The organism is Streptomyces sp. NPDC058371, assembly GCF_042723265.1.
Lineage (GTDB): Bacteria > Actinomycetota > Actinomycetes > Streptomycetales > Streptomycetaceae > Streptomyces.
Genome location: NZ_JBHXJC010000003.1, coordinates 286,624 through 401,966 on the forward strand (window position 1 = coordinate 286,624; position 115,343 = coordinate 401,966).

The 115,343-nt window shown below is 72.3% G+C and carries 72 protein-coding genes and 1 pseudogene (1 of these 73 running past the window's edge); 36 read left to right on the plus strand and 37 right to left on the minus strand.

Going from position 1 to position 115,343, the window contains the following annotated elements; genetic code table 11:
* Positions 1 to 150 precede the first annotated feature (150 nt).
* Together ACFWM2_RS12915 and ACFWM2_RS12920 are read right to left on the minus strand one after the other, a co-directional pair.
* Positions 151 to 390: a hypothetical protein gene (locus tag ACFWM2_RS12915; protein ID WP_383277298.1), complete on the minus strand. Its 240-nt coding sequence runs from the start codon at positions 388 to 390 to the stop codon at positions 151 to 153.
* A gap of 211 nt (positions 391 to 601) precedes the next feature.
* Positions 602 to 3,544, minus strand: a complete 2,943-nt coding sequence (locus ACFWM2_RS12920) for a BTAD domain-containing putative transcriptional regulator (protein WP_383277301.1) — start codon at positions 3,542 to 3,544, stop codon at positions 602 to 604.
* Positions 3,545 to 3,778: 234 nt separating this feature from the next.
* Between ACFWM2_RS12920 and ACFWM2_RS12925 the strand changes: the two genes are divergently transcribed.
* From ACFWM2_RS12925 to ACFWM2_RS12950, 6 genes are all read left to right on the plus strand, one after another.
* The gene (locus tag ACFWM2_RS12925; protein ID WP_383277304.1) at positions 3,779 to 5,026 is read left to right on the plus strand and encodes an amidohydrolase family protein; all 1,248 of its coding nucleotides are present in this window, start codon (positions 3,779 to 3,781) and stop codon (positions 5,024 to 5,026) included.
* Positions 5,027 to 5,159: 133 nt separating this feature from the next.
* On the plus strand, positions 5,160 to 6,101 hold the full coding sequence (locus ACFWM2_RS12930; RefSeq protein ID WP_383277307.1) for an LLM class F420-dependent oxidoreductase: 942 nt from the start codon (positions 5,160 to 5,162) through the stop codon (positions 6,099 to 6,101).
* Positions 6,102 to 6,134: 33 nt separating this feature from the next.
* Positions 6,135 to 6,911: an SDR family NAD(P)-dependent oxidoreductase gene (locus tag ACFWM2_RS12935; RefSeq protein WP_383277310.1), complete on the plus strand. Its 777-nt coding sequence runs from the start codon at positions 6,135 to 6,137 to the stop codon at positions 6,909 to 6,911.
* 97 nt (positions 6,912 to 7,008) lie between these two features.
* Entirely contained in the window at positions 7,009 to 8,127 is a 1,119-nt protein-coding gene (locus tag ACFWM2_RS12940; RefSeq protein ID WP_383277313.1) for an LLM class flavin-dependent oxidoreductase, read from the plus strand.
* A 350-nt stretch (positions 8,128 to 8,477) separates the two neighbouring features.
* Complete coding sequence (locus ACFWM2_RS12945) at positions 8,478 to 10,208, plus strand: amidohydrolase family protein (RefSeq protein ID WP_383277316.1); 1,731 nt, start codon at positions 8,478 to 8,480, stop codon at positions 10,206 to 10,208.
* Complete coding sequence (locus ACFWM2_RS12950; RefSeq protein WP_383277320.1) at positions 10,205 to 11,656, plus strand: aldehyde dehydrogenase family protein; 1,452 nt, start codon at positions 10,205 to 10,207, stop codon at positions 11,654 to 11,656. The genes ACFWM2_RS12945 and ACFWM2_RS12950 overlap by 4 nt, the downstream gene beginning before the upstream one ends.
* Here ACFWM2_RS12950 and ACFWM2_RS12955 read toward each other — a convergent pair.
* Complete coding sequence (locus ACFWM2_RS12955; protein ID WP_383277323.1) at positions 11,571 to 12,566, minus strand: LysR family transcriptional regulator; 996 nt, start codon at positions 12,564 to 12,566, stop codon at positions 11,571 to 11,573. The genes ACFWM2_RS12950 and ACFWM2_RS12955 overlap by 86 nt on opposite strands.
* A 115-nt stretch (positions 12,567 to 12,681) precedes the next feature.
* Between ACFWM2_RS12955 and ACFWM2_RS12960 the strand changes: the two genes are divergently transcribed.
* Entirely contained in the window at positions 12,682 to 13,128 is a 447-nt protein-coding gene (locus tag ACFWM2_RS12960) for a 4-oxalocrotonate tautomerase family protein (protein WP_383277325.1), read from the plus strand.
* Between the two features lie 51 nt (positions 13,129 to 13,179).
* On the opposite strand, the gene ACFWM2_RS12965 is transcribed toward ACFWM2_RS12960, so the two are convergent.
* On the minus strand, positions 13,180 to 13,575 hold the full coding sequence (locus tag ACFWM2_RS12965; RefSeq protein ID WP_383277328.1) for a nitroreductase/quinone reductase family protein: 396 nt from the start codon (positions 13,573 to 13,575) through the stop codon (positions 13,180 to 13,182).
* A gap of 158 nt (positions 13,576 to 13,733) precedes the next feature.
* Between ACFWM2_RS12965 and ACFWM2_RS12970 the strand changes: the two genes are divergently transcribed.
* The 7 genes from ACFWM2_RS12970 (at position 13,734) to ACFWM2_RS13000 (ending at position 19,406) form a co-directional block, all read left to right on the plus strand.
* On the plus strand, positions 13,734 to 14,480 hold the full coding sequence (locus tag ACFWM2_RS12970) for an SDR family oxidoreductase (RefSeq protein ID WP_383277331.1): 747 nt from the start codon (positions 13,734 to 13,736) through the stop codon (positions 14,478 to 14,480).
* 54 nt (positions 14,481 to 14,534) lie between these two features.
* Complete coding sequence (locus ACFWM2_RS12975; RefSeq protein ID WP_383277333.1) at positions 14,535 to 15,452, plus strand: SDR family NAD(P)-dependent oxidoreductase; 918 nt, start codon at positions 14,535 to 14,537, stop codon at positions 15,450 to 15,452.
* Positions 15,453 to 15,472: 20 nt separating this feature from the next.
* Entirely contained in the window at positions 15,473 to 16,189 is a 717-nt protein-coding gene (locus ACFWM2_RS12980) for a TetR/AcrR family transcriptional regulator (RefSeq protein WP_383277335.1), read from the plus strand.
* A 306-nt stretch (positions 16,190 to 16,495) separates the two neighbouring features.
* Positions 16,496 to 16,867, plus strand: coding sequence for a hypothetical protein (locus ACFWM2_RS12985; protein ID WP_383277338.1), 372 nt, complete (start codon positions 16,496 to 16,498; stop codon positions 16,865 to 16,867).
* Between the two features lie 11 nt (positions 16,868 to 16,878).
* The gene (locus ACFWM2_RS12990) at positions 16,879 to 18,462 is read left to right on the plus strand and encodes a peptidoglycan-binding protein (protein ID WP_383277340.1); all 1,584 of its coding nucleotides are present in this window, start codon (positions 16,879 to 16,881) and stop codon (positions 18,460 to 18,462) included.
* Entirely contained in the window at positions 18,434 to 18,982 is a 549-nt protein-coding gene (locus ACFWM2_RS12995; protein ID WP_383277343.1) for a protease inhibitor I42 family protein, read from the plus strand. The genes ACFWM2_RS12990 and ACFWM2_RS12995 overlap by 29 nt, the downstream gene beginning before the upstream one ends.
* 22 nt (positions 18,983 to 19,004) lie before the next feature.
* Positions 19,005 to 19,406: a hypothetical protein gene (locus ACFWM2_RS13000; RefSeq protein WP_383277346.1), complete on the plus strand. Its 402-nt coding sequence runs from the start codon at positions 19,005 to 19,007 to the stop codon at positions 19,404 to 19,406.
* Between the two features lie 37 nt (positions 19,407 to 19,443).
* Here ACFWM2_RS13000 and ACFWM2_RS13005 read toward each other — a convergent pair whose 3' ends face one another.
* Positions 19,444 to 20,955: a CehA/McbA family metallohydrolase gene (locus tag ACFWM2_RS13005; RefSeq protein WP_383277349.1), complete on the minus strand. Its 1,512-nt coding sequence runs from the start codon at positions 20,953 to 20,955 to the stop codon at positions 19,444 to 19,446.
* A 128-nt stretch (positions 20,956 to 21,083) separates the two neighbouring features.
* Between ACFWM2_RS13005 and ACFWM2_RS13010 the strand changes: the two genes are divergently transcribed.
* From ACFWM2_RS13010 to ACFWM2_RS13020, 3 genes are all read left to right on the plus strand, one after another.
* A complete protein-coding gene (locus ACFWM2_RS13010; RefSeq protein ID WP_383277352.1) occupies positions 21,084 to 21,932 on the plus strand; it encodes a TIGR03619 family F420-dependent LLM class oxidoreductase in 849 nt (282 codons plus the stop codon).
* Between the two features lie 151 nt (positions 21,933 to 22,083).
* Positions 22,084 to 24,669: a bifunctional FO biosynthesis protein CofGH gene (locus ACFWM2_RS13015; RefSeq protein ID WP_383277355.1), complete on the plus strand. Its 2,586-nt coding sequence runs from the start codon at positions 22,084 to 22,086 to the stop codon at positions 24,667 to 24,669.
* Positions 24,670 to 24,776: 107 nt separating this feature from the next.
* Positions 24,777 to 26,885, plus strand: coding sequence for a LamG-like jellyroll fold domain-containing protein (locus ACFWM2_RS13020; RefSeq protein ID WP_383278306.1), 2,109 nt, complete (start codon positions 24,777 to 24,779; stop codon positions 26,883 to 26,885).
* Between the two features lie 76 nt (positions 26,886 to 26,961).
* On the opposite strand, the gene ACFWM2_RS13025 is transcribed toward ACFWM2_RS13020, so the two are convergent.
* Entirely contained in the window at positions 26,962 to 27,492 is a 531-nt protein-coding gene (locus ACFWM2_RS13025; RefSeq protein ID WP_383277358.1) for a DUF2165 domain-containing protein, read from the minus strand.
* A 97-nt stretch (positions 27,493 to 27,589) separates the two neighbouring features.
* Here ACFWM2_RS13025 and ACFWM2_RS13030 point away from each other — a divergent pair, with 97 nt between their 5' ends.
* Positions 27,590 to 30,097, plus strand: a complete 2,508-nt coding sequence (locus tag ACFWM2_RS13030; RefSeq protein ID WP_383277361.1) for a tetratricopeptide repeat protein — start codon at positions 27,590 to 27,592, stop codon at positions 30,095 to 30,097.
* Between the two features lie 178 nt (positions 30,098 to 30,275).
* On the opposite strand, the gene ACFWM2_RS13035 is transcribed toward ACFWM2_RS13030, so the two are convergent.
* Entirely contained in the window at positions 30,276 to 31,676 is a 1,401-nt protein-coding gene (locus ACFWM2_RS13035) for an FG-GAP-like repeat-containing protein (protein ID WP_383277364.1), read from the minus strand.
* Positions 31,677 to 31,985: 309 nt separating this feature from the next.
* Here ACFWM2_RS13035 and ACFWM2_RS13040 point away from each other — a divergent pair, with 309 nt between their 5' ends.
* Positions 31,986 to 33,101, plus strand: a complete 1,116-nt coding sequence (locus ACFWM2_RS13040; protein WP_383277366.1) for an ADP-ribosylglycohydrolase family protein — start codon at positions 31,986 to 31,988, stop codon at positions 33,099 to 33,101.
* 32 nt (positions 33,102 to 33,133) lie between these two features.
* Here the strand turns inward: ACFWM2_RS13040 and ACFWM2_RS13045 are convergent, their stop codons facing one another.
* Together ACFWM2_RS13045 and ACFWM2_RS13050 are read right to left on the minus strand one after the other, a co-directional pair.
* The gene (locus tag ACFWM2_RS13045) at positions 33,134 to 34,711 is read right to left on the minus strand and encodes a sodium:solute symporter family protein (protein ID WP_383277369.1); all 1,578 of its coding nucleotides are present in this window, start codon (positions 34,709 to 34,711) and stop codon (positions 33,134 to 33,136) included.
* Positions 34,712 to 35,044: 333 nt separating this feature from the next.
* Complete coding sequence (locus ACFWM2_RS13050; protein ID WP_383277372.1) at positions 35,045 to 35,830, minus strand: SDR family oxidoreductase; 786 nt, start codon at positions 35,828 to 35,830, stop codon at positions 35,045 to 35,047.
* A gap of 81 nt (positions 35,831 to 35,911) precedes the next feature.
* On the opposite strand from ACFWM2_RS13050, the gene ACFWM2_RS13055 reads away from it, so the two are divergent.
* The gene (locus ACFWM2_RS13055; protein ID WP_383277375.1) at positions 35,912 to 36,751 is read left to right on the plus strand and encodes a hypothetical protein; all 840 of its coding nucleotides are present in this window, start codon (positions 35,912 to 35,914) and stop codon (positions 36,749 to 36,751) included.
* Between the two features lie 317 nt (positions 36,752 to 37,068).
* Here the strand turns inward: ACFWM2_RS13055 and ACFWM2_RS13060 are convergent, their stop codons facing one another.
* From ACFWM2_RS13060 to ACFWM2_RS13070, 3 genes are all read right to left on the minus strand, one after another.
* The gene (locus ACFWM2_RS13060) at positions 37,069 to 37,278 is read right to left on the minus strand and encodes a DUF397 domain-containing protein (RefSeq protein WP_383277377.1); all 210 of its coding nucleotides are present in this window, start codon (positions 37,276 to 37,278) and stop codon (positions 37,069 to 37,071) included.
* A gap of 262 nt (positions 37,279 to 37,540) precedes the next feature.
* Positions 37,541 to 38,398: a helix-turn-helix domain-containing protein gene (locus ACFWM2_RS13065; RefSeq protein ID WP_383277380.1), complete on the minus strand. Its 858-nt coding sequence runs from the start codon at positions 38,396 to 38,398 to the stop codon at positions 37,541 to 37,543.
* 358 nt (positions 38,399 to 38,756) lie between these two features.
* Positions 38,757 to 39,515 carry a GPP34 family phosphoprotein gene (locus ACFWM2_RS13070; RefSeq protein ID WP_383277383.1) on the minus strand — a complete coding sequence of 253 codons (759 nt, stop codon included), beginning with the start codon at positions 39,513 to 39,515 and terminating at the stop codon, positions 38,757 to 38,759.
* A gap of 398 nt (positions 39,516 to 39,913) precedes the next feature.
* Here ACFWM2_RS13070 and ACFWM2_RS13075 point away from each other — a divergent pair, with 398 nt between their 5' ends.
* Positions 39,914 to 42,625: a D-alanyl-D-alanine carboxypeptidase gene (locus ACFWM2_RS13075; protein WP_383277386.1), complete on the plus strand. Its 2,712-nt coding sequence runs from the start codon at positions 39,914 to 39,916 to the stop codon at positions 42,623 to 42,625.
* 270 nt (positions 42,626 to 42,895) lie between these two features.
* A complete protein-coding gene (locus ACFWM2_RS13080) occupies positions 42,896 to 44,731 on the plus strand; it encodes an MFS transporter (protein ID WP_383277389.1) in 1,836 nt (611 codons plus the stop codon).
* Positions 44,732 to 44,892: 161 nt separating this feature from the next.
* Here ACFWM2_RS13080 and ACFWM2_RS13085 read toward each other — a convergent pair whose 3' ends face one another.
* The 3 genes from ACFWM2_RS13085 to ACFWM2_RS13095 all read right to left on the minus strand — a co-directional run bounded on the left by ACFWM2_RS13085 (position 44,893) and on the right by ACFWM2_RS13095 (position 47,359).
* On the minus strand, positions 44,893 to 45,741 hold the full coding sequence (locus ACFWM2_RS13085; RefSeq protein WP_383277392.1) for a MerR family transcriptional regulator: 849 nt from the start codon (positions 45,739 to 45,741) through the stop codon (positions 44,893 to 44,895).
* A gap of 94 nt (positions 45,742 to 45,835) precedes the next feature.
* Positions 45,836 to 46,363 (minus strand): glutathione peroxidase, encoded by a 528-nt coding sequence (locus tag ACFWM2_RS13090; RefSeq protein ID WP_383277395.1) that lies wholly within the window; start codon positions 46,361 to 46,363, stop codon positions 45,836 to 45,838.
* A gap of 9 nt (positions 46,364 to 46,372) precedes the next feature.
* Positions 46,373 to 47,359, minus strand: coding sequence for an ArsR family transcriptional regulator (locus ACFWM2_RS13095; RefSeq protein WP_383277398.1), 987 nt, complete (start codon positions 47,357 to 47,359; stop codon positions 46,373 to 46,375).
* A 90-nt stretch (positions 47,360 to 47,449) separates the two neighbouring features.
* Between ACFWM2_RS13095 and ACFWM2_RS13100 the strand changes: the two genes are divergently transcribed.
* Positions 47,450 to 48,685 carry an MFS transporter gene (locus ACFWM2_RS13100; protein WP_383277401.1) on the plus strand — a complete coding sequence of 412 codons (1,236 nt, stop codon included), beginning with the start codon at positions 47,450 to 47,452 and terminating at the stop codon, positions 48,683 to 48,685.
* On the opposite strand, the gene ilvC is transcribed toward ACFWM2_RS13100, so the two are convergent.
* The 15 genes and pseudogenes from ilvC to ACFWM2_RS13175 all read right to left on the minus strand — a co-directional run bounded on the left by ilvC (position 48,657) and on the right by ACFWM2_RS13175 (position 82,205).
* Positions 48,657 to 49,658: a ketol-acid reductoisomerase gene (gene ilvC, locus ACFWM2_RS13105; protein ID WP_383277404.1), complete on the minus strand. Its 1,002-nt coding sequence runs from the start codon at positions 49,656 to 49,658 to the stop codon at positions 48,657 to 48,659. The genes ACFWM2_RS13100 and ilvC overlap by 29 nt on opposite strands.
* Positions 49,659 to 49,816: 158 nt before the next feature.
* Positions 49,817 to 50,323 (minus strand): annotated as a pseudogene (gene ilvN / locus ACFWM2_RS13110) (acetolactate synthase small subunit); the annotation flags it as partial.
* A gap of 14 nt (positions 50,324 to 50,337) precedes the next feature.
* Positions 50,338 to 52,224, minus strand: a complete 1,887-nt coding sequence (locus ACFWM2_RS13115; protein WP_383277407.1) for an acetolactate synthase large subunit — start codon at positions 52,222 to 52,224, stop codon at positions 50,338 to 50,340.
* 135 nt (positions 52,225 to 52,359) lie between these two features.
* On the minus strand, positions 52,360 to 53,208 hold the full coding sequence (locus ACFWM2_RS13120) for a 4'-phosphopantetheinyl transferase family protein (protein ID WP_383277410.1): 849 nt from the start codon (positions 53,206 to 53,208) through the stop codon (positions 52,360 to 52,362).
* Between the two features lie 43 nt (positions 53,209 to 53,251).
* Positions 53,252 to 54,577 (minus strand): MFS transporter, encoded by a 1,326-nt coding sequence (locus ACFWM2_RS13125; RefSeq protein WP_383277413.1) that lies wholly within the window; start codon positions 54,575 to 54,577, stop codon positions 53,252 to 53,254.
* Positions 54,574 to 56,025 carry an argininosuccinate lyase gene (gene argH, locus ACFWM2_RS13130; protein WP_383277416.1) on the minus strand — a complete coding sequence of 484 codons (1,452 nt, stop codon included), beginning with the start codon at positions 56,023 to 56,025 and terminating at the stop codon, positions 54,574 to 54,576. The genes ACFWM2_RS13125 and argH overlap by 4 nt, the downstream gene beginning before the upstream one ends.
* Positions 56,022 to 57,284, minus strand: coding sequence for an ATP-grasp domain-containing protein (locus ACFWM2_RS13135; RefSeq protein ID WP_383277419.1), 1,263 nt, complete (start codon positions 57,282 to 57,284; stop codon positions 56,022 to 56,024). Before ACFWM2_RS13135 ends, argH begins: the two co-directional genes overlap by 4 nt.
* 55 nt (positions 57,285 to 57,339) lie before the next feature.
* Positions 57,340 to 58,386: a PLP-dependent cysteine synthase family protein gene (locus ACFWM2_RS13140; RefSeq protein ID WP_383277422.1), complete on the minus strand. Its 1,047-nt coding sequence runs from the start codon at positions 58,384 to 58,386 to the stop codon at positions 57,340 to 57,342.
* A 1-nt stretch (position 58,387) separates the two neighbouring features.
* Positions 58,388 to 59,305: a kinase gene (locus tag ACFWM2_RS13145; RefSeq protein WP_383277425.1), complete on the minus strand. Its 918-nt coding sequence runs from the start codon at positions 59,303 to 59,305 to the stop codon at positions 58,388 to 58,390.
* Between the two features lie 189 nt (positions 59,306 to 59,494).
* Positions 59,495 to 66,577, minus strand: coding sequence for an amino acid adenylation domain-containing protein (locus ACFWM2_RS13150; RefSeq protein ID WP_383277428.1), 7,083 nt, complete (start codon positions 66,575 to 66,577; stop codon positions 59,495 to 59,497).
* Positions 66,574 to 77,934 carry an amino acid adenylation domain-containing protein gene (locus tag ACFWM2_RS13155; protein ID WP_383277431.1) on the minus strand — a complete coding sequence of 3,787 codons (11,361 nt, stop codon included), beginning with the start codon at positions 77,932 to 77,934 and terminating at the stop codon, positions 66,574 to 66,576. Before ACFWM2_RS13155 ends, ACFWM2_RS13150 begins: the two co-directional genes overlap by 4 nt.
* A gap of 104 nt (positions 77,935 to 78,038) precedes the next feature.
* On the minus strand, positions 78,039 to 79,286 hold the full coding sequence (locus tag ACFWM2_RS13160; protein WP_383277433.1) for a glutamate synthase-related protein: 1,248 nt from the start codon (positions 79,284 to 79,286) through the stop codon (positions 78,039 to 78,041).
* Positions 79,283 to 80,299 carry an asparagine synthetase A gene (locus ACFWM2_RS13165; RefSeq protein WP_383277436.1) on the minus strand — a complete coding sequence of 339 codons (1,017 nt, stop codon included), beginning with the start codon at positions 80,297 to 80,299 and terminating at the stop codon, positions 79,283 to 79,285. Before ACFWM2_RS13165 ends, ACFWM2_RS13160 begins: the two co-directional genes overlap by 4 nt.
* Positions 80,296 to 81,657: a methylaspartate mutase gene (locus ACFWM2_RS13170; RefSeq protein WP_383277439.1), complete on the minus strand. Its 1,362-nt coding sequence runs from the start codon at positions 81,655 to 81,657 to the stop codon at positions 80,296 to 80,298. The genes ACFWM2_RS13165 and ACFWM2_RS13170 overlap by 4 nt, the downstream gene beginning before the upstream one ends.
* The gene (locus tag ACFWM2_RS13175) at positions 81,654 to 82,205 is read right to left on the minus strand and encodes a cobalamin B12-binding domain-containing protein (protein ID WP_383277442.1); all 552 of its coding nucleotides are present in this window, start codon (positions 82,203 to 82,205) and stop codon (positions 81,654 to 81,656) included. The genes ACFWM2_RS13170 and ACFWM2_RS13175 overlap by 4 nt, the downstream gene beginning before the upstream one ends.
* A gap of 257 nt (positions 82,206 to 82,462) precedes the next feature.
* Between ACFWM2_RS13175 and ACFWM2_RS13180 the strand changes: the two genes are divergently transcribed.
* Complete coding sequence (locus ACFWM2_RS13180; protein WP_383277445.1) at positions 82,463 to 82,744, plus strand: hypothetical protein; 282 nt, start codon at positions 82,463 to 82,465, stop codon at positions 82,742 to 82,744.
* Positions 82,745 to 82,864: 120 nt separating this feature from the next.
* Positions 82,865 to 83,077: an MbtH family protein gene (locus ACFWM2_RS13185; protein WP_383277448.1), complete on the plus strand. Its 213-nt coding sequence runs from the start codon at positions 82,865 to 82,867 to the stop codon at positions 83,075 to 83,077.
* Positions 83,078 to 83,201: 124 nt separating this feature from the next.
* Here ACFWM2_RS13185 and ACFWM2_RS13190 read toward each other — a convergent pair whose 3' ends face one another.
* A complete protein-coding gene (locus tag ACFWM2_RS13190) occupies positions 83,202 to 84,131 on the minus strand; it encodes an ornithine carbamoyltransferase (protein ID WP_383277451.1) in 930 nt (309 codons plus the stop codon).
* A gap of 179 nt (positions 84,132 to 84,310) precedes the next feature.
* Complete coding sequence (locus ACFWM2_RS13195) at positions 84,311 to 85,675, minus strand: helix-turn-helix domain-containing protein (RefSeq protein ID WP_383277454.1); 1,365 nt, start codon at positions 85,673 to 85,675, stop codon at positions 84,311 to 84,313.
* A 591-nt stretch (positions 85,676 to 86,266) separates the two neighbouring features.
* Here ACFWM2_RS13195 and ACFWM2_RS13200 point away from each other — a divergent pair.
* On the plus strand, positions 86,267 to 88,963 hold the full coding sequence (locus ACFWM2_RS13200; RefSeq protein WP_383277457.1) for a BTAD domain-containing putative transcriptional regulator: 2,697 nt from the start codon (positions 86,267 to 86,269) through the stop codon (positions 88,961 to 88,963).
* Between the two features lie 125 nt (positions 88,964 to 89,088).
* Here the strand turns inward: ACFWM2_RS13200 and ACFWM2_RS13205 are convergent, their stop codons facing one another.
* The gene (locus ACFWM2_RS13205; protein WP_383277460.1) at positions 89,089 to 89,430 is read right to left on the minus strand and encodes a hypothetical protein; all 342 of its coding nucleotides are present in this window, start codon (positions 89,428 to 89,430) and stop codon (positions 89,089 to 89,091) included.
* A 99-nt stretch (positions 89,431 to 89,529) separates the two neighbouring features.
* A complete protein-coding gene (locus tag ACFWM2_RS13210; protein WP_383277463.1) occupies positions 89,530 to 89,958 on the minus strand; it encodes a hypothetical protein in 429 nt (142 codons plus the stop codon).
* Positions 89,959 to 90,312: 354 nt separating this feature from the next.
* Here ACFWM2_RS13210 and ACFWM2_RS13215 point away from each other — a divergent pair, with 354 nt between their 5' ends.
* Genes ACFWM2_RS13215 through ACFWM2_RS13245 form a run of 7 tightly spaced genes read left to right on the plus strand, consistent with a single transcriptional unit; the run spans position 90,313 to position 110,865 of the window.
* Entirely contained in the window at positions 90,313 to 91,833 is a 1,521-nt protein-coding gene (locus tag ACFWM2_RS13215; protein WP_383277466.1) for an MFS transporter, read from the plus strand.
* Positions 91,817 to 95,500, plus strand: a complete 3,684-nt coding sequence (locus ACFWM2_RS13220) for an amino acid adenylation domain-containing protein (RefSeq protein WP_383277469.1) — start codon at positions 91,817 to 91,819, stop codon at positions 95,498 to 95,500. Before ACFWM2_RS13215 ends, ACFWM2_RS13220 begins: the two co-directional genes overlap by 17 nt.
* Positions 95,485 to 96,537: a MupA/Atu3671 family FMN-dependent luciferase-like monooxygenase gene (locus ACFWM2_RS13225; RefSeq protein ID WP_383277472.1), complete on the plus strand. Its 1,053-nt coding sequence runs from the start codon at positions 95,485 to 95,487 to the stop codon at positions 96,535 to 96,537. Before ACFWM2_RS13220 ends, ACFWM2_RS13225 begins: the two co-directional genes overlap by 16 nt.
* On the plus strand, positions 96,534 to 101,345 hold the full coding sequence (locus ACFWM2_RS13230) for an amino acid adenylation domain-containing protein (RefSeq protein ID WP_383277475.1): 4,812 nt from the start codon (positions 96,534 to 96,536) through the stop codon (positions 101,343 to 101,345). The genes ACFWM2_RS13225 and ACFWM2_RS13230 overlap by 4 nt, the downstream gene beginning before the upstream one ends.
* Positions 101,342 to 105,454, plus strand: a complete 4,113-nt coding sequence (locus ACFWM2_RS13235) for an amino acid adenylation domain-containing protein (protein ID WP_383277478.1) — start codon at positions 101,342 to 101,344, stop codon at positions 105,452 to 105,454. Before ACFWM2_RS13230 ends, ACFWM2_RS13235 begins: the two co-directional genes overlap by 4 nt.
* A gap of 3 nt (positions 105,455 to 105,457) precedes the next feature.
* Positions 105,458 to 108,802, plus strand: a complete 3,345-nt coding sequence (locus ACFWM2_RS13240) for an amino acid adenylation domain-containing protein (protein ID WP_383277481.1) — start codon at positions 105,458 to 105,460, stop codon at positions 108,800 to 108,802.
* Positions 108,799 to 110,865 carry a beta-ketoacyl synthase N-terminal-like domain-containing protein gene (locus ACFWM2_RS13245; RefSeq protein ID WP_383277484.1) on the plus strand — a complete coding sequence of 689 codons (2,067 nt, stop codon included), beginning with the start codon at positions 108,799 to 108,801 and terminating at the stop codon, positions 110,863 to 110,865. The genes ACFWM2_RS13240 and ACFWM2_RS13245 overlap by 4 nt, the downstream gene beginning before the upstream one ends.
* A gap of 88 nt (positions 110,866 to 110,953) precedes the next feature.
* Here the strand turns inward: ACFWM2_RS13245 and ACFWM2_RS13250 are convergent, their stop codons facing one another.
* The 3 genes from ACFWM2_RS13250 to ACFWM2_RS13260 all read right to left on the minus strand — a co-directional run bounded on the left by ACFWM2_RS13250 (position 110,954) and on the right by ACFWM2_RS13260 (position 112,625).
* Positions 110,954 to 111,724 carry a thioesterase II family protein gene (locus ACFWM2_RS13250; RefSeq protein ID WP_383277487.1) on the minus strand — a complete coding sequence of 257 codons (771 nt, stop codon included), beginning with the start codon at positions 111,722 to 111,724 and terminating at the stop codon, positions 110,954 to 110,956.
* A gap of 111 nt (positions 111,725 to 111,835) precedes the next feature.
* Positions 111,836 to 112,372, minus strand: coding sequence for a hypothetical protein (locus ACFWM2_RS13255; RefSeq protein WP_383277490.1), 537 nt, complete (start codon positions 112,370 to 112,372; stop codon positions 111,836 to 111,838).
* Positions 112,373 to 112,391: 19 nt separating this feature from the next.
* Positions 112,392 to 112,625, minus strand: coding sequence for a hypothetical protein (locus tag ACFWM2_RS13260; protein ID WP_383277493.1), 234 nt, complete (start codon positions 112,623 to 112,625; stop codon positions 112,392 to 112,394).
* A gap of 277 nt (positions 112,626 to 112,902) precedes the next feature.
* Between ACFWM2_RS13260 and ACFWM2_RS13265 the strand changes: the two genes are divergently transcribed.
* The 3 genes from ACFWM2_RS13265 to ACFWM2_RS13275 form a co-directional block, all read left to right on the plus strand.
* Complete coding sequence (locus ACFWM2_RS13265; RefSeq protein WP_383278309.1) at positions 112,903 to 113,646, plus strand: tRNA-dependent cyclodipeptide synthase; 744 nt, start codon at positions 112,903 to 112,905, stop codon at positions 113,644 to 113,646.
* Entirely contained in the window at positions 113,636 to 114,847 is a 1,212-nt protein-coding gene (locus ACFWM2_RS13270; protein ID WP_383277497.1) for a cytochrome P450, read from the plus strand. Before ACFWM2_RS13265 ends, ACFWM2_RS13270 begins: the two co-directional genes overlap by 11 nt.
* A 276-nt stretch (positions 114,848 to 115,123) precedes the next feature.
* Positions 115,124 to 115,343: the 5' portion of an acyl carrier protein gene (locus tag ACFWM2_RS13275; protein ID WP_383277500.1), read on the plus strand. 134 nt of this gene lie beyond the right edge of the window; the window shows 220 of its 354 coding nt (coding positions 1-220); the start codon lies at positions 115,124 to 115,126; its stop codon lies beyond the right edge, outside the window.

Consider the following 115,343-nt stretch of genomic DNA (forward strand, 5'->3'; position numbering starts at 1 on the left):
CTCTGGGCAACCCCCATGGCAGGTGGGTCGGAAAAACGGACCTTGGGTCCCCGCCGGCGCGCGGCTCCAACAGCCCGCGCCCCGGACACACTTCGGCCGCGGCGGCTCCCCCTCCGCGCCGCCGCGGCCGATCCCCGTGTGGGTGAAGGTCTAGCTGGGCTCGGACGTCACGTGTGTGTTGTCCGGCGTGGTCTCGCCGTCGTCCTCGTCGGTCACGTGGGTGTTGAGCGGCTTGATCGGGCTGCCGGTCACGTGCGTGTTCAGCGGCTTGATCGGGCTGCCGGTCACGTGGGTGTTGAGCGGCCTGATGTCCCCCGCGTCCGCCTCCCCGCCCGTGACGTGGGTGTTGTCGGGTCCGACGACCGGGCCGTCCTGCTCCGTGGCGCTCATGTTGCTGCCTCCCCTGTTGTGGCACTGGTTGGACTTGAGAGCCCGTCCGGCCGCTCCCCCGAGGGCGGTCGGACGGGCCACTCGGGCCGCCTACTGGACTGCGAGCCAGGCGACCTTCACCGGCGGTCCGTCTGCCCCCCGACGCGACGGATCGACAAAGGAAATACTGCCTGGCCGCGATAAACGAACGATGAACGCCCCTGGCGGACCGCTAAGCGGCCGCGATCGGCGTGAGGTGCGTGCGCACCTCGGCTGCCTCAGGCGAGCCCAACTTCTCGTAGATCTCCAGGGCTTCGCGCCAGCAGACCTGGGCCCGGCCGGACTGGCCGATGCCGTCCAGGGCCCTGCCCAGCACCGTCAGGACGTTGCCGCGGCGCCACTCGCCGCCGATGCCCCGCAGCACCGTGAGGGCCATTTCGGCGTTGCTCGCCGCCCGCGCCGGTTTACGGGCGTCCAGGTCGACCTCGGCGAGCCGGCACAGGGCCATGCCCTCCCACAGCCGCTGCCGGCTGCCGCGGAAGATGCGCAGCGCCTCCTCCAACTGCGCGGAGGCGTCGGCGTGCTGCCCGCTCTTGCCGAGCGCCATCCCGAGGGCGTAGCGGCCGTTGGCCACCCGGAGAGAGTGGCCCAGGGTCTCGTAGATCTCGGTGCCCTGGCGGGCGAGGACGACGGCGCTGTCGGCGCGGCCGGTGGCGAGATGCAGGCGCGAGAGGTTGCACAGCGGGCTCGCCGAACCGGCCATGTCGCCGCAGCCGCGGAACCGCTCGATGGCCCGGCTGAAGTGCCCCTCGGCGTCCTCGTGACGGCTCTGGTAGAAGGCGATGCTGCCGAGGATGTTCGCGGCCCAGCAGGTGGGCAGCGGGTCGTCGGCCGCCTCGGCGAGCTGGAGCGCCTGCTGCGCCTCCCGGTACGCCTGGTCGAACACCCCGGAGAAGAGGCGGGCGTTGCTCAGAACGACGCAGGCCCGTCCCTCCGCGCGGGTGTCCGCCGTCTCCCGGGCAGCGTCGCGCAGCGCCGCCGCGGCGGCCTCGTACTCCTTGGAGTTGGCCCCCGACTCGGCGAGGTCGACGGCCGCCCACAGCAGATCGATCGCGCGCCGCAGGGTCCGGGGACCGGCCGACTGCCGTACACAGGCGAGCAGGGGTACGGCCTCGGAGTAGAGCCAGTCCCAGGAGGCCTGCCGGTTCGCGAAGGCCAGGCCCGGTGTGCCGGTCGGCTCCAGATGGTCCACCAGCCGGTCCCCGGGGCGCTCGATGGCGTACACGCCCGCGGCCGTGGCCAGGTAGAAGTCGAGGAGGCGGGAGAGCGCGGCGTCGCGCTCGGTGGGGGGATGCTCGTCGCGCTCGGCGCAGGCGCGCGCGTAGAGGCGGACGAGGTCGTGGTAGCGGTAGCGGCCGGGGGCGGCGGATTCCAGCAGGGACGTGTCGACGAGGGACTCCAGGAGGTCCTCCGTCTCCTCGGCGGGCAGGTCCAGGACCGCGGCGGCGGCCGCCAGCGAGATGTCCGGGCCGTCGGCCAGGCCCAGCAGGCGGAAGGCGCGCGCCTGGGCCGGCTCCAGCTGGCCGTAGCCGAGTTCGAAGGTGGCCTTGACGGCCAGGTCGCCGGCCTGGAGTTCGTCCAGCCGGCGGCGCTCGTCGGCGAGCTTCGCGGCCAGCACCGAGACGGTCCAGGTACGGCGCGCGGCCAGCCGGGAGGCGGCGATGCGGATGGCGAGGGGGAGGAAGCCGCAGGCGGCGACCACGTCGAGCGCGGCCTCGCGTTCCGACGCCACCCGCTCCACGCCGACGATCTTCGTGAAGAGCTGGAGTGCCTCCTCGGGGGACATGACGTCCAGGTCCACGAGGTGCGCGCCGGCCAGGTCGACCATCCGTATCCGGGAGGTGACCAGCGCCGCGCATCCCTCGGTGCCGGGCAGCAGCGGCCGTACCTGGGCGGCGTCCCGGGCGTTGTCCAGCAGGACCAGCACCCGGCGGCCGTCCAGCACCGAGCGGTAGAGGGCTGAGCGCTCCTCCAAGGAGTCGGGGATGGCGGAATCCGTGGTGCCGAGGGCCCGCAGGAAAGCGCCCAGCACCGTCTCCGGCTCCGCCGCCCGCGCCCCGGCGCCCTGGAGGTCCACATACAGCTGCCCGTCGGGGAAGGCTCCGCGTGCCTGGTGCGCCACGTGCACGGCGAGGGTCGTCTTGCCCACGCCCCCGATCCCGGCCAGGGCGGAGACCGCCATCACCCGCCCCTCGGCGGACGCGAGCACGTCGCCGAGCTCGGACACGAAGGACGCCCGGCCGGTGAAGTCCGGAACGGTTGCCGGGAGTTGGGCGGGACGTACGGGAGCGGACGTCGGCTCGGCGGCCGGAGCCGACGGTTCCGCGAGACCCGGGTCCGCCTGGAGGATGCGCTGCTGGAGCTCCCGCAGTCCGGCGCGGGGGTCGATGCCCAACTCGTCGGCGAGCAGCCGCCGGGTGTCCGCGAAGACCGCGAGGGCCTCCGCCTGGCGACCCGAGCGGTACAGCGCGAGCATCAGCAGCTCGCGCAGCCGCTCCCGGAGCGGATGCGCCGCCGTGAGGACGGTCAGCTCGGACACCGCCTCCGCGTGGCAGCCCTGCTCCAGGTCCATGTCGAGGCGGGATTCCAGGAGTTGCAGGCGCCACTCGTCGAGGCGGGTGCGCTGGTTGTCCGCGTACGGACCGGGGATGCCGGCCAGCGGCTCCCCGTCCCACAGGGCCAGCGCCTCGTTCAGCAGGCCGCGGGCCTGGCACAGGTCCCCGGTGCTCTTCGCCTTCTCGGCGTCGGTGGCGAGCTGCTGGGCGCGGGCCAGGTCGAGTGCGCCGGGGTCGGGCAGGCGCAGGGCGTACCCGCCGGACTCGCTCACCAGGACACCGGGGTTCAGGACCTTGCGGAGCCGGGACGCGTACGTACGGACGGCGGCCAGCGCCTGGGACGGCGACTCCTCGCCCCACAGGGCGTCGATGAGCTCGGCGGCCGTCGCCGTACGGCCCTCGCGGAGCAACAGGGCGGCAAGCAGAGCGCGTTGTTGCGGGGAACCCATGGGCAAGGACTCCGGCCCGCGCCAGGCGCGCACCGGGCCGAGCACGCCGAAGCGCAGCGCCACCGAGTCCTCGGGGCCCCGCTGCTCCGGCACTCGCGGTACACCGTCCATCGCTGTCCCCCTGCCGACCGTCATGACAACGAGGCCAGTTTGCCTTGTTCATGGCGGATGCGTCAGCCGTGGGAGACAGCGATCACAGGGGCCGGGGCCCTGCACCACAAGGTCCTCACACACTCTCCCCACACATCCGCACAGACTCGCTCGCCGCGGACGGGAATACGGGCGGGGCGGCGAGCGGGTCGCGACCAGCTGACGGGCCGTCAGATCGGCGCTACCGTGAGCCGTATGGAGACCACGGAAAGCACGGAGAGTCCCTCGACCGCCTTCCCGAGGATCATCTCGGTGGACGACCACACGGTGGAGCCCCCGGACGTCTGGCGGGACCGGCTCCCGGCGAAGTACCAGGACAGCGGCCCGCGCATCGTCCGCGCGCCGCTGAAGGAAATGACCTTCCTGGGCGGCAAGTTCGCGCCTGTCATGGGCGGCCCGGGCGACGACGGCCCGATCGGCGACTGGTGGGTGTACGAGGATCTGCACCGCCCGCTGACCCGTCTCGACACCGCCGTCGGCTACTCGCGCGACGAGATCAAGCTCGAGGTCATCACCTACGAGCAGATGCGCCCGGGGTCGTACGACGTCCCGCAGCGGCTGGCGGACATGGACGTCAACCACGTCCAGTCGGCGCTCTGTTTCCCGACCTTCCCGCGCTTCTGCGGCCAGACGTTCACCGAGGCGAAGGACCGTGAGCTGGGACTGCTGGGGGTGCGGGCCTACAACGACTGGATGGTGGAGGAGTGGTGCGGCCCGGCGGCCGGGGGCCGGCTGATACCCCTGACGCTGATCCCGTTGTGGGACGCCCGGCTCGCGGCGGAGGAGGTACGGCGCAACGCCGCCCGTGGCGTCCGCGCGGTGGCCTTCTCCGAGATCCCGCCCCACCTGGGGCTGCCCTCCGTGCACACCGACGACTGGGACCCCTTCCTCGCCGCCTGCGACGAGACCGGCACGGTCATCGCCATGCACATCGGCTCCAGCAGCCGGATGCCGTCGACCTCCGCCGACGCCCCGCCCGCCGTCGGATCCACCATCACCTTCGCCAACTGCTGCTTCTCGATGGTCGACTGGCTGATGAGCGGGAAGTTCGAGCGCTTCCCGAACCTGAAGGTCATGTACGCCGAGGGACAGATCGGGTGGATCCCCTACATCCTCGAACGTGCCGACGTGGTCTGGGAGGAGAACCGGGGGTGGGGCGGGGTCGCCGACAAGGTGCACCGGCCGCCGTCCGAGCTCTTCACCGAGCACGTCTACGGCTGCTTCTTCGACGACGCCTTCGGGCTCAAAAACCTCGACGCGATCGGTGTCGGGAACGTCCTGTACGAGACCGACTACCCGCACTCCGACTCCACCTGGCCCAAGTCCCGTGAGGTCGGCGAGGCGCAGATGGGACACCTGGACGCGGACGTGGTCGACCGGATCGTACGGCGCAACGCCATCGAGCTGCTGGGTCTGACGGATGACGGCCTCTGGGCGCGGTGAAGGGGCGGACCGAGAACCGGCTCGGCGGCCGCGGGCGCCGCGAAACCCCGCACGCCCCTTGTCTGACGACCCGTCAGCAAGGAGCATTGCATGGCTGCTGTATGACGGCCCGTCAGATAAGGGGTGCGTGCCCATGTGGGTGTTGCCGGAAGAGCGACTGGTGTACGGGATGCAACTCCCCGTCCAGTCGCAGAGCACCATCTACGCGGAGGGCTGGGAGGCCGAGGCCGGCCCGGACGACCTCGTCGAGATCGCCCATACCGCCGACCGGGCCGGCTTCGCGTACCTCGCGAGCTGCGATCACGTCGCCATCCCGCGGCGGCTCGCGGGTGCCATGAGCACCATCTGGTACGACCCGGTTGCCACCCTCGCCTTCCTGGCGGGCGTGACCGAGCGGGTGCGGCTGCTCAGCCATGTCGCGATCGTCGGGCTGCGGCACCCGCTGGTCACCGCCAAGCAGTACGCGACCCTCGACCACCTCGCCGGCGGCCGGCTGGTCCTCGGGGTCGGCGCCGGGCACGTGCAGGAGGAGTTCGAAGCGCTGGGGGTGGACTTCGAGCGGCGGGGCCCGGTGCTCGACGAGTCCATCGACGCCCTGCGCGCCGCGCTCGGGCCCGATGAATACCCGGTCCATCACGGCAAGTTGTACGACTTCGAGGGGCTCGGCCAGCGGCCGCGTCCCGCGCAGGACCGGGTTCCGGTCTGGATCGGCGGCTCCTCGCCCGCCGCCGTGCGCCGGGCGGCCGTCCGGGGCGACGGCTGGCTGCCGCAGGGCGATCCCCGCGACCGGCTCCCGGATCAGATCGCCCGGCTGCACCGGCTCCGGGCGGAGGCGGGCGTCACCGACCCCATCGCCGTCGGGGCCATCACCGAACCGCTGTACGTGGGTGCGCCCGGCTGGGACGTCGGGCGGCGCACGCTCAGCGGCTCGCCGGACGCGCTCGCCGAGTCGCTGCGGGCGTACCGGGCGATGGGGGTGCACCAGATCCAGGTGCGGTTCCGCAGCCGCAGCCGGGCCGAACTCACCGACCAGATGGCCGCGTTCGGCGCCGGGGTCGCGCCCCACCTCGACTGAAGCCGTGTCCCACCTCACTCAGGGAGTCATGCCATGGGCAAGCTCGACGGACGGGTCGTCCTCATCACCGGCGCGGCGCGCGGGCAGGGTGAGCAGGAGGCGCGGCTCTTCGTCGCGGAGGGCGCACGGGTCGTCATCGCGGACGTGCTCGACGACCAGGGGGAGGCGCTGGCCAAGGAGTTGGGGGCGCGATACGTCCATCTCGACGTGAGTCAGGAGGCCGACTGGCACGCGGCCGTCGCCGCCGCGGGGAGCGCGTACGGACGGATCGACGGGCTGGTCAACAACGCGGGCATCCTGCGCTTCAACGAGCTGGTCAGCACGCCCCTCGACGAGTTCCAGCAGATCGTGCAGGTCAACCAGGTCGGGGTCTTCCTGGGGATCAAGACCGTGGCGCCGGAGATAACGGCCGCGGGCGGCGGGACCATCGTGAACACCGCCTCGTACGCGGGTCTGACCGGGATGGCGTACGTCGGCGCGTACACGGCGACCAAGCACGCCATCGTCGGGCTGACCCGGGTGGCCGCCCTGGAACTGGCCGGCCGGAAGATCCGCGTCAACGCCGTCTGCCCGGGCGCCATCGACACGGCGATGAGCAACCCCTCGCAGCTCGACCCCGCCGCCAACACCGAGGAGACCGCCCAGGCGCTCGACGAGCTGTACAGCAAGCTCGTGCCGCTCGGGCGGATCGGACAGCCGGAGGAGGTGGCCAAGCTCGCCCTCTTCCTCACCGGTGAGGACTCCTCGTACATCACCGGGCAGCCCTTCGTGATCGACGGCGGCTGGCTGGCGGGCGTGAGCGTTATCTGACAGAGCGTCAGCTATTGACGGTGCATGGGCGCGGTGCAACAGTCGGCGCAGAGAATCTGACGGTACGTCAGCTAAGACGTGGGGACGGTGAACCTCCTTGGAATTCGGGCTCTTTGTACAGGGATACGTGGGCAAGCGCGCCGAGACGGATCCACTCGCGGAGCACAAGGCGCTGATGGAGGAGACCGAGTACGTCATCCAGGCGGACCAGTCCGGCTTCAAGTACGCCTGGGCGTCCGAGCACCACTTCCTGGAGGAGTACTCGCACCTCTCGGCGAACGACGTCTTCCTCGGGTATCTCGCCCACGCCACCGACCGCATCCACCTCGGCTCCGGGATCTTCAACCCGCTCGCCCAGGTCAACCACCCGGTGAAGGTCGCCGAGAAGGTCGCCATGCTCGACCATCTCAGCGAGGGACGCTTCGAGTTCGGGTCCGGGCGCGGCGCCGGATCGCACGAGATCCTCGGCTTCATACCGGGCGTCACCGACATGAACTACACCAAGGAGATCTGGGAAGAGACCATCGCCGAGTTCCCGAAGATGTGGCTCCAGGAGGAGTACGTCGGGTTCCAGGGCAAGCACTGGCAGCTGCCGCCGCGGAAGATCCTGCCCAAGCCGTACGGGAAGTCGCACCCCGCGATGTGGTACGCCGCCGGGTCGCCGCCCTCGTACGCCATGGCCGCCCGCAAGGGGCTCGGGGTGCTCGGCTTCAGTGTGCAGAAGGTCTCCGACATGGAGTGGGTCCTGGAGCAGTACAAGACGGCGATCGTCGAGGCCGAGCCGGTCGGGGACTTCGTCAACGACAACGTGATGGTGACGTCGACGGCGATCTGCGCGCCGACGCACGCGGAGGCTGTGCGGATCGCGGCCGGCGGTGGACTGCACTACCTGCAGTCGCTCGTCTTCCGCTACCACGACACCTTCCCGCGGCCCGACGGGTTCCCCGTGTGGCCCGAGACGCTGCCCGAGTTCAACGAGGAGATCATCGAACTCCTCATCGCCGAGGAGCTGTTGATCTGCGGCGACCCGGACGAGGTGCTCACGCAGTGCAAGCGGTGGGAGCAGGCGGGGGCGGATCAGCTGTCCTTCGGGCTGCCGATCGGGATCTCTCGGGAGGACACGTTGCAGTCGATCAAGTTGATCGGGGAGCACGTGATTCCGAAGATCGATACGGATCCTGTCCACCGGACGTCGCGGTTCCGTCAGTCGGCCTGACGGGGCGCGTTGCTGGGTTTTGCGGGGCGGTCCTTGCGGGGGCGGCTCCCTGTCGGGTGCGGGTGCGGGTGCGGGTGCGTTGGGGCTGGGCGCGCAGTTCCCCGCGCCCTTGACCCCTTCGGGGTCGGTTCTGCCCCTGGTGGGGCGGGGAGGCGCTTGGCTGTGGGTGGGTGGGTGGGTGGGGGCTGGGCGCGCTGTTTCCCGCGCCCCTGACGGGGCTGGGCGCGCCGTTTCCCGCGCCCCTGACGGGGCTGGGCGCGCCGTTTCCCGCGCCCCTGACGGGGCCGGTCGCGGCGTTTCCCGCGCCTCTGACGGGGCTCTGGTGAGGGATGTGAGAGAAGGGGTTGGAGATGCTCGACCATCTGATCAAGGGTGTGACCGTGGTGGATGGGACGGGGGCGCCCGCGTATACCGCTGACGTGGGGATACGTGACGGGCGTATCGCCGTGATCGGGTCGGTCGGGGAGTCGTCGCGGACCTCGGAGGATGCTGCCGGGCTCGTGCTCGCCCCCGGCTTCGTCGACCCCCACACGCACTACGACGCCCAGCTCTTCTGGGACCCGTACGCGACCCCGTCGCTGAACCACGGTGTGACGACCGTCGCGGGCGGCAACTGCGGCTTCACCCTGGCCCCCTTGAATCCCGGCCGCCCCGATGACGCCGACTACACGCGCCGCATGATGTCCAAGGTCGAGGGCATGTCCCTGGTCGCCCTGGAGGAGGGCGCGCCCTGGAACTGGCACAGTTTCGGGGAGTATCTGGACGCCCTGGAAGGGCGGATCGCCGTCAACGCGGGCTTCATGGTGGGGCACTGCGCGCTGCGGCGGTACGTGATGGGCGCGGACGCGGTCGGCGGGCAGCCGAGCGAGGAGCAGCTCGGGGAGATGCTCACCCTCTTCCACGAGGCGATGGAGGCCGGAGCCTGGGGGCTGTCCACGACCCAGTCCTCCACCCACTCCGACGGCGACGGGAAACCGGTCGCCTCCCGGCACGCGAAGCCCGCGGAACTGCTGGCCCTCTCCCGGGCCGTCGGCGACCACGAGGGAACCCAGATCGAGGCGATCGTGGCCGGCTGCCTCGACCAGTTCAGCGACGACGAGATCGATCTGTTCGTGGAGATGAGCGCGGCGGCGGGCCGGCCGCTGAACTGGAACGTCCTGACGATCGACGCCGCCGTGCCCGAGCGCGTCCCCCGGCAGCTGGAGGCGAGCGAGCGGGCCCGCAAGGCCGGTGGCCGCATCGTCGCGCTCACCATGCCGATCCTCACGCCGATGAACATGTCGCTGGGCACCTTCTGCGCGCTGAACCTGATCCCCGGGTGGGGGGAGGTCCTGGGTCTGCCGGTGCCGGAGCGGATCGAGAAGCTCCGCGACCCGGACGTACGGGCCGGGATGCTGCGCCGGGCCGGCAGCAAGGAGGCCGGGGTGTTCCGGCGGCTGGCCAACTTCGGGCGGTACGTCATCGGCGACACCTACAGCGCGGCGAACGAGGGCCTGACCGGGCGGGTCGTGAACGACATCGCGGCCGAGCGCGGCCAGGAGCCGTTCCAGTGCCTCGTGGAGATCTGCGCCCACGACGAGCTGCGTACGGTGCTGTGGCCGATGCCCACCGACAACGATCCCGACTCGTGGGCGCTGCGGCAGGAGACCTGGCGGCACGAGGACGTCATGCTCGGCGGCTCCGACGCGGGCGCCCATCTGGACCGCATGTGCGGAGCCCCGTACACCACCCGGTTCATCGGGGACTGTCTGCGCGGGCGGAAGCTGGTGTCGCTGGAGCAGGCGGTGAAGATGCTGACGGACGATCCGGCGCGGCTCTTCGGGCTGCGTGAGCGCGGACGGCTGCGGGAGGGATTCCATGCGGACCTCGTGCTCTTCGACCCGGAGCGGATCGACGCGGGCAAGGCCACCCTGGTGCACGACCTGCCGGGAGACAGCCCGCGGCTGGACGCCAGGGCGCTCGGCGTGAAAGCCGTGTGGGTCAACGGAGTCGAGGCGATCCGGGACGACGTGGTGAGCGGTGCCGTGCCGGGAAAGGTGTTGCGGTCGGGGCGGGACACCAGGACGGTGAGCACCAAGTGACCGAGGGACAACGGCTGTTCATCGGCGGGGCGTGGGTCGCGCCGGACGACGGGTTCTACGAGGTGATCGATCCGGCGACCGAGGGCGTCGTCGGGCTGGCGCCGGAAGCCTCGCGGGAGCAGGTGTACGCGGCCGCCGCCGCGGCCCGCGAGGCCTTCGGGGCGTGGTCGCGCACGCCCGCCGAGGAACGCGCCGCCGTCCTCGACCGGGCGGCCGGGATCATCCAGCGCAACTTCGTGCCGTACGCCGAACTCGCGCAGGCCGAGAGCGGCGCCACGACCGGCACCGCACGCGGCATGCAGGTGGGCGTGGGCATGGCCCGCTTCCGGCGGTACGCGCGGCCCGAGCCCGTGGAGCAGGCGCTGCCGCCGCAGATCAACGAGGCGGGCCCCTTCGGGAAGGCCGCCGTGCTGGGTGCGCTGGCCGTGCGCCAGCCCGTCGGCGTGGTCACCTGCATCACCTCGTACAACAACCCCTGGGCCAACCCGGCGGGCAAGATCGCGCCGGCCCTCGCCATGGGCAACACCGTGGTAGTGAAGCCCGCCCCGCAGGACCCGCTGTCCGTGTACCGGATGGCGGAGGCCTTGGCGGAGGCGGGCGTTCCGCCGGGGGTCGTGAACGTGGTGAGCGGCTCGCGGGCGGGGGCCGGCGAGGCCGCGGTCGACAGCGACGACGTGGACATGGTGAGTTTCACCGGTTCCACCGCCGTCGGGCAGCGGATCGCCGAGGTCTGCGGGCGCGGGATGAAACGGCAGCTCATGGAGCTGGGCGGGAAGGGCGCGGCACTCGTCTTCGACGACGCGGACGTGGAGTCGGCGGTGGCCGGGATCGGCACCACGTTCTCGTTCTACAGCGGGCAGATCTGCACGGCGCCGACGCGGGTGCTGGTGCAGCGGGGGCTGCACGACCGCCTCGTCGAACAACTGGCCGCTTACGCAAGCCACTTGAAGGTGGGGGACCCGCGGGAACGGGGCACGGTGGTCGGCCCGGTCATCTCGGCGGCCCACCGGGACCGCGTCGAGTCGTACGTCGAACTGGGCCGGAAGGAGGGCGCGCGGGTGGTCGCAGGCGGTCAACGGCCGCCCTACGAGCGGGGGTTCTACGTCGCGCCGACCCTGCTCGCCGACTGCACCCCCGACATGCGGGTCGTCCGGGAGGAGATCTTCGGGCCCGTCGTCGTGGTCGTCCCCTTCGACGACGAGGAGGAGGGCATCGCCCTCGCCAACGACAGCGACTACGGCCTGATCGACTACGTCTGGTCGGCCGACGTGGCCCGTGCCTTCCGCGTCGCCCGCCGGCTCCGGGCGGGCGGGGTCGGCGTGAACACCGTCGGCCGCAACATGGAGGCTCCGTTCGGGGGCTTCAAGAAGAGCGGAGTGGGCCGGGACGTGGGCTCGTACGCCCTGCACGCGTACAGCGAGGTGCAGTCGATCGTGTGGGCGGGCTGACGCCGCTGTCCGGGACGGCTTCGGCGTCCGGCGACCGGGAGGCGGACCGGGCCAGATGACCGGCGGCCGACTCCGCCAGGGTGCGGACCGCCGGATGCCAGGGGCGGCCCTGCGGACCGGTGAGTACCAGGCGGCGTGAGGTCCGGGGCGCCAGTGGCAGCAGGACCAGGTCGGCGGGGATCAGGGAACGGGACACCTCGGACAGGACGGTCACGCCGATTCCGGCCTGCACCATGCTGATCAGGGTCGCCAGATCCCGTACCCGGTGCGTGGGCGTGAAGCGCAGCCCGGCCCGGTCGTGGATCGTACGGATGCGGGCCTCGCAGCCGTTGGGTGAGATCAGGAACTCGTCGTCCTCCAGGTCGCGGATGTCGACGAGCGGCTCGCCCGCCAGAGGGTGGTCCCGGGGCAGCACGGCCCGGTAGCCGTCCTCGGCGAGCTGGATGCCGGGGCCGGGCGGCGGGTCGATCAGTACGGCGGCATCGGCCGTCCCGGTATCCAGCCAGGCCGAGATCTCGGCGCTGTCCCCCTCGAAGACCCGCACCGTGATCAGCGGCTGGTCCTCGCCCCAGTGCCGGAGCAGGCCGGGGACCAGCCCCTGACAGACGGTCGGTGTGGCGGCCAGCCGCACGGTGCCGGTCATGGTCTCGGCCGCGTCGGCCGCGATCTCTGCCACGGTCCGGGCCGCCGACAGCGCGATACGGGCGTGCGGCAGGACCCGCTCTCCGAGCGCCGTGGTCCGCGCCGGGGTGGTGCGGATCAACAGGGGGGCGGCCAGTTCGCGTTCCAGGGAGGCCACGGCATGTGACACCGCGGACTGGCTCATGCCCAGCTCGGCGGCGGCCGCGCCGAAGCCGCCCGTGTCGACGACGGCGAGGAACGCCCGGAGCTGGGGAAGATTCACGGTCATGCGTCGGCCTCATGTGTCTATGACGGGTATGCGTTGGATTCATGCTGCCGGGTTGGCGAGGCTGGTCCCGGGCCGCCGACTCCGGCGGAACTCCCCCTTCCTGCAGAGGAGAGCCATGCCGTACTTCCGGGTCACCGTGCCCGACCCCGACCTTCCCGCCGACAGTCGCCGCGCCCTCGCCGAAGGGCTGACAGGCCTGGCCGTCTCGGTCCTGCGCAAGTCCGCCGCCCGAACCGTCGTCCACATCAACCTGGTGCAGGCCGGCAGTTACTACGTCGGTGGCAAGCCGCTGACCAGTGGCCGTGACGCGCACGTCGAGGCCAGTATCACCCTGGGGACGAACAGCGCCGCGGAGAAGGCAGCCTTCATCGCCGGTGCGGGGGAGTTGCTGGCGGAGGTGCTCGGCCCCCTGCCCCGCGCCGGCGTCGCCCTGCACGAACTGCATCCCGAGAGCTACGGCTACAACGGCGCGACCCAGTTCGCCTTCTACCATCCGGCCGGGCACGGGCACGGGGACGGGGGCGAGCGCGGGGACGGGCCGACCGACCCGCCCGCTCACTGAGCGCTCCGCACCGCCGCGTACCGGCACGGCCCGTTCGCTCGTGCCGGGCGGTCAGCCCTCCAGATCCACCCGCACGGTCAGCAGCTGGGTGCCGAAGGCTTTGACCGCGGTGCTGTTGAAGCGGGGCAGGGTGCGCAGCCGGGCGCGGGGGTCGTCCGCGGGCATCAGATGGGCCGTGCCCGCGTGCCAACGGCCGTTGACTCTTACCCTGACCTGCGGGTTCGCCTTGATGTTGCGTACGTACTGGGACTTCTCGCCGTACTCGGAGACGAGCCAGAAGGCCTGTCCGACGCGGCGCCCGCCGACGGGGGTGCGGCGCGGCAGGCCGGAGGTGCGGCCCGTGGTCTCCAAAAGGGTCTGGAACGGCACCCGGCGCAGCAGCGGATTGGCGATCCGCCGCTGGAAGGCCGTGACCGCCCGGAACTTGACCTCGTGCTGACGCGACATGCGTGCTCCTTCTCCCGGTCCGCTGCCGGTGTGAACGTACTCCAGCCGGCTGACCGTAGCGACGCTACGGCTCCTGGGTAGCGTTGCTAACGTATTGGTGTTAGCGTTGTTCTCGTCGGGGTGCGCACCGCAACCCCAGCTGCGACGGGAGCAACGTCATGAGCGAGCAGTCCAGCACCTCCCCCCGGGTGGCCGTGGTCACCGGCGGGTCCCGCGGGATCGGCCGGGAGACGGCCGAGCGCCTGGCCGCCGACGGATTCGCCGTCGTCGTGAACTACGCGGGCAACCAGGCCGAGGCCGACAAGGCCGTCGCCACGATCACGGAGAACGGCGGAAGGGCGATCGCCTGCCGCGCCGACGTGGCCGACGAGACCGAGGTCGCCGCCCTCTTCGACGCGGCCGAGACCGCCTTCGGCGGGGTCGACGTGGTCGTCCACGCGGCGGGCGTCATGACCCTGGCCCCGCTGGTCGACACCGACCTCGACGCCCTGGACCGGATGCACCGCACCAACATCCGCGGCACCTTCGTCGTCGACCAGCAGGCCGCCCGCCGGCTGCGCGAGGGCGGGGCGATCATCAACTTCTCCAGCTCCGTGCTGGCCCTCGCCCTGCCCGGCTACAGCGGGTACGCCGCCACGAAAGGCGCCGTCGAGGCCATGACCCTGGTGCTGGCCCGCGAGATGCGCGGCCGTGACATCACCGTCAACGCGGTGGCGCCCGGCCCGACCGCCACCGCGCTGTTCCTGGACGGCAAGGACGAGGAGACCGTCGCGCGGATGGCCGCCCAGCCGCCGCTGGAGCGCCTCGGCACGCCGCAGGACATCGCCGAGGTCGTCTCCTTCCTCGCCGGCCCCGGCCGCTGGGTCAACGGCCAGGTGGTCCGCGCCAACGGCGGCATCGCCTGAGCGAGGGGCGTCCCGCCAACCGTCAAGTGCCGCACTGTTCAAAGGAGTTCTGCCATGGGCAAGACCATCGTCATCACCGGCGCCGGATCCGGGTTCGGTGCACTCGCCGCCCGCGCGCTGGCCCGGGCCGGCCACACGGTCTACGCAGCGATGCGTGACACCGGCGGCCGCAACGCGGACCGTGTCGCACAGGCCGAGGCGTACGCCAACGAGCACGGCGTGCGGCTGCGGACGGTCGAACTCGACGTCCTCTCCCAGGAGTCGGCGGACGCGGCCGTCGGCACGATCCTCGCCGAGGCCGGCGCGTTCGACGTCGTCGTCCACAACGCGGGCCACATGGTGACCGGGCCGACGGAGGCCTTCACCCCCGAGGAGCTGGCCGCGGTCTACGACACGAACGTGCTGGGCACCCAGCGGGTCAACCGGGCCGCCCTGCCCCCTCTGCGTGCCCAGGAGCACGGCCTGGTGCTGTGGGTCGGATCCACCTCCAGCCGGGGCGGCACCCCGCCCTACCTGGCGCCGTACTTCGCCGCCAAGGCTGCGATGGACGCACTCGCCGTGTCCTACGCCGCCGAGCTGGCCCGCTTCGGCATCGAGACGAGCATCGTCGTGCCCGGCGCCTTCACCTCCGGCACCAACCACTTCGCCACCGGTGGCCACCCCGCCGAGCGGACCGTGATCCCCGCGTACGAGGAGCGGTACGCGGGACTGATGGACCAGGTCGCCCAGCGCCTGGCCGCGCTGGCGCCGGCCGACGCCGATGTCTCCCTGGTGGCCGACGCGATCGTCGAGATCGTCGACACCCCCCACGGGAAGCGCCCCTTCCGGGTCCATGTCGACCCCGCGAACGACGGGTCCGAGGAGGTCAGCCGGGTCGCGGACCGCATCCGCGCCGAGTTCCTCACCCGGATCGGGCTGGCCGACCTGCTGGCCCCGCACCCGGTCGGCGGGCGGACGGCGTCGCCCGCGTGACGGCGGGTAGCGTCGCTCCCGTGAGTACGAAAGCGCGCATTCTCGAAGTGGCCGCGGCCCTGGTCGCCGAGTCCCCGGACGGGGACGTCTCGACCCGGGCCGTGTGCGAGGCGGCGGGCGTCGGCGCACCCGCGCTCTACCGCCACTTCGGGGACAAGGAGGGCCTCCTGTCGGCGGTCGTCGACCACGGCTTCGGCAAGTACCTGGCGACCAAGCGCGAGCGCAGCCCCGGTACGGATCCCGTGCAGGACCTGCGGGACGGCTGGGACACCCACACCGACTTCGCCCTGCGCAACCCGAACCTCTACCGGCTGATGAACTCCCCGGCGATGCGCACCCCGCCGGCCGCCGCCCTGGAGGCCCACCGGATCCTCACCTCCGACCTCCAACGGGCCGCCGAGCAGGGCAAGTTGCGCCTGACGCCGGAGCTGGCGGCGCAGCTGGTGATGTCCGCCAACGTCGGGGTCGCCCTGATGCTGGTCTCCCGCCCGGCGACCTTCGACGACCCGACCATCTCGCGGCGCGTCCGCGACGCCGTCCACGCGGTGATCTTCACCCCGGAGGTGACGGCCGCGGGCGCCGCCTCCCCGGCCGGCGGAGGCGAGGTGGGTGTGCCCGCCACCGCGGCCTCGCTGGGCGCGCTGCTCCGCCGCTCCCCGAGCCCCGCGCTCACCCCCGCCGAGGGAACCCTGCTGACCGAATGGCTGGACAGACTCTCCAACGGGCCGCGGGAGTAGACCCCTTGTTCCGGGACCGCCGGGACCGCCGGGACCGCCGGTTGCGCCGCGATTGCCGGGAGCCCGCGGAGTCCCGAGCGAGCTCCCAGGGAGCCCCCAGGAAGTCCTCAGGCAGTCCCCAGGAAAGCTCCCGGGAGCGGCGCGACGTGGATCGTGTGTGAGCCGTGTGGGAGGCGTGTGATCCGGGACGCCGGTGTGTCCGCCGCGTGTTAGCCTCCCCCGCACGGTCAAGATCGGTCGCATGGCCCGGCCCGGGCACCCACGCCGACAGCGCGGGCGGCACGGGGACGGGATCGGGGGAAACAGATGGTCTCTTCGGACGGTTACCAGGTCAAGTCGGGCATGTCGGGCCCGGCCAAGGAGCTCGACGGCGCGGGCGACCAAGCGGGGAAGATCCGCACGGCCGTCACGCCGGCGATGTGCTACTCGGCGGACGCCCTGGGCGGTTCCGACGCCTCGACGGCGTTCAACTCGTTCGCCACCGCGTGGGAGGCGGAAGCCCACACGCTGGAGTCGGCGCTGCACGAGCTCGGCGACAAGGTGCGGCTCGCCAAAGGGGCCTACTCCGGCAGCGACTCCCTCGTCGAGACGCAGACCAACAGCGTCACCGTCGGCGAGAGCCGGCTCACCACCACGTCGACGAACGCCGGGCGCCCCTCGGCCCTGTCGAGCTACTGAGGGCTCCGACGATGACGGGATTTCTGCGGCCGGCGGACACTCCGGCCGGACGCCGCGCATGGCTGGCCGGACTCTGCGAGTCCATCCCCAGGGCCGGCAGCAAGAACGATCTGCTGGATCTGATCGACAGCGCCCTCTCCGTGTCCGCCCCGAAGGGCGACGTGGGGACGCTGGAGACGCTGAGCAAGCGCTACCGCGACCAGGTCGACAAGGCCGGGGACGTGTACGACCGGGTCGACAGGGTGTCCCGCAAGGGCCTGCCGGAGGTCTGGGTCGGCGACACGAGCGTCCTCGCCTCCGACGTGGTGGCCGCCGCCGCCCGCGCCGCGACACAGCTTGCCGAGGCGTTCCAGGGCGGCGCGCTGGTGCTGCTCACACTGGCCGACGCGGTCAAGGACGCACAGAAGCAGGACCACGACGGCCGCGGGAAGCTGCAGGACGCCAAGACCAAACTCGGCGGCAGGGACGGGTTCTTCGACGACCTGCACGAGAACGACGACGAGGAGAACGACCGGCTGACGGCCCGCTTCTTCGCCTCCGACGGGGTCGGGCTGATGCACGCGGCCGCCGTATCCGAGGAGGAGGCCGTCCGGATCGCGGCCCGGGACCTCAACAAGTGGACCTCCGAGGCCCGCGCCGGAAAGCTGGACACCAGTGAACTGACCGCCGTCGACCGGCTGATGCTCGCCGACACCAGCGCGGTGGACGGCGATCCCGAGATGAACGAGATCCTCTCGGCCGGCGACCTGGAGCGCGCCGCCCGGCGCATGGACGGGCTGAACCTCGACGACGAGGCGGCCATGGAACGGATGCTGTCGCACTCGGACAGCGCGCAGGAGCGGGCCTATCTGATGAAGGCCCTGGCCTCGGGCCACAGCGTCCAGGAGATCGAGGCGTTCCAGGGCAAGATCCACGGCAAGGACCCCGAATGGATGCGCCGGCACCTCACGCCGGTGGTCACCGAGGCGGACAGCCTCGACGACGAGGGCCTGGCCAAGGACGGCTCCAACAACAACAAGGACTACGTCACGTTCGACGGCCAGGCGTGGATCCAGGGCGGCAACGGCTCGGAGGGCACGTGTGTGGCCTCGTCCACCGTCACGGCCCGCGCCATCGTCGACCCGCTCTACGCCCTCGACCTCACCGGCGGCCCCAGCGGACAGGAGGACGATCCCAAGGCCTTCAGGGACCGTCTGGTGGCCGAGCAGCACCGGCTGCACACCGAGGGCGACGGCGGCAAGAACTGGGGCGGCATGGGCCAGGACGGCCAGGAACGCATCGCCGACTCCGCCATCGGCAGCGCCACGGGCAACGACTACCAGCGCCACGACCTGAACAACGCGGACGAGCGCAGGGCGGTGCTCACCGACGTCGAGAAGGCGGTCGCCGAGGGGCGCCCCGTGCCGGTCGACGTCTCGGGCAGCAACGGCGCCCACGCGATGACCATCATCGCCCAGGAGGGCGACATGCTGCAGGTCTACAACCCCTGGGGCACGACCACCTGGGTCAGCGAAGACGACTTCATCAACGGCAACATGGGTAAGGCATCCAGCAGTGATCTCCCCAATGCGTACCAGGTCTACGTCCCGCAGTAGCAGGGGCGGCGGCGCCGTCGCGGCGGCCGCGCTCCTCACGCTCGTCGCGGGCTGCGGGGGCGGCACGGACGAACCCACCAGCCACCCCGTCGCGGACAGCAGCATCACCGCCGGGGTCGGGGAGCGCTTCACGCTCGCCGTCAACGAGAACGCCTCCACCCGCGAGCACTGGTACCTGGCCGACCCGAAGCCCGACAGCTCGGTGGTCCGCAGCCGGGGCAACCGCTACGAGTCGGACTCCGACGAGCCGGCGCCCGGAAGCGGCGGTCACCTCGTCTTCACCTTCGAGGCCACCGGCAAGGGCAGCACCGAGATCGTGCTGCTGCACTGCACGTTCAACACCTGCAACGACAGCACCGCCTCCCCGACCGCGTCGGCGACGGACACCGCTTCCCCGACCGCAACGACCTCCGCGACGCCGTCGGCGAAGGCCACGCCCTCCTCGACCTCATCGGCGAAGGCCACGCCCTCCTCGTCCCCCGAGCCCGAGCGCGTCACCTACACCGTCACCGTCAGCTGAGACGAGACAACCGAGGCTCGCCATGAACCCCACTCCGCACCCCCCGGCCCGCACCGACGACGAACTGGCCCGGCTCGACGTCTCCGTCCTGCTGCGCTACGGCCTCACCGCACCCGCAGGCCCCCGGCGCACCGCGCTGTTCGGCGACGGCGTCGCGGGCGCCGCGGTGGTCCTCGACCGCCTCGGCACCCAGCCGCGCTCGGTCGCCTTCCTCGCCGACACCGTCCGCGCCGGCGGCCTCGGCTACGCGGCGGAGCTGCCCGAGCCGCTGCCGCGCCCCGAGGCGGCGGCCGTGGTCCGCGCGTGGCTGGAGGCGGCCACCGAGATCGTGGGCGGTGTCGCCGCCGACGACACCGCCGCCCGTTGGCTGCGCGCCGTCGCCAGTGTCATCGAGCTGCGGCAGCTGGAGAGAGCCCGCGGCTGACCGGGACCGTCACCGACGACCCCGGCTGACCGGGACGTCACGGACGGCCGAGGAAGACCGGGTTGGTGAACGCCGCCAGAGGGCCCGGGAGGCTCGGTACCTGCGCCGGGTGACGCACCTCGGCGCGGACGTACGACGCGTACGCCGCCGTCGTACGCCACTGGGCCGTGCCGGCGCCGGACGCGTCCACCGCCGGTGAGGTGAAGAGGACTCCCTGGTCGGTGACGAAGCGGAGGGTGCAGCCCGGGGCGCCCGTGACGGACAGGCTGACGGTCACCGGGGCATCCGCCGCCACCCGCAACCGCTCGCCGATGCCCGCGTGTTCGCCCTTCGGGCCGGCCGCCGAGAAGGTCAGCGACACGTCCTTGGACTCGGCCACGTACGAGTGGCCGGCCCGGATGCCGCCCTGGATGGCGTCCCGGGTCAGATCCTCGGCGAGGACCACGGTCTGCGGCGTGCCGACCGGGTCGGGGTCGCGGTGGGCGTCGCTGTTGCCCATGGCCGGGATCCAGTCCCGCCCCTCGCGCACGGACGCGACCAGCATGCCGTCCCAGTCGGCCAGCGCCACCTCGTCGTCCGGTGTGTAAGCGCCGTTCCACACCTCGACCGCGTCCGCCTCGCCGAAGCCGAACTTCCAGTTGCAGCCGATGCAGGTGGCGTGCGGATGGGCCGGGACCACCAGGCCGCCGGCCCCGCGGATCTGCCGGGCGTACTTGCCGAAGCGGTTGTCCCGGGCGCGGTAGCGCCAGTCGATGAACGTGCCGGGGTCGGTGCCGAGGGCCACCACATGGCCGTTGCGCGTGGTCACCTCCTCGCCGACCATGATCAGCAGGTCGTCGCCCGCCTGGTCCGCCCAGTGGGCGTGCGAGGAGTAGGTGTTGTGGTCCGAGGTGTTGATGAAGTCCAGGCCGGCGGCCCGGGCGAGGGCGGCGATCTCCGCCGGGGTGCGGCGGCCGTCCGAGTACCAGGAGTGCAGATGGCAGTCGCCGCGGTACCAGGCCCGCCCGCGGCCCTTGGCGCGGGACGGCGGGTACACCGGCCGCGGCGTCGCGCCCGGCTCGCCGTACGTGAGCGTGATGGTGACCTCGTACGACAGTCCCTGCGGCGCCACCGTGTACGGGCCGAGCGCGATGTGCCAGGTGCCCGGGCGGACCCGGCCCGGGATGTAGCCCGGCGTCGCCTCGTCGGCCCGGATGAAGAACTCCGTGCGGGCGCCGCCCGACCAGCCGCGGAAGCCCCGGCCGCCCAGCTCGGTGCCGTGTTCGTCGAAGACGCCGATGTCCAGGGCGTTGGCCATCGTCCCGGCCGGGACCGCCGGCTTGTCGTACGTGTAGGCGACCCTGATCTCCCGTACGCCGGCGGGCACTTCGACCGGCAGATAGACGAAGTCCGGTGAACCGGTGGGCAGGGTGCCGCGCACCGTTCGGGTCTCGGTTTCGCCGGCTGTACCGGCCGCGCTCGCGAAGGTCACGCTGCCCAACGTAAGCGCGGCGGCGGCTCCCGTCACGAGCAGGGCGCGTCTGCCGATCCCTTGGTCGTCCTCGCACATGCTGTTGCTCCCGGTGTGGTGAGTGACAGGGGTGGCGCGTACCAACTTGGTATTCAGCCGTGAACTCCCGTGCAAGGGAAGGGGATCCACAGCTTTCGACTTGGCGGCGCTGATGCTAGGAAGGGCTCATGCGGATCGCCACCACGATCTTCCTCACCGACGAGACCATCACCCCCGTGCGGCTCGCCCGGGAACTGGAACAGCGCGGTTTCGCCGGGCTGTTCCTGCCCGAGCACACCCACATCCCCGTGGAGCGCACCACCCCGAACCCCTCGGGCGGCCCGCTGCCGCGCGCGTACGGGCGCACCCTCGACCCCTTCGTCGCCCTCGCCCAGGCCGCCGCGGTGACGCGGAACCTGCGGCTCGGCACCGGCATCACGCTCATCGCCCAGCACGACCCCATCGGCCTCGCCAAGCAGATCGCGACGCTCGACCACCTCTCCGAAGGCCGCTTCACCCTCGGGATCGGGTTCGGCTGGAACGTGGAGGAGGCCGCCGACCACGGCGTCGACTGGCGTACACGGCGGGAACTGGGCCGGGACCGGATGGCGCTGATGCGGGCGCTGTGGGCCGCGGAGCCGACCGCCTACGACGGGGCGTTCGGGAGCGTCCGGGCCAGTCACGCCCATCCCAAACCCGCACAGAAGCCGCGCGGTCCCGTCGTCGGGCCGCGCACGCTCATCGGGGGCGCGGCCGGGCCGAAGCTCTTCGCGCACATCAGTGAGTACGCGGACGGGTGGATGCCCATCGGAGGGCGCGGGCTGAGCGAGTCGCTGCCCGTCCTGCGCGCCGTGTGGGCCGACGCCGGCCGGGACCCCGGCGCACTGCACGTCGTGCCGTCGGCCGTCCTGCCCACCCCGGGCAAACTCGCGCACTACGCGGAGCTGGGCATCGAGGAGGTCGTCCTGCAACTCCCGCCCGCCGGCGAGGCGGACGTCCTGCGGGTGCTCGACGAGTACGCCGCGTACACGCGGTGAGCGGCGGGTGCGGAAGGGGGGCGGCCGTGGACGCCAGGAGCGACGGACAGCGCACGAAGCGCCCCGTGCCGGCACTCCGGGAGGGCCCGTCCGGCGGCACGCACCGGGCCGCGCCCGTTTGGCCTGATCACGGCGATCGTATGCTCGAAGGATGACGACCTCCGAGACCTCCGGAACCGGGCCGACGGCGAACTCCATGCGGCGCGCGCTCAAACGCGCGCGGGACGGCGTCGCGCTCGACGTCAACGAGGCCGCCGTGCTGCTCCAGGCGCGCGGCGCGGATCTGGACGACCTCGCCGCGTCCGCCGCCCGGGTGCGCGACGCCGGGCTCGCGACGGCGGGCCGCCCCGGCGTCATCACGTACTCGAAGAGCGTCTTCATCCCGCTCACCCGGCTGTGCCGGGACAAGTGCCACTACTGCACCTTCGTCACCGTGCCGGGCAAGCTGCGCCGGGCCGGCCACGGGATGTTCATGTCCCCGGACGAGGTGCTGGACATCGCCCGCCGGGGGGCCGAACTCGGCTGCAAGGAAGCGCTGATCACCCTCGGCGACAAGCCGGAGGACCGGTGGCCCGAGGCCCGCGAGTGGCTGGACGCGCACGGATACGACGACACGATCGCGTACGTACGGGCCATCTCGATCCGCATCCTGGAGGAGACGGGCCTGCTGCCGCACCTCAACCCCGGGGTGATGTCGTGGACCGACTTCCAGCGGCTGAAGCCGGTCGCGCCGTCGATGGGCATGATGCTGGAGACGACCGCGACCCGGCTGTGGAGCGAGCCCGGCGGCCCGCACCACGGGTCGCCCGACAAGGAGCCCGCCGTACGGCTGCGGGTCCTGGAGGACGCGGGCCGCTCCTCCGTCCCCTTCACCAGCGGACTGCTCATCGGCATCGGCGAGACGTACGAGGAGCGGGCGGAGTCCCTCTTCGCGCTGCGCCGGATCTCCCGGGCCTACCACGGCATCCAGGAGCTGATCATCCAGAACTTCCGCGCCAAGCCGGACACGGCGATGCGCGGGATGCCGGACGCGGAGCTGGACGAACTGGTCGCCACGGTCGCGGTGGCGCGGCACATCATGGGGCCGGGCGGCTGCCTCCAGGCGCCGCCCAACCTGGTGGACGCCGAGTACGGGCGGCTGATCGGCGCCGGCATCGACGACTGGGGCGGGGTGTCCCCGCTGACCATCGACCATGTGAACCCGGAGCGGCCGTGGCCGGGAATCGACCTGCTGCGCGAGCACTCCGCGCAGGCCGGCTTCGAGCTGCGCGAACGCCTCTGTGTCTACCCGGAGTTCGTGCAGCGCGGCGAGCCCTGGCTGGACCCGCGGCTGCTGCCGCACGTCCGGGCGCTGGCGGACCCGGAGACGGGCCTCGCCCGCGAGGACGCGGTCGTCGAGGGGCATCCGTGGCAGGAGCCCGAGGAGGCGTTCACCTCGTCCGGTCGCACGGACCTGCACCGCACCATCGACACCGAGGGGCGCACCGGCGACCGTCGGGAGGACTTCGACCTCGTCTACGGCGACTGGGGCGCGCTGCGGGAGGCGGCGGCTCCCGGGATGGTGCCCTCGCGCATCGACACGGACGTCCGGCAGGCGCTGGCGACGGCCGCCGACGACCCGACCCGGCTCACCGACGACGAGGCGCTCGCCCTGCTGCACGCGGACGGGCCGGCCCTGGACGCCCTGTGCCGCATCGCGGACGACGTCCGCAGGTCGGTGAACGGCGACGACGTCACGTACATCGTCACCCGGAACATCAACTTCACCAACGTCTGCTACACCGGCTGCCGGTTCTGCGCCTTCGCCCAGCGCCGTACGGACGCCGACGCGTACACCCTCTCCCTCGACCAGGTCGCCGACCGAGCCCAGCAGGCCTGGGAGGTCGGTGCGGTCGAGGTCTGCATGCAGGGCGGCATCCACCCCGACCTGCCCGGCACCGCGTACTTCGACATCGCGAAGGCGGTGAAGGAGCGCGTCCCGGGGATGCACGTCCACGCCTTCTCTCCGATGGAGGTGGTGAACGGCGCCACGCGCACCGGCCTGTCGATCCGCGAATGGCTGACGGCCGCGAAGGAGGCGGGCCTCGACTCGATCCCCGGCACGGCCGCCGAGATCCTCGACGACGAGGTCCGCTGGATCCTGACCAAGGGCAAGCTGCCCACGGCCACCTGGATCGAAGTGATCACCACCGCGCACGAACTGGGCATCCGCTCGTCCTCGACCATGATGTACGGCCACGTCGACCAGCCCCGCCACTGGCTCGGCCACTTCCGCACGCTGTCCCGCATCCAGCAGCAGACCGGCGGCTTCACGGAGTTCGTGACCCTCCCCTTCATCCACACCAACGCCCCGGTGTACCTGGCGGGCATCGCCCGGCCCGGCCCCACCGTCCGCGACAACCGCGCGGTCACCGCCATGGCCCGGCTGCTCCTGCACCCCCACATCCCCAACATCCAGACCAGCTGGGTCAAGCTCGGCTCGGAGGGCGCCGCCGAAATGCTCCGCTCCGGCGCCAACGACCTCGGCGGCACCCTGATGGAAGAGACCATCTCCCGCATGGCCGGCTCCAGTTACGGCTCCTACAAGTCCGTCAAGGACCTGATCGCCGTCGCCGAAACCGCAGGACGCCCGGCGAAGCCCCGCACCACCCTGTACGGCGAGGTCCCGGAGGAACGCCGGAGTGCGGCTGCGGCGTCGGACGGTCATCTGCCGGAGTTGTTGCCGGTGTTGGACTGAACCAAAACCGGTTCGGTGATGTCAGCGGCCCCTGCTAACTTCTTGAAGCTCGTGTGATCCACGAGCTTCAAAAAGCCATCAGGGAGGGCCATTTGGCCAGGTTCGCGATGTCCAACGGCGTCAGACGACTGGCGGTGGGTTGCTCAGTTGCGGCAGTCGTGACGGTCACGTCCGGCACGGCGCACGCTGTGGACAATCTGCCGCCGAAGCAGCCGCTCGTCCAGGATCTGGCATCGGGGGGCAGGCCGTGCGGCACGGGTGACGACAAGGCGTACGTTTCGGAGCCGCCCACGCTCAGCGCGGTGTTGTACGACCCGGAGGAGGACAACCAGCCGTCTGAGGCCAACAGGGTCTCGGGCGAGTTCGAGGCCTGGTGGGCGGACTCGGCCGGGGTCGAACAGCGCCGTACGTACACCACCGTTGCGTCCTGGTCGGGGACGAGTCAGCAGTGGCAGATGCCGGAGGACATACCGGCGAACACCGTCGTCTCGTGGCACATTCGCGCGAACGATGGCAAGGCGACCTCGGCCTGGAGCTCCGAGGGCGAGGGCGCCGTCTGCGAGTTCGTGTACGACGACGTGAGCCCGGAGAAGGCGGTCGTCACCTCGACCGACTACCCGGAGGGGCAGCTTCACGACGGAGTCGGCGTCTATGGCAGCTTCACCCTGGACTCCCCGTCGCCGGACGTCGTGGCGTACCGCTACGAATTCACCGGCGTTCCCCCGGCGACCGCGAGGCCGGACGAGATGGGCGGGCCCGCGACCATCCGCTACTTGCCGCTCAGGGAACGCCCGGACTCCCTCAGCATCACTGCGATCGACCGGTCGGGGCGCGGCAGTGAGACCACTACGTACCGCTTCATGGTCGAGGAAGGCCGTGCACCCGCCGCCCACTGGAAGCTCGCCGACGCCGCCGGCTCCACCAACGCGGACGCCGAGACGGGAACCGACGCCCGTGCCGGCTCCGGGGTGACCTTCGCGGGCGCCGCGCCGGACGGCACCGACCTCGCGGCCACGGCCCGTTTCGACGGGAGTGACCAGGCGTTCCTGACGCCCGACACCCCGGCCGTGGACACCGACGGGACCTTCGCCGTCAGCGCGTGGGTGCGCCCGGACCGCACCGACCGCGACATGACGGTGGTGAGCCAGGGCGCTGGCACCACGGGCGTGACGCTCGGGCTGCGCACCCGGGACACGAGCCCGGTCTGGTCGTTCACCGTCGCTGGTCAGGAGGTCTCGGGCGGGGCCCCGGAGACCGGTGAATGGGCCCACGTCCTGGGTCTGTACGACGCCGAGACCGGCCTCGCGCAGCTCTACGTCAACGGACACGAGACCGGTACGAAGACGGAGGCGGCGCCTGCCGCCACCTCCGACGCCTTCCGGATCGGCCAGGGCGCGGGGGCTTCGGCCTGGGACGGCGACATCGGCGACGTCCGCGCCTACGACCGGGTCGTGGTGCCGACTGAAATCACCGCACTCGCCTACCAGCGGGGGCACTCGCTCGCTCGCTGGTCCCTGGAGACGGCGTCGGACGGAACCAGTCCTGAGCAGGGCGGCGGAGCGCCGCTGAAGCTAGGCGGCGGCGCATCCATCTACCGCATTCCGGACGGCTCCTGCGACCCGAACCTTGACCCGGACTGCCCCTACCAGCCCGAGCCGCTGCTCGGCGACGGCCACCTCCAGCTGGACGGCGAGACGGGATACGCGGCCACGGAGCAGCCGGCCGTGGACACCTCGGACAGCTTCACGATCGGTGTCGTCGTACGGCTGGCGGACTCGGAACCGGACCACCCGATGACCGTGCTGTCGCAGGCAGGCGAGCACACGGACGCCTTCAAGGTTCGTTACGAACCGTCCGAGCACGCCTGGCAGTTGGTCATGCCGGAGAAGGACGAGGCCGGCGCCCCCGAGACGGTGGTGGCCCAGACGGAGATGGCGGGCGGCGGGCAGGGACCGGGCAGCCGGATCGCGGTCGTGTACGACGATGCCACCGACAAGATCCAGCTCTACGTGAACAGCTCCACCAACGCGGGAGCGACCGCGCACTTCCCGAACGGCTGGCACAGCTCCGGCCCGCTTCAGGTGGGGCGGGCTCAGGTCGGCAACGGCTGGGGCGAGTACCTGCACGGTGACGTCGACGAGGTCCAGGCGTTCCACGGGGCCTTGAGGGCATCGGACATCTCCTTCCTGGGCACGGGCGTCCCCTTCCTGGAGTAGGGCACAGTCCTTTGCCCGTGCTGAACCCCGACCGCTCGCCTGTACCGCTGCACACAGCGGTACAGGCGAGCGTCGTTCAGGCGCTGTCCGTCCGGCTGCTCGCGGCCTTCGCCGGGAACGGCAGATGGATCACCACCAGCACGATGCCGGCGAGGGTGATGACGCGGGTGGCGGCGTCGAGGCCGTTCCAGGTTTTGGACTGCCACATGGCGAACCACTCGCCGCCGACGCCGATGAAGCCGGCGCCGAAGAGGAGCAGGACCATCAGCAGGCCGTAGGTGGAGATGCGGCGGGCGTGGGCGTGGTCGCTGCGTATCCACAGGTAGGTGGCGGCGAGGAGGACGAGGGCGGCGAGGGTCTCCCAGACGATGATGGCGATGTACGCGGTGTCCTGCCAGGCGGTGGACGTGATGGCCCGCCACATCAGGTCGTCGTCCTTGAACGTCGTGTCCATCGCGAGGACATGGCGGACGAACTGCTGGTTGGTGCCGAAGTCGGTGATGTTCCCGAAGGCGACGAGGGTGATGTAGAGCGCGACGGTGGCGGTGAGAAGGGCGGCGGCAAGCGGGAGTGCGCCTGGGGCGCGAGGGGTTCGTGTGGCGACCATGGTCCAACTATGTCGCCGGGGGCGGGGTGACTCCCAGGTGTTTTTAGGCGCGTTGGGCGAGACTGGTTGCCGGCCCGACCGGGGGAGGGGTGTGCACATGGCGCGGGCACGGCCGTCGAGGCAGTCCACGCAGTCGATGCAGGACATCATTCAGGGGCGCAGGCGGCGGGGGTTCGTCGGGCGGCAGGTCGAGCGTGCCGCCTTCCGGGAGAATCTGGACGTGGCGCCCGGGGACGAACGGCATCGGTTCCTGTTCCATGTCCACGGGAACGCGGGCGTCGGAAAGACCTTCCTGGTAAGGGAGTTGGAGCAACTCGCCCGGGAGCGCGGCGCACTGACCGCGTACGTCGACGAGGGTGCGGGCAGCGTGCCCGAGGCGCTGGCGGTGATCTGCGAGCGGTTCGCCCGGCAGGGGCACCGGTTCAAGGACCTGGAACGGCTGCTGGCCACCCATCGCGAGCGGCGTCACGAGGCGGAGACGGCCGTGGTGGCGCGGGACGAGGTGCCGGCGACCTCACCGTCGGCGGCGAGCCTGGCCGCCGCGCGGGCCGGACTGGTGGGCCTCGGTCTGGTGCCCGGCGTCGGCGCGTTCGCGGGAGCCGTCGATCCGGCCCAACTCGCCCAGCGCGCGGACCGGTTGCGGGCGGGGTTCGGAACCCGGCTGCGCAACCAGGAGGACCTGCAGCTGGTGCTCTCCCCGGAGCGCGTACTGACGCCCGTCCTGCTCGCCGAGTTGGCCGGGGCCGCCGCCGAAGTCCCCTGGATCGTGCTGCTCTTCGACACCTACGAGCGCACCGGGCTCTTCCTCGACGGCTGGCTGCACGACGCGATGACCACGGACCGGTACGGCGTCCTGCCCGCGAACGTCGTGGTCGTCACCGCGGGACAGCACCCTTTCGACACCCTCCGCTGGGGCGGCTTCGCCGACTGGGTGCGGGACGTGCCGCTGGACCCCTTCACGGAGACGGAGGCGCGGGGACTGCTCGCGGACCGGGGAGTGGTCTCGGCGCCGGTCGTGGCGGAGGTGCTCCGGCTCACCGGAGGGCTGCCGGTGCTGGTCTCCACGCTCGCCGAGACACGGCCGGCCGATCCGGGTGACGTGGGCGATCCCAGCGCGACCGCCGTGGAACGGTTCCTGAAGTGGGAGCAGGACCCGGTGCGCAGGGCCGCCGCCCTTGCCTGTGCCTTCCCGCGCCGGCTCGACGCGGATGTCTTCCGGGCCGCCGTGGACTGCCCCGACGAGGACGCCGACGCGCTGTTCGACTGGCTGCGGGGGCGGCCGTTCGTCAGCGACCGCGGCGACCGGATCCAGTACCACGAGGTCGTACGGGCCCCGATGCTGCGCTTGCAGCGGCACCGCTCCCCGCGCGGCTGGGCCGAGCGGCACGGGCGCCTCGCGGAGACCTTCGCGGGCTGGCGCGCGGATGCCGAAGAGGCATGTGTGGCAAGGGAGTTGTGGGCTGACGAGCGGTGGCGGGAGCTGCGTCTCGCGGAGTCCTACCACCGGCTGTGCGCACAGCCTGGGACCGTGCTGCCCGAGGTGCTGCGGGACTTCGTCGACGCCTGCGACCAGGGGGAGGCCGTCGCCCTGCGCTGGGCCGGTGCCCTGCTGGACGCGGGGCGGGACGCGGGCGCGCAGGACGCGGCGCGGTGGGGGTTCGAGCTGGGGCAGGGGCTCGCCGAGCACGGGACGGCCGCGGCGCTCGGACTCCTGCTGAACGGTTCCCCGCCCGACAACCGGGCCTCGGAGCACCAGGTCTCCAGCGCCACGGAGGACTCCGATCGCGACCTCTCGCCGGACCCCGCCGGCCTCGACGAACCGGCGCGGGCCCTCGCCCACACGGTCAGGGGCGGCGCCCTGCACCGGGCCGGCTCCTACGAGGCGGCGCTGGCGCAGTACGAGGCTGCCGTCGGCCTCGACCCCGGGCTGGCCCGCGCCTACCGGGGCCGGGCCACGAGCCGCGGCGAACTGGGCGACTACGAAGGCGCGATCGGTGACCTGGACCGGGCGGTCGCCCTGGCGCCGGACGACGGCCGGGCCTTCTCGCTGCGCGGCGAGTTCCAGCGCATCCTGCGGAACCACGACGCCGCGATCCAGGACCTGGACCGGGGGATCGCCCTCGATCCGGCGCAGGCCTTCGCCTGGGCCTCCCGGGGCGCGACGCGGCTCAGCCGTGGTGAGCTCGACGCGGCCCTCGTGGATCTGGACCGGGCGCTCGAACTCGATCCGGGGTACGGGTGGGCGCTGGCCCGCCGGGCCCGGGTGTGGCGGACGCGCGGCGACCAGGTGCGCCGGTTCGCCGACCTCGACCGGGCGGTCGCCCTGCAGCCCGACTGGGCCTGGGGGGCGTGCGAGCGCGGGGACGCCCTGCGTTCGGCGGGCCGCCACGAGGAGGCGCTGGCCGACTACGACAGGGCCCTCGCGCTCGACAGCGGGTACGCGTCGGCGTACGCGAGCCGGGGCGTCTCCCGGGCCGCCCTCGGCCGCCACGAGGAGGCCCTCGCCGATCTGGACCGGGCGCTGGAGCTCAGGCCGGGGTACGCGTGGGCGCTGGAGCAACGGGCGGCGATCCGGGAGCGGTTCGCGGGTGACGGCGGGGGGTGACACCCGGGGCGGGGCTCGGGCGTCACCCGCGAAGGGGGCGCGGCGGCGGTGATGATGCCCGGGAGCCGGGAGCCGGGAGCCGGGAGCCGGGGGCCCGGGGCCGGGAGACCGTGGTGTCCGGGCGTGCCATGTGGCCTGGCACGCCCGGTGGTTCACCTCGGGGATGAGCCCGGAGGCCTCAGTGGGCGAACTCCTGCCCGAAGTAGGCCCCGTTCTCCGGCGCCCCGAGCGAACTCGGTCCGAACGAGGCCAAGTTGGTGGTCGTCAGACCGGACGTGGAGCCGCGGAACACCCACACCGCGCCCGAGTCGACGTACGTACCGTCCTCCTGCGGGGCGCCCAAGACCAGGTCGGCGCGGTTGTTGGCGTTGACGTCCGCGAGCAGCACCCCGCCGCCGAAGTTGTCGTTCGCCTCGGAGGCGCCCGGGACACCGGACGTGGACTGGTTGAAGGCCTGGGCGCCGGAGCCGGTGAGACCGGAGGCCCCGCCCTTCAGCAGCACCACCGAGCCCGCGTCACGCACGGAGCCGATGTCCTCGCCGGGCACGCCGACCGCGATGTCGGGGTAGCCGTCGCCGGTCACGTCACCCGCGGCCAGCGAGTAGCCGAACTGGTCGCCGTAGCCCACGCTGTTGTCGCCCGCCTCGTCCACACCGGGGACGCCCGCCGTGTCCTGGGTGATCTTCGCGGTGCGGGTGGAGGGGCCGGCCGAGGAGCCGTAGACGACACGGACCGCGCCCGCGTCGTACTGCATCGTCTCCGAGACCTGGCCGACCTGACGGGCTATGAAGTCGCCGTAGCCGTCCTTGTTCACGTCGGCGACGACCCCGCCGACCGTGTAGTAGCCGGTGCTCTTGGGGGTCTTGTCGAGGCCCGTCGACGTGCCCTTGTAGTAGGCGGACTGGTACTGCATCTCCTCGAAGCCGTGGGTGATGACGACGTCGTCCTTGCCGTCCCCGTTCATGTCGCCCACGGCGAAGTCCGAGGCTCCGTCCTCGTCGTCGAAGGTGAGGGTGTCGGTGGAGACGGGGACCCCGGCGCGGGTGAGCGGGCCGAAGCGGACCTGAAGGCCCCCGTCGTGGTTGACGAGGAGGTCGGCGTGCCCGTCGCCGTTGATGTCGCCGGCACCCACCTGGTAGGCGCCCGGGAGCTTGGTGGGGTCGACGAGGCCGTCCGCGGAGCCCCACAGCACCACCGGGTCGTTCCAGTCGCCGACGACGAGGTCGGTGCGGCCGTCCCCGTCGAGGTCGCGGGCGGCCGTTCTGGTCCCGAACAGACCCCACTCGTGCACGTCACCGGGCACACCCTCGGTGGCGCGGGAGATCAGCTGTGGGTGCGCGGTGTCGACGCCCGCAGCGGAGCCGTACGCCACCGAGATGTATCCCGCGGCCAGGACGTCCGACACGGTGCCGCGCGGCGCGCTGATGGCGAGGTCGGCGTAACCGTCGCCGTTGAAGTCGACCACGGGGGTCTTCGGGGCGGCCGCCGCGGGGCCCGCGGAGAGGGTCACCGGGGCGGACAGCAGGGCGGCGAGGGCCACGCACCGCGCGACGGTGCGACGGCTCTTGGGGTGAGGCACGAGGGCTCCAGAAGTTGGGTGCGGGTACGTCGGTCGTTCACCTTGACCCGCGGACGGGGGAAACGGTTGTGGCGACGGAGGCGGCAAGAACTGGCGGCCGGGGCGGCGGGACCGGGCAACGGTTGTGGCGGGCGGGCGGCAAGAAGTGGCGGCCGGGGCGGCGAGAACGGGGAGGCCAAGGGTGGAGAAGCGGGGGATCGGTGTCCAAAAGCGACCAGTCGGGCCACATTTCGCATTCCGAGACGGGCCCTGAACCGACCGTTCCCGTTCGATTACAGTGCTGAACGATGCGGACCGGAGGAGGGCGTGGTGGGTGCGACATCCGGTGCCGTCTGGGGCCGCAGCGAGCAGCAGGACTTCCGCAGCAGGGTGCGCGGAACCCTGCTGGGGGCGGCCGTCGGTGACGCCCTGGGCGCGCCGCTCGACGGGCTCACCCTGGAGGAGATCCGGGAGACGCACGGCGCGGCCGGCCTCACCGACCTCACCTTCGGGCACGGCAGACGCGGCGCCGTCACCCACCTCACCCAGCTGACGCTGTTCACGCTGGACGGGCTGATACGCGCCCAGGTGCGCCGCGACACCGGCGCCTGGCACCCGCCCACCGATCTGCACCGGGCCTATCGCCGGTGGGCCGCCACCCAGAGCGACTGGGGGCCCGACGAACGCCGCAAGGACGACGGCTGGCTGGCCCGCGAGGAGTGGCTGTACGCCCGGCGCGATCCGGCGCGTGCCTGTCTGCTCGGCTTCGGCGACGAGACCATGGGCACACTGGACGCGCCCAAGAATCCCGGTGAGCTCGGTGCCGAGGCCGCCGCGCGCTCGGCACCCTTCGGGCTGCTGGTCGGCTGGGAGCCGCAGCTCGTGATGCAGCTCGCCGTGGAGTGCGCCGCGCAGACGCACGGGCACCCGCTCGCCTACCTGTCGGCGGGGGCGTACGCCGTCGTCGTGCATGCGCTGGCGCGCGGCGAGAGCCTCGACGCGGCCGTGCAGCGGGCCCTGGCGCTGCTCGCCGCGCGCCCGGGGCAGCAGCCCGTCACCGACGCCCTCCAGCACGCCCTGGGGGCCGTACGGCAGGGGATGCCGACCCCGTACCGGGTCGAGGAGCTGGCCGGCGAGGGTACGGCGGAGGGGGTGCTGGCGGTGGCCGTGTACTGCGCGCTGGTCGGGGAGGACATCCGCCAGGGGCTCTGCCTCGCGGTGAACCACGGAGGGCCCTCGGGAGCCGCGGGGGCACTCACCGGGGGCCTGCTCGGCGCCCTGCACGGCGAGACGGCCCTGCCGCCGGCCTGGCTGGCCGAGCTGGAGGGCCGTCCCTCGATGCTGGTCCTCGCGGACGACTTCGCGATGGAGATGACCCAGGGGCCCGCACTGCACGGGCCCGCCGGGTCGTCACCGGGATGGCTCGCCCGGTATCCGCGGGCCTGACCGGGGCCGGCTCCGCGCACACCCGGGCGGGGTCAGTCCTTGACGGTGGTGCCCACCACCCCGTCCGCCGCCTCTGCCGGGGCCGGGATCGCGACGGACGCCGCGCCCGAACCGTCGTCGTCGGTGTTGATCATCTCGATGATGGCGTCGCGCTCCGGGGTGGCCTCGGGCTTCAGGAAGCCGATGAGGATGTAGAGGACGAGGGAGACCGCCATGGGCAGCGCGACCTGGTACTCCAGCTTCACGTCGGTGCGCTGCGAGAAGTCCAGGTTGTAGTTGATGAAGAAGAAGGCCAGCAGACCCAGGGCCCAGCTGGTGAGGGCCGCGGTCGGTCCGGACTTACGGAACGGCCGCAGCAGACCCAGGATGAACGGGATCGCGATCGGGCCCATCAGACCGGCCACCCACTTGATGACGACCGTGATGATGTCCTTGAACGTCGGCGAGTTGACCTGGGTGGCCACGGCCATGGAGAGGGCGAGGAAGCCGACGGTAGTGATCCGGCCGGCGATCAGCCCGGCCCGGTTGTCCCAGGCCCGCGCGGCCTTCGAGAGCACCGGCATGATGTCCCGCGTGAAGACGGCCGAGATGGCGTTGGCGTCCGAGGAGCACATGGCCATCGTGTGCGAGAAGAAGCCGACGACCACCAGGCCCAGCAGACCGTGCGGCAGCAGCTGCTCGGTCATCAGCCCGTACGCGTCGGACCCGTCCGGCTTCTTGGCCGTCACGAGCAGCGGCGCCAGCCACATCGGGATGAAGAGGATGAGCGGCCACACGAACCACAGCCCGGCCGACAGCATCGCCGACCGCGAGGCCTGCTTGGCACTGCCCGTCGCCATGTAGCGCTGGGCCTGGTTCCACATGCCGCCGTTGTACTCGAAGAGCTTGATGAACAGATACGCGATGAAGAACACCGTCATGTACGGGCCGGCGAAACCGTCCGCGTGACCGTGCAGCTTCGGCGAGTCCAGGGCCTTGGACAGACCGCCCTGGTCGGAGATCTTGTTCAGCGCGATGATCAGCATCGAGACGCCGGCCAGCAGCTGGATGACGAACTGGCCGAGTTCGGTCAGCGCGTCGGCCCAGAGGCCGCCGATCGTGCAGTACACCGCCGTGATGCCGCCGGTGATGAGGATGCCCTGGGTGAGCGTGACGCCCGTGAAGACGCTGAGCAGCGTGGCGATGGCGGCCCACTTGGCACCGACGTCGACGATCTTCAGCAGGATTCCGGACCAGGCGAGCGCCTGCTGGGTGGGGAGGTTGTAGCGGTCCTTCAGATATTCCAGCGGCGAGGCGACGTGCAGCCGCGAGCGCAGCCGGTTGAGCCGAGGCGCGAAGGCCTTGGCGCCGATCGCGATGCCGATGGCGATGGGAAGTGCCCAGGTGACGTACGAGGTGATGCCGTAGGTGTACGCGATGCCGGCGTAGCCGGTGAACATCACCGCGCTGTAGCCCGACATGTGGTGCGAGATGCCGGACAGCCACCAGGGCATCTTGCCGCCCGCGGTGAAGAAGTCGCTGACATCTTCCACACGCTTGTGGGACCAGATGCCGATCGCGGTCATCACACCGAAGTACGCGACCAGGACGGCCCAGTCGAGACCGTTCATGTGCCCCCTCCAGGGGTCCGCCTTGTGAACCTGCATATACCGGACGGCACTTCGTCAGTACGTGCATGGGCGGCGCCCCCGTGCGGGAGCGGGGACTTCGGGGATTGAACCGCTGTTTCGGCCAACCGGTCAAGGCCTTACATGGTCATGGATGTGAACCGGGATCAGAAAGCCGAACGATTTTACTTGCTCTTGACCCGTACGGCGGTTGTCGTGCTCGTGACGCGGAACACACGATGAGCGGGCACTTCGTCAGACAGACACCGACAGGACGACGGGCGTACGGGATGCGGGTCCCGTACGACTGAGAGAAGGAGGCGGCCGCTGCCTTGTCTACCGCATGAGTTCGCCGGCGTTCACGAGCAGGGACTGCCCGGTGATCGCCCGGGCCCGGTCGGACGCCAGGAACACCGCGGCGTCCGCCACATCCCCGTCCGTGGCCAGCTCCGGCAGCGCCATCCGCTCGGTGAGCCGCCGCAGCACCTCCGCCTCCGGTACGCCCTCGGTGTGCGCGGTGAACTGCACATACGCCTCGACCGGCGGGCCCCACATCCAGCCCGGCAGCACCGTGTTGACCCGTATCCGGTGCGGGCCGAGCTCGCGGGCCATCGAGTACATCGCACTCGTCAGCGCACCCTTCGAGGCCGCGTACGCCGCCTGCCACACCTGTGAGGGGGCGGCCACCGACGACTGCGTCCCGATGATGACGACCGAGCCGCCGTCCGCCTTCAGGGCCGGCAGGCAGGCCCGGGTCATCCGCAGGGTGCCGAGCAGGTTCACGTCGATGACCGACTGCCAGGTGGCGAAATCGGCGTCCTCCAGGCCGCCGAAGTAGCTGTCCCAGGCGGCGACGTGCACCACCGCGTCGATCCGCCCGAACCGTTCCCGCGCCAGCGCCGCGAGCGCCTCGCACTGCCCCTCGTCGGTGATGTCCGTCGGCCGGTACGCCGTGTGCGCGCCGTCCGGATCAAGTTCGGCGGCGGACTTCGCGAGGTTCGCCTCCGTGCGCGCCCCGAGCACCGCGTTGCCGCCGTCGCGCACGACGGCCGCCGCGACCTGATGACCGAGCCCGGCGCCGACTCCCGAGACGACGACGGTCTTCCCTGCGAGCAGCGACATGACAGGCCTTCCTGGGTCTGGCGCAATATCTGACGGGGCGTCAGAGTATGGGCGTCCGGCGGAAGAGGGAAGGGGATCGTCATGTCCGAGGAGACGCGCAGTGAGGTGTACGCGGAACTGGCCGCCGTCGGCCCGTACGGCGTCCGCCCGGGCCACGCCCTGATCACCATGGTCGAGCCGCACCCCGGCCACGAGCACGCGTACAACCGTTGGTACGAGGACGATCACTACTTCGCGGGCGCGATGGCGATGCCGTGGATGTACGCCGGCCGCCGCTGGGTCGCCACCCGTGACCTCCAACTCCTGCGCCGGCCCGAGAAGTCGGCGGTTGCCCAGCCCGTCACCGCCGGGTGCTACCTCTCCACGTACTGGGTCACCGAGGGCCGCTACGACGACCACATGAAGTGGACCGTCGGCATCAACAAGCGGCTGAACCGCGACGGCCGGGTCTACCAGGACCGCACCCACGTCTTCACCGCGTTCCAGGACCACGAGGCGACCGTGTACCGGGACGGGGCCGCCGGGCCCCGTGACTTCCACGCTCTCGACCACCCGTACGCGGGTCTGGTGCTGGAGGTCATCGACGCCGAATCCGCCGAGCAGCGTGCCGAGTTGCTGGAATGGCTGCGCGCCCGCCATCTCCCGAAGCGGCTGGCCGGCTCACCCGCGGCCCTCGTCACGATCTTCCGCCCGACCCCCCTGCCCGGGGACCGCATGACCTATGTGAAGCAGGTCGAGGGGGTGGACACCCGGCTGACCCTGCTGTGGTTCCTGGAGGCGGACCCGAGGGAGTGCTGGGAGGAGCACTTCACCGGCCTCGACGAGGCGGTACGGGAAACGGGCCTGGGCAAGGTCGAGTTGGTGGCCCCCTTCATCCCCACGATCCCGGGAACGGACCGGTATGTGGACCGCCTGCGCTGACGGCGGGAGAGCTGACCAACGGTGACCTGATCAACGGTGGCCTGATCAACGGTGCCCTACGCGAGTGAGCCGACGGGGCGCGCCGGTGTCGAGGGACCGAGCGCGCGGAGACCCCGACGAAGGAGGGGGTGAGCACGGTCGGTCCCTCGACACCGGCTTTGTCGCCCCGGAGGCGAACCGAGCTCAAAAAGCACAGCCCCGGAGGCGAACCGAGCCAAAAAAACACAGCCCCCTCGGCTAGGACGGCGGGCCAGACGAGAGGGCTCTGTCAGTGGTGCGTATGCAGTTGGTCGGTGCGGTTGTTGGACAGGAAGGCATCAGGCGAGGTTGAAAGACCCCCGACTCACCTCGGCCACGAAGGCGTTCCACGAGTTCGCGGGGAACGCCAGCGTCGGTCCTTCGGGGACCTTGGAGTCCCGCACGGCCATCGCCGCGAGAACCGGGGACTTGACCTCGACACATGCGCCGTTGCCGGTGGAATACGAGGACTTCGTCCAAGTGTCCGTGGCGCCTTGCTGGATAGCCATTTTTACTCCGGTAGCCAGTCGTTGAGTTGCTGTCACCGCACTGCGGGGTCGTTCCGGAACCCGCTGTTCGGATTGCGCCAACGTTGTTGCTCGGTGGCGTGATCGACGCTACTCGCCAACATCGACGGGCGAAGAGACTATTCACTCGACTGGATGGCATATTCCAGTGGGGTCTTCCGCCCCGGCCGGGCGAAGGTGTAGTGTCCGCGCTTTCTCGCCGGGGCGGCCGTTCAGGGCGTGTCCGGGCCCTTCGGCGCACGGCTCAGCGCGCGTAATCCTTCGCGATGTCGGCGATGAACTGACGCGACTGGTCGACGTTCAGGGCCTGCGCCCGCAGGTGCTCGTACATCACGCTGTACTTCTGGACGTCGTTCGCCTTCTCCAGGTAGAGGTCGCTGGTGACGCCCTCGATGTAGACGACGCTCGAGTCCGCCGCGTCCGGGAACTCCAGGATCGCGTACTGCCCGTTGAGTCCCGGATGCGCGCCCATGTCGAAGGGGATCACCTGCACGGTGACGTGCGGCAGCTGGGACTGTTCGACGAGGTGCTCCAACTGGTCGCGCATCAGCGAGCGGTTGCCGACGACCCGGCGAAGCGCGGACTCGTCGAGGACGGTCCACAGCCGGAGCGGGTTCTCGGGGGCGGAGATTCGTTCCTGCCTGCGCAGGCGTACCTGGACGCGCTTGTCGATGTCGCCGGGCGCGGTCTCCGGCAGGGCGCCCGCGATCAGCGCCTCGGCGTACGGCCGGGTCTGGAGCAGGCCGGGGACGACCTGGGGATCGTAGACCCGCAGGGACGCGGCGTCGGTCTCCAGTCCGATGTAGACGCTGTACGGGATGTCGCCGAAGGAATGCCACCAGCCCTGCTGGCGGGAGTCCTTGGCCATCTGCATCAGCGAGTCGACGATCCGGTGGTCCTCGACCTCGTAGACCCCGCAGAGATCGCGGACGTCGCGCTGGCTGATGCTGCGCCGCCCGTTCTCCAGGCGGCTGATCTTCGACTGCGAGACCAGCAGCCGTTCGGCGACCTCTTCGGCCGTCATGCCCTTGAGCTCGCGGAGCCGGCGCAGTTCCTGGCCCAGTCGGCGCCGTCGGACGGTGGGATTGACATTGGACGCCACGGGACGTGCACCTCCGGCTGCGGGCCTCTACTTTGCGTATCTGCTGTTGAGCAGACTGCCACCAAGGTGCTTTCTACCGCTGGGAAACAGCGGATATGCGCTGCGTACACGCCAGTTCGGCGGTTCGGTGGGCAGTGGCGGCGGAGTGATCCCACGAGCGACGCCCCGACGGGCCGTGGCCGGGGGACAAATGCGGCCGCGCGGAGCGACGGGGTCGTGACGTCGGTCCCGGAGGACTGACGCCCGGCCTCGTCGCCCCGCGCGGACCAGCGGCTCCCGAACCGGATCATGGGGACTGCGGTGCGGCGGTGGCGGTACTAGGCGGTGCGGGTCGTGCTGGGTGCCGTGGAACTGCGGCTCAGTGAGCCACGGCACGTGCCATGGAACCGTGGCGCGGTTGCATCGGAACACCCCTGGCCGGTTCCGGTGCGGTCCTGGCTCCGACGGTGGCCTGGCGGCCGACCTGTGGTGCCGGGCTGCGACGCGGCTGTGCGGCCACGCCGTTCTGGACGTCCATGACCGCGTGTGCCACGAGGCCGCCCATGGGATCGTGCCTGATCAGGTCCCGGAGCCTGGAGCGGGACGAACGTCCCTCATTCCCCGGGTAGAGATGCTTGCCGAGACCGACCGCGTGGGCCAGGGCGGCGAGCGCCGCGGTCCGCGGGTCCGGCGGTACGCCGGTGCGGATCGCGTTGTCCAGCCGGGTCTTGATCTCCCGGCTGATTGCCGTGTCCGTCGCTTGGTAGCGAGTCGTCGGCAGCACCCCGCACATCTGGCCGGCCACGGCATGCACCATGCCGCACCTCTCCAGATGCGAGAGATAGGTCTGGCGCAGCCCGAGTCGGGGTCCGCCAATCCAGTTGACCGCACGTACGGGTGCTCCGCGTCGGCGAAGCAGTTCCAACGCACAGTCCAGTGTTGGATCTCCAGTCGGCCGTGGTGCCACCACGGCGATACGATCCCCGTCTGGGGCTATCCGTCCGGCCAGCGCCAGCTCCACTAGCTGTGCTCCGGCCAGACCGAGGTCGAGCGACTGCGGCTGTGCGGTGGTACCCGTGGTCGGGTCCAGCGCCAGCAACAGAAGCTCCTCCGGAAGTGTTCTGCGGCTCCTGCCCATCCATGCCTCCCCGCGTGGATGAATGACAGGGTGACCCCTCTCACATTGGTCTGTCGAGGGTGCGTGACCGCTTTGTTGTGGAACCGGTAGATATGTCGTTCTCGTCTACCGCAGGGGTTAAGCCCGCACACAGGACACTGGTACATGGTTCGGACAGCGATGTCCGGGCGGCGGTTCGAGGGTTCACGGTTCGGTTGGGCGCCGCTGGGTGGCGCATGGAGGAGGCATCGGTGGCGGGCGAGTCCCCCGACAGGTCGAAGCAGCACGAGTCGTCGGCGTCGTCGGCAGAAGCGACGTCGGGGACCCCGGCCGCGGTTCCGGGTCCGACCCGGGGGGCCGGGCCGGCCTCGGCATCGGGTCCGGCATCGGGTCCGGCCGCGGGTGCGGCCGATCCGCGGATGGCGGTGGCCCGGGAGCGGGCCGCCACGGTACGGGTGGATCAGGCGACCGCGGTGTTCTCCACGCGGGCCCTGAAGGAGGCCGAGCGCACCGGGGACGCGCCCCAGGAGCCGGCGGAGTCCGTCGCTCCCGCGGAGGCGGAGGCGGAGGTCGAGGACGTGCCGGCGGGGTCCGGTGTCTCGTCCCCGCCCGGTGCGGGCGGGTCCTCGGGCGACGCGCGCCTGCGGGCCGCGGTGGCCGCGTGGGTGGCTACCGCGGATGACTCGGACGGCCCCGAGGACGCGGGCTCGGCCGGGGCCGAGGGCTCCGGCGCGGGCTCGGCTGAGGCCGAGGGGCTCGACGGGGACGCGGCTGAGGCCGTGGGGCCCGCGGAGGCGGAAGGTTCCGCCGAGGGCTCCGACGGCTCCGACAGCGACGGTGGCTTGGACGTCACCGACGGCTCCGACAGCGCCGGTGGCTCGGACGTCACCGACGGCTCCGACAGTGACGGTGGCTCGGACGTCACCGAGGGCTCCGACAGCGACGGTGGCTCCGACGCCTCCGTGGAGTCGGGCAGTTCGGTCAAGGATTCCGCCGCGGGTGCGGTGACCGGCGACGAGGCCGCGCCCGAGGCCGGTGACTCGGCCGAGGGTTCCGAGGACGCTCCCGGTTCCGAGGCCGACGCACCTGCCGAGGGTTCCGTCGGCGGTACGGCGGCCGAGGGCGACGCGCCCGCCAAGGACTCCGCCGAGGACGCCCCCGCGCCCGAGGCCGACGCTCCCGGCAAGGGATCGACCGGCGATACGGCGGCCAAGACCGAGGCGCCCGCCAACGCCGACGCGCCCGCCAAGGGTTCCGAGGACGGTGTGCCGGCCCCGGAGTCCGAGGAAGCCGCCAAGGGGCCCGACGAGGGCGCTGCCAAGCCCCCCGTGGACCAGCCGACCGCCGTCTTCAAGGCGGTGCGGACGCCGGCCGTGGACCAGCCCACGACGATGCTCAAGCTGGGCGGCGCGGCCAAGGCGGCCGACACGCCCGCCCCGGCCGACGACAAGCCCGGCGCGAAGCAGGACCAGCAGCCCAAGCAGGACCAGCGGCCGAAGCCGAACGAGCAGCCGAAGCAGAACCAGCAGCCGAAGCCGAACGAGCAGCCGAAGCAGGACCAGCGGCCGAAGTCGGACGCCCCGGCGAAGCCGGACGACAAGGCGACGCCGGCCCCGCGGCCCGTCGCGGAGTCCCCGGCCGAACGCACCAGCAAGTTCGTCGCGCTGAAGCCGCTGGACGAGCCCGGGGCGGCCAAGCCGGCGGCCCAGGCGCCCGCGCCCGCTGGCGCTCCCGCGTCCGCGCCGGCCCCGGCGAGGCCGACGGTGGCCCCCGCAGAGGCGACCGCCTCCGTCCCGCAGGTCGGGCCGGAGCGGACCACGCAGCAGCCCCTGCCGCCGAGGCCGCCGCTGGACCTGCTGGCCGAGCTGACGAACACGCCGCCGCCTCCGGAGACCCCGGTGCGCACGATCGTGCGGCGGGTCAAGATCTGGACCCCGCTGGTGCTGCTCCTTGCCGTGGTCTTTGCAGTCGTACAGGCCGTACGGCCGCTGCCGAGCCCGAGTCTCGGGCTCACCGCCGACGAGACGTACACCTTCAAGGGCGGCAAGCTCGACCTGCCGTGGCCGGGTCAGGGCCAGTCGGCGATCGAGGTCGAGGGAGTCGGCAGCCTCGGCACCGACGGCAAGCAGACGGCCGCCCCCATCGCGAGCGTCGCCAAGATCATGACGGCGTACGTGATCCTCCAGGGGCACCCGCTGAAGGGGAACGAGGGCGGCCCGCAGATCACCGTCGACCAGCAGGCCGAGGACGAGTCGAAGCTGCCGGACGAGTCGACGGCCGCCATGACCAAGGGCCAGAAGTTCACGGAGCGTCAGATGCTCCAGATGCTGATGATCCCGTCCGGCAACAACGCGGCGCGGCTGCTGGCCCGCTGGGACTCCGACAACAAGACCTTCGTCGGCAAGATGAACGCCGCGGCGAAGGAGCTCGGCATGTCGAAGTCGACGTACACGGATCCGAGCGGTCTGCAGAAGACGACGGTGAGCACGGCGAGCGACCAGATCAAGCTGGCCAAGAACGTCATGCAGGACGAGGTGTTCCGCAGCATCGTCGGGATGGCCAGTGCCAAGATCCCCGGCCTCGACAAGCCCATCTACAACAACAACGACCTGCTGGTGCAGCAGGTCGGCGTGATCGGCCTCAAGACCGGTTCGTCGACGCCCGCGGGCGGCAACCTGGTGTGGGCCGCCACCAAGACCGTGGGCGGCAAGACGCAGACGATCTACGGCGCGGTCATGGGCCAGAACGCCGGCACGGGCAAGGTCTGGGACAGCCTCCACCTGGCCCTGACCAACAGCCAGAAGCTCATCGACAAGGTCCAGCAGAGCCTGACCACCGCCACGGTGGTGAAGAAGGGCGACGTCGTCGGGTACGTGGACGACCGGCTGGGCGGCCGGACGCCGGTCGTCGCCACCCAGAACATGACGGCGGTCGGCTGGCCCGGACTGACGACGAAGCTGTCGATCGGGCAGCAGGGCAAGACGGCCGTTCCGCACTCGGGCGAGGCCGGCAAGGTCGTCGGCGAACTGACCGTGGGCGACGGTTCGCACCACGCGGTGAAGATCCCGGTCGCGCTCCGGTCGGACCTGGCCGAGCCGGGCTTCGGCGCCAAGCTGACCCGGGTGAGCTGAGCCGGGAAGCCGAGGGGTGGTCACCCGGGCGGACCGGCCCGGGTGTTCACCCGCGTGACCTGTCCGGCCGCACGGGGCCGGTATGAGTCGAGCAGTACCGGACATACGTACGAGCGCTGTACCGAGGTACGGCGAACGCACCGCACCTCGCCTACGGAGGCCCGCCCGGGCGCCCGTAGGCGGGGTGCGTGCTAGCGTCGCGAGCGGGGCGGGTCGAGGCCGAGGGTCCCGGCCGAGAACGGAAAATCGGGACACGGGGAGTGCCTTCAAGTGGCCACAGCGGAGCCGACACACGCCGACGACGCCCAGCCGGGCCCAGGATCCGGCCCGCGAATACCGCTGCCCGCCGACCGTCCGGACCCGTCCGACGCCCCTGACTCCGACGGCTCCTCCGGCGCCCTCGCGGCCCTGCTGCTCCGGCACCCCGTCGCGCTCGTCACCGTGCTCGCCGGAGTGCTGCACATCGTCTGGTTCTTCACATTCGCCAACAGTGGCGGGGACCTCGCGGCACAGGACGCCTGGGCCGAGTTCGTGGGCCGGCACCCCGACTCTGCGTACAACCTCGCCTGGTACGGCGGGATGCACCCGGTGTCGTACAGCGTGGTGTCGCCGTATCTGATGTCCGTGCTCGGGGTGCGGACGACGATGATGATCGCGGGGACGATCTCGGCCGGGCTGCTGACGATGATCCTGATCCGCAGCCGCGCCGTGCGGCAGCCGCTGTGGCCCGCGCTCGCGGGCGTGTTCGCGCTGCTGTGCAACGCCGCGTCGGGCCGGGTGACCTTCGGTCTCGGCATGGCCTTCGCGCTCGGTGCCACCGCCGTGGTCTTCTGCTGGCCCTACCGCTGGCGCTACAAACGCTGGGCGAAGGCCCTGTGCGCCGCCCCGCTCGCCGCGCTCGCGACCGCCGCCTCGCCCGTCGCCGGGCTCTTCGTCGGACTGGTCGCGGTCGCCCTGTTCCTGCAGAAGCGGCGGCCCGGCGCATGGGCGCTGGGCATCGCCCCGACGGTCGTCGTGGCGCTCTCCGCCTGGCTGTTCCCGTTCTCCGGGACCCAGCCGATGGCCTTCGGTTCGACCGTGCTGCCGCTGCTCTTCGCGGCCCTCGTCTTCGTGCTGGTCCCCCGGCAGTGGAAGACCGTCCGGATCACGTCGGCGGTGTACGGGCTCTCCGTCCTCCTCGTCTGGCTGATCAGCTCCCAGATCGGCTCCAACATCACCCGGCTGGCCATGCTCTTCGCGGGCGTCGCCCTACTGGCCGCGCTGCCGTTCGAGGTGCCGCGCTCGCGCAAGTGGTACGCGATCCTGCTCGCGTTCCTCGGCTTCACCGGCTGGATCGGGTTCAAGTCGGTCGACGACATCGTGCACACGACGCCCGCCGCGTCCTGGGCCCGCGAGCTGGCGCCCCTGGTCAACCAGCTCCAGCAGGTCGGTGCCGAGCGGGGCCGCGTCGAGGTCGTCCCGGCGCGCTCGCACCGCGAGGCCTCCGCGCTCGCGCCGTACGTGAACCTCGCCCGCGGCTGGAACCGCCAGGCGGACATGGAGCGCAACCCCCTCTTCTACGACGACACCCTCAACTCGGCGAACTACCACGAGTGGCTCCAGCGCTGGGCCGTCCACTACGTGGTGGTGCCGAAGGACGAGCCGGACGGGGACGGCGGCGAGCGCGAACGGCAGCTCGTCCAGCGCGGGATGCCGTATCTGAAGCAGATCTGGGGGGACGCGAACTGGCAGCTGTTCGCGGTCACCGACCCGACGCCGCTGGCCGATCCGCCCGCCGTCGTCGACCGTGCCGAGCAGGGCGAGCTGACGATCGAGGTGAAGAAGGCGGGACGCGTCCTCATCCGCATCCCGTACTCGCCCTGGCTCGGTCTCGTCGACGCCGACGGCAAGAGCGTCAAGGCGCCCCAGGAGACGGACGAGTCCAAGCACCGGGAGTCCGGCACCCCCAAGACGTTCGACAACCTGCACGGCTGCCTCATGGAGGCGGCGGAGGACACGTCGGGCGACAAGTGGACCGAGCTGCTGGCCCCGGAACCGGGGACGTACCGCCTGGCGGCCCCGTACCAACTCCCACGGGGCACGGCCTGCCCGGAGGAACTCCGGTAGTACGTCTCACCCCGGGCCGGGGGAGATGGTTTCAGCCCGTCCGGCGTTTGAGGACGAGCGCGAAGCGCGATCACGGGGGCCCGGGGGCGGAGCCCCCGGATACGGGAAGGGCAGGGGCGGAGGGGGGCGAAAACCCCGCAGGCCCCCGCCCGCGCACTCCCTCACCGCACCGGAAACGCCACGTCACAGACGGGATCGTCCGGCCCCGCGGAGTCCCAGTCGGCGAAGTAGACCTCCCGGCAGGGACCGGCGTACCCGAGCCCCCGCTCGGCGACCCACGCCTCGACGGCCTCGAACGCGGCGATGATCTGCGGGTGAGCCACCTGCGCCTTGGTGATCCGGGTGAACGCCAGCCGCCGCGCGGGCTCGACCCGCACCCGCGTCTCCCAGCCCCGCCCCTGCTCCGCGGCCCAGACCCGCGCCGCCCCCTCGTCGGCGACGGGCACGCACGACTCGGCGGGCCCGTCACTCTCCTGGGAGACCTCGGCGTGGTAGACGACGAAGGGCGCCGCGGTCACCCCACCGCAGACCTCCGCCCCCTTTTCGAGCCGCTCCAGCGAGGCACCGATCCACGCCGGCAACTCGTCGGCGAGGGTGTGCCGGGTCTGTGTCAGCACCACCCGCTCCGGTACCTCGACCGTCTCGACGACGAACTTCCCGTACATCTCGGAGCTCCTTCCCGACAGACGTCCACGGAGGTACTCGGCGAGCGTCCGCTGCGAGGCGAACCGGGCCTCGGCAGCCGCCCAGTACGCGTCGAGCAGGGCGGCGGCCGAGGCCTCGTCGCTCTCCACCAGCTCCGCGATGCGCGCGAGCGGCATGTCGAGGCGGCGCAGCAGCGCGACCATGCGGGCGCGTTCGGCCTGGTCGGCGCGGTAGTAGCGGTAGCCGCTGACCTCGTCGACGTAGGCCGGGGCCAGCAGCCCGAGCCGGTCGTACAGCCGCAGCGCCTTGGCCGAGAGCCGCGCGCGGGCGGCGAAGGCACCGATCGTGAGCAGTTCCTGGGGCACGGGCCCATCCTCCGTCACCGGGCGCCTGCCGCCCGGTGACCAGGACGGTGGCCCCTGCCCCAGGGGCAAGGTCAACGGCGGGGCGGGGGAAGGGCTAAGGAAGTGCCTTCTCCACCGCGGCCACCAGCTCCGCCGACTCCGGCTCCGTCTGCGGCGAGAAGCGCGCCACCACGTCCCCGTCGGGGCCGATCAGGAACTTCTCGAAGTTCCAGCGGATGTCGCCGGTGTGGCCCTCGGCGTCCGCGGTGTCGACCAGCAGCTTGTAGAGCGGGTGCCGGCCGTCCCCGTTCACCTCGGCCTTCTCGGTCAGCGGGAAGGTCACGCCGTACGTCGCCGAGCAGAACTCGGCGATCTCCTCGGAGCTGCCGGGCTCCTGGCCCATGAACTGGTTGCAGGGCACGCCGAGCACGGTGAAGCCCTGCGCGGCATAGCGCTCGTGCAGCCGCTCCAGGCCCGCGTACTGCGGGGTCAGCCCGCACTTGGAGGCCACGTTCACGATGAGGACGGCCTTGCCCCGGTACTGCCCGAGGTCGGCGGAACCGCCCTGGAGCCCGGCTATCTCGACATCGAAAACGGAATCGGCGGACCGGTCGGACCCGGCGGAAGTGTCATGTGTGGTCATACGGGGATGCTAACCGTGCCCCGACGGGGCGTGGACGAGCACCTCTCCTGCCGGCGTGCGGTAGTAGAGCACCGACCGGCCCGCCCGCCGGCGCCGTACCAGTCCGGCGTCCAGCAGCACCTTGAGGTGGCGGCCGACCGAGCCGAGGCCCTGCCGGGTCACGGCGACCAGCTGGGTCGTGCTCATGGGGGAGTCGAGCAGGACGAGGACGCCGGCGCGGGCGGGTCCGAGCAGTGCGCCCAGGCTCTCCGGCACGGACTCCGGACCCCGCGGCCCGGTCCCCGCGAGCGGGCCCGAGCACGGGTACACGAGGGCGTAACGGTGCGGCTCCTGCCATGACTCCCACGACACCCAGCCGTGCCGCTGGGGAGTGATGGGCACGAAGAAGAGCTGGGCGCCGGAGATCTCCCGCGGCGGGTACTCGTGGAGGTTCACCTGCAGCCGGTTGTCCCCGAGCCAGCGCGTCCCGGGCCGCAGGGTGTCCAGGGCGGCGGCCCAGCCGCCCTGGCTGAGCTGCGCCGTACGGGAGACGACGTCGGCTTCGAGGATGCGCCGACGCCGCTCCCAGTCCGGGCGCACGGCATCGGTCCAGACGTGGGTGAGCAGGTCGGCGGCGCGCCGTGGCAGGTCGTCGCGGTCCAGGGCGGCCGGGAGCGGGCCGCGCAGTGAGACGGTGAGGTGGGCGCGCGCCTCGACGGGCGAGGCCTCCCGCACCCGGGCGACCTCCTCCTCGAAGCTCTCGCCTCTGGGGGCGGGGGTCAGGAAGTCGGCGATCCACTCCCGCCCGAGTCCGGCCCGGACGAGCAGCGCGGTGACGGGGTCGTCGGCCAGCCGGCTGCGGTACGCGGGCAGCCGGGCGTCGAGCCAGGCGCGCTCACCGGGGTGCGCGGCCACGCCCGCGTGCAGCAGTTTCAGACAGGCGAAGGTCTCCGCCAGCGGCGACAGCACGAACCTGCTGCCCGCGAGGGTGTCGGCGTTGATCTGCCACCAGCCCATCCGCGCTTCTCCCCCCCCGGCTCCCCCCGATGGTTTCGCCCTGGCGCGAAACAATAACGGCCGGCGTACGGGCCGCCCGAGACTCCGGCCATGCGCAGCTACTCGGACCTCTTCCGCACCCGGGAATTCACGCCCCTCTTCCTGTCCTCCTCGCTGCAGATCGCCGCCTCGACGGTGAGCGGTCTGGCCCTGGGCACGCTCGTGTACCGGGCGACCGACTCGCCGCTGCTGTCCGCGCTGAGCATGTTCGGTTCCTCGCTGGTCCAAGTCGTGGGCGCGGCAACGCTGTTGTCCGCCGCGGACCGGTTGCCGCCGCGCGCGACGATGGCGGGGATCGCGTCCGTGTTCGCGGTCGGTACGGCGGTCCTGGCGACCCCCGGACTGCCGGTCCCGGCGATGTTCGCCGTCATCCTGGTCCTCGGTCTGACCGCCTCGCTGGGCAGCGGGGTCCGCTGGGGCCTGCTGACCGAGATCCTGTCCAAGGACGGCTATCTGCTGGGCCGTTCGGTCTTCAACATGATGTCCGGGCTGATGCAGATCCTGGGGTACGCGACGGGCGGACTGCTGGTGGCCCTGCTCTCCCCGCGGGTCACGCTGCTCGTGGCGGCGGCGCTGTATCTGGCGGCGGCGGCCGGCATCCGGCTCGGGCTCGCCCCCCGGGCGCCACGGGCCGTGGGCCGCCCGTCGATCGCGCGGACCTGGCGCACGAACGCCCTGCTGTGGTCGTCCGCGCCCCGGCGCACCACGTATGTGCTCCTGTGGATCCCGAACGGCCTGGTCGTCGGCTGCGAGTCCCTCTTCGTCTCCTACGCGCCGGACCGTGCGGGCTGGCTGTTCGCCGCCGCCGCGTTCGGCATGTTCGCCGGGGACGTGACGACCGGCCGCTTCCTGCCGCCGCAGGTCCGGCCGCGCCTCGGCATCCCGTTCCTGCTCCTCCTGGCCGGCCCGTACCTGGTCTTCGTGCTGCGTCCGGGAGTGGCCGTGGCGGTGGCGGTCGTCGCGCTCGCCTCCGTCGGCTTCGGCGCCAGTCTGATCCAGCAGGAGCGTCTGATGGCCCTGACACCCGACGAACTCAGCGGCCACGCCCTCGGGTTGCACTCCTCGGGCATGCTCACGATGCAGGGCGTGAGCGCGGCGCTGGCCGGCTCGATGGCCCAACTGACGTCTCCCGGTACGGCGATGACCGTGATGGCCGTCGCGTCGCTCGCGGTGACGGTGGCGCTCGGAGTGCGCACGTCGCGGCTCCGGCCCGGTCGTGGGGAAGGGGTCTCCCGCCGGCACGACCGGGCCGAGGGAGTCACGCCTCGTCGTCGACCCACGACATGAGCTTGCGGAGCTCCTTGCCGGTGGTCTCCAGGAGGGACTGCTCGTCCTGGGTCTTGTACTCGTTGTACTTCTTCAGACCGCCGTGGTACTCGGCCATCCACTCACGGGCGAAGGTGCCGTCCTGGATCTCGGCGAGGACCTTCTTCATCTCGGCCTTCGTGGCGTCCGTGATGATCCGCGGGCCGGTGACGTAGTCGCCCCACTCCGCGGTCTCCGACACCGACCAGCGCATCTTCTCCAGGCCGCCCTCGTACATCAGGTCCACGATGAGCTTCAGCTCGTGGAGGCACTCGAAGTACGCGATCTCCGGCTGGTAACCGGCCTCGGTCAGCGTCTCGAAGCCCGCCTTGACCAGCGCCGCGGTACCACCGCACAGCACGGCCTGCTCACCGAACAGGTCGGTCTCGGTCTCCTCGTTGAACGTCGTCTTGATGACACCGGCACGGGTGCCGCCGATGCCCTTCGCATACGACAGGGTCAGCGGGAACGCCTTGCCGGTGGCGTCCTGCTCGACGGCCGCGATGCACGGCACGCCGCGGCCCTCCTCGTACTGGCGGCGCACCAGGTGACCGGGGCCCTTGGGGGCGACCATGCAGACGTCGATACCGGCCGGCGGCTTGATGAAGTCGAAGCGGATGTTCAGGCCGTGGCCGAAGAACAGCGCGTCGCCCTCCTTGAGGTTGTCCTTGATGGACTCCTCGTAGACCTGGGCCTGGATCGGGTCCGGCACCAGGATCATGATGACGTCCGCCTCCGCGGCGGCCTCGGCCGGGCTCACCACGCGCAGGCCCTGCTCCTCGGCCTTCGCCTTGGACTTGGAGCCCTCGTGCAGACCGACGCGGACGTCGACGCCGGAGTCACGCAGCGACAGCGCGTGGGCGTGGCCCTGGCTGCCGTAGCCGATGACCGCGACCTTGCGGCCCTGGATGATGGACAGGTCGGCATCGTCGTCGTAGAACAGCTCGGCGGGCATGAGGGTTTCTCCTTGTGGTTCTTGAGGGTTGGGTAAGGAAGTGAGCCGGCACGCTAGGCGCTCTGCGCGGAAGCGGAAGCGGAAGCGGAAGCGGAAGCGGGGGCGGTGGAGGCGGACGTCGTCGTGGCGGCGGGCGTCAGACGGAACGGGCGGGTGTCCCGTACGCCGCGTTCGGCGAGGGAGCGGGAGCCGCGGCCGATGGCGATGGCACCGGACTGGACGAGTTCCTTGATGCCGAAGGGCGCCAGCATCCGGAGCATCGCGTCGAGCTTGTCGGCGGCGCCGGTGGCCTCCAGGGTGACGGCATCCGGGGAGACGTCGACCGTCTTCGCGCGGAACAGCTCGGCGATCCCGACGATCTGGGAGCGCGTCTCGTTGCCGGCCCGGACCTTCACCAGGACCAGCTCGCGCTGGACCGCGGAGTCCGCCTCCAGCTCGACGACCTTCAGGACGTTGACGAGCTTGTTGAGCTGCTTGGTCACCTGCTCCAGGGTCAGCTGGTCGTCGACCCGGACCACGATGGTGACGCGGGAGAGGTCGGGGTGCTCGGTGGTGCCGACCGCCAGCGAGTCGATGTTGAAGCCGCGGCGCGAGAACAGGGCGGCGATCCGGGCGAGGATGCCGGGGGTGTTCTCGGCCAGGACGGAGAGTGTGTGCTGGGACATGTCAGGAGGTCCTCTCAGTCGTCCGCGGCGTCGCCGAAGTCGGGGCGGACGTCGCGGGCGGCCAGGATGTCGTCGTTGGAGGTGCCGGCAGGGACCATCGGCCACACCATCGCGTCCTCGTGGACGATGAAGTCCACCACGACAGGGCGGTCGTTGACCGAGTTGGCCTTGTCGATGACCGCGTCCAGCTCGCCGGGGCTCTCGCAGCGCAGGCCCACACAGCCCATCGCCTCGGAGAGCAGGACGAAGTCCGGGACACGGGTGCCGCGGTTGGTGGCGGAGCCGAGGCCCCGCGTCGAACCGGTCTCGGCGTTGGTCGCGCCGTCGTGCAGCACGGTGTTGGAGAAGCGGGCGCCGTAGAACAGGTTCTGCCACTGGCGGACCATGCCCAGGGCGCCGTTGTTGATGACAGCGACCTTGATCGGGATGTTGTTCAGGGCGCAGGTGGTGAGCTCCTGATTGGTCATCTGGAAGCAGCCGTCGCCGTCGATCGCCCACACCGTGCGGTCGGGGCGGCCGGCCCTGGCGCCCATCGCGGCCGGCACCGCGTAGCCCATCGTCCCGGCGCCGCCGGAGTTGAACCAGGTGCCGGGCTCCTCGTGCGGCAGGAACTGCGCCGCCCACATCTGGTGCTGGCCGACGCCCGAGGCGAACAGCGTTCCCTGCGGGGCGAGTTGGCCGATGCGCTCGATGACCAGCTGCGGGGAGAGAGAGCCGTCGGCGGGCAGGTCGTAGCCGCGGGGGTACGTGGTGCGCCAGCGGTCGAGGTCGCGCCACCAGGCGGTGTAGTCGCCCCGGCGGCCCTCCTCGTGCTCGGCGCGCACCGCGGCGGCCAGCGCGGTGAGGACCTCGCGGGCGTCCCCGACGATCGGTACGTCGACGGGGCGGTTCTTGCCGATCTCGGCCGGGTCGATGTCGGCGTGGACGATCTTGGCGTACGGCGCGAAGCTGTCCAGCCTGCCGGTGACGCGGTCGTCGAAGCGGGCGCCGAGGGCGACGATCAGGTCGGCCTTCTGCAGCGCGGCGACCGCGGAGACGTCACCGTGCATGCCCGGCATCCCCACGTGCTGCGGGTGACTGCCCGGGAACGCGCCGAGTGCCATCAGGGTGGTGACGACCGGAGCGCCGGTCAGCTCGGCGAGGGTCCGCAGTTCGGCGGTGGCCCTGGCCTTGAGGACGCCGCCGCCGACGTACAGGACGGGGCGTTCGGCCTCGTTCAGGAGCCGGGCCGCCTCTCGGGTCCGGCGGGGGTGCGGCCGGGTCACCGGGCGGTAGCCGGGCAGGTCCGCGCGGGGCGGCCAGCTGAAGGTGGTCCGGGCCTGGAGGGCGTCCTTGGTGATGTCGACCAGGACCGGGCCGGGGCGGCCGGTGGAGGCGATGTGGAAAGCCTCCGCGATCGTCCTCGGGATGTCCTCCGCCCTTGTGACCAGGAAGTTGTGCTTGGTGATCGGCATCGTGATGCCGACGATGTCCGCCTCCTGGAAGGCGTCCGTGCCGATCGACTTGGAGGGCACCTGGCCGGTGATCGCCACCAGCGGCACGGAGTCCATGTGCGCGTCGGCGATCGGCGTGACCAGGTTGGTGGCGCCGGGGCCGGACGTCGCGATGCAGACGCCGACCTTCCCGGTGGCCTGCGCGTAGCCGGTGGCCGCGTGACCCGCGCCCTGCTCGTGCCGGACGAGCACGTGACGTACCCGCTCGGAGTCCATCAGCGGGTCGTACGCCGGCAGGATGCACCCGCCGGGAATGCCGAACACGGTGTCCGCGCCGACCTCTTCGAGTGAGCGGACGAGGGACTGGGCACCGGTGACGGGCTCGGCGGGGGCGGCGGGGCGCTCGGTGGTGCGGTCCCGCACCTGCGGGAGGCGGGCCGCGGGGGCCTGCTGCACAGCGTTTGACATCGTCAGTTCCAAAGGTCCGTAGGGGTGGTGGTGGAAACGTCCTCGTGATCGGTGGCCGCGCAGCGGCGGCCGAGTGGTGCGTGCGCACGGCCGGGCGACCACCGAGGAGGCGCACCCGGCCGGCCCGGGCCGGGATCAGGGCGGTGTCCTCTCTGTCTGCAGGGCCTCGAACGTGTGCCCTGCGAGGTCCCGGTCGGAGAGCCAGGACGCGTGCGGTACGGCGTCCCGGCCGAGGAGCCGGGGGGTGTGCCCCACGACGTCCGGCCCGGAGAGCCGGCTGACGGTGGGAACGGTGACGTCCAGTTCGCCGCGCACCGCCACCGCCGCCGCGTAGCCCCGGTCCACCGGAACGTCCAGCAGGGTCCAGCCGGACGGCGGATACGGACCCTGCGGGCGCCCCGAGCCGACGTAGTCGAGCGCGGGGTCGCGGCCCAGACCCGTGCCGAGGCCCTTGAGGTAGGCCTCCTTGCGGGTCCACAGCCTGGCCAGCGCGCGCGGACGCAACTCCGGTGCCAGCGCGGCCAGTTCGGCCTGTTCGTCCACGTGCAGCATCGAGGCCAGTTCGGCGGTGGCCGGCTGGTCCGACACCAGGTCGACGTCGACTCCGATGGGAGCCATCGCCGTACCGACGAGCGCCAGGTCGCCCCGGTGGGACAGCGAGAAGAACAGCTCGCGGCCCGCGCCGAGGACGGTCGGGCGGCCGTGCGGTCCGCCGCAGCAGGGACAGGTGTCCCGGCCGAAGTTGATCTCCTCGGGGCGCAGACTCAGGTACGTCCCGAGCAGACGTCGCAGTGCGACATGCGCGGCCGTGAACCGGGTTCGGTCGGCCGCGTGCATGAGGGCGGCGGCGCGCTGACGCTCGGTCGCGTCGAGCACCGCCTCGTCCAGGATGCCGGCGGGGACATCCGAGACCCTCAGGAGCCAGAGGTCCAGTGAGCCAGGGGGTGGCAGCTCACGAACGACCCACGGCAGGGTTTCTTCCACGGGGTCTCTCCTGTTCGTACTCAGGTGACCGGCACGCCGGGCCTCATGAGGCGCGAGGCTCGGCGGGCAGATCGCGTCCGCCCGACGGGTCGGGTGCGGCAGGCAGGTCGCGCCTGCCGCGCATCGGCCCGATCAGGAGAATCAGGGGGGTGACCGCGAGTCCGGCGGTGAGCAGCCACAGCGTCGGCCGCAGGCCGAGTGCCGTGCCGAGCGCGCCGCCGAGCAGCGAACCAAAGGGAATGGCACCGAAGTTGGCGACCGAGACGCTGGCGGTGACGCGGCCGAGCAGCTGCGGCGGGCAGTACCGCTGACGGAACGCGCCCTGGATCACGTTGGCGAGCACCACGCCCAGTGCGAGGAGCGCGCTGCCGGCCGCCAGCGACGCCAGCATCCAGCCCTGCCCGGCCAACGGGATGAGCAGTCCGAAGGGAGCGGTCGCCATGGTCGCGAGCAGCAGTCCGTGCGCGGTTCCGTACCGGTCGGCCAGCCGTTTCGCGCAGGTGGCGCCGAGCAGGCCGCCGACGCTGCTGGAGGCCAGCAGCCAGCCGACCGCGCCCTCCGTCACCATCAGCTGCCGGATCATGAAGACCGGCAGGATGGCCTGATAGGCCGTCAGGAGCAGGTTGGTGACGGTTCCGTAACCCGTCAGCACCCGCAGGTAGGGGTCCTTCAGCGTGTACTGGAGGCCCTCCCTGATGTCCTGGCGGAGCGGGGTGCGCTCCTCCGGCTTCTCGGGGCGGGGTTCCTCGGCACGGATGCCGGACAGACACAGTGCCGAGAAGAGGAACGTCAGCGCGTTGACCAGCAGTCCGGAGGCGGCACCGAACGCACCGGCGAGGAGACCCCCGCCGCCCAGGCCCGCGACCTGTGCCACCGACTCGCTGCCCTGCAGCTTGGCGTTGGCCTCCTGGAGGTGCTCGCGCTCCACGATGGACGGCACGTAGACCTTGTAGGAGATGCCGAAGAACACCGCCGCCAGGCCGTTGAGCAGCGCCACCGTCAGCATCTGGGTCATGGTGAGGACGCCGAGCCAGGCGGCGACCGGGACGCTGGCGAGCAGCAGCAGCGAGCCGATGTTGCAGGCCAGCATGAGCGGTCGGCGGCGCATGCGGTCCACCCAGGCGCCGGCCGGCAGCCCGATCAGCAGCCAGGGGATCCAGGGCGCGGCGGCCAGCACACTCACGGCGAAGGTGCCGGCGTCCAGCGTGACCAGCGCGACCAGGGGCATGGCGACCGTGGTGATGTTGATGCCGACGCGGTTGGTGGTCTCGCCGAGCCACAGCAGCCGGAAGTCGCGCTGGTGCAGCAGGCCGCCGCGTTTCGGTTTCTCCCGGGCGTCCGGGGGTTTGTGGACGGTCGGTGCCGTCATGCGCGTACCGCCTTGTCGACGGCTTCGGTGAGAAGCGACTCGGCGCCCGACCAGCGGTTGCGGCGGGCGGTCAACTCAGCACGGAATACGTCGAGTTGAGTCTGCAGGGGTGGCAGCCCGTCGGTGCCGGGGCCGCCGCCGTGGGCGCAGGACGCGGCGACCCGGTCCGGGGCGAGGTCGCCCGCGAGGCCGGCCGTGGCCGCGAGGGGGCGGCCGGTGTCCAGGGCGGCCAGCACGGTCTCGCCGACCCGGTGGTGCGCAGCCCGGAACGGCACGCCGTCCAGGACCAGGCGCTCCGCCAGATAGGTCGCCGAGGTGAAGCCGTCCACGGCCCGCTCGGTCATCCGCTCCCGCTCCGGTTCGGTGCCCGCCACCACCAGGCGCAGCAGCGTGACCGCGTCCGTCGTGCCGCTCAGTCCCGGCCACAGATGACGTACGGCCTCGGTGCCCACGGCGATGGCGTTGGTGTAGCCGCCGGTGGTCATCGCGGACGCCGCGCTCATGAAGGCGCCCAGGCTCGCGGTGGACCTGCCCTGGATGTGCTCCAGCAGGAACGGGTTGCGCTTCTGCGGCATCATCGAGCTGGAGCCCACGAGGGTGTCGCCGACGCGCAGCAGACCGAACTCCTCCGACGTCCAGGTGCTCAGGTCGCGGGCGACCCGGGCCAGGGCGACACCGAGGACGGCCGACGCGGACAGCAGGTGCAGCACGAAGTCCCGGGAGGCCACGGCGTCCACCGAGTTGGGGGCGGCCGTGGTGAAGCCGAGGAGTTCCGCGGTGCGGGCCGGGTCGATGGGCACGGAGGTGCCGCCGATCGCGCCCGCGCCGAGTGGGTTGACGTCGATCTGCCGCCCCGCGTCAAGGAGTTGGCCGTACGCGCGCAGCACCGCGCCGGCGGCACCCGCCAGATAGTGCCCGTAGGTGATCGGCACGGCGGGCTGCCCGTGGGTGTACGCGGGCATCGTGACGTCCGCGTACTCCTCGGCCTTCGCCAGCAGCACGCCCGCGAGGGTGTCCACGGCGTCGAGCAGCGCCAGGTAGGGGGTGCGGACCTTCAGCCGGGTGGTGGTGGCGTTGAGGTCGTTGCGGGAACGTCCGGTGTGCAGGATGCCGCCGGTCTCGTCGCCCAACCGCTCGATGAGATGGCCCTCGTACGCCAGATACACCCCGCGCGGCATCGGCCTGTCGCGCACCGGAGCGAAGTCCAGTCCGCGCAACTCGTCTATGGCCGCGAGCAGTTGACCGGCCCGGCCGGCGTCCACGATCCCGTGTTCCACCAGCATCACCAGATGTGCGCGGTCCACCTCGCTGATGCACCGCAGCTCGCCGCCGAGCCCGTCCGCCGCACCGTCCGGCAGGTACTGGTCGTAGACGATGCGATGCGCCTCGGTGTCGAGGGCGGCCTTGAGCCGACCGGTGTCGACGCCCCGTACGGGTGCGGTGGTCATGCGAGGGCCTCCGTCGCGGTCAGCTGGGTGGCGGAGACCGCCCCGGCGAGCAGGGCGGCACCCCGGTCGGCGGCCTCGGTGGCCGCGGCCGGACGGTCCGCGACGGCGATGACATGGCCGATACGGCCCCGGAAGTCCTCGGCGGGCCCCACGGGTTCGCCCGGCAGGCGGTACAGGACGGCGTCCACCACACCCGGCACCGCGTGGGCCCGGGTCACGACCCGGTCCAGCGTCTCGGCGGGGGCGAGGATGCCGTCGTGGCCGGTGGTCAGGAAGCGGATCGAGGCACGGGCGTAGACCCCGCGCTCCAGCTCGGGCGTCTCGCCGAGCGCGGACCGCACCTGGGCGAGGACCAGATCGATACCGCAGGCCCTGCGCACCAGTTCGGGGATCATGCCGCCGGCCAGCCGCGGATTGACCTCGATGACCTTGGCACCCGACTCCTCCAGACGCAGCTCCACATGGGCGGCGCCCCAGCCGAGCCCGAGCGCCCGCACGGCGCCCACGGCGGTCTCCCGCAGCGCGCGTTCCCGCTCGGCGGGCAGCGCGGCCGGCACGTCGTGGCCGACCTCCACGAACACGGGGAGCGGGCCGACGTGCTTGGCGACCGTCGCCACCGCCTCCGTGCCGAACACCTCGACGGAGAACTCCGGTCCGCTCAGGTACTCCTCGACCAGGATCCGGCGCGGCGCGGCGACGCCCCGCTCGTTGACCGTGGCGGCCAGCAGCGTCCGGGCGTGCTCGGCCACCTCGTCGAGGTCCGAGCACAGCCGCACGCCGAGGCTCCCGGAGCCCTGCACCGGCTTCACCACCACCGGCACCCCGAACCCCTGCGCGGCGATCACGGCGCCGGCGACCTCGTCGACGACCGCGAAGTCCGGTACGCCTACGCCCGCCCGGGCCAGCCGCCGCCGCTGCTCCGCCTTGTCACGACAGGCCCGTACGGCGTCCGCGTCCGGCCCCGGCAGACCCAGCCGCCCGGCCAGCGCGGCCGCGGTGGGTACGTAGTACTCGGAGCTGGTGAGCACGCCCGCGACCGGTGCCTGCCGGGCCAGTGCGGAGACCTCCGTCCTCAGCGCGGCCTCGTCGGCGGTGTCGACGGTGACGGTCCGCAGCCCGTCCTCGGCGGCGTACGGATAGCGGTCCGGGTCCGCGCACAGCAGGACCGGCTCCACTCCGCGCTGGGCCGCGCGTCGCGCGAACAGCCGCCCCGTACCCGTGGTGTTGCTCTCGATCAGAAGCAGCAGTCGCCCGCTCATGAGCCGGCCTCCGGTGGCACCGTGTGCCGCTTCGCCGGGATCCCGCGCCGCCCGCTCATGAGTCGACCTCCGGCATCACCACGTCGTCGAAACCGCGGCGGGCCCACAGCAGCCGTGACCAGGCGGCGGTCGCGTCCAGCGGGTGTTCGACGGTGACCGGGCCGCTCGGGGCGGGCGCCGGGACGATGCCCTGGGCGGTCAGCCAGGAGTCGTTGTAGACCGTGGACTGGTAGCGGTAGCCCTCGTCGGGCAGCACCATCAGCACGGTGCTCTGCGGGTTCTGCTGCGCCCACCAGGACGCGACCTGGAACGAGGCCCCGCTCGTCGGCCCCATGAACAGGCCGTGCGCGCGGTAGAGCTCGTGTGTCGCGTGGAACGCCTCGGCGGCCGTCACCCAGTGGACCTCGTCGTACGCCGCGTGCCTGACGTTGCCCGGGTGGATGCTGCTGCCCAGTCCGCGCAGGGTGCGCGGCCCGTCCGGGGTGCCGAAGATGATGCTGCCGTGGGTGTCCACGCCGACCAGGTGCAGGGCCGGGTTGCCGGGCCGCAGCGACGCGGCGAGGCCGCCGGTGGAACCGCCCGAACCCACCGGGCCCACCAGGCAGTCGACGGCGCCGACGGTGTCACCGACCAGATCGGCGACGATGCCGTACGCGCCCGGGTTGTCGGGGTTGTCGTACTGGCCGGGGACGAAGCTGTCCGGCTGGAGGCGGCGCAGCTCCTCCACCCGGGCCAGCCGGGCGCCCTGGATGCCGCCGGGCTGGCCGGTGTGCTCGACGATCTCCACCGTCGTGCCGAGCATTTCGAGGCGGGTGCGCAGATCCCGGTCGATGGCGGAGTCGCCGACGATGGTCAGCGGATAGCCGCGCAGCCGGCACACCATGGCCAGTCCCAGCGCGAACGTTCCGGAGGAGGTCTCGATGACCGGGGTGCCGGGGGAGAGCAGCCCGGCGGCCTCGGCACGGTCGATGATGTGGCGGGCGGGCAGCAGCTTCATCAGGCTGAAGGCCGCCGCGTAGAGGTTGTCGCTCACCTTGATGATCCGTGGCAGCTCGGTGGCCTCCACGATCGAGGAGTGAGCCTTCGGCAGAGTCGTCGTCATGTCAGTCACCCGTTGTGTAGTTCCACTGCTCGTCGATACCGATGTCGTGCAGGAGGCGCTGCGCCAGCCCGGTGCGGTGCTCCACGTCCGGGTCGTCCCGGTCGAAGAGAAGGCCGGCGATGTCTCCGCTGTGCGCTGCCTGCACACCCAGCGCGCCGGAGTCCCGGGCGATGGCCCGGATCCGGTCGAGCCCGGGTATCGGCAGATGACGCTGGTTGATGTCCGTGCTCGCCGTGGCGACCGAGGCCAGCAGGGCGACGTCCTTCATCTGGATGGCCTCCCGGAGCATGGCCCGCAGCCGGGTGAAGAGGCCGATCTCCTCCTGGTCGTAACTGGCCGGCGTGAACGCGAGGGTGTCCACGCCCCGTCCGCCGCCCTCCGGCCGGGAGCCGAAGCCCAGCACCCGCAGCGAGGGCATCGGATAGCCGAAGTCCTCGATCACCGTGCCCTCGCGCTGCGCGAACAGCACGGTGGACTCCTCGAACATCAGGGAGTCGGAGGCGGTCTCCGCACGCACCGCGAGCCGGGCCACCTCCTGCGGCGGCAGCGGACTGGCGAACGCGTCCTTCACGGCCCAGATCGCGGCCAGCACGTCACTCGTCGACGAGCCGAAACCCCGGCACAGCGGTACGTTCCCGGACAGTTCGAGATGGCCGCCCACCGGCCCGGCGTCCGGTGGGGTCACGGCCCGGACGGCGAGCTGCGCCGCGCGTCTGGCCTTGCCCTTCCAGGCGGGCGAGACGGTGATCTCCGGACCGGGGGCGGGAGTGAAGGCGGCCTGGGTCGTGTGGATGGTGCAGGGAAGCGTGACGAGGCCCCGGGTGAGCTCTCCGCCACGGGTGAAGACACCTTGCAGAATCTCGCCGTGATGGACGGGGGCCGAAGCAACCCCGACACGCCAGTCGGAATGATCCACCATGTCCTTGACCTTCTGTTGCCGGTGACGCCGTGACCTGCGGACCACTTCACGCTATGCAGGCCGGAACCCGCCGCCCGGCGGCAAGAGCGGCAGCCTGCGGGCAATTGGGCAGGCGGGCGCACGCGAGAGCGCCCGGGCCCACCCTCGACGGGTGGACCCGGGCGCCCTGCTGAGCGGGTGCCGAAGGCGTCAGCGGCGCACCGCCCGCAACTGCTCGGCGAGCACCTTGCCGATCTCCCGCAGCGGCTCCGCGCCGGTCATGTCCCAGTGCTCGCAGTCGATCTCGTACTCCTCGACCTGGCCGAGAACGTACGGCGCCCAGGACGCGGCGCCGCTCCGCGCGGCCGGGGTGCGCGACGCGTCGAAGAACACCGCGTCCCCGCCGAACCGCCGCTCGGGCACGTACCGGTAGCGCATCTCCAGGTTCCCCGCGGTGGCCTCGACGACCGCGGCGGCCTGCGCCGGCTCCAGGGCGCCGAGGACCGGGTCCTCGACGCGCAGCACCTCCGCCAGCTCGCCGGCGTCCGGCGCACTGTCCGCGCACCGCACGTCGAGGGCGGCGCCGCGGGTGCCGAGCAGCGCGGTGAGCACCTCGCGGCCGGTGACGGCGGGCGCCTCGAAGCCGTCGGGGAGCGGATAGGCGTCGAGCAGCCCGAGCAGGGCCACGTCCTCGCCCAGCTCCTCCAGACGCGCGGCGACCGCGTGGGCGACCAGACCGCCGAACGACCAGCCCAGCAGGTGGTACGGGCCGTGCGGCTGGACGGCGCGGATCTCGGCCACGTAGGTGTCGGCCATCTCCGCCATGCCCGCGGGCCGGCCCGCCGGGTCCGTCAACTCCCGTGCCTGGAGGCCGATCAGCGGCCGCCGGTCGCCGATGTGCCGCAGCAGTCCGGCGTAGCACCAGCTCATCCCCGAGATGGGGTGCACGCAGAACAGCGGGGCCTCGTCGCCTTCGCCGCCGGAGCGGATCGGCAGCAGGGTCTCCAGCGGGTTGCCGCCCGAGCCGGCGGCGATGTGTTCGCCGAGCAGCGCGGGGGTCGGGTACTGGAACAGGTCCCGGATGGTGACCGGGGTGTCCCAGACGGCACGGATGCGGCCGATCAGCCGGGTGGCGAGCAGGGAGTGCCCGCCCAGCTGGAAGAAGTGGTCGTCGATGGTGACCGTCGGGACGCCGAGCGTGGCCGCGAACAGGCCGCACAGGACCTCCTCGGCGGGGGTGCGCGGCGCCCGACCGCCGGACCGGTCGGCCTGCGGCGGCGCGGGCAGCGCGCGGCGGTCGAGCTTGCCGTTCACCGTCAGCGGCAGCGCGTCCAGCGGGACGAGGGCGGCCGGCACCATGTACTCGGGCAGTGCCGCCACCGCGTGCCGCCGCAGCTCCGGGAGGTCCGGTGTCACACCGTCCGTGGCGACCACGTACGCCACCAGTCGCTTGTCGCCGGGCCGGTCCTCACGGATCATCACCGCGGCCTGGGCGAGGGAGCCGTGCCGCAGCAGGGCCGACTCGATCTCACCGGGCTCTATGCGAAAACCCCGGAGCTTGATCTGCTGGTCGGCGCGGCCGAAGTACTCCAGCGCGCCGTCCTGGCTCCAGCGGGCCAGGTCCCCGGTCCGGTACATCCGGGAGCCGGGCGCGCCGTGCGGGTTGGCGACGAACCGGTCCGCGCTGAGCCCGGGCTGCCCGATGTAGCCGTGGGCGAGCCCGTGTCCGGCGACGTACAGCTCACCGGGGACACCGGGCGGCAGCAGCCGCAGGTGCTCGTCGAGGACGTACGCCTGCTTGCCGGTGACGGGACGTCCGATGGGGATGGCGGGCGCGGGCGCGGTGATGGCGTGGGCGGTGGTGAACCCCATGCTCTCCGCGGGGCCGTACCCGTTGACCAGGTGCAGATGGGGGTGGTCGGCCAGCGCCTTCGCGGTGTGTGCGGGCGAGGCCGCCTCCCCGGCCGTCATGGCCTCCCGGATCCGGGAGAACACCACGGGGTGCTCGTCGAGCATGTGGTTGAACAGGCTCGCCGACATCTGCAGGGTGGTGATCCCGTGCCGTTCCACCAGCTCCGCGATCTGGTGCGGGTCGGTGTGCTGGCCCGGCTGGAGGACACAGACTCCGCCGTGCAGCAGCGGCCCGAAGACCTCCAGGGCGAAGGCGTCCCAGGACACGGGCGAGCTCTGCAGATACGTCTGCTCGGGACCGAAGTTCAGATAGTCCGGGCCGATGAAGGTGGCCGCCAGCGCCCGGTGCGAGGCCGCGACGCCCTTGGGCACGCCGGTCGAGCCGGAGGTGAACATCACGCACGCCGTCGCCTCCGGGTGCCCGCCCGTCTCCACGGGCGTGCCCGGCAGTGCACTGACCGCGGGGGTGTCGACGGTCAGGTCGACCAGCGGGGCCGGCGTCGTCAGGGCCGTGAGGTGGTTCTGGGTGACGAGCACCGAGGGGCCGGTCTGCGCGAGCACGGTGTTCAGCCGGTCGGCCGGGAACTGCGGGTCGAGGAGCGTGTATCCGGCGCCGGCCTTGAGCGCCGCGAGCAGCGCCGCGATCAGATGCGGCGAGCGCTCCAGGTGGATGGCCACGATGCTGCCCGGCATGACCCCGCGCGCGGTCAGGTGGCGGGCCAGACGGTTGGACCAGACGTCCAGCTCCGCGTACGTCACCCGCTGGTCCTCGTGGACCAGCGCCACGGAGTCCGGGGTTCGTGCCGCCTGCCCGCTGAACAGCCCGTCCAGGCCGAGCCGGGGCGCGGGCGCCGCGGGACCGCTCCAGTCCCGCACCCGCACGCGCTCCTCGTCGGACAGCAACTCGATGTCGGCGATGGGGAGTTCGGGCCGGTTGACGGCGGTGGTGAGGAGGCGGACGAGACGGTTCGCGGTGGCTTCGATGGTGCGGGTGTCGTAGAGGTCGGTGGCGTACTCGATGGTGATGTCGAGGCCGCCGGGCTCGCCATCAGCCGTCCGGTGCTCCGCGAACGCGAAGGTCAGGTCGAACTTGGCGATCGAGACCGGCGGGAAGGCGAACTCACCCTCCAGGCCCGGCAGTTCGGGTGCCTGGCCGCTGGTGTCGCCGACGGTGAGCATGACCTGGAAGAGGGGGTGCCGGGCGGTGGTGCGCTCGGGGTTGAGGACTTCGACGAGTCGGTCGAAGGGGAGGTCCTGGTGGGCCCAGGCGGTGAGGTCGGTTTCCCGGACGCGGGTGAGGAGTTCACGGAAGGTGGGGTTGCCGGTCAGGTCGGTGCGCAGGACGAGGGTGTTGACGAAGAAGCCGATGAGATCGTCGAGCTTCTGGTCGGTGCGGCCGGCGACGGGCGAGCCGAGGGGTACGTCGGGTCCGGCGCCGGACCGGGAGAGCAGGGTGGAGACGGCGGCCTGGGCGACCATGAAGAAGGTGGTGCCGGTGTCCTGGGCCAGTGCGGTGAGCTGCTTGTGCATCTCGGGCGGGCAGTGGACCGTGTGGGTCGTGCCGCGGTTGGAGGCGGTGGCCGGACGGGCGCGGTCGGTGGGGAGGGTCGCCTCCTCGGGGAGGTCGGCCAAGGTGTCGCGCCAGAAGCCGAGTTGGCGGTCCTCGTCCTCCTGGAGCAGCCGGTGCTGCCACAGGGCGTAGTCGGCGTACTGGACGGGCAGCGGCTCCCACTGGGGGTCCTCGCCCTGGGTGCGGGCCTGGTAGGCGGCCGCCAGGTCGCGGAAGAGCGGTCCGTTGGACCAGCCGTCCGAGGCGATGTGGTGGATGACCACCAGCAGGACGTGCTCCTCGTCAGCGATACGGAACAGGCTTGCGCGGAAGGGGAGTTCACGTGCCAGGTCGAAGGTGTGACCTGCCTCCGCGGCGAGCAGGTCCGCGAGGGTCTCCTCGGTCGCGGGGGTGACGGGCAGGGCGACGGCGGCCGCCGGCAGCACCGACTGGTACGCCTTGCCGTCATGGGTCGGGTAGACCGTGCGCAGGCTCTCGTGGCGGGTCGCCAGGTCGGTCAGCGCGAACTGGAGGGCCTCGGCGTCGAGGTCGCCCCTGAGCCGCAGGGCCAGCGGGATGTTGTACGTCGGGGACGGGCCGTCCAGTTGGTCGAGGAACCACAGCCGTTGCTGTGCCGACGACAGCGGCACCCGCTCCGGCCGCTCCTCACGCGCCAGCGCCGGACGCTGCTCCCCGGTGGTCTCGGCCGTGAGCCGCTCCGCGAGCTGGGCGACGGTCGCGTACTGGAACAGGTCCCGGATGGTGATCCCGGTGTCCCAGACCGCGCGGATCCGGCTGATCAGCCGGGTGGCGAGCAGGGAGTGCCCGCCGCGGTGGAAGAAGTGGTCGTCGATGGTGACCGACGGCAGCCCGAGCACGGCGGCGAACAGACCGCACAGCACCTCCTCGGCGGGCGTGCGGGGCGCGCGGCCGCCGCTGTCGCCGGTCTGCTGCGGTGCGGGCAGGGCGCGGCGGTCGATCTTGCCGTTGGCGGTGAGGGGAATCGCGTCCAGCACCACGAAGGCCGACGGGACCATGTACTCGGGCAGCGCCCCGGAGACCTCGCGCTGAACGGCCTTGGTGTCGAGCCGCTCTCCGTCGGCGGCGACCAGGTAGGCGGCGAGTCGCTTGTCGCCGGGCTGGTCCTCGCGGACGACGACGGTCGCCTGGGCGACGGACGTGTGGGCCGTCAACGCGGCCTCGATCTCGCCGAGTTCGATGCGGAAGCCGCGCAGCTTGACCTGCTGGTCGGCACGGCCCAGGTACTCCAGTGAGCCTTCGTGGTTCCAGCGGGCCAGGTCGCCGGTGCGGTACATGCGGGTGCCTGCGGGGCCGTACGGGTCGGCGACGAACCGCTCGGCCGTCAGTGTGGGCCGGTTGAGGTAGCCCTGGGCGAGACCGGCGCCCGCGATGTAGAGCTCACCCGGGGTGCCGGGCGGCGCGAGCCGGAGGCCGGTGTCGAGGACGTACAGGCGGTGGTTGTCGAGGGGCTCGCCGATCGGCACGGAGCCCGGGTAGTCGAGCGGGCGGTGGATGCGGTGGGTGGTGGCGAAGGTGGTGGTCTCGGTCGGGCCGTAGCCGTTGACGACGGTGGTGTCCGGGCAGTGCTCGTGGATCCGGCGCACCGCCTCCGGGGGTACGACGTCACCGCCGGCCCACACCTCCCGGACGCCCGCGAAGGCGCCCGGCGCCTCCTCGGCCATGACCCGGAACAGTCCCGCCGTCAGCCACAGACTGGTGATGGAGTGCTCGGCCAGCAGACGTTGGTAGGCGGTCGGGTCGAGCTGGCCCGGAGGCGCGACGACGACCGTGCCGCCGTTCAGCCACGGCACCCAGATCTCGTACGTCGACGCGTCGAACGCGGCCGGGGAGTGGAACAGGACGCGGGCGTGGTTGCCGCCCGCGTACCGGGACTGCGCGGCCAGGTCGGCGACATTGCGGTGGGTGACCGCGACGCCCTTCGGGACTCCCGTCGAGCCCGACGTGAACATCGCGTACAGCGCCTGGTCGGGGTGGATCGCCCGGGCCGGCGCGGTGGCGGGCAGGTGGTCGAGCCCGGTGGTGCCGTCGAGGACGACGACCCGGGCGGAGGTCTCCGTGACCACCGGATGGTCGGCCAGCGCGGTGTCGGCCAGCAGGACCGGCGCCGCGGTGTCGGCCAGGATCCGCACGAGCCGGGAGTCGGGGTCGGTGGGGTTCAGCGGCGCGTACACGGCACCGGCCTTGGCCACCGTGAGCAGCGCGGTGAGCAGATCGGCGGAGCGTTCCATCAGGACGGCGACCACGTCGTGCTGTCGGACACCGAGGTCGATGAGGTGGTGGGCGGCGCGGTTGGTGGCCGCGTCGAGTTCGGCGTACGTCAGCTCCTGGAATTCGTCGACGAGCGCGACCGCGTCCGGGGTGCGGGCGGCCTGCGCGGCGAACAACTCGGCGAGGCTCGCCTCGGGCGTCCCGGTGACCGCGCCGCTCCACTCGTCCAGGAGCAGCCGGCGCTCGTGCTCACCCAGCAGGTCCAGCACGGAGAGCGGGGTGTCGGGCGAGGTGAGGACCGCCTCCAGGAGCCGCCGCAGCCGGGCCATCAGCGCGTCGACCGTACGGGCGTCGTACAGATCGGTGGCGTACTCGATGGTGATGTCGAGGCCGTTCGGCCGGCCGTCACGGGTGCGGTGCTCGGCGAAACCGAAGGTCAGGTCGAACTTGGCGATCTGCAGCGCGCTGTACTCGGTACGGGCGTCGAGGCCCGGGAAGCCGACCGCGTCCGAACCGGCCTCGCCCATGGTGAGCATCACCTGGAACAGCGGGTGCCGCGAGGCCGAGCGCTCCGGGTTGAGCACCTCCACCAGCCGGTCGAAGGGCAGGTCCTGATTGCCCCACGCGGCCAGGTCCGTCCCGCGCACCCGGCCGAGCAGCTCCCGGAAACTCGGGTCGCCCGCCAGATCCGTACGCAGCACGAGGGTGTTGACGAAGAAGCCGACCAGACCGTCGAGGGCCTCGTCGATCCGCCCGGAGACCGGCGAGCCGACCGGGATGTCGGCGCCCGCCCCGGAGCGGGACAGCACGGTCGCGACCGCCGCCTGGACCGCCATGAACAGGGTCGCGCCCGCCTCCCGGGCGAGGTGCGTGAGACCGGCGTGGACGTCCGCCGGCAGATGCGCGTCACAGGTGGCGCCCTGGTACGAGGCGCTCGCCGGCCTCGGCCGGTCGGTGGGCAGCGTGGCCTCCTCCTGGAGGTCCGCCAACGCCTCACGCCAGAAGTCGAGTTGGCGGGACGCGGTGCTCGCCGGGTCGTCGGACTCGCCGAGCAGCTCCTGCTGCCACAGCGTGTAGTCGGCGTACTGCACCGGCAGCGGCTCCCACTCGGGGGCCTGGCCCTGGACCCGGGCGCCATAAGCGGCGGCCAGGTCCTGGAGCAGCGGTGCCGTCGAGCCGCCGTCCGAGACGATGTGGTGCATCACCACCAGCAGGACGTGCTCCTGCTCGGCGAGCGCGATGAGCCGGGCGCGGACGGGCAGGTCCACCGCCAGGTGGAAGACCTGCGCGGACTCCTCGGCGAGGACCGCCTCCAGCGTCTCGGCCGTGGCGGGCACGACCGGCAGCGCGATCTCCACCTCGTCCTCGTCGAGGATGTGCTGGCAGGGGGTGCCGTCCTGGTCGGGGAAGAGCGTCCGCAGACTCTCGTGCCGGCCGACGACGTCCGAGAGCGCCGAGTGCAGGGCGGCCCGGTCGAGTTCACCGGTGAGACGGACGGCCAGCGGGATGTTGTAGGTGGTCGAGGGCCCTTCCATCTGGGCGATGAACCACAGCCGCTGCTGGGCGTAGGACAAGGGGATCACTTGGTCGCTCCCATCCGGCGCATCGGCCGCAGTTTGGGCCTTGCGGCCTCGGCGCCGTCGAACTTTTCGACGAGCGTTGCCACGATCGGGTTTTCGAAGAGGGCCGACACGGACAGCTCGACCCCGAGCACGGTGCGGATCCGGCCGACGAGCCGGGTGGCGAGCAGGGAGTGCCCGCCGAGGTGGAAGAAGTGGTCGTCGATGGTGACCGACGGCAGTCCGAGGATCTCCGCGAAGAGCCCGCAGAGGACTTCTTCCTTGGGGGTACGGGGTGCGCGGCCGGTGGTGTCCTGGGCGGCCGTCGGCGCGGGCAGGGCGCGGCGGTCGACCTTGCCGTTCACGGTCAGCGGGATCGCGTCCAGCACCATGAAGGCGGACGGCACCATGTACTCGGGCAGCAGGCCCGTCATCCGCCGTCGCACGTCCTCCACGACGATCCGGCCGCCGTCCTGCGCCGTCAGATACGCGACGAGCCGCTTGTCGCCGGGCCGGTCCTCACGCACGATCACGGTCGCCTGGCCCACCGTCTCGTCGCCGGCCAACACGGTCTCGATCTCGCCGAGTTCGATGCGGAAGCCGCGGAGCTTGACCTGCTCGTCCGCCCGGCCCAGGTACTCCAGTGAGCCTTCGTGGTTCCAGCGGACGAGGTCGCCGGTGCGGTACATGCGGGTGCCGGGGGTGCCGTACGGGTCGGCGATGAAGCGGTCGGCTGTCATGCCGGGGTGGTCCAGGTAGCCCTGGGCGAGGCCGGTTCCGGCGATGTAGAGCTCGCCGGGGGTGCCGGGCGGGACGAGCCGGAGGCCGGTGTCGAGGACGTAGAGGCGGTGGTTGTCGAGGGGTTCGCCGATCGGGATGGTGCCGGGGTAGTCGTACGGTCGGCGGATGTGGTGAGTAGCCGCGAAGGTGGCTGTTTCCGTGGGTCCGTAGCCGTTGACGACGGTCGTGTCGGGGCAGTGGTCCATGACCCGGCGGACGGCCTCGGGCGGTACGACGTCACCGCCGGCCCACACCTCCCGCACGCCGGCGAAGGCGGACGGTGCTTCCTCGGCGATGAGGCGGAAGAGGCCGGCGGTGAGCCACAGGCTGGTGATGGAGTGCTCGGCGAGCAGGCGCTCGTACGCTGCCGTGTCGAGGTGGCCGGCGGGGGCGACGACGAGGGTCCCACCGTTGAGCCACGGGACCCACATCTCGTACGTGGAGGCGTCGAAGGCCATCGGGGAGTGGAAGAGGACGCGGGTGTGGTGGTCGCCCGCGTACATGGTCTGTCCGGCCAGGTCGGCGACATTGCGGTGGGTGACCGCGACGCCCTTCGGGACTCCCGTCGAGCCGGAGGTGAACATGGCGTACACCGCTTGGTCGGGGTGGACATGCACCTGCGGGTCGCTCGCCTTGCCGTCGGTCGGCACGTAGGTCGTGAGTGCCCTGGCACCCGGGGGGAGTTGAAGGTCCTCGTGTCCCCGGTCGGTGAGGAAGACCTCGACCGCCGACTGTTCGACGATGAGCTGGACGCGCTCCATGGGATAGCGGGTGTCGAGCGGGACGTAGACGGCGCCCGCTTTGACGACCGCGAGCGTGGCGATGACGGCGTCGAGGGAGCGTTCCTGGAAGAGGGCCACCCGGCTGCCGGGTGCCACGCCTTCCGCGATCAGACGGTGGGCGAGGCGGTTGGCGCGCTGGTCCAGCTCGCGGTAGGTCAGCTCCTGGGAGTCGTGGACGACGGCCACCGCGTCCGGGGCGCGGACCACCTGCGCGGCGAAGAGCTCACCGAGGCCGGCCTCCGGTTGCCCGGTGACGGCACCGCTCCACTCGTAGAGGAGTAGTCCTCGCTCGTCGTCGGACAGCAACTCGATGTCGTCGATCGGGAGTTCGGGCCGGTTGACGGCGGTGGTGAGGAGGCGGACGAGACGGTTCGCGGTGGCTTCGATGGTGCGGGTGTCGTAGAGGTCGGTCGCGTACTCGACGGTGATGTCGAGGCCGCCGGGCTCCCCGTCCGCCGTCCGGTGCTCCGCGAAGCCGAAGGTGAGGTCGAACTTCGCGATCTCCACCTTCGAGAACTCGTACGCCGTTTCCAGGCCCGGCAGTTCGGGTGCCTGGCCGCTGGTGTCGCCGACGGTGAGCATGACCTGGAAGAGGGGGTGCCGGGCGGTGGTGCGCTCGGGGTTGAGGACTTCGACGAGTCGGTCGAAGGGGAGGTCCTGGTGGGCCCAGGCGGTGAGGTCGGTTTCCCGGACGCGGGTGAGGAGTTCGCGGAAGGTGGGGTTGCCGGTCAGGTCGGTGCGCAGGACGAGGGTGTTGACGAAGAAGCCGATGAGATCGTCGAGCTTCTGGTCGGTGCGGCCGGCGACGGGCGAGCCGAGCGGGATGTCCGCGCCGGCGCCCGAACGGGAGAGCAGGGCGGAGACGGCGGCCTGGGCGACCATGAAGAAGGTGGTGCCGGTGTCCTGAGCCAGTGCTGTCAGAGAAGCGTGCATCTCGGGCGGGCAGTGGACCGTGTGGGTCGTGCCGCGGTTGGACGCGGTGGCCGGACGGGCGCGGTCGGTGGGGAGGGTCGCCTCCTCGGGGAGGTCGGCCAAGGTGTCGCGCCAGAAGCCGAGTTGGCGGTCCTCGTCCTCCTGGAGCAGCCGGTGCTGCCACAGGGCGTAGTCGGCGTACTGGACGGGCAGCGGCTCCCACTGGGGGTCCTCGCCCTGGGTGCGGGCCTGGTAGGCGGCCGCCAGGTCGCGGAAGAGCGGTCCGTTGGACCAGCCGTCAGAGGCGATGTGGTGGACGACCACCAGCAGGACGTGCTCCTGCTCGCCCAGGGCCAGCAGGTGGGAGCGGAGGGGCGGTTGGGTGGAGAGGTCGAAGGTGGCGGAGGAGAGGCCGGCCAGGGTGGCGGCGAGCGTCTCCTCGGTCACCTCGGTGACGGGCAGTGCGGCGGTGGCCCCGGGCAGGACCGACTGGTAGGCCTTGCCGTCGTGGGTCGGGAAGACGGTGCGCAGGCTCTCGTGGCGGGTGACCAGGTCGGTGAGGGCGAGCTGGAGGGCCTCGGTGTCGAGGGCGCCCTTCAGCCGCAGGGCGAGCGGGATGTTGTACGTCGCGGACGGCCCCTCCATCTGGTCGAGGAACCACAGCCGTTGCTGGGCCGACGACAGCGGAATCCGATCCGGACGCTCCTCAGGAGTCAGCGCGGGGCGGACCGGCTCTCCGCCGCCCGCGGTGACGCGCTCCGAGAGAGCGGCCACCGTCGGGTGCTGGAAGAGATCCTTCACCCCGAGCTGGACCCCGAAGGCCTCCCGGATCCGGCTGATCAGCCGGGTGCCCAGCAACGAGTGCCCGCCCCGGTGGAAGAAGTGGTCGTCGATGGTGGCCGACGGGAGCCCGAGGACCGCTGCGAACAGGCCGCACAGGACCTCTTCCTGAGGGGTGCGCGGGGCGCGGCCGGTGACATCGTGGGTGACCTGCGGGGTGGGCAGCGCACGCCGGTCGATCTTTCCGTTGGCGGTCAGCGGGATCGCGTCGAGGAGCATGAAGGCCGACGGGACCATGTACTCGGGGAGGGTCGAAGTGGCGTGCCGGCGCAGGTCGTTCAGGTCGACGCCGCCCTCGGTGGTCACGAGGTAGGCGACGAGCCGCTTGTCGCCGGGCCGGTCCTCGCGGACGATGACGGTCGCCTGGGCGACGGACGTGTGGGCCGTCAACACCGTCTCGATCTCGCCGAGTTCGATGCGGAAGCCACGCAGCTTGACCTGCTGGTCGGCCCGGCCGAGGTACTCCAGTGAGCCTTCGTGGTTCCACCGCACCAGGTCCCCGGTGCGGTACATCCGGGCGCCCGGCTCGACGCCGTACGGGTCGGCGACGAACCGCTCGGCGGTGAGCGACGGGCGGCCCACATAGCCGCGCGCCAGACCGGCCCCGGCGATGTACAGCTCGCCGGGTGCACCGGCCGGAACGAGCCGGAGCGCGGAGTCGAGCACGTAGAGGCGGTGGTTGTCGAGGGCCTCGCCGATCGGGACCGTGCCGGGGTGGTCGAAGGGGCGGTGGATGCGGTGGGTGGTGGCGAAGGTGGTGGTCTCGGTCGGGCCGTAGCCGTTGACGACGGTGGTGTCCGGGCAGTGCTCGTGGATCCGGCGGACGGCCTCGGGCGGTACGACGTCACCGCCGGCCCAGACCTCCCGGAGCCCCGCGAAGGCCTCCGGCGCCTCCTCGGCCATGACCCGGAACAGTCCCGCCGTCAGCCACAGACTGGTGATGGAGTGCTCGGCGATCAGCTCGCTCAGCGTGCCGGTCTCCAGGTGGCCCCGGGGTGCCACGACGACCGTGCCGCCGGTCAGCCACGGCACCCAGATCTCGTAGGTGGAGGCGTCGAAGGTGTGCGGGGAGTGGAAGAGGACCCGCTGGTGGTTGCCGCCCGCGTACATCCGCTGGCGGGCCAGGTCGGCCACGTTGCGGTGGGTGACGGCGACACCCTTCGGGACGCCGGTCGAGCCCGAGGTGAACATGACGTACAGCCACTGGTCGGGGTGGGTGGGGGCGGTGCACCTCGTCGCGGGGCGGCCGTCGAGCTCCTTGCGGTCGACGACGAGGCCTCGCGCATGCGCCGTGGTGACCAGCGGATGGTCGGCCAGCGCCCGGTCGGCGATCAGGACCGGGGCGTCGAGCTCGGCGAGGATCTGGGCGTGGCGGGTGTCCGGGTCGGCCGGGTTGAGGGGCGCGTAGGCGCCGCCCGCCTTCACGACCGCGAGCATGGCTACCAGGAGGTCGGCCGAGCGCTCCATCATCAGGGCGACGACGGACTCGGGGCCGACCCCGAGGCCGCCCAGCCGCGCGGCGAACCGGTCGGCCTCGGCGTCGATCTCGGCGTAGGTGAGGGAGCGCTCCTCGGATGCCACGGCGACCGCGTCCGGCGTACGGGCCACCTGTGCGGCGAACAGCTCCGCGAGGCCTGCGTCCGGGAAGCCGTCCTCGGTGACCGGACCCGCACCCAGCGCGAGCAGCCGCTCCCGCTCCTCGGGGCCGGTGAACTCCAGCTGCCCGACGGGCAGTTCCGGAGCGGCGGCGGCCGCTTCCAGCAGTCGTACGAGACGATCCGCGAGCCCCTCGACGGTGCGGGCGTCGTACAGGTCGGTGGCGTACTCGACGCCGATGTCCAGGCCGCCCGGCCGGCCGTCAGCCGTGCGGTGCTCGTGGAAGGAGAAGGTCAGGTCGAACTTGGCGATCTCCAGCGGCGTGAAGCCCGACTCGGTCTCGATCCCCGGGAGTTCGAGGGTCGGGGTGACTGCCTCCTGAAGGGTGAGGGCCACCTGGAACAGCGGGTGGCGGGAGGCGGAGCGGGCCGGGTTGAGCAACTCCACCAGCCGGTCGAAGGGCAGGTCCTGGTGGGACCAGGCGGCCAGATCCGTGTCCCGGACCCGGCCGAGCAGCTCCCGGAAGCCCGGGTCGCCGTCCAGGTCCGTACGGAGCACCAGGGTGTTGACGAAGAAGCCGACAAGACCGTCGAGCGCCTCGTCCGTCCGGCCCGCTATCGGTGCGCCGATCGGGATGTCCGTGCCCGCCCCCGAGCGGGACAGGGCGGTCGCGACCGCGGCCTGCGCCACCATGAACATCGTGGTGCCGGTCTCCCGGGCCAGCCGGGTCAGCGCTCCGTGCAGCTCGGGCGGGCAGTGGACGCTGTGGGTCCGGCCCCGGTAGGTGGCGGCGGACGGGCGCGGCCGGTCGGCCGGCAGGGTGGCCTCGTCCGGCAGGCCGGAGAGCGTGTGGCGCCAGAAGTCCGCCTGGCGTTCACCGTCCGCCGCGAGCAGCTCCTGCTGCCAGAGGGCGTAGTCGGCGTACTGCACCGGCAGCGGTTCCCAGGCCGGGAGCCGTCCCTCGGAGCGGGCGGTGCAGGCGATGGCGAGATCCCGCAGGAAGGGTGTGGTGGACCAGCCGTCGGAGGCGATGTGATGGATGACCACCAGCAGCACCCGGTCCTGCCCGCCGAGGCTGAACAGGGCCGCACGCAGCGGGAGTTCGGCCGCGAGGTCGAAGGTCCGGGCGGCCTCGGCGCCGAGCAGTGCGTCGAGGTCGCTCTCCTCGGCCGGCGTGACCGGCAGCTCCACGCGCACCCCGTCGGCGGGGAGCACCCGCTGACGGGCGTCGCCGTCGTCCGTCACGAACACCGTCCGCAGACTCTCGTGGCGCGCCACCAGGTCGGTCAGCGCGAGGCGCAGCGCCTCCGGGTCCAGCTCGCCCTTCAGCCGGAGCGCGAGCGGGATGTTGTACGTCGAGGACGGGCCCTCCAACTGGTCGAGGAACCACAGCCGTTGCTGCGCCGACGACAGCGGCACCCGCTCCGGACGGGCCATCTCCCGCAGAGCGGGCCGCCGCACTCCGTCACCGCCGGCCTCGACGAACTCGGCGAGCGAGGCCACCGTCGGCCCCTGGAACAGGTCCTTGACGGTGATCTGGACCCCGAACGCCTGCCGGACGCGGCTGATCAGCCGGGTGGCGAGCAGGGAGTGCCCGCCCCGGTGGAAGAAGTGGTCGTCGATCGTGACGGAGGGCAGTCCGAGGATCTCCGCGAAGAGCCCGCAGAGCACCTCCTCGACCGGATTGCGCGGGGCACGCCCGCCGGTGTCGTGGCCGACCTGGGGCGCGGGCAGGGCGCGGCGGTCGACCTTGCCGTTCACGGTCAGCGGGATCGCGTCCAGGACCACGAAGGCGGACGGGACCATGTACTCGGGCAGCGAACCGGAGAGCGCGCGGTGCAGCCCCTTGGTGTCGAGCCGCTGTCCGTCGGCGGCCACGAGGTAGCCGACGAGCCGCTTGTCGCCGGGCCGGTCCTCGCGGACGGCGACGGTCGCCTGGGCGACGGACGCGTGGGCCGCCAACGCGGTCTCGATCTCGCCGAGTTCGATGCGGAAGCCGCGGAGCTTGACCTGCTGGTCGGCGCGGCCGAGGTATTCGAGTGAGCCTTCGTGGTTCCAGCGGACGAGGTCGCCGGTGCGGTACATGCGGGTGCCGGGGGTGCCGTAGGGGTCGGCGATGAAGCGGTCGGCTGTCATGCCGGGGTGGTCCAGGTAGCCCTGGGCGAGGCCGGTTCCGGCGATGTAGAGCTCGCCGGGGGTGCCGGGGGCGACCAGGCCGAGGTGGTGGTCGAGGACGTACAACCGGTGGTTGTCGAGGGGTTCGCCGATCGGGATGGTGCCGGGGTAGTCGTAGGGGCGGCGGATGTGGTGGGTGGCGGCGAAGGTGGTGGTTTCCGTGGGTCCGTAGCCGTTGACGATGGTCGTGTCGGGGCAGTGGTCCATGACCCGTCGGACGGCCTCGGGCGGTACGACGTCACCGCCGGCCCATACCTCCCGCACGCCGGCGAAGGCGGACGGTGCTTCCTCGGCGATGAGGCGGAAGAGGCCGGCGGTGAGCCACAGGCTGGTGATGGAGTGCTCGGCGAGCAGGCGCTCGTACGCTGCCGTGTCGAGGTGGCCGGCGGGGGCGACGACGAGGGTGCCGCCGTTGAGCCAGGGGACCCACATTTCGTAGGTGGAGGCGTCGAAGGCCATCGGGGAGTGGAAGAGGACGCGGGTGTGGTGGTCGCCCCTGTACATGGTCTGTCCGGCCAGGTCGGCGACATTGCGGTGGGTGACCGCGACGCCCTTCGGTACTCCCGTCGAGCCGGAGGTGAACATGGCGTACACCGCCTGGTCGGGGTGGACCGGCACCTGCGGGTCGCTCGTGTCCCCCGTGACCGGGGCCGATGTGGAGAGTGCCTTGGCGCCGGCGGGGAGTGCGAGGTCGTCCAGGCCGGCGTCGGTGAGGAAGAGGGTGGCGCCGGACTGTTCGACGATGAGCTGGACGCGCTCCATCGGGTAGCGGGTGTCGAGCGGGACGTAGACGGCGCCCGCCTTGACCACGGCGAGCGTGGCGATGACGGCGTCGAGGGAGCGTTCCTGGAAGAGGGCCACTCGGCTGCCGGGTGCCACGCCCTCGGTGATCAGGCGGTGGGCGAGGCGGTTGGCGCGCTGGTCCAGCTCGCGGTAGGTCAGCTCCTGGGTGCCGTGGACGACGGCCACCGCGTCCGGGGTGCGGACCACCTGCGCGGCGAAGAGCTCGCCCAGGCCGGCCGCGGCGGAGTCGGTGACGGCGCCACTCCACTCGTCGAGGAGCAGTGCCCGTTCGCCGCTGGAGAGCAACTCCAGTTCAGCGACCGGTAGTTCCGGGTCGGACGCGGCCGCGGTGAGCAGCCGGACCAGTCGCCCGGCGGCCCCCTCGACCGTACGGGCGTCGTACAGGTCGGTGGCGTACTCGACGGTGATGTCCAGGCCGCCGGGCTCCCCGCCCGCCGTCCGGTGCTCCGCGAAGGAGAAGGTGAGGTCGAACTTGGCGGCGCGCAGCCAGGTGAACTCCGACTCCGTCTCCAGGCCCTCGGCGACGAGCGTCGGGGTGGCCGCGTCGGTCAGCGTCAGCATCACCTGGAAGAGGGGGTGCCGGGCCGCCGAGCGGTCCGGGTTGACGGCTTCGACGAGCCGGTCGAAGGGGAGGTCCTGGTGGCTCCAGGCCGCCAGGTCGGTCTCCCGCACCCGGGTCAGCAGCTCCCGGAAGCTCGGGTTGCCCGTCAGGTCCGTACGCAGCACGAGGGTGTTGACGAAGAAGCCGACCAGATCGTCGAGCGCCTGGTCGGTACGGCCGGCGATCGGTGAGCCGAGCGGGACGTCGTGGCCCGCGCCGGACCGGGCGAGCAGGGTGGACACCGCGGCCTGGGCCACCATGAACACCGACGCCCCCGACTCGCGTGCCAGCGCGGCGAGGGCCGCGTGGACGTCCGGCGGGCAGTGCACGGTGTGGGTGGCGCCCCGGTAGGAGGAGACCGCGGGGCGCTGCCGGTCGGCGGGGAGGGTGACCTCCTCGGGCAGGCCGGCCAACGTGGTCTTCCAGTAGGCGAGTTGACCGGCCTCGACGCTCTCCTCGTCCGCCGGGTCGCCGAGCAGGGCGCGGTGCCAGAGGGCGTAGTCGGCGTACTGGACGGGCAGCGGCTCCCAGGCCGGGCGCTGCCCGCGCGAACGGGTCGTGTAGGCGGTGCTCAGATCGCGCATGAGGGGCTGGTACGACCAGCCGTCCGACACGATGTGGTGCATCACCACCAGCAGTACGTGGTCCCGCTCGCCGACCTGGAACAGCCGGGCCCGGACGGGCAGATCGGCCGCGAGGTCGAAGGTCCGCTCGGACTCGGCGGCCAGCAGGGCGGGGAGCGCGGACGCGTCCGCGGGTGTGCGGGCCAGGTCGATCCGGACGTCGTCGGCGGGCAGCACCCGCTGATAGGTCTGTCCCTCGGCCGAACCGAAGACCGTGCGCAGGCTCTCGTGCCGGCCCAGCACGTCGGTGAACGCGAACTCCAGCGCCGCGACGTCGAGTTCACCGCGCACGCGGACGGCGAGCGGGATGTTGTACGTCGCCGAGGGGCCCTCCATCTGGTCGAGGAACCACAGCCGTTGCTGAGCCGACGACAGCGGGAGCAGCTCGGGGCGCTCCTCGGCCGCCGTCAGTGCCGGGCGCCCCGACTCGCCACCGTCCGCGGCGATGTACTCGGCGAGCAGTGTCACGGTGGGGCAGCGGAAGAACTCCCGCAGGGTCAGCCGGCCACCCAGGGTGGTGCGGATCCGGCTGACCAGCCGAGTCGCGAGCAGCGAGTGGCCGCCGATCGCGAAGAAGTCGTCGTCGATCCCGACCGAGGCGATGCCCAGCGCGTGGGCGAACAGGCCCGCCAGGACCTCCTCGACGGGGTTGCGCGGGGCGCGTCCGTTCGCGGTGCCGCCGAGCCTGGGGGCGGGCAGCGCGCGGCGGTCCAGCTTGCCGTTCGCGGTCAGCGGCAGGGTGCCGAGCGGGACGACCGCCGACGGGACCATGTACTCGACCAGTTCCTCGGCGGCGTACCGGAGGAGTTCGGCGGCGTCGACGACGCCCTCCACCGCCGGGACGACGTACGCCACCAGGCGCTTGTCGCCGGGCCGGTCCTCGCGGACGATCACCGCGGCCCGCACCACCGACGGGTGACGGACCAGGACCGTCTCGATCTCGCCGAGCTCGATGCGGTTGCCGCGCAGCTTGACCTGCTGGTCGGCGCGGCCCAGGAAGACGATCTCGCCGTGCTCGTTCCAGGCGGCGAGGTCGCCGGTGCGGTACATGCGGGTGCCCGCGGGGCCGTACGGGTCGGCGGTGAAGCGCTCGGCGGACAGCGCGGGCAGCCGGGCATAGCCCTGCGCCAAGTGGGGCCCCGCCACGTAGAGTTCGCCGGTCTCGCCCGGTGCGGTGTGGCGCAGTTCGGCATCGAGGACGTACATCGCGGTGTTCGCCATCGGGATGCCGAGGTGCAGCCGGTCGAGGGTGCGGACGTCCGGCGGGAAGGCCTGGTAGCTGCAGAAGACGGTGGCCTCGGTGGGGCCGTACACGTGCACGACCGTGGTGTCCGGGCAGTGGTCCAGGACCCGCTGGAGAGCGGTGGCGGAGAGCACGTCACCGCCGGTCCAGATCTCCCGCAGCCGGGCCAGGCCCTCGATCGCCTCGCCGGCCATCGCGTCGAACAGCGCGGTCGTGAAGTACGCGGCGGTCGCGTCGTAACGGGCGACGGCCTCGGCCAGCTCACCGATGTCGATCTTCGGCGCGGGCAGGACGACGGCCAGTCCGCCGCGCAGCAGCGGCACCCACAGCTCGTACGTCGAGGAGTCGAAGGGCAGCGGCGAGTAGGCGAGGACCCGCTGGTGGGCGTCGGTGCCGAAGCCGGGGTCCAGCGCCAGTTCCACCACGTTGCGGTGGGTGTTGACGACGCCCTTGGGGGTGCCGCTGGAGCCGGAGGTGAACATCACGTACAGCGCCTGGTCCGGGTGGACCGCGATCCCGGGCGCGGCCGCGGGCTCGTACGCGGCGGCGGTCTCCTCGGTCAGCCGCAGGACGGGCAGCTCACCGGCGAAGGCCGTCTCCTCCTGGGTCGCGCGGTCCGTGACCAGCAGGACGGCGTCGGTGTTGCCGAGGATCCAGCCGAGCCGCTCGGCGGGCTGGCGCGGGTCGAGGGGGACGTACACCCCGCCGCTCTTGAGGACGGCGAGCACGGTGATCACATAGGCGAGCGACCGGTCGAAGAGGAGCCCGACCGCCTCGCCCGGGTGCACGCCGGCCGCGATCAGCCGGTGCGCCAGGGCGTTGGCCCCCTCGTCCAGCTCCCGGTAGGTGAGCTGCCGGTCCTCGCGGATCAGGGCGACGGCGTCCGGGGTGCGGGTGGCCTGCGCGGCGAAGAGCTCGTGCAGCGCGCCCTCGGGCAGTTCCACCGTCGTGTCGTTGTACGCGGCGACGCTCTGGGGTACGCCGCCGCCGAGGGGAAGTACGGGATCGGCTTGCTGCTGGGACATCTCGACACCTTCTTGGAAGCTCGGTTCTGGTGGTCTCGCGGCGGGCCGGGAGACCGACGGAGCCACGACGGGGAAACGCGCGGGTGGTGCGAAGTCGTAGGGGGCTACCGACCGGCGGGCAGCAACACGTCCTCGGCGTCGAGGGCGTTCACGTGGTACTTGCCGACGGAGCTGATCAGCAGCCGCAGTTCCAGGGCGATGCTCTCCACGAGGCGCACCAGACCGTGGTCGGGGTCCTCGTCGACGGCGAGCAGTGCGGCCCGGCCGAGCCCGGCGGCGCGTGCGCCGAGCGCGAGGGCCTTGACGGCCCGGCCGCCCTCCCAGATGCGTCCGCTGGCGAGCAGACAGCGGTCGGTGCGGCCGATGCGGGTCAGGCAGTCGCCGAGCGGCAGACCCACCTGGCCGAGGAAGGCGTTCGGCGCCCAGGCGGTGCCGCCCTCGGCGCCGTCCACCGTCACGGAGTCCGCGCCGGCCGCCCAGGCGGTGGCCGCCGCGAGCGCCACGTCGCGGCCGGGGTGGAGCTTCACCCACACCTTCACGCGGGGGAAGTTGTTGCGCATCAGCCGGATCTGCTGGCGCAGGATCTCCTCGGTGAACGTGCCGGGGCTGCTGACCCGCAGCACGGAGTCGCTGTCGGCGCCGAACACCGGGTCGGTGGCGTACTGTTCCGCGATCCGGCCGGCGGCCTCGCGGTCCAGGACGGTCAGGCCGCCGAGGCCCGGCTTGGCGCCCTGGCCGACCTTGAGCTCGAAGGCGAGCCGGCCGCCGGCCAGCAGCGGCTCGGACACGGGGTCGCTGTAGACGAGGTTCCACACCTCGGCGTCCGCGTCCTCCGTGGACTGCTGCACGACCACTCCGCCGTGCTCGTCGTCGGCGGCGTCCGCGTACGCGGCGATCCGGCCGAGCAGCGGGGACGCGTCGGTGTCGGAGGCGGCGCGGTAGCCGTTGACCGGCACCACGTTCTCGCCGATGACCATCGGGATGCCGAGCCGGGCGGCCTGCCGTCCGGCCGCCTCGCCGAGGTCGTGACTGGCGACCTGCGTGGAGCCGAACGCCGACACGTACAGCGGCAGCCGGGAGGTGAACCCGCCGACCACCGTGTCGAGTTCGACATCGGAGTACAGCGGTTCGCGCGCCAGGTCGATGAGCTTCTTCAGCCGCTCCGGCATGAACACCGGCGGCACGATCCTGGCCCGCTCCAGCAGGTCGCCGGGATCGTGGGCGGCCGGCGCCGCGCCCAGCAGGCTGCTGCCGTACGCGTCCAGGGCCGGGAAGACACTCGCGGCGCCGTGCCGGGCCCGGTGCCGCACCTGTTCCTCGGGAAAACCGGCGGCGGTCAGTACGGCGCTCATGCCGACACCACTCCCGGGAGCTTCGGGTAGGCGCTGGCCTCCCAGACGGCGGTGCGGCCGGTGACGTACCGGGTGAAGCGCTCCAGGCCGATGCCGAAGCCGGAGCTGGCGGGGATGCCCCGGCGGGCCAGGTCCAGGTACCAGCCGTATTTGGCCGGGTTCTCGCCGGTCTCCCGCATCCGGGTGACGAGGGCCGCGTAGTCGTACTCGCGCTCGCTGCCGCTGGCCAGCTCCCCGTAGCCCTCCGGGGCGATCAGGTCGAAGTTGCGCAGGACACCGGGCTGCGCCGGGTCCTCGCGGTCGTAGAAGCCGCGCGAGCCCTTGGGGTAGTCGGTGACGAAGAACGGGCGGCTGGTCTTGGCGGAGAGGATCTCCTCGCCCTGCCAGTCGATCTCGGCGCCCGGGTCCTGCGGGTGCCCGAGCGCGACCAGGTCCGCGGTCGCCTCCTTGTGGGTGGTGCGGGCGAACGCGCCCGTCACCAGCTCCCGGAACGCGTCCCGGTCCCGGCCGAGCCGCTCCAGGTCGCCGGGCAGCTCACGGACCACCTCGTCGACGACGTACGCCACCAGCCGCTCGGCCAGCTCCATCGCGTCCTCGCGGCGGGCGTCGCGCACCTCCACGTCGATCTGGTGGAACTCGGCGAGATGGCGGTGCGTGACCGCCGTCTCCAGCGGTTCCAGACGCACGTTGGGCGCGATGTAGAAGATCTTGTCGAAGGCCAGCAGGGACGCCTGCTTGTAGAGGATCGCGCTGGTCATCAGCTTGTACTTGTGGCCGTAGAAGTCGATGTCGACCTGCTTGGAGCCGCGGATGCCCGGGTCGGTGACCGGCCCGATGACCGGCGGCAGCAGCTCCTGGAAGCCCTGCCCGGTCAGGAAGGCGCGGGTCGCGGCGAGCATCCGGCTCTGCACCCGCAGCGTGGCCCGGGTGCTCTCGTCGACCAGGTGCTGGTCGGGCGAGGACGGGAACCGGCGGGTGACGCGGGCGTCGAGCTCGACGGACGTGCTGGTCATGGTGCTACCTCCTGGGTGTGCTGCCGATGGACCGACGGGCGACGGGCCGCCGATGGAAGTGATGAGGTCCGGCCGATGGCCGCCTGCCCGGCGGTGCCGTCGTGCCGGCGCTGCACGAACGACAGGGCGTCGTACAGCCCCGCCGCCGTCAGCCGCCGGCCGTGCTCGGAGACATGGCCGAGGGGCATCGACCCGATCTCGGACCAGCCGAGCCGGCCCGACCGGTCGATGTGGCTGCGGGTGCGGCCCGCGTTGTCGGGGTGCAGGCAGTAGGGGACGTCGAGGTGCCCGCGGGCGAAGGCCTTCAGCAGCGCCTGGCCCAGGTCGTCGTCGAGGTCGAGCACGGCGTCGACGAGGGCGCGGGCCTCGGCGTAGACGGGGTTGTCGGCGAGCGCGCGGTCGTCGGCGGGGGAGAGGGCGTGCGGCCGGTGGCGGGCGGCGGCCCGGGAGGCGACCCGCAGCGCCTCCACGTTCTCCTCGATGGTGGGGATGCGGTGCGACTCGGCCGTCGTCTTCACGATCAGCCGGGCCGCGCCCGTCTCCACCGCCAGCTCCGCCGACCGCTCCAGCAGGTCGAGCGAGCCGCGCCGGGTCTTCGGATACAGGCCCATGTACGTGTAGAGCACGATGTGCCAGTCGGTGTCGGGGAGCAGCTCGCCGGCCAGCCGCCGCAGCGCGTGCACGGCCTCGCGGTCCTGTGCGGCGTTGGTCTGCTGGGCGTAGCTGAGCGAGATGCTGCGCAGCCCCGCCCGGTGGAAGAACAGGGCCTCCAGCGCGCTGATCGCCACCAGCAGCCCGGGCGGGCACAGTTGGCCGAGCATGCAGCCGCCGAAGGTCTCCAGGTGCGGTTCCGCGCCGGTGGCGCGCAGCCCGGCAAGGAAGTCGCAGCTCTCCTGCCAGTTGCGCACGGAGTCGAGCAGCGGGGTGCGCCCGTACGGCAGGCAGTACGACACCGGGCCGCCCTCCGTGGCGTCCAGGCCGAGCAGCGCCAGCGCGGCGACGATGCCCTGGGGCCGCGCCGAGCCGTGCCGGATCTGCACCGGGAACCCGGCGTCGCGGACGCCGTCCAGGATCCAGCGCGAGGTGTGCGGGCTGTAGGAGGTGATCGGGAACCCGTTGAGCGGCACCCCGTTGTTCAGGGCGCGCACGACGGACGGCTCGTCGCCGACCCGGGTGTAGCTGTCGATCGTGACGGTCCCGACGACCGGGTCCGCGGCGGTCTTGGTGGCCAGCAGTCCGGCGCGCATCCGCGCGGGGTCGGAGAAGCCCATCCGCGGCTGGACCACGAGGGCGCCGCGGGCCTGCGCGTCGGCGACGAACCGGCCGAACGACAACGGGCGTTGATGCAGGGCGGTCACCGGTCCACCTCCCTGGGCAGTGAGCCGGCCGGCGACGTGCGTCCGGACGGCGACCGGGACGCGGAGCCTGCGAAAGAGGCCGGGCGGGCGGCGGCCAGGGACGCGGGCCGGGTCAGCGAGCCGACGAAGGACTCGAAGGCCGCGAAGTCGACGCCCTCCTGGAACACCGCGTCGAAGCCGGCCGCCATCAGCTCGGCCGCCTGCTCCTCCTGCCCGCCGCCGCTGACGCCGAGCTTGCCGCCGATGACGGCCGGCAGCCCGGCCAGTTCCCAGCGCGAGCGGACCGACGTGATCAGCGGCCGGGCGTCGTTGAAGCCGTGCCCGTTGACGCTGCTGACGACCAGCAGATCGGGCTGGAACTTGCAGCAGGACTCGACGATCTCGTCCTCGGGAATACAGGGCCCCAGGTTCACGACCTTGTGGCCGAGGTCTTCGAGCAGCAGTTGGATGAATACGAGATTCCAGGTGTGCGCATCGGAGGGAAGTCCGGTGACGACGACATCCAGCGGCCCGGATCGATGACGAGCCGCCCATTCCGCAGGCTTCATTGTTCGCTTCGTCCACATCATTGGATGACATTGGCTGGCACGGTCGGAAGGAAGTCCGGGCGTACTCGGAACTTCCTTTCGGCCACAACCGTAGATTCGCGCCGAAGCCGTGTGCGGCGTCCCCGGCGGCAACCGGGCGGCAGGAGAGGAGCAGTTGCCCAACTGCCGCGTCCGGCACGGCGATCCGCGGCCCACACTGATCGGGCCGCACCCGCGGAAACTCCCGCCCGGCTCGAGGATCACCGAGGAGTCACGACATGACACAGACCGGCCCCAGCGTCCTGGAGGCGGACGCGCTTGAGGGCGTGCTGGCCACGGCGTTGCAGCGCGTCGACCGGCGCGAGGCGCTCGGCGAGGCCCAAGTCGCGGTCCTGGAGGCCGCGGTGAACATCGTCCGCGCAGGTCAGCCGGAGTTCGCCGAACTTCCGCTGGAGCGTACGGAGCTGCTGCGCGAGGCGCTCGGCGCGGTGCGCGCGGCCACCGTCGCCACCGGCGTCGCCCTCACCTACGCCCACCAGACCGTCCGCCGGCCGGGCTGACCGGCCCGGGCCTGATGCCGCCGATCTGCCTGACGTTCTGCCCCGCGAGGCGGCCGGGGAGTTCTAGCGTCGACCGTACGAGTTCACCGCTTACCTTCTCGTCCAACCGAGGTGGAGATCATGGCAACCAACCCGTTCGAGGATTCCGAGGGCCGTTATGTCGTGCTGGCCAACGACGAGGGCCAGCACTCGCTGTGGCCGGCCCGCATTCAGCAGCCGGCGGGCTGGGAACTGCTGAAGAGCGAGGCCACCAAGCCGGAATGCATCGCCTTCATAGAGGCCAACTGGACGGATATGCGCCCGCGTTCCGTAGTGGCCGCGATGGGGGGCTGACTCCGGTCAGGACCTTTTCCCACCCGAAACCCCACCCGAAAACCCGGGCCGCCCGGAGGAAAACCTCCTGCGGACCCGGGTATTGGGTTTTCGGTACGTCCGGAATACGTGGGCGGGACGACGGCTACGCCTCGGCGGAGCCCACGACGGACCATTCCAGGACGGCCATCGCCGCCGTCATCTTGTGGTGCGCCTGCCGCCAGGCGACGCTGCGCTCCCCGTCGAGCACCTCGTCCGTGACCTCCTGTCCGCGCACCGCGGGCAGGTCGTGCAGGAAGACGGTGCGCCGGCCGCCGAAACGGTCGAGGAACGCGCTGTCGATCCGGAAGCCGTCGAAGTCGCTGAGCCAGTCCGGGTTCGCCTTCGGCACGCCCATCGTCTGCCACCGGCTGGTGTACACCGCGTCGGCCGCCCCCGTGACCTCGTCCGGGCTGACCACCTGCTCCACCTGGGCCTTGCCGCCGCTGAGCTCTGCCGCCAGGTCCAGCGTCTCCTTGGGCACCTCGTACCCGCGCGGGCAGAGCAGGGTGAGCCGCAGCCCGGGCGTCAGCGCCGCGGCCAGCGCCAGCGCGGCGCCGGAGCTGTTGCCCTCGCCGACGACGAGCAGATGGAGACCGTCCAGCGACCCGAACTGCTCGGTGAGGGTGGCCAGATCGGCGATGGCCTGGGTCGGATGCTCGTCCAGGGTCAGCGCGTTGACCACCGCCAGATCCGGACTGCTGCCGAGGCGTCGTATCTCGTCCACGTCCCCGTTGGTGCGTACGACGAGCGCGTCGAGGTACTGGCCCAGGACCCGGGCGGTGTCCTCGACCGTCTCCCCGGTGGTGAGCTGGAGTTCGTTCGGACCGAAGGTGATGACGTCGGCGCCCAGCCGGGTGGCCCCGCTCCAGAACGAGGTACGGGTACGGGTCGAGGACTTGCGGAAGTAGAGGCCGACCTGCCAGCCGGCGAGCGTCCTGCGGTCGACACCGTCACGGCCGAACGTGACGGCCCGCCCGACGATGTGGTGCAGCTCGGCCGGGGTGAGGTCGGCGAGGGAGATCAGATTGCGCATGGCTGGGGTGCCCTTCTTGTGGCGAGTGGCGAGTGGCGAGTGGCGAGTGGCGACTGACGTGTGGCGAGTGGCGCGCGGGGAGCGGGGAAGCGGCGAGTTCCGTGCGGCTTGTGCTTTGTGGCGCGCGGCTTGTGGTGACTGGTAACTGCGACTGCTGTCTGGCAACCGCTCCGCGGTGGCTAGTGGGCCAGCGCCTCCACCGCCGGCTCCCGGCGCTCCGGCGCGGCGAGCAGCTCGCGCACCAGGTTGAGCACGGTGAACCCGACGGGCCCGCCCGGCTCGGACGGGTGCTGGCGGATCAGCCCGCGCAGCAGCAGCGCGTGCACGTCACGGGCGGTCTCCGCCAGCGCGGTGCCCGCGGCGCGGGCGGCGCGGTCCACCGTCCAGGGCTCGGGGAGCGCGGCGAGCGTGGCGAGGAGCCCGGCCGCGTGCGGGTTGAGACCGGTGACGACGGCGCTCAGCTGGTCGCCGAAGGTGGGACCGGTCGCCGAGTCGGCGGGCGTGACGCCGTCGACGAGGACCAGCGGAGTGGTCCGGGCGACGTCGAGCAGCTGCTCGGGCGAGTACAGCAGCAGCCAGGACGCGGCCGCCTCCAGCGCCTGCGGTATGCCGTCCAGGGCGTGGCAGATGTGGGCAACCGTGGTGGTCACGGAGTCCGTGGGCAGCACGTCGGGGCGCATGTGGCCGACGTACGACAGCATGAGTTCGACCGCGGGCCGGTCCGTGACGAGGGAATCGCCCGGCGCGGTGCCGCAGAGGGCGGCGGGGACCGGGACGGGCAGCGGGGCCAGCGGCAGCAGCCGTCCGCCGGGAGGCTGCACCGGCCGCCGGCTGGTGACGAGGATCTTCAGGCGCTCGCAGGAACGCAGCAGGTTCAGTACGGCCGGGCCGACGGCGGGGGACGCGTCGTGGCCGTCCAGGACGATCAGGGTCGGCTTGGACCCGATGACCCCGGAGAGCTCGTCGTACTTCTCGCCGTCACGCACCAGCGCCCGTACCCAGCCGGACATGGTGGTCCCCGGGCTGTGCGCCACCGCGCCCGGGTCGGATCCGGCGGGCCGGTCCATGGCCACCCACAGCACCGGGACCCGGTCCTGGGCGTGGATCCGCAGCGTGGCCTCCTGGGCGAGCCGGGACTTGCCCACGCCGGGCAGCCCCACCAGGGTCAGCAGCCGCTCGTGGCCGGAGCTCAACCGGGCGGTCAGCGCCTCCAGTTCGGCCCGGCGGCCGACCAGCGGACGCAGCGGGGTGGGCGGCGCGGCGAGCTCGGCGCCGTAACTGTCCTGGAAGACCCGCCCCACCGAGTGCGCGTCGACGGCGAGTTCGAGTTCGATGCGCCGGGCGTCGCTCAGCCGCATGGCACCGGCCAGCAGACGCAGGGTTTCTTTACGGGGGTGTTGCACGCGCCCCTGCTCCAGGTCGCGGATGGCGCGCACACTGACGGTGGAAAGTCCGGCGAGTTGTTCCTGAGTGAGTCCGGCTCGCCTGCGCGCATTCTGCAGCAAGGCGTCCAGCCCGGGCGTCGGCGCCTGGGAATTCATCATTGTCTCCTTGGTCCCCACATGCGGTGGCAATGGTGTGGCCCGGTTCCCCGATCTCCCAGGATTGTCCGGAACGAGTCCTTCCGGACTGGGGTTTCCCCGGTCTGATCACGCTCTGTTCTCCTCGAGGGCGGTGTCGGTCCGCCGATGGTGAACAGCTTCGGGTGCGCCATTCCCGAACTCTTCCCGGAGCGGTACCGCACTTTTCCGGCGAGGGCTACGATCACCTGCGACCAGGCGCTACAGGGGGGTCGTAGACCTGAGGGGGAGGAACGCTCCGTGACGGCAGCGGCAGGGGAACAGCTGCGGTTCAACATTCTCGGTCCCATCGAGGGGTGGGCGAACGGGACACGGCTACGGCTGGGTGGAGTGATTCAAGAACGAGTTCTGGCCACGCTGTTGCTGGAGGCCGGAAGGGTTCTTCCGGTATCCCGTCTGGTCGAGGCCGCCTGGGACGACGATCCGCCGACAACGGCATCTCACCAAGTACGCAAGGCCATTGCGGATCTGCGTCGGCGGATCCCGGGAGGCGCGGAAGTCCTCCTCACCGACGGCCCCGGCTATCGCGTGGCCATAGGGAGTTCGCAAATCGATTTGGCCGAATTCAGTCTGCTGGCGCGCGAGGCGAAGACCGCGGCGGCCGAGGGCCGCTCCGCCGAAGCCGCCGAGATACTGCGCGGAGCACTCGCGCTGTGGCGCGGTCCGGTCCTCTCCGGGAGCGGCGGCCCGGTGATCGAGGCCGCGGCGACCAGCATCGAGGAGCGCCGGCTGACCGCGGCGGAACAGCTGCTCGAACTCCGGCTCGCGCTCGGTGAGGCCGCCGAACTCGTCGTCGACCTGCGGGAACTGGTCAGCCAGCACCCGCTGCGGGAGACCCTGCGCGGCCAGTTGATGCTCGCGCTGTACCGCTCGGGACGCCAGGCGGAGGCGCTGGAGGAGTACGGCAGGGTCCGCGAACTCCTCGTCGAGGAGCTCGGTATCGATCCGGGACCACAACTGACCAGGCTGTACGAGGGGATCCTGCGCGAGAGCCCCGAACTGACCGGCCCGCCGCCACCGGCCCCGCCCGCCCCGCCCGTCGAGCTGCCCGCGGAGCCGCCCTGCACCCTCCCGAACGACCTGGCGGACTTCACCGGGCGTGACCGGGAACTGAGCGAACTGCTGGGCTGCGCCGAGGAGAGCGGCGAACAGGGTCCGCGGATCGTGGCCCTCGACGGCATGGGCGGCTGCGGCAAGACGTCACTTGCGGTGAGGGCCGCGCACCGGCTGTCGGCGGCCTACCCGGACGGCCAGCTCCATCTCGACCTGCGCGGCTACACCCCCGGGGACCAGCCGGTGACCGCGGGCACCGCACTCGACAGCCTGTTGCGCGCGCTGGGCATACCGGGGGACCGAATACCCGACGACGTGCTCGGCCGCACCGCGCTGTGGCGCGCCACGCTCGTCGGAAAGCGCCTGCTCATCCTCCTCGACAACGCGGCCGACGCGGCGGGTATCGGCCCGCTGCTGCCCGCCTCCTCCGGCTGCCTGGTCCTGGTCACCAGCAGGGCGCGGCTGGTGGACCTCGACGGCGCGCAGTGGATCTCCATCGGCGTGATGTCGGCCGAGGAGAGCACCACCCTGATGGCCGAGACACTCGGTGCTCAGCGCGTCGCCGCCGAGCCCGAAGCCGCCGCGGAACTGGCCCAGTTGTGCGGTCACCTCCCGCTCGCGCTGCGGATCGCCACCGCCCGGCTGCGCAACCGGCCGCGCTGGACCCTCCAGTACCTGGCGGAGCGGCTGAGCGACGAGACGCGCCGGCTCGACGAGCTCAGCGCGGGCGCCCGCAGCGTCTCCGCCACCCTCCGGCTGTCGTACCAGGCCCTGGACGAGGAGTGCCGCACCGCGTTCCGGATCCTGGCCCTGCACCCCGGCGGGGACATCAACGTCCACGCGGCGGGCGCGCTGCTCGGCTCGGGGACCTGGGAGGCGGAGGACATCCTGGAACTGCTGCTCGACGTGCACCTCGTCCAGCAGCCGGAGATCGGCCTCTACGCCTTCCACGATCTGGTGCGCAGCTTCGCGCAGAGTCTGCTGGGCGAGTCGACCGAGGGCGAGGACGCCGTCGCGGTGGAACGGCTGCTCGGCTACTACCTGACGGCCACCGAGAAGGCGTGCGAGGTGCTCTACCCCGGCCGGCAGAAACGTCACACCGGGATTCCGCCGGCCACCGCCGAACTGCCGGACCTCGGTGACCCCGACCTGGCGCAGGCCTGGTTCACCCGCGAGCAGACCGCGCTGATCTCGGCCGTCACGCTGGCGGAACGCCGGGGGCACGACCGCTACGTGGTCTGCCTGGCCCGCAATCTCGTCTTCCAGCTCAACGCCCGTGGGCAGATGGAGGAGTTCGGCGATCTGGGCCGGGTCGCGGTCGCCGCCGCCCGCCGGGTCGGTGACCTGGGTCTGCTCGGGGTGAGCCTGTCCAATCTCGGCGTCGCCTGCTGGAAACTGGGCCGGTTCACGGAGGGGATCGAGGTCGCGAAGGAGGGCCGGGACGTCGCCGCCCGCCTCGGCGACCGGCACACCGTGGCGCACAGCGAGAGCACGCTGGGCCAGTTCAACAGCCTGCTCGGCCGCTTCTCCGAGGCGCTGGTCCATCTGGAGAAGGCGACCACCCTCGAACGCGAACTAGGCGTCGCCCGCTCGGAGGCCGACAACCTCACCATCCTCAGCACGCTCTACGAGCAGTGGGGCCGGCCCGAGGAGGCGAGGACCGCGGCCGAGCGCGCGGTCGAACTGCGGGCCCGGCTCGGCCAGCACGAGCACCAGACGGCCACGCTCACCGACCTGGCCTTCGCCCATGTGGGCCTCGGCGCGTACGAGGAGGCGGACCACTGCCTGGAACGGGCCCGCGAACTCTTCGACGCGGGCGGTGACCCCGGGGACGTCGCGCTGACGCTGGCGCTGTCCGCCGACGTCGACGACCGGCTCGGCCGGCCCGTGCGGAACCCGGATCCCGCGGCGCGTGCCCTCGAACTCGTCCGCACCAACGCGTCGCCGCTGCGCCGGGCCAAGGTGGAGAACACCGTGGGCCGGCTCCGGTGCCGGCAGGGGGACTGTGAGACGGCGCTCGCGCTGCACACCCACGCGTACCGGCTCGCCACGGCCATCAACTACCGCATCGAGGAGGCCTACGCGCTGGCGGGCATGGCCCGGGCCCTCGGTGACGCGGAGGACGCCGCCGCGCACCGGGCCGCGGCGGAGGCGCTCTTCGCGGAGATGGGCGTGCCCGCGGACCACCGGCGCGACTGACCGGGCCGCCCGCGCCCACCTGGGGCGACGCGGAACCGTACGGAACAGCGCAGTGCCCCGCACCGTGACTCCGGTGCGGGGCACTGCGCGTGGTGCGGGACGGGCGTCGAGCGGGGCGGCTGCGGTTACAGGGTGACGGCGGTCGGGTTCTGCACATCCTGGACGGTCGTCGGGTTCTGGACGTCCTGGACCGTGGTGGGGTTCTGGACGTCCTGGACGGTCGTCGGGTTCTGCACGTCCTGCACTGTGGTCGGGTTCTGCACGTCCTGCACCGTGGTCGGGTTCTGCACGTCGTCGGTCCTGGTGGGGTTCTGCACATCCAGCAGGACGGTCGGGTTCTGGACGTCCGCGAGGATGTGCTGCGAGCTGTGCTGAGCCTGGGAGTTCCCCGTCTCGGCAGTGGCTCCGAAACCGAAGGCCAGCGCCGCCACGAAGATCCCGATGAGTCCAGCAAGCTTGCGTCCCATAGTCCCGCCCCTTTGTGGTGTTTGCGGGCTTTGCGGTGTTTTCCGCTTCCCGACACCACTGATGCTGCTGGCGGGCGTTCCCTGACCGTTCCCGGTGCGTTACCGGCCCGGGGAGCCGTCCCGGGAACGGTCCATGACCAGGCCTTCTCCGCCCAGTCGGCAGGCCACGACGCGCGGTCCGCCGGCGGCGAGCACCACATGGGTACGCGCCGGGCCCGACTCATGGCCCGCCAGGTCGAGCAGGGATCTGACCAGGGAGCGCAGCGCGGCGTGCGAGGCCTCGTCGAGCCGGGCGGGCTCCGCGTGCGCGCCCGGAGGCCAGACGGAGATACCGGAGACGCTGTGCATGCCGTTCACCGTCTCGGTGTCCACGCTGAACTCGGGTCCCTCCCAGGACTCCTGAGAGGTGTACGGCTCCGGCCGGCCGCCGGTCGACACGCGCTCGGCCCACCGTTCGACGGTGGACAGGTCATGGAGGGCGTGGCGCAGTTCCGCCCCGTCTGGCGAACGGTCCCGGGGGTCCTTCACAGGAGTACTCCTTCTGCAGACAACTACACGGCGACCCTTGCCCGACCGGATCCCGATTCCCTCCCGAACTGTTCCCGTCCGGTTCCCGTTCCGGTGTTCGCAGTGGGAACGCGTCGGTAATAGCCGGCCCCATGATGAGGCTCGTTCAATTCAGGCGAGATCCATCGTGATCCGCAAGGGAATCGGAATTCCTGGGGGATTGAGGCGTGGCAGGCAGTCCTTTCGAAGGCGGCACGGAGTGCACGGTGTACCCGCCGTCGCACCCGTTGCCCGTGCGCAACGGAACCGGGTCCTGACATGGGCACCCGGCAAACAGCGGACATTCCCGGACGTTTTACGGGGATGGGGCCGCTCATGCTTGTCTGGTCCGGCCAGGCGGTGTCCCTCGTGGGAAGCGCGGCGGTCAGGTTCGCTTTCATCATCAAGGTGTGGTCCACCGGCGAACAGGCCACCGCGGTCACGGCACTCTCGCTGTGCGCTTTGCTGCCGCAGGCGGTGTTCAGTCCCATTGCGGGCGCAATTGTCGACCGCATCACCAAACGGGCCGCACTGCAAATAGCGGACGCGGGTGGATTCCTCGTCGTCGGCGTACTCGCCCTCCTTCACTATCTCGGCGCGCTCCAGTCGTGGCAGATCTATCCGGCCACCCTGCTGCTCGGGATCTGCGCGGCCTTCCAGTTCCCGGCCCTGTCCTCCGCCGTCCCGCTGCTCGTCCGCAAGGACCAGCTGGGCCGCGCCAACGGGCTGCTGGCGGGCGCCAAGAGCGCCGCCGGCATCGGCGGGCCTGCGCTGGGCGGTCTGATGGTCGCCGTCTTCGGCATCGGCCCCACCCTCCTGGTCGACCTGACGAGCTACGCCTTCGCCCTGGTCGGTATCCGGCTGGTCCGGCTGACCGGCGACAAGGCCGCTCCCCGGACCGCGGACGGCCACGGCGGGCCGCTGCGCAGGATCACCGTCGAGGCGGTCGCGGGGCTGCGCTACCTCTTCCGGATACCCAGCCTGCGCGATCTGATCGTCAACTTCTGTGTCGTCAACCTGGTGATGGTCTTCGGCTTCGCGGTCATCCAGCCGATGGTGCTGCTGCGGGCGGGCAACGCCGAACTCGCCGTCGTGAACAGCGCGATCGGCATCGGCGGAGTCGCCGGCGCGCTGCTCATGGCCGCCTGGGGCGGACCCGGGAACCGGGGCCGGGGCATGATGCTCGGCGTCGTCGGCATGTGTCTGTCCGCGCTGATCGTGATGGCGCTCGTGGACGGTGTGATCGGCTGGAGCCTCGCCATCCTGGTCGGCGCGCTGCTGATGACGACGGTCAACTCCTCGATGCAGGCCATCGTGCAGACCAAGGTCCCCCAGGAGTGGCAGGGCCGGGTCTTCGGCGCGGTGATGTTCCTGTCGCAGATCTCCGTCCCGCTGGCCACGGCGGTCTCCGGCCCGCTCGCCGACCACTTCTTCGAGCCGCAGGCGGCCGACGGTTCCGGTCTCTTCACGGTCCTGGGCCCGCTGCTCGGTGACGGCCCCGGCACCGGCATGGCGGCCATGCTGCTCCTCGCCGGCGTCGCCGGAACCGCGGTGGCGCTGTGGGGCCTGGCCAGCCGCTCGATCAGGGACATCGACGTCCTGCTCCCCGATGTCGACGCGCAGGACGAGCCGGCCGCGTGGGAAGAGCCGGCCGCGCAGGAAGAGCCGGCCGCGAAGGAAGCACCGGCAGCCGCGACTGCCGCGGTGCCTGTCGTGGGCGACGCGAGCGCCGCGCTCGACCGGACCGGCGTGCCCGCCATGACCACCCCGACCACCCCGACCGACCTGGCCGCTGCGGCCGACGACACCGACGACAGCCGCGACAGGCGAGGTGAGCGCGATGAAGTGCGTGCATGAGCTGTTCGAGGAGCAGGTGGTGCGGGCCCCGGGGGCGACCGCGCTCATACACGGTGACGAACGGCTGAGCTACGCCGAACTCGACGCGCGGGCCGACCGGATGGCGGGCCTGCTCGGCGCGCGCGGAGTGCGGCGCGGCGACACCGTCGGCGTCTATCTGGAGCGCTCCGCGGAGCTGGTCGTGGCGGTCCTCGGCGTCCTCAAGGCCGGCGCCGGATACGTGATGCTCGACCCGGACTTCCCGGACGAGCGGCTGCGCGCGATGGCGGCGGACGCCGGGGTCGCGGTCGTGCTGTCGTCCCGGGTTGCGGCGCCGGTCGCGGACACGGCACCGGGGAGCGAGGTGTCCGCACGCTTCGGGTCCGGCCCCGTTCCGCCCGTGGGTGCCGAGGCCGGTCCGCCCGCCGGTCTCGGCGGCCGGCCGGTGTACGTCGAAGACGCCCTGACGGCAAGGCCGTTGGGGCGCGGCGCGGTGGCCGTAGGGCCCGACGACATCGCGTGCGTGATGTTCACCTCCGGCTCGACAGGGCGCCCCAAGGGCATCGCCGCACCGCATCGCGCGGTGACGTCCACGCTGACCGGGCAGGACTTCGCGTCCTTCGGGCCCGGCGCCGTATGGCTCCAGTGCGCGCCGCTGTCCTGGGACGCGTTCGCCCTGGAGCTGTGGGGCCCGCTGATGAACGGCGGCCGGTGCGTCCTGCACCCGGGGCGCCGGCCCGAACCCTTCGTGATCGCCCGGCTGGTCGCCGAGCACGGCATCACGTCCATGTATCTGTCGGCGTCGCTGTTCAACGTGATCGTCGACGAGTACCCGCGGGCGATCGAGGGACTGAGGGAACTCATCGTCGGCGGGGAGGCCCTGTCCGCCCCGCATGTGGCCCGCACCCTGGAACGCCTACCGGGACTGCGGCTGAGCAACGGCTACGGCCCCGTCGAGTGCATGGTCTTCCTCACCGTCCATCCCGTCACCCCGGACGACGTGGCGGCCGGCGGCCCCGTACCGATCGGCCGTCCGCTGGCCGGCAAGCGGCTGTACGTCCTCGACGAACGGCTCGCCCCGGTCCCGGACGGCACCACGGGCGAGTTGTACGCCGCCGGTGCGGCCGTCGCCCGGGACTACCGCGGGCAGCCCGGCCTCACCGCCGAACGCTTCGTCGCCGCCCCCTCCGGCGAGCGCGTGTACCGCACCGGCGACCTCGTGCGGCGCCGCCCGGACGGGGTCCTGGAGTATCTGGGCCGGGCCGACAGCCAGGTGAAGATACGCGGCTTCCGGGTCGAGCCCGGCGAGACGGAGAGCGTGCTGGTCCGCCACCCGGACATCGAGCGGGCGGCCGTCGTCGCCCACGAACACCCGGACGGGGACCGCCAGTTGACCGCGTACGTCGTACCGCGCGGCGGCCGGGAGCAGGCCCCGCCGGACAGCGACCTGCGTGCGTACGCCCGTGCCGTCCTCGCCGCCTACCTGGTGCCCGCCGCCTTCGTCCCGCTGGACGCCCTGCCCCTGACCCCCAGCGGAAAGCTGGACCGCGCGTCCCTGCCGGACCCGGTCGCCGGGCCCACCGGCCGCGCGCCCCTGCGCGATCCGGCCCCCGGGCCCACGGCCGAACCCGCCCCGCCCGCCGGCCCGCCGACCGCCACCGTACGGGCGCTGTGCGGGCTCTTCGCCCAGGTCCTGCGGGCCGAAGAGGTCGGCCCCGACGACGACTTCTTCGCGCTGGGCGGCCACTCCCTGCTGGCGGCCCGGCTGCTCGGCCGGATCCACGCGGTGCTCGGCGCCGAGACGGACATCCGCACCTTCTTCGAGGCGCGCACACCGGCGCGGCTCGCACCCCATGTGGAGGCGGCCCGCGGGAGCGCCCCGCGGCCCGCCCCCGACGCGAGTCCGGGCCCCGCCCACGGAGCCGCCGGCGCGCTCCCGGTCTCCCACGCCCAGCACCGGCTGTGGTTCCTCGACCGGATCGGCGCCGGCAGCGCGTACAACCTGCCGATGCTCGTACGGCTGCGGGGCGACGTCGACGTGGCCGCGCTGGGTGACGCCCTGAACCTCGTCGCCGAACGCCACGACGTCCTGCGCACCGTCTTCGACGAGGTGGACGGCGCGCCGGTACGGCGGGTCCTGACGGGCGAGGCGGGGAGGCCGCCCTTTCACCAAGTCACCCTGTCTGAAAGGGAGTTGACCGAGGACATCGCCGCCGAAGCGGCGCACCGCTTCGATCTGCGGACCGAACTCCCCGTTCGCGCGACGCTGTTCACCACGCGGGAGCGCCCGGACGAGCACGCGCTGCTGGTGCTCGTCCATCACATCGCCGGCGACGGCTGGTCGCTGCGCCCGCTCTTCCGCGACCTGTCGCACGCCTACGCGGCCCGCACGCGGGGGGAGGGCGGCGGCCCGCGGCCGCTCGCCGTCCCGTACGCGGAACACGCGCGCCGGCTGCTCGACCGGCTCGGCTCGCCGGCCGACCCGCACTCCCTGGCGGCACGGCAGCTCACGTACTGGCAGAAGGAGCTGGACGGGCTCGCGGTCGACGGCCCGCTGCTGCCGCGCCGCCGGGAGCGGCCCGCCGTGCCGGGTCCCGCGGCCGGGACCGTCGTACGGCGGCTGGACGCGACGGCCCATGCCCGGCTCGTCGACTCCGCACGTGCCCAGGGCGCCACCCTCTTCATGGCGCTGCACGCCGCTCTGGTCACCGCGCTGGTGAGGGCCGGCGCGGACGAGGACACCGCGGTCGGCGCGCCGTTCGCCGGGCGGGCCGGTGACGGGAGCGTCGAGGACGTCGTCGGGTTCTTCGTCAACATGCTGGTGCTGCGCACCGACGCCTCCGGGGACCCGACCGCGGGCGAACTGCTGGCCCGGGTCAAGGACACCGACCTGGCCGCGTTCACCCACCAGGACGTGCCGTTCGAGGAGGTGGTCGGCGCGCTCAACCCGGCCCGCGCCCCGGGCCGGCAGCCCTTCACGGACGTGGTGCTCGCGCTGCAGAACAACGCGCGCGCCGAAGTCGCCCTGCCCGGCGCCGACTCGGGCGTCGAGGTGGTGCGCACCGGGGCCGCGCGTTTCGAGCTGCTGGTCGACGTGAGCGACGCGACCGGGCCCGGCGGCACCCCGGAGGGTCTGACCCTGACGTTCGAGTACCGCGCCGACTCCCTGGAGCGGGCGTTCGTCGACTGGCTCGCGGACGCGCTCGTGCACGCCCTGGAGAGCGCCGCGGTCGCTCCCGGGACCCGTATCTCGCGGCTCGGCCTGGCCGATCCGCCCCGACGTGCCGACGAGCGCGACCGGATCGTGCTCCCGGTGCGGGAGAGTGCCGCCCCCGCCGGGGGCGACCGTCCCAGGACCGCCGCCGAGCAGGAGGCCGCCGCTGTCTGGTGCGACGTCCTCGGGCTGCCGGACGTCGGTCTGCACGACGACTTCTTCGCGCTCGGCGGCAACTCGCTGCGCGCCGTGCGGGTCGCGGCCCGACTCAGCACCGACGGCCGACCGGTCACCGCGGCCCAGCTCTTCGCCGCCCCGACCCTCGCCGCACTCGCCGCCGAGCTGGAGCGGGCCGCGGCCCGGCCCACGCCCGCCCCGGCCGCCATTCCCCGACGCCCGCGCGTGCCGCGCCGGCCGGATCCGCAGCCCCACGGCAGCACGAACCAGAAGGAGAGGCAGTGGACCTCAGCGTGATGTTCTTCGGTGCGGACAGCACCGCCGGTGAGACGCGGCACGCGCAGACGTACGAGGACATCCTCACCGTCGCCCGGACCGCGGACCGGCTCGGCTTCCACGCCGTCTGGACCCCCGAACGCCACTTCCAGCAGGTAGGGCAGGTCTTCCCCAGCCCGCCGGTGCTCAGCGCGGCGCTCGCCGTCGCCACCGAACGGATCCAGATCCGCACGGGCAGCGTCGTCCTGCCGCTGCACCACCCGCTGCGCGTCGCCGAGGACTGGGCGGTCGTGGACAACCTCTCGCACGGCCGCGTCGGTCTGTCCGTGGCCACCGGCTGGCACTCCGCCGATTTCACCCTCGCCCCCGGCCACTACGCCGACCGCCGGGAACGCACCATGAGCACCATCCCCGTACTGCGGTCGCTGTGGGCGGGGGAGAGCGCCGAGTACCCCGACGGCACCGGCGCGCCCGTCGCCGTCCTGCCGCAGCCGCGGCCCGTGCAGGAGACCCTGCCGCTGTGGGTCACCACCTCGGGCAACCCGGAGACCTGGGAGGCGGCCGGCCGGCTGCGCGCCGGCGTGCTCGGCGCGACCGTCGGACAGACCCGCGACGAGCTCACCGAGAAGATCACCCGGTACCGGGCGGCCTGCGCCGCCGCCCCCGACCAGCGGGGCACCGACGCGCACGGCCGGGTGACGCTGATGGCGCACACCTACGTCGGTGAGGACGACGCGGAGGTACGCCGCCTGGCGGGCGCGCCGCTGAAGACGTATCTCGCCTCCTACGTCCGGCAGACCGCGGCCAACCGTGCGGCCGACCCCGGCACCGTGCGGCTCACCGACGAACAGACCGCGCTGCTCGCCGAGTTCGCCTTCGAGCGCTATCTGAGCTGGGGCAGTCTCCTCGGCTCCCCGGGCCACTGCGCCAAGATGCTCGCCGATCTGGCGGACCTGGGCGTCGACGAGATCGCCTGCTTCATCGACTTCGGCCTCGGCCGGGACCACGTACTCGCCGGCCTGAACCGCCTGGCCGAACTGAAAGAGACCGTCCGATGAGCGCCCCGACGACCAGCCCCACCGTGACCGCTGCCCCCGCCGCTGCCCCCTCTTCGGCTCCGTCCCTCGGGGACCGTTTCGGCGCGCTGGGCAGCGATCAGCGGGTGCGGCTGATGCGACGGATGGTGGAGGCCGGGCGGTCCCGGGAGGTGCCCGCCGTGGTGCCGCCGCGCGACACCGGACGGCCGGCGCGGCTGAGCCCGGCGCAGCAGGACCTGTGGGTGTACGAGACGCTCTATCCCGGGACCCCGGCGCTCAACCTGTGCTGTGCCTACCACTTCGACCAGCCCGTGGAGCCGGCGCATCTGGCGGCGGCGCTGACGCTGATCCAGCGGCACCACGACATCCTGCGCACCCGGATCAGCACGGGGGACGACGGCGAACTGCGCGTCGACTTCCCCGAGGACGGCCCCTTCGTGCTGGAGCGCGAGGACCTGCGCGGCACCGGAACCGGCATCGGCGAGGCCTTCCGCTCCTTCCGCGGCCGGCCCTACGACCTCGGCCGGGACAAGCTGATCCGGGCCCGGTTCGTCCAGGTCGACGAGCGGCGCTCGACGCTGATGCTGAGCCTGCACCACATCATCACCGACTGGTGGTCGTTCGACGTGCTGCAGACCGAGTTCGCGGAGGCGTACCGGGCCGTGCGCGAGGGCACCGAACCGCGGCTGACCCGGCCGGCCATCCAGTACGCCGACTTCTCCGCCTGGCAGGGCGAGTTGCAGGAGTCCGGTGTCTTCGGGGCGCGGCTCGACTTCTGGCGCCGCTACCTCGCCGACCTGCCCGGTCCGCTCACCGTGCCGGGCAGCGGCCCCGCCGCCGGCCCGAGCGCGGACGGGGGCGAACACGGCGACGGCATCGTGCACATCCCGCTGCGCATCGACGCCCCCACCGCGCGAGCCGTGCGCACCCTCGCCAGGGAGCGCGGTGCCTCCGTCTACGTCGTCCTGATGGCCGTCTTCGCCGTCCTCGCACACCGGGTGAGCGGCGCCGACGACCTGGTCCTCGGCACCCCCATCGCCAACCGCGCCGCCAAGGGCCTCGACCAGGTCATCGGGTACGTCATGAACGCCGTGCCGACCCGCTGGCGGGTGCGGCCCGACAGCTCCTTCGCCGACGTCCTGGCCCGGTTCGCCGTCGACTTCCCCGACCTGATGGCCAACGCGGACATCCCGGTCGGCCGGATCGTCTCCGCCACCGCCCCCGAGCGCAGCGCCGGCCGGTCCCCGCTGTTCCAGTGGGTGTTCATGCACCTGACGCAGCAGCCGAGCATTCCCGCCGTACGGGAGTTCGCCGAGCCGGAGCGCATCCACACCGGCGGCGAGCACGACCTCGTGGGCGTCGTGAAGGACAGCGGCGACGGCATGGAGGGCCACTTCGAGATCCGCACGGACACCTTCTCCGCCGAGGCGGTGGCCCGCTGGGCCGAGTGCTACGTCGAGCTGATCCACCAGGTCACCGCCGACCCCGACCGCCTCGTCGGAGAGCTCGACCCGGTGCCCGCCGCGATGCGGCAGCGGCTGCTCGCCGGCTCGGCCGGACCCGCCGCGCCCGAGCCCGCCTCGCTGCCCGACCTGGTGGCCGCGCAGGCCGCCCGCACCCCGCACGCGGTGGCCCTGGAGACGGCCGGCACGACCCTGACGTACGCCCAACTCGTCGAACGAGTCGACCGGTTGGCCGCTCACCTCGTCCGGCGCGGCGCGGGTCCCGGTCGGATCGTGGCGCTGGCCCTGGGCCGCGGCACGGACTGGCCGGTGGCCGCGCTGGCCGTCCAGCGGACGGGCGCCGCCCACCTCCCGCTCGACCCCGAGCACCCCGCGGAGCGCCTCGCCCGCACGCTCGCCGCCGCCGCGCCCGTCCTCCTCGTCACCGGCGCGGAAGGGCTGCCGGTGGAGACGGACGTGCCCCGCCTCGTCCTGGACGAGCGGGTGTACGAGGAGATCCCGGAGGACGCGGGCCGGTCGCTGCCCGCCCTGCCGCTGGACCAGGCCCTGCCCGCCTATGTCATCCACACCTCCGGTTCGACCGGCGCCCCCAAAGGCGTGGTCGTGCCGCACACGGGGCTGGCCGCGCTGATGCGCACGTTTGCGGCGGAGGTCGCGCTGGACGGCTCCAGCCGGGTGCTCCAGCTCGGGTCGCCGACGTTCGACATCTCCGTCGGTGAGATGTGCCTGGCCTTCGGCTCGGGCGGCGCCCTGGTCCTGCCGCCCGCGGGACCGCTGGTCGGCGACGAGCTCGGACGGGTGCTGACCGGCCGGAACATCACCTGCGCGTTCGTACCGCCGTCCGTCCTGGCGACCGTGCCCGAGGGCCCCTATCCCGCCCTGCGCACCCTCGTCGTGGGCGCCGAGTCCTGCCCGCCCGACCTGGTGTCCCGCTGGACCGCCGACGGCCGCCGCCTGCACAACGCGTACGGGCCCACCGAGTCCACCGTCGTCGCGACCGTGTCCGGGCCGCTGGCCGCCGACGGCACCGCCCCGCCCATCGGCACCCCCGTGGCCGGCACCGACGCCCGCCTCCTCGACGAGCGGCTGCGCCCGGTCCCGGCCGGGGTGAGCGGCGAGCTGTACCTGGCGGGGGCCGCGCTGGCCCACGGCTACCTCGGCCGGCCCGACCTGACCGCCGAACGGTTCGTCGCCGACCCGTACGGGCCGCCCGGCAGCCGGATGTACCGCACCGGCGACCTGGCCTTCCGCGACGACGACGGCACCACGCACTATCTGGGCCGCGGCGACGAGCAGGTGAAGCTGCGCGGGCTGCGCATCGAGCCGGGCGAGATCGCGGCCGCACTCGCCGAACACCCCTCGGTGGACCGGGCGGTGGCCGTCCTGCGGGAGGGCCGCTGCGGCCGGCCGCAGCTGGTCGCCTACGCCGTACCGGTCGCAGGTCACCTGCTCGACCCGGACACCCTGCTCGCGCACGCCGCGGCACGGCTGCCCGCCGGCATGGTCCCCACCGATGTCGTCCCCCTCGACACGCTGCCCCTGACCACCAGCGGCAAGGTCGACCGGGCCGCCCTGCCCGCGCCCGCCGAACGGGACGCGGACGACGGCCGGGCCCCGGCGACCGGACGCGAGAAGACGCTCTGCGCACTGTTCGCGGAGGTCCTGGGCACCGAACAGGCCGCCGTGGACGACGACTTCTTCCGGCTCGGCGGCGACAGCATCATGGCCATCCAGCTGGCCTCCCGCGCCTCGGCCGCGGGGCTCGTCCTGACCCCCCGGGACGTGTTCACCGTACGGACACCGGCCCGGCTCGCCGTGCTGGCGCGGACGCCCGCCGAGGCCGGCCCCGACGACGAGCGGGACACCGGGGAGGGCCGCCTCCCGCTCACCCCGGTGATGCACTGGTGGCGCGAACAGGGCGCCGACACCGGGACGTTCACCCAGTCCATGGTGTTCCCGGTGCCGCCCGGCCTCGACCTGGAGCGGATCCGCGCGGCCGTCCGCGGTCTGGCCGGGCGACACGCGGCCCTGCGGATGCGGCTGCTGCGCGACGATTCCGGCTGGGAACTGGAGGTGCCGGAAGGCCCGCCGACGGACCCGGCCGACGGGTGGGCCGTACGCGTGGCAGTGCCCGCCACCACGGAACCCGGCACGCTGGCCGAGGAGTTGGCGCGCAGGGCGGTGCTGCGGCCGGAGGACGGCGAGATGCTGCGGGCCGTCTGGCTCGACGCCGGGCCCGGGCGCCAGGGACTGCTGCTGCTCACCGTGCACCATCTGGCCGTCGACGGCGTGTCCTGGCGGGTCCTCGGCCCCGAGCTGGCCGAGGCGCTCACCGCTCCGTCCTCCGGCGACACCCCGGCCGAGGCCCATAAGGGCACCTCCTTCACCCGCTGGGCGCGGGAGCTGTCGCGTGAGACGGAGCACCTTGCCGACGAAGTGGGCTGGTGGACCAGGCAGTTGACCGGCCCGGACATCCGGATCGCCGGGGGGCGCGGGGCCGGGGAACGGCGCGCGACCGTCACCGTCGAACTGGACGCGGAGCTCACCCGCAGCGCGCTCGTCACGCTGCCCGGCGCGTTCAACTGCGGTGCCGACGCCGTCCTGCTCACCGCCCTGACGGCCGCCGCCGTGCGGTACCGGGGTGCCGGCTCGGCCCTGCTGGTCCATCTGGAGGGCCACGGACGTGAACCGCTCTCGGTGCCCGTGGACGTGTCCCGGACCGTCGGCTGGTTCACCACGCAGTACCCGGTCCGCCTCGACATCGGCGCCTGGTCCGAAGGGCGGGCGGGGGAGTCCCTGGAACGCGTGAAGGAACAGCTGCGGGCGGTCCCGTCCGGCGGCCTCGGCTGGGGCGTCCTGCGCCACCTCAGTCCCGTCGCGGGACCCGCGCTCGCCGCGCTGCCCGCACCCGACGTGCGGTTCAACTACCTGGGGCGGCTCGGCGGCGGCGACGCGGCGGGCGGCCGGCTGCTCGAACCCGGCCCCGACGCGATGCCGCTCGGCCACGCCCTGGAAGTGGACACGATGGCCCACGAGGAGGCCGGCGAACTGCGCCTGGAAGCCAGCTTCTCCTACGCGCCCGGCGTGTTCACCGAGGACGAGGTACGGCTGCTCGCCCGGCGGTGGACCGAGGCGCTCACCGCGCTCGCCGCGCGGACCGCACCGGGCGGCACCGACGGCCCCGCACCGTCCGACTTCCCACTGGTCGACCTGACCAGTGACCAACTCGCGCTGCTGGAGGGCGGCATGGACTTCGGTGACCTCGACGACGAGGGCGGCTTCGACGGCCCCCGCCGACCCGACGGCTTCGGTGCCTTCGACTCCGACGAGTTCGAGGCGTACGACGACGAGGAGGCAGGCCGATGAGCGGGCGCATCGCGGACGTACTCCCGCTCTCCCCCGTCCAGGAGGGCCTGCTCTTCCACGCCCTGCGGGACACCGGGGGACCCGACCCCTATCTGGTCCAGGCCCGCTTCCGGATCGGCCCCTCCGTCGACGCGGCCGCCGTGCGCGCCGGGGTGGACGGGCTCCTGGCACGGCACCCCAACCTGCGCGCCTGCTTCCGGCACAAGCGCCTCAACCGGCCCGTGCAGATCGTCCCGCAGTCCGCCCCGGTGCCCTGGCGGGAGGCGGACCTGACGGGCCTCACGCCCGCCGAAGTGAGCGACCGCACCGAGGAGTTGACGCGCCAGGACGCGCGGCGCCGCTTCGATCTGTCGCGTCCGCCCCTGGTGCGCGCCCTGTTGGTACGCCACGACACGGGCGCCGAACTGATCCTGGCCGTCCACCACATCCTCATCGACGGCTGGTCCCTGCCCCTGCTGGAACGGGACCTGGCCGACCTGGTCGGGGGCCGGCCGCTGCCGCCGCCCGCGCCGTACCGGGACTACCTGGTGTGGCTGAGCGGCCAGGACCAGCGCAAGGCCGACGCGGCCTGGTGCGAGGCCCTCGAAGGACTCGACCGGCCCGCCCTGCTCGCGCCCACCGCACCCGACGGAGCGGCGGACCGCACGCAGGTGCGACTGCCCGCCGAACTCACCGCGGCCCTGACCCGGCGCGCCGCCGAGGCGGGCGTCACCCTCAACACCCTGGTCCAGACGGCCTGGTCGCTGGTGCTCGCCCGGATGACCGGCGCACGGGACGTGGTATTCGGCGCGGTCGTCTCGGGGCGCCCGCACGACCTCCCCGGCGTCGAGAACATGGCCGGCCTGTTCATCAACACCCTGCCCGTACGGATCCGGCTGCGCGAGGGGGAGAGCGTCGGCGCCCTCCTCGCCCGCGTCCAGGACGAACAGTCCCGGCTGGTGATCCACCAGCACGCCCGGCTCGCCGAGGTGCAGCGCACGGTCGGCGCGGGTGAACTCTTCGACACGGTCCTGGCGTTCGAGAACTTCCCGCAGCGCGCCGAGGACCAGGCAGGCCCCGACGAGGTGTGCCTGCTCGGGGTCACCGATGCGACGCACTACCCGGTGACGCTCGCGGTCGCCGTGGCCGAGCGGATGCTGCTGTCGGTGAGCTGCCGCCGGGGTGTCCCGGCGGACGCGGTCGCCGGCCGCATGGTGCGCGTCTTCGAGGAGCTGGCAGGCGACCCCGGGCGCCCCGCGGACCGGCTCGATGTCCTGCCCGACGCCGAGAGCCGGCTGCTGCTCGACCTGGCCGCGGGCCCGGACCGACCGGCCGCCGAACCGCCCACGATCGCGGGCCGGTTCGCCGCGCAGGCCGCCCGGACCCCGCACGCGCCCGCCGTCGAATCCGCCGGCGACGTCCTGACGTACGCCTGTCTCGACGCCGAGTCGGACCGGATCGCCGGCCGGCTGGCCGAGGCCGGGGTGGTGCCCGGCGACACGGTGGGCCTCCTGCTGCCCCGCTCGCCGTCGCAGATCGTCGCCCAGCTCGCCGTGCTCAAGGCGGGCGGCAGCTGGCTCCCGCTGGACGCGAAGCAGCCACCGGAGCGGCTGGCCAGGCTCACGTCCGCAGCGTCGGTCCGGGTGGTCCTCACGCTGGGCGGGGCGAGGACGGAACTGCCCGCCCACGCCGTGCTGCTGGACGTCGTCGAGGAGGGCGGCGGCCGGGACTTCCGCGCCGTGCAGACCCACCCCGACGCGGCCGCCTGCGTCCTGCACACCTCCGGTTCCACCGGTGAACCCAAGGGAGTCGTCGTCCCCCAGCGGGCCATCGTCGAGCTCGCCGCCGACAGCCGCTTCCGGGGAGCCGCGCACCGCCGGGTCCTGCTGCACAGCCCGTACACCTTCGACTCGATGACGTACGAGGTGTGGATCCCGCTGCTGAACGGCGGGACCGTGGTCGTGGCCCCGGCCGGGCCCGTCACGCCCGAGCTGCTCGGGCGCGTGGTGCCCGAGCAGGGGATCACCGCGCTGTTCCTCACCCCCGAACTCCTGCGCACCGTCGCCGAGATCGCGCCGGAGTCGCTCGCCGGGCTGCACGAGGTGTGGGCCGGCGGTGACGTGCTCGCGTCCGGGACCGTGCGCCGGATGCGGGAGCACTGCCCCGGCACGACCGTCGTCAACGGCTACGGGCCCACCGAGACCACGGTGTTCGCCACCGCCCACACCGCGTCGGCGGACACCGACACCGTGCCCGTGGGCCGCCCGCTGGACAACACCCGCGGCTATGTCCTCGACGACCGGCTGCGCCCGCTGCCGGCCGGCAGCGTGGGCGAGCTGTATGTCGCCGGCAGCGGACTCGCCCGGGGCTACCTCGGGCAGCCGGGCCAGACCGCCGAACGGTTCGTCGCCGACCCGTTCGGGCCGCCGGGATCCCGGATGTACCGCACCGGCGACCTGGCCCGCTGGACCCCGGACGGCGTCCTGGAGTTCGCCGGCCGCGCCGACGACCAGATCAAGGTCCGCGGCTTCCGCGTCGAACCGGCCGAGGTCGAAGCCGCCCTGGCCGGCTGCCCCGGCGTCACCCGCGCGGTCGTCGCCGCCCGCCGCGACGCGACCGGCGGCAAACGCCTGGCGGCGTGGCTGGTGCTGGCGGATCCATCGGCTGGAGCGACCGGAGCGACCGGAGCGACCGGAGCGACCGGAGCGGCCGGAGCGGCCGGAGGGGGCGGGGCGGTCGGAGCGGCCGGACCGGCCGGGGCGGTCGGACCGGCCAGACCGGCCGGAGTCGGGAAGGGCGCCGGTGCCGTCGAGGCCGGCCCGGCTTCGGCGATCGGCGACGACGGGGTGGCCGGGGGCGACTCCTGGGGCGAGGTCCTGGCCCGGGTGCGCCGGTACGCCGCCCGGCGGCTGCCCGCACATCTCGTGCCGTCCGTGTGGGCCCGTATCGACCAGGTCCCGCTCACCCGGCACGGCAAGGTCGACCGGGACGCGCTTCCGGAGCCCGGGCCCGCGGGCACGGCGACCGGGGTGCGGGAGGCGGGCAGCGCCCGGGAGCGGGAACTGTGCGCGCTCTTCGGCGAAGTGCTCGGCCTGCCGGAGGTGGGCCCCGACACCGACTTCTTCGCGTCCGGCGGCCACTCCCTGACCGCTATGCGGCTGACGTCGAAGGTCGAGGCGGCCCTGGACGTACGGGTCCCGCTGGCCACGCTCTTCGACGCCCCGACCCCGGCCGCGCTCGCCGCCCGGCTCGACGGCGGCACCGGCGCCCGCCCGGCCGGCTCCCGGGCCGACGACAGCCTGGCCCCGGTGCTCACCCTGCGCGCGGGCGACGGCGGCACCCCGCTCTTCTGCCTGCATCCGGGCCTCGGTCTCGGCTGGTCGTTCGCCGCCCTGCTGCGCCACCTCGACCCGGCCCGGCCGGTGCACGCCCTGCAGAGCCCCGCGCTGCTGCGCGGGGCGGACGAGCTGCCCGGCACGATGGGCGAGCTGGCGGACAGCTACGCCGCACGCATCCGCGCCCTCCAGCCGCACGGCCCGTATCTGCTGGTCGGCCGCTCCTTCGGCGGCCCGCTCGGCTACGAGATCGCGGTGCGGCTGCGCAACGCGGGCGAGGAGATCGGGCTGCTCGCGGTGCTGGACGCGATGCCCAAACCGCCCGAGGTGTCCCGCACCCCGCTGACCGCGTCCGTGGTCGAGCACGAGGTGCTGCGCCTTCTGCTGCGCACCCACGCGCCCGCACTGCCGCTGCCGCCGGGTGAGCTGGTCCGGGCGGAGTCGTTCGCCGCGGTCCGCCGCAGCGAGCACGCCTTCGACGGACTGGACGACGCGCGGCTGCACGCCATGGCCGACGCCGGCGCGCACCACATCCGCCTGGCACGGGCCTGGCAGCCGTCCCCGTACGACGGCCCGCTGATCCTCTTCTCCGCCACGCACGACTCCGAGGCGCCCACGGCCGAGAAGGCCGCCGCCTGGCGGCGCGGCGGCGCCGCGGTCGAGGTGCGCGAACTGGCCTGCACCCACAGCGACGTGCTCACTCCGGGACCGGCGGCCGAGATCGGCGCCGTCCTCGAATCCGCCCTGCGCACCGCCCGACCGACCACCCGACAGACCGCCCTCCAGGGGGACTGACCGATGCTCACCGACACCACCGACCTCGACCTCACCGACCCCTCCACCGGGCCGGACGAGGAGTACGAGTTCCCCGTCTCCGACACGCAGAGCCGGCTGCTGGTCCTCGACCAGATGGACCCCGGCACCGCCCAGTACAACGTGCCGGCCGCCTTCGCCGTGCACGGACCCTTCGACACCGCCGCGTTCGGCCGCGCCCTGGACGCCCTCGTCACCCGCCACGAGTCGCTGCGGACCGTCTTCCGTACCGCACCCGACGGGACCCAGACCCAGCTCGTACGGGCCACCGCCCGCGCCGCGCTCACCGTCAGGGACACCGCGGCGGACGAGGTGGACGCCCTGCTGCGGGCCGAGGCGGACCGTCCCTTCGACACGGCCGCGGGACCGCTGCTGCGCTGCACGGTGTACGCCGTCGACGACGGCAGCCACCGTGTCCTGCTCGTCGCCCACCACCTGGTCTGCGACGGCTGGTCGCTCGGCGTGATCCTCGACGGGCTGTCCGCGGCGTACCACGACGAGCGGGCGGGGCGGCCGCACAACCCGCCCGAACTGCCCCTGCAGTTCCCGGACTACGCAGCCTGGCAGCGCGAACGCCAGACCGACGGCGCGTACACCGCGTCCGTCGAGCACTGGGCGGCACAGCTGCGCGGCGCGCCCGCCACCGTCGAGCTGCCGCTGGACCGGCCGCGCCCCGCGGTCCGCACCTCCGCCGGCGGCAGTGAGCGGTTCCTGCTCGGGGCGCCGGTCACCGAGCGCCTCGCCGAGGTGGCCGGGGCCGGCGGCGCCACCCCGTTCATGACGCTGTTCGCCGCGTACGCCGCCTTCCTCGGCCGGCTCTCGGGCCAGGGCGACCTGGTGGTCGGCTTCCCGGTGTCGGGGCGCGAGCGGCCCGAACTCCAGGAACTGGTCGGCATGCTGACCAACACCCTGGCCCTGCGCGTAGACCTGTCCGGCGACCCGTCCCTGGCCGAGCTGACCGACCGGATCCGTACCGCGCTGCTGGCCGCCCAGCCCTACCAGGACGCGCCGTTCGAGGCGGTCGTGGACCGGCTCGCGCCGGCCCGCGAGACCAGCCACGACCCGGTGGTCCAGGTCGTCTTCGCCTACGACGACGACACCGCCCTGACCCTGCCGCTCGACTCCACCAGGACCGAACGGCTCGAACTCGCCGTGGAAACGGCCAAGTTCGACTTCCACCTCCATGTGGAACGCTGGGGGGACGATCTGGCCGCCCAGTTCATCTACCGCAGCGACCTGTTCGAGGCGGCGACGGTGCGCCGCTGGGTCCGCAACTTCCAGACGCTGCTGACCGGCCTCCTCGCCGACCCGCACGCACCGCTGTCCGCCGTCGACCTCGTCCCCGACGACGAACGCCGGCTGACCCTGGCGGTCGCGGACCGCCTCGCCGACGCGGCGGACACCGGCCGACTGGTCCCCGATCTGGTGGCCGACGTCGCCGAGCGGCGGCCGGACGCCACGGCCCTGGTGTGCGGCGACGTCCGGCTCAGCTACCGCGAACTCCTCGCCCGGGCAGACGAGTTGGCCGTCCCGCTGCGCGCCGCGGGCGTCCGTCCCGGCTTCCGGGTCGGCCTGCTGCTGCCCCGTGGCGTCGAACAGGGCATCGCGGCCCTCGCCGTGCTCCGGGCGGGCGGCGCGTACGTCCCGCTGGACCGGGCCCACCCGCACGACCGCCTCCGCTACATGGTCGAGTGCTCCGGCACCGGGCTGCTGCTGACGGCGGCGGCGACCGCGGAGAAGGCCGAGGCGCTGGGGGTGCCCTGCATCCGCGCCGACGAGCGGGTGCCGACGGATCCCGACAGCCCCGTGCCCGCGGACCCCGGCACTCCGCTGCCGCCGTACGAAGGCGACGCCCCCTCCCCGCTGGACCTCGCCTACGTCCTGTTCACGTCCGGCTCCACCGGCCGCCCCAAGGGCGTGGCCGTGGAACACCGGGCCCTGGTCAACCTCACCCGGGCCGTGCGGCACGCGTTCCCGGTCACCGAGGACGACAAGGTGCTCCAGTTCGTGTCGTTCGGATTCGACGTCGCCGTCTCCGACCTGTTCTTCCCCTGGGTGGCGGGCGCCGAGCTGCACATCCCGCAGGAGGACGAACGGCTCGGCGAGGCGCTGGCCGCCCGGCTGCGGGACTCGGGCATCACCTACGTCTTCCTGCCGCCGTCCGCGGCCATGCTGCTGCCGGACGTCCGCGGGCAGCTGCCCGAGCTGCGGACCCTCGCGGTGGGCGGCGAGGCCTGCCCCGCCGAACTCGTCGAGCGGCTCAGCGAACCGCACCGGCGCATCGTGAACGCGTACGGCCCCAGCGAGGTGACCGTCTACGCCACCACCGCGGACCTGAACCCCGGCGAACCCGTGGTCCTCGGTCACGCGGTGCCCGGTGCCAAGCTCTACGTCCTGGACGCCCGGCTGCGCCCGGTGCCCGTCGGAGTCACCGGCGAGATCTACGTCGCCGGCGCCTCCCTCGGCCGCGGCTACATCGGCCAACCGGGCCTGACCTCCGAGCGGTTCGTCGCCGACCCCTTCGGCGCACCCGGCACCCGCATGTACCGCAGCGGCGACCTCGGCCGGTTCGACGTACACGGGCGGCTGCACTACCTCGGGCGCAGCGACCTCCAGGTCAAGCTGCGCGGGGTACGCATCGAACTCGGCGAGATCGAGGCCCTGTTGGCCGGCTTCCCGGACGTCGCGCTCGCCGCGGCGACCGTGCGCGGCACCGGCGCCGAACAGCGGCTCGTGGCCTACCTGGTGAGCCGCGACGGAGCCGCGCCGCCCTCCGAGGAGGCGCTGCGCGCCCATCTCTCCCGGCGGCTGCCCGGCTTCATGGTGCCGGAGCTCTTCGTCCACCTGGACGAGCTGCCGCTCAGCTCCAACGGCAAGATCGACCGCGCCCGGCTGCCCGAACCCACCACGGTCCACCGGCTGCCGGACGCCTCGTACACCGAGGCGGACACCGGCACCGAGCGGCGGGTCGCCGAGATCTGGGCCCGGGTCCTGACCCGCGACCGGGTCGGCGTGCACGACAACTTCTTCGAGCTGGGCGGCAATTCGGTCCGCCTGCTGAGCGTGCTGGCCGCCCTGCGCGAAGCGGGCCTGGACGGCGGGCTCTCCCTCGTCGACCTGTTCCGGCACCCGACCGTCTCCGCGCTCGCCGCCCACCTCGACGGCGTCCGCACCCCGCGGCCCGCCGCCACCGAAGCCGGTCCCGACACAGCGGAACCGTCCGGTGCTCCCTCCGCCGAGTCGGCCGCCGCCGTGCGCGGCGGCGAACGGCACGCACGGCGGACCGCCGCCGCCCGACGACTGACCTCCCGGAAAGGCCTGACACGATGACCGAGACACCAGCAGCCGGCGAAGGCCTCGACTCCGCGATCGCGGTCGTCGGGATGAGCGGGCGCTTCCCCGGCGCCCCCGACCTGGACGCGTACTGGAACAACCTCGCCGACGGCGTCTGCTCCCTCACCGACTTCACCGAGGACGAACTGCTCGCCGACGGCGCCGACCCGCAGGAGATACGCGGCCGCGACTACGTCCCCACCAAGGGGTTCCTCCCGGACGCGGACCGCTTCGACGCCGAGCTGTTCGGCTTCAACCGCACCGAGGCCACCGCCCTCGACCCCCAGCACCGGCTGCTGCTGCAGACGGCCTGGACCGCCCTGGAGGACGCCGGCTACGACCCGCTCGCCGGGCCGCCCCGCACGGGTGTGTACGTCGGCGGCGCGGTCACCGAGCACATGCTCGCCGCCCAGACCGACCCCCGGCTCGCCGCGTCGATCGGCGCCCTCCAGGTGCGGATCCTGACCGACCGCGAGTTCCTCGCCCCCTGGGTCTCCTACCGGCTCGGTCTCGACGGTCCGAGCCTCACCGTCCAGACGGCGTGCTCGACCTCCCTGACGGCCGTGCATCTCGCGGTGCAGGCCCTGCTGCTCGGCGAGTGCGACGCGGCCCTGGCCGGGGGCGTCGCCGTGGACACCGTACGCAAGCGCGGTTACGTCCACTACCAGGGCGGGATCTTCTCGCCGGACGGCCGCTGCCGGCCCTTCGACGAGCAGGCGGGCGGTACCGTGCCGGGCAACGGAGCGGGTGTCGTGGTGCTGCGCCGGCTGTCCGACGCGCTCGCCGACGGCGACCGGATCCGCGCGGTCATCCGCGGTTCGGCCGTCACCAACGACGGCGCGACCAAGGTCGGATTCACCGCGCCCGGCGTCGACCAGCAGACGGCCGCGATCGTGGAGGCCTGGGCGGCGGCGGGCCTCGACCCGGCGGACGCCCAGTACCTGGAGGCGCACGGCACGGCCACCCAGCTCGGCGACCGCATCGAAATGGCCGCGGCGACCGCCGCGTTCAAGGGCGCGATGGGCAGCCGGAACATCGGCATCGGCTCCGTGAAGTCCAACCTCGGCCATCTGGACGCCGCGGCGGGCGTGGCCGCGTTCATCAAGTCGGTGCTCATGCTGGAGCGCGAGACGCTGGTGCCCACCGTCGGCGCCACCCGCCCGCACCCCGAACTCGGCTTCGAGGACTCCCCGTTCCACGTGGTCGACCGGACCGTGCCCTGGGCGCGTCCCGAACGCGGTCCGCGCCGCGCCGGGGTGAGCTCGGTCGGCATCGGCGGGACCAACGTCCACGTGGTCCTGGAGCAGGCACCACCGGTGGCCCCGCCCGCCGCCGACGCGGCACCGGCGGGCCCCGAACTCCTGCTGCTGTCCGCCCGCACGCGCGAGACGCTGGGTGACCTCGCCGGCCGGCTGGCCTCGGCCCTGCGCCGCCCCGGCGCCCCGTCCCTCGCGGACACCGCCCACACCCTGCGGCTGGGCCGCACCCCCATGGCCGTACGCGCCTATGTGGTGGCCGGTGACCGGGCGGACGCCGTGGCCCGGCTCCAGGAGCTGGCACGGGGACGCGACGCGACGAGCGCACCCGCGGACGCCGGCGACGGCGAACTGCGGGCGCTCGGTGAGGCGTGGCTGACGGGCGAGCAGGTGCCGTGGACGGGCCCCGGCCGACGGGTGGGGCTGCCGGCGTACCCGTTCGCGGGGGATAGCCTCGGCGCGCTCGACCTCTCCTCCCGCGTGCCGCACGAGGAGCAGCCGACGCCGGGCGGGCAGCCGTCCGACGACCTGGAGACGGCCGTCCGCGCGCTGCTGGCCGAGGCGTTGGGGCTGGACGCGGTGGACGATCCGGAGATGACGTACTTCGCCGCGGGCGGCGACTCCCTCACCGCCGTCCACCTGGTCGGCTGCCTGCGCGACGACTTCGACATCGACGTCCCGATCACCCTGTTCCTGGAACAGCTCACCCTCCACGAGATGGCCCGCCAGATCATCGCGGTCAAGGAGGCGGGGGGTTCGGAGGACTCGCTGGACGCGCTGCTCGCCGAGTTCGAGGCCGAGTGAGACGGCACGTGTAAGGGCCGGTGCCCGGCCCCCGAGTGGGGTCCGGGCACCGGCCCTCGTCCGTGCGCGGTCCCCGACCGCGCGGTGCTCACACCGCCGGGACGAGCCCCGTCCGCACGGAAGACGTGATCACGTCGGCGATGTACGGCAGTTGGTCGTCGAGGTAGAAGTGACCGCCGGGCAGCACATGGCGCGCGAACGGTCCCACGGTCTCGCGTTCCCACTCCGCCACCCCGTCGACCGTGACCCGGGGGTCGCTGTCCCCGGTCAGCGCCACCACCGGACAGCGCAGCGGGGGGCCGGGCCGGTAGGCGTACGCGGAGAGCATCGCGTAGTCGGCGCGCAGCGGCGGCAGCGCGAGCTGGAGGAAGTCCGGGTTGTTCAGCAGCTCGTCGGCGGTGCCGGACAGCAGCCGCAGCTCCGCGAGCAGGTCGTCGTCCGAGGGGTCCTCGGGCAGCCGGATGCCGGGCGGCAGCGAGGGGCCCTCGCGCCCGGAGACGAACAGCGTGACGGGCGCCCGCCCTTCGGCCTCCAGCCGCCGCGCGGTCTCGAACGCGAGGATCGCCCCCATGCTGTGGCCGAACAGCGCCAGCGGCCGGCCGTCCGCGGCTGACCCGTCCGGCCCGGCATTCCGTACGACGTCGAGCACGGCGTCCACGATGTCGTCCAGCCGCTCGGCGAACGGCTCGGTGAAGCGGTCGAGCCGCCCCGGGTACTGCACGGCCAGGGTCTCGACGGTGCCTTCGACGGAGGCCGACAGCGCATGGTGGGCGCCGGCCGAGCCGCCCGCGTGCGGGAAGCACAGCAGCCGCGCCGGGGCGCCGGGTGCGGGGTGGTGGCGGCGTATCCAGTTGTCCACAACAGCCCTTCTCTCGTACTGGGTCGGCGACGGTGCCCGGCCCCGGGCCGGACTCCATGGGAGCGCCCCGGCAACCCTGTCACGGGTCCACCGGGGCGCGGGGCTCGGGCGTCACTCCGCCGCGGCGATCCAGCTGTCCAGCTGTTCCCGGGTGGTGGAGGGGTCGGCGACGAGCGCGGTGAGCTCGTCCTCGGGGGAGTTCAGGGTGGTGACGGCGGGGCAGCGGTGGCAGGCGTCGACGCCGACCTGGTTCCACCACTTGCAGTGCGGACGGAGGTGGCACCGTGGCACGGCGCTGGCGGTCGGCTCGGACGGTACGGTCCGGATGCGCTCGATCAGCCCGCAGGACGTGCCGATGCGGTTGGCGCAGTCGGAGACGCAGTGCGAGGCGAACCGCAGGACACGGTTGGGTGCGATGCCCTCCGGGATGCCGCCGAGGACGTCGGCGGCCGGTACCGGGTCGGCGAGATAGACGACCTCGCCGTTCTCCCCGGACCTGACACCGAGCACGACGGACTCCGGGCGGTGTGCGTCACCACTCGGGCACCAGGTGACGGATGGCTCCCGCCCGTCCTGGTCCCCGTGCCGCACCCGGTCCTCGGCCCGCTCCCGGGCGCGATCCGTGGTGCTGTCCACGATGCTGTCCACGGTGCTCACCTCCATCCCGTCAGCAGAGGGCCCGGTAGGCGCCCGACGTGGCGACCAGGCCCGCGACGACACCGTCGGTGACGGCGCCGTTGTCCTGTTCGGCGCTGATCGCCTTCTGCAGGTTCGCGGTGAGCTGCTCCTGCGAGGTGATGCGCTCCGGTCGCGCGGCAGCGGCGGCGGTGCCGCTGCCCGCCGCCACCAGCCCGGTGACCAGCGCGGCGGCCGCGGCCGCCGTACGAAGGCTGTGGTTCATACGTCTCCTCCTGAAGTCGTCCTACAGGTACGGGATGTGACGTTACGAGCGGACGGCGCCCGCGATCGGCAGTTGCGGCGGCACCTTCGCGGGCGTCCGTCCGCTCGCGGCACCGCCCCCGCGACGCCGCGGCCGGCAAGCCGGACAACCGCCTCCGGCAAGACGGGCGTTGACACTCTCCGTGTTCGGAAGCTAACTTCACGGCGTCGTCGCCACACCAGGAGCACGAGGCTCCATTGGGACTTGCGACGCGAAGGACACTCTCCAGTTGACGACTGTGACCGTTTCCGAGATCCAGCACGTCACCACCCAGCAGCCGCAGACGTCCGGCCTCTTCGACGTCCGGCCCTACACCCCGCACTGTCAGGTGATCCACACCGCGGGGGACCACGCCGTGATCGGCGTATCACCGGGAAACAGCTATTTCTCGGCCCAGCGCATCAATGACCTGGCCCATTGGAGCGTCGAGCACTTCGACCGGGTCGACTTCGTCTACACCGACCTCCATGTGGCCGAGATGTACGAGGCGTTCGGCTACCCCGCCGACGACGCCCGCCGCAAGGCCGTCAAGAACCTGCGCGGAGTACGCGCCAAGGTGACCGGCGCCGCCGAGGACTTCGGCGCCCGGGGCCACCGGATCGGCGCGTACGCCATGTCGGACTTCACGGCCAACCCGGCGTACCGGAGGATCCACGAACACATCCGCGAACTCCTGGACACGGACGCGGAGTTCAGGGAGACCTGCAACACGCTCGTGGATTCCTTCCTCTCCTCCAAGGTCCTGGACGGGCAGGCCGGCACCGAGCGGCAGCGCGAGGTGTGCCTGGAATACGTCTGCGCGGAGGCGCCGCTGTTCCTGGACACCCCGGCCATCCTGGGCGTCCCGTCCTCCCTCAACTGCTACCACCAGCTGCTGCCGATGGCCGAGCTGCTCTACGCGCGCGGCTCCGGACTGCGCGCCTCCCGCAACCAGGGCCATGCCATCGTCACACCCGCGCAAGGAGACACCGATGCCGCCTGAGGCGCTGCTCGACACGGTCGACGGCCCACCGCTCGACTTCCCGTTCTCCTGGCGCGGGGACCAACTGCCCTCGGAAGTGGCCGAGTTGCGCGCGGCCACTCCGGTCAGAAGGGTGCGGACCATCGCGGGCGACGTGGCCTGGCTGGTGTCCTCCTACGAGTTGTGCAAACAGGTCCTGGAGGACGACCGGTTCAGCCTGAAGGACACCTCCGCTCCGGGCGTGCCACGCCAGTACGCGCTGACGATCCCGCCCGAGGTCGTCAACAACATGGGCAACATCACCGGGGCCGGACTGCGCAAGGCCGTCCTGAAGGCGCTCAATCCCAAGAGCGAGGGCCTGACGCACTGGATGCGGTCGTACGCCGCCGAACTGGTCGACGGACTCGTGGCCGAAGGGGCCCCGGCCGATCTGCGCGGGGGTTTCGCCGACCCGTACTCGGCGGCCATGCACTGCCACATCCTCGGCATCCCGCAGACGGACGCGCCCCGGCTGATGCGCAGCCTGGACATCGCGTTCATGAACTCCGCCTGCCCGGTCTCCGGCGCGAAGCTCAACTGGGACCGTGACATCGCCTATATGACCCAGCGGCTGGACGACCCCGCCACCACCGGTCTGATGGCCGAGCTGGCGGCCCTCCGCAAGGACCCGGAGTACGCCCATCTGACCGACGAGATGCTCGCCACGGTCGGCGTGACCATGTTCGGCGCGGGCGTCATCTCCACGGCGGGGTTCCTGACCATGGCGCTGGTCTCGCTGGTCCAGCACCCGGAACTGCAGGACGAGTTGCTCGCCCATCCGGACCGGATCCCGGCGGCCGTCGACGAACTCCTGCGGGTCAACCTCTCCATCGGCGACGGGCTGCCCCGGCTCGCCCTGGAGGACGTCAGGCTCGGTGACGTGGACGTGCGCAAGGGCGAACTGGTGCTGGTCCTCGTCGAGGGGGCCAACTTCGACGCCCGGGAGTTCCCCGACCCGCACAAGGTCGATCTCACCCGCGAGAACAGCACCGCCCATCTCTCCTTCGGCGGGGGCAGCCACTACTGCCCCGCCACGGCCCTCGGCAAGAAGCACGCGGAGATCGCCCTGGAGACCCTGCTCGACCGGATGCCGGACCTCCAACTCGCGGTCCCGGTCGCCCAACTCGTCTGGCGCACCGGCTTCATGAAGCGCATCCCCGAACGGCTGCCCGTCATGTGGTGACCAGGCCGCACCGCCGTGCGGTGACCGTAGCTGCCGGCGTGATCGCAGGTGCGGGCTGATCCGCCCGGCCTGTGTCCGAGGCCCCGGCTCCGTCCGGCCAGGGCTCCGGTACCAGCTTTCGCGAGACGGCCGGGACGGTGCGGACACGCCCCAGGTGTATCGCCTCCGGCGCCCGCCCTCTTCACGTGATGAGGCCGTGGAGCATAATATACCCGCATGAAGGTTTGTTTCATTTCGGCACCGCTCGAAGCACCCCGCACTGGAAGGACACCCGGCGTGGACGACGCGAGGAACGCTCCGCGAGGCCGCGCCGCCCGTCCGGTGCCGATGTCCGACGAGCGGTCCGCCGCCGAGGACGAACAGGAGCCGGGAGCCGTCCGGGAGCGGGCGCTGTGCGCGCTGTTCGCGCGGGTCCTCGGCCTGGAGCGGGTCGGGCCGCACGACAACTTCCTGGCGCTGGGCGGGCATTCACTGGCCGCGGCACGTCTGTCGGCGC

Excerpts from the sequence above, each read along its gene's own strand:
- ACFWM2_RS13205 (WP_383277460.1), bottom strand. The coding sequence starts at position 89,430 with ATGGGACGCAAGCTTGCTGGACTCATCGGGATCTTCGTGGCGGCGCTG.
- ACFWM2_RS12915 (WP_383277298.1), bottom strand. The coding sequence starts at position 390 with ATGAGCGCCACGGAGCAGGACGGCCCGGTCGTCGGACCCGACAACACC.
- ACFWM2_RS13050 (WP_383277372.1), bottom strand. The coding sequence starts at position 35,830 with ATGTCGCTGCTCGCAGGGAAGACCGTCGTCGTCTCGGGAGTCGGCGCC.
- ACFWM2_RS12955 (WP_383277323.1), bottom strand. The coding sequence starts at position 12,566 with ATGACCGTGAATCTTCCCCAGCTCCGGGCGTTCCTCGCCGTCGTCGAC.
- ACFWM2_RS13180 (WP_383277445.1), top strand. The coding sequence starts at position 82,463 with ATGACACAGACCGGCCCCAGCGTCCTGGAGGCGGACGCGCTTGAGGGC.
- ACFWM2_RS13045 (WP_383277369.1), bottom strand. The coding sequence starts at position 34,711 with ATGAACGGTCTCGACTGGGCCGTCCTGGTCGCGTACTTCGGTGTGATG.
- ACFWM2_RS13185 (WP_383277448.1), top strand. The coding sequence starts at position 82,865 with ATGGCAACCAACCCGTTCGAGGATTCCGAGGGCCGTTATGTCGTGCTG.
- ACFWM2_RS12930 (WP_383277307.1), top strand. The coding sequence starts at position 5,160 with ATGTGGGTGTTGCCGGAAGAGCGACTGGTGTACGGGATGCAACTCCCC.
- ACFWM2_RS13015 (WP_383277355.1), top strand. The coding sequence starts at position 22,084 with ATGACGACCTCCGAGACCTCCGGAACCGGGCCGACGGCGAACTCCATG.
- ACFWM2_RS13235 (WP_383277478.1), top strand. The coding sequence starts at position 101,342 with ATGAGCGGGCGCATCGCGGACGTACTCCCGCTCTCCCCCGTCCAGGAG.
- ACFWM2_RS13140 (WP_383277422.1), bottom strand. The coding sequence starts at position 58,386 with ATGACGACGACTCTGCCGAAGGCTCACTCCTCGATCGTGGAGGCCACC.
- ACFWM2_RS13075 (WP_383277386.1), top strand. The coding sequence starts at position 39,914 with ATGGCGGTGGCCCGGGAGCGGGCCGCCACGGTACGGGTGGATCAGGCG.
- ACFWM2_RS12975 (WP_383277333.1), top strand. The coding sequence starts at position 14,535 with ATGGGCAAGACCATCGTCATCACCGGCGCCGGATCCGGGTTCGGTGCA.
- ACFWM2_RS13260 (WP_383277493.1), bottom strand. The coding sequence starts at position 112,625 with ATGAACCACAGCCTTCGTACGGCGGCCGCGGCCGCCGCGCTGGTCACC.
- ACFWM2_RS12990 (WP_383277340.1), top strand. The coding sequence starts at position 16,879 with ATGACGGGATTTCTGCGGCCGGCGGACACTCCGGCCGGACGCCGCGCA.
- ACFWM2_RS12965 (WP_383277328.1), bottom strand. The coding sequence starts at position 13,575 with ATGTCGCGTCAGCACGAGGTCAAGTTCCGGGCGGTCACGGCCTTCCAG.
- ACFWM2_RS13010 (WP_383277352.1), top strand. The coding sequence starts at position 21,084 with ATGCGGATCGCCACCACGATCTTCCTCACCGACGAGACCATCACCCCC.
- ACFWM2_RS13215 (WP_383277466.1), top strand. The coding sequence starts at position 90,313 with ATGCTTGTCTGGTCCGGCCAGGCGGTGTCCCTCGTGGGAAGCGCGGCG.
- ACFWM2_RS13245 (WP_383277484.1), top strand. The coding sequence starts at position 108,799 with ATGACCGAGACACCAGCAGCCGGCGAAGGCCTCGACTCCGCGATCGCG.
- ACFWM2_RS13190 (WP_383277451.1), bottom strand. The coding sequence starts at position 84,131 with ATGCGCAATCTGATCTCCCTCGCCGACCTCACCCCGGCCGAGCTGCAC.
- ACFWM2_RS13135 (WP_383277419.1), bottom strand. The coding sequence starts at position 57,284 with ATGAGCGGGCGACTGCTGCTTCTGATCGAGAGCAACACCACGGGTACG.
- ACFWM2_RS13115 (WP_383277407.1), bottom strand. The coding sequence starts at position 52,224 with ATGTCAAACGCTGTGCAGCAGGCCCCCGCGGCCCGCCTCCCGCAGGTG.
- ACFWM2_RS13005 (WP_383277349.1), bottom strand. The coding sequence starts at position 20,955 with ATGTGCGAGGACGACCAAGGGATCGGCAGACGCGCCCTGCTCGTGACG.
- ACFWM2_RS13025 (WP_383277358.1), bottom strand. The coding sequence starts at position 27,492 with ATGGTCGCCACACGAACCCCTCGCGCCCCAGGCGCACTCCCGCTTGCC.
- ACFWM2_RS13155 (WP_383277431.1), bottom strand. The coding sequence starts at position 77,934 with ATGTCCCAGCAGCAAGCCGATCCCGTACTTCCCCTCGGCGGCGGCGTA.
- ACFWM2_RS12925 (WP_383277304.1), top strand. The coding sequence starts at position 3,779 with ATGGAGACCACGGAAAGCACGGAGAGTCCCTCGACCGCCTTCCCGAGG.
- ACFWM2_RS12995 (WP_383277343.1), top strand. The coding sequence starts at position 18,434 with ATGCGTACCAGGTCTACGTCCCGCAGTAGCAGGGGCGGCGGCGCCGTC.
- ACFWM2_RS13020 (WP_383278306.1), top strand. The coding sequence starts at position 24,777 with ATGTCCAACGGCGTCAGACGACTGGCGGTGGGTTGCTCAGTTGCGGCA.
- ACFWM2_RS12985 (WP_383277338.1), top strand. The coding sequence starts at position 16,496 with ATGGTCTCTTCGGACGGTTACCAGGTCAAGTCGGGCATGTCGGGCCCG.
- ACFWM2_RS13165 (WP_383277436.1), bottom strand. The coding sequence starts at position 80,299 with ATGACCAGCACGTCCGTCGAGCTCGACGCCCGCGTCACCCGCCGGTTC.
- ACFWM2_RS13100 (WP_383277401.1), top strand. The coding sequence starts at position 47,450 with ATGCGCAGCTACTCGGACCTCTTCCGCACCCGGGAATTCACGCCCCTC.
- ACFWM2_RS13145 (WP_383277425.1), bottom strand. The coding sequence starts at position 59,305 with ATGGTGGATCATTCCGACTGGCGTGTCGGGGTTGCTTCGGCCCCCGTC.
- ACFWM2_RS12935 (WP_383277310.1), top strand. The coding sequence starts at position 6,135 with ATGGGCAAGCTCGACGGACGGGTCGTCCTCATCACCGGCGCGGCGCGC.
- ACFWM2_RS13230 (WP_383277475.1), top strand. The coding sequence starts at position 96,534 with ATGAGCGCCCCGACGACCAGCCCCACCGTGACCGCTGCCCCCGCCGCT.
- ilvC (WP_383277404.1), bottom strand. The coding sequence starts at position 49,658 with ATGCCCGCCGAGCTGTTCTACGACGACGATGCCGACCTGTCCATCATC.
- ACFWM2_RS13030 (WP_383277361.1), top strand. The coding sequence starts at position 27,590 with ATGGCGCGGGCACGGCCGTCGAGGCAGTCCACGCAGTCGATGCAGGAC.
- ACFWM2_RS12970 (WP_383277331.1), top strand. The coding sequence starts at position 13,734 with ATGAGCGAGCAGTCCAGCACCTCCCCCCGGGTGGCCGTGGTCACCGGC.
- ACFWM2_RS13125 (WP_383277413.1), bottom strand. The coding sequence starts at position 54,577 with ATGACGGCACCGACCGTCCACAAACCCCCGGACGCCCGGGAGAAACCG.
- ACFWM2_RS13175 (WP_383277442.1), bottom strand. The coding sequence starts at position 82,205 with ATGAAGCCTGCGGAATGGGCGGCTCGTCATCGATCCGGGCCGCTGGAT.
- ACFWM2_RS13270 (WP_383277497.1), top strand. The coding sequence starts at position 113,636 with ATGCCGCCTGAGGCGCTGCTCGACACGGTCGACGGCCCACCGCTCGAC.
- argH (WP_383277416.1), bottom strand. The coding sequence starts at position 56,025 with ATGACCACCGCACCCGTACGGGGCGTCGACACCGGTCGGCTCAAGGCC.
- ACFWM2_RS13060 (WP_383277377.1), bottom strand. The coding sequence starts at position 37,278 with ATGGCTATCCAGCAAGGCGCCACGGACACTTGGACGAAGTCCTCGTAT.
- ACFWM2_RS13220 (WP_383277469.1), top strand. The coding sequence starts at position 91,817 with ATGAAGTGCGTGCATGAGCTGTTCGAGGAGCAGGTGGTGCGGGCCCCG.
- ACFWM2_RS13070 (WP_383277383.1), bottom strand. The coding sequence starts at position 39,515 with ATGGGCAGGAGCCGCAGAACACTTCCGGAGGAGCTTCTGTTGCTGGCG.
- ACFWM2_RS13240 (WP_383277481.1), top strand. The coding sequence starts at position 105,458 with ATGCTCACCGACACCACCGACCTCGACCTCACCGACCCCTCCACCGGG.
- ACFWM2_RS12945 (WP_383277316.1), top strand. The coding sequence starts at position 8,478 with ATGCTCGACCATCTGATCAAGGGTGTGACCGTGGTGGATGGGACGGGG.
- ACFWM2_RS13160 (WP_383277433.1), bottom strand. The coding sequence starts at position 79,286 with ATGAGCGCCGTACTGACCGCCGCCGGTTTTCCCGAGGAACAGGTGCGG.
- ACFWM2_RS12960 (WP_383277325.1), top strand. The coding sequence starts at position 12,682 with ATGCCGTACTTCCGGGTCACCGTGCCCGACCCCGACCTTCCCGCCGAC.
- ACFWM2_RS13195 (WP_383277454.1), bottom strand. The coding sequence starts at position 85,675 with ATGATGAATTCCCAGGCGCCGACGCCCGGGCTGGACGCCTTGCTGCAG.
- ACFWM2_RS13090 (WP_383277395.1), bottom strand. The coding sequence starts at position 46,363 with ATGACCACACATGACACTTCCGCCGGGTCCGACCGGTCCGCCGATTCC.
- ACFWM2_RS12920 (WP_383277301.1), bottom strand. The coding sequence starts at position 3,544 with ATGGACGGTGTACCGCGAGTGCCGGAGCAGCGGGGCCCCGAGGACTCG.
- ACFWM2_RS13055 (WP_383277375.1), top strand. The coding sequence starts at position 35,912 with ATGTCCGAGGAGACGCGCAGTGAGGTGTACGCGGAACTGGCCGCCGTC.
- ACFWM2_RS13000 (WP_383277346.1), top strand. The coding sequence starts at position 19,005 with ATGAACCCCACTCCGCACCCCCCGGCCCGCACCGACGACGAACTGGCC.
- ACFWM2_RS13095 (WP_383277398.1), bottom strand. The coding sequence starts at position 47,359 with ATGGGCTGGTGGCAGATCAACGCCGACACCCTCGCGGGCAGCAGGTTC.